Below are 94,876 nucleotides of genomic sequence, written 5' to 3'. Positions count from 1 at the left end.
CCCTCCAAGACCTGGAAGCCGCCCGCGGCAGCGGTGTCACCGGCGGTGGATCGCTGCTCCCGATGGCGGACGTGATCCGGATGGCGTCCCACGCTCACCACTACTTGGCGGTGTTCGACAAGCACACCAACCAAGCGCTCTACCTCGGCCGCACCAAACGACTCGCCTCAGTGGGGCAGCGGATCATGCTCCACGCCCGCGACCGTGGCTGCACCAAGCCCGGGTGCACCGTCCCCGGGTTCGGGGCGCAGGTGCATCACACCAACGGGTGGGCCAAGAACAACGGGCAGACCAACATCGACGAAGTGGTCTTCGCCTGCGGAGGCGACAACCGGTTGGCCGAAGAAGGCTGGACGGTCACCGTCGGCCCCGACGGTGTCCAATGGATACCCCCACCACAACTCGACGTCGGGCAAGCCCGACTGAACTACCTCCACCACCCCGAACGACTACTCGTCGAGCCGGGGCCGTAGGCGAGCGTGTTTCACTGAGATGGCAGGCGACCGACGATCAAGGAGGACAGCAGGGATGACGAGCACGACGCGGGTGATCTGCTGGCTGATCGCGGCAATGCTCCTTGGATTCTCGGCAGGCGCATCCCTGGCAGGCGAGCGCCCGTGGTGGGCCACGTTGATCGCCGTCATCGCTGCACTGTGCGCCTTGGCTGCGGGCGTCGACGCGACCTTGAAGCTGGCGCGGCAGCGCGAATGAAGGCCGCGCCGCGGCTCCCCAGTCGCACCCAAAGGCGTTGAGCGAGCGTCAGATCGACCCCGGCATGCCTGGAATTCCCCCGGGCATTCCAGGCATGCCGCCCGCGGGCGATCCTCCTTCGTAGGGTGCGCCGTCCGGCATCGAGCTTCCCGGTAGACCGCTACCCATCGGCGGGGGCATCGGCGGCGGGGAGGGCGGCATCGGCGGCGGAGTGTCGTACACACCGCCCTGGCATGCGAAGGCCCACGGCTGTGTCGCGCAAGCAGGGTCATTCGGATCGGTGGGCTCGGCGTTTGCCGGAGCAGTCGCACCCATCGCCGCGAACCCCATGAGCAACGCGACGACGGAGGACCGCACCACCCGGCACAAGTTTGCTGCCATCTGCCCATCACAGCACGAGATCGGTAGTCGACCGGCCTTTTCAGCAGGATTCGTCGGCGCGCATTCATTCCGTCACCAGCTCAACAGTTGCCGATTCGCCGCGAAACCTGTTCGGTAGGCAACGATGACGGACAACGTGCTCTTCGTGCATTGGCACGACCTCGGAAGATATCTCGGCGCCTACGGCCACGACGACGTGTCCAGCCCTCGGCTGGACCAACTGGCCGCCGAAGGGATCCTCTTCACCCGCTCGCACGCCACCGCACCCCTATGCTCACCGTCGCGGGGCTCGCTGTTCACCGGCCGCTACCCGCAGAGCAACGGGCTTGTCGGACTGGCGCACCACGGCTGGGAGTACCGCGCCGGGGTCCGCACACTCCCCCAGATCCTGGGCGAATCCGGTTGGTACACGGCACTATTCGGCATGCAACACGAGACGTCGTTTCCGGCCCGGCTCGGGTTCGACGAGTACGACGTGTCGAATTCCTACTGCGAATACGTCGTCGAGAAGGCGACCACGTGGCTCGAGCAGGCGCCCACGACGCCATTCCTGTTGACCGCGGGCTTCTTCGAAACGCACCGGCCCTACCCGCGGGAACGGTACGAACCCGCAGACGCCGACGTCGTGGAATTGCCCGACTACCTGCCCGACCTTCCCGACGTGCGGGAGGACCTCGCCGACTTCTACGGCTCGATCACCGTCGCCGACGCCGCGGTGGGCCAACTGCTCGACACCCTGGCCGAGACGGGCCTGGACGCCACGACGTGGGTGGTGTTCCTCACCGATCACGGGCCTGCCCTGCCCCGCGCCAAGTCGACGCTCTACGACGCGGGCACCGGCATCGCGACGATCATCCGGCCGCCCACCCGATACGGCACGTCCGGCCGGATCTACGACGACCTCTTCAGTGGCGTCGACCTGCTGCCGACCCTGCTCGGGCTGCTCGGCCTTCCGACGCCCGAGGACGTGGACGGGCTGTCGCACGCCGCGAATCTGCTCGACGGAAACGAGAACTCAGCACCAGTGCGCCCTGGGCCAGTGAGGTCGGCGGTCTACACGACGAAGACCTATCACGATTCCTTCGATCCGATCCGCGCGATCAGAACGACCCACTTCAGCTACATCGAGAACTACGCGACACGGCCGCTGCTCGATCTGCCGATGGACATCGAAGAGAGCGCGCCGGGCAAGGCGGTGGCGCCGTTGAGTTCGGCACCACGCCCCAGTCGTGAGCTCTACGACCTGCGCACCGATCCAACCGAACGCAACAACCTGTTGACCGAGGTGGTGACCAGCGAATCCGAGGCAGTCGCCAACGAAATGTCGATGCTGCTCAACGACTGGCGCGAAAAGACCAACGACGTCATTCCGTCCGAGTTCGCCGGCACCCGCATCTCCGCCAGATATACCGAAACCTATATGCGGGTCAAGGGAATACCGTTGCCGAGCCGATCTGCGCTGGCGGACGGGCGCGGCATCGAAGATCAAGTCCGAACACCGCAATAGTTCTGCTCGTGGCGAGTTGAATGACGTCGCCTCGGGCGAATATGCAACCCCATTTTCCTCCGGTTAGGCTCACGCGCATGCCGTCCCCGACCGCGTATCTGGTGCTCGCCTCGCAGCGCAGCGGCAGCACCCTCCTGGTCGAGTCGCTGCGCGCGACGGGCGTCGCGGGTGAGCCGCAAGAGTTCTTCCAGTACTTGCCGACGACCAGCCAGTCACCGCAGCCGCGGGAATGGTTCGCCGACGCCGGCGACGAGTCGATCATGCGTCTGCTCGACCCGCTCGACGAGGGCAAGCCGGATCTCGCGCCTCCGGAGATCTGGCGTGACTACATCCGCACCGTCGGGCGCACTCCCAACGGCGTGTGGGGCGGCAAGCTGATGTGGAACCAGACGCCTCTGCTGATGCAACGCGCCGACGGCCTGGCGGATCGATCAGGCACCGGCCTGCTGTCGGCGATCCGCGACGTCGTCGGCTCCGACCCGGTACTCATCCACGTCTACCGGCCGGACGTCGTGTCGCAGGCGGTGTCGTTCTGGCGGGCCGTGCAGACCCGAGTGTGGCGGGGTCGGCCCGACCCCGTGCGCGACGCTCGCGCCGAGTACCACGCGGGCGCCATCGCGCACGTCGTGAAGATGCTGCGCGACCAGGAGGACGCGTGGCGGGCGTGGTTCGCCGAAGAGGACGTCGACGTCATCGACGTTTCATATCCCCACCTGTGGCGAAACCTCACCGAAGTCGTCGGTACCGTACTCGAGGCGTTGGGGTTGGATCCGAGGTTGGCCCCCGCGCCCGTGCTCGAACGCCAGGCCGACCAGCGGTCCGACGACTGGGTCGAGCGCTATCGCAGGGATGCGGAGAAGGAGGGCCTGCCCACATGACCGTTCACACGCAGGACGACACCCGCGTCGAGGAGTTGCGACTGCTCGAAGCCGAGTCGGTGCACATCATCCGCGAGGTGGTTGCCGAGTTGCAGCGGCCGGTGCTGCTCTTCTCGGCAGGCAAGGACTCGATCGTCCTGCTTCGCTTGGCGGAGAAGGCCTTCCGGCCGTCACCGCTGCCGTTTCCGGTGCTGCACGTCGACACCGGGCACAACTTCGACGAGGTCATCGAGTTCCGCGACCGCCGTCTCAACGAACACGGTCACAAGCTGATCGTCGGCTCGGTGCAGGAGTCGATCGACAGCGGTCGCGTGCAGGAGGTCGGCGGACCGGCCGGGTCCCGCAACCGCCTTCAGACGCGCACGCTGCTCGACGCTCTGGAGGCCGGCGGTTTCGACGCCGCCTTCGGCGGAGCGCGCCGCGACGAGGAACGCGCCAGGGCCAAGGAACGCATCCTGAGCTTCCGCGACGAGTTCGGCCAGTGGGATCCGCGGGCGCAACGGCCAGAGCCGTGGTCGCTGTACAACGGCCGGATCAAGAAGGGCGAGCAGGTCAGGGTGTTCCCGCTGAGCAACTGGACCGAACTCGACATCTGGCGTTACATCGAACTGGAAAACCTCGAGCTGCCGTCGATCTACTTCGCACACGAACGCGAAGTGGTCGCCAGGGACGGCATCCTGCTCGCGGTGTCGAAGTACGTGCAGCCCCAGGACGACGAGACCTCCGCGGTCGAGTGGGTCCGCTACCGCACCGTCGGCGACCTCACGATCACCGGAGCCGTCCGCTCCCACGCCACCGACATCGCAGGTGTCATCACCGAGATCTCCGCGGCCACCGTGTCCGAACGCGGTGAGACCCGGGCTGATGACCGCACGTCGGTGGCGGCCATGGAAGACCGCAAGCGCGAGGGGTATTTCTGATGACTTCGATGACGGGACAGACCACCCGACAACTGCTCCGCATCGCCACGGCGGGGTCAGTCGACGACGGCAAGAGCACGCTGATCGGCCGGCTCATGCACGACACCGACAGCTTGCCGCTCGACCACCTCGAGGCCGTCACCGACGAAGAGGGCATCGCCGACCTGGCCGCGCTGTCCGACGGCCTGCGGGCCGAGCGCGAGCAGGGCATCACGATCGACGTGGCCTACCGCTTCTTCTCCACCGAGTCGCGCAGCTACATCCTCGCCGACACCCCCGGCCACGAGCGCTACACGCGCAACATGTTCACCGGCGCGTCCAACGCCCACGTCGCGATCCTGCTCGTCGACGCCCGCGCCGGGGTGCTGCGTCAGACCCGACGCCACGCCAGGATCGCAAAGCTGTTGGGCATCAAGCACTTCGTCGCGACGGTCAACAAGATCGACCTGGTCGACTTCGACCAGAACCGGTTCGACGAGGTGGCGCGCGAACTGCAGCAGATGGCCGCCCGCCTCGGTGGCGCCGAACTGTCCGTCATCCCCATCGCCGCCAAGCACGGGGACAACGTCGTGCACCGGTCGGAGAACACCCCCTGGTACCCGGGGCCGACGCTTCTGGAGTACCTCGAGGGCGTCGAACTGTCTGCGCCGCAACCGGAGGCCGCCAAGCTGCGGCTCCCGATTCAGTGGGTGTCACGACCTACCGCCGACGAGCGACGGCGCTACACCGGCCGGTTGGCGGCAGGCACGATCAGCGTCGGCGACGAGATCGTGTCACTGCCCGCGGGTACCCGTTCGACCGTCACCGCCGTCGACACCTTGGACGACGACCGCACGACGGCCGTTGCGCCCCTGTCGGTTTCGGTCGAGCTGGCCGACGACATCGACGTGGGCCGCGGCGACGTGTTCGTCAGCGGCGCCGACGACGCCACCCTGCCGGTGCTGGCCCGCGAACTGGACGCGACGGTGTGCTGGTTCACCGAGACCCCGTTGCGCGCCGGCGACCGGGTTGCGCTCAAGCAGACCAGCAAGACGGTCCGCGCGACGGTGCAGGCCATCCACACCCGGTTGGATCCCGAGACGCTCGACGAGCTCGACAACCCGGTCGAGTTGTCCATCAACGACATCGGCGAAGTGACGTTGCGCACCAGCTCGGTCGTGGTCGCCGACTCCTATTCCGACAATCGGGACAGCGGCGCCTTCATCCTGATCGACGAGACGTCCAACGACACCATCGGCGCGGGCACCATCATCGAGCCACGCGAGGTAAAGCCCGGCTCCCAAACCCGTAACGACATCCGTTGGCACCCTTCGGCTCTCGACCGGGCGCATCGCTGGACCGCGACGGGACAGCGCGGTGCCACCATCTGGTTCACCGGTCTGCCCGCCTCCGGCAAGTCGACGCTGGCCGTCGCGGTCGAACGCGCACTTGTCGAGGCCGGTGACGTCGCCTACCTTCTCGACGGTGACAACATCCGGCACGGGTTGTCCGACGACCTCGGCTTCTCGGCCGGTGACCGCGCCGAGAACATCAGACGCGTCGGCCATTTGACCCGGTTGTTCGCCGACGCCGGGGTGGTGGCGTTGGCCTCGCTGGTGTCGCCGTTGAAGTCCGACCGCGAGATCGCCAGGGCCCTCAGCGACGCGGCGAAGTTACCGTTCGTCGAGGTCTACCTCTGCACCTCGGTCGAGGAGTGCGAGAAGCGCGATCCCAAGGGCCTCTACGCCAAGGCGCGGGCCGGCGAACTCAAGGGCCTCACCGGCGTCGACGCGCCCTATGAACCGCCTGAGGACGCCGACCTGGTGCTCGACACCGCGGGTGCCGACATCGACGACATGGTCGCCAAGGTGCTCGAGGTGCTGCGGATCAAGCGCGACGGCGCATAACGCCGAGCGGCCAGTTATCGCACGCATTTCGGCCCGAAACGTGTGATAGGTGGCCACTCGCGGCTTACCGCGACGACACCTGGGCCACCACGAAGATCCGACGGAACGGGAAGAAGGTACGGCCGTCGGGCCGGGCCGGGTAGTTCTCGTCGAGCATGGGGATCAGCTCGCTGCGGAAGCGTTGCCAATCCTCTTCGCCGAGAGCGCTCTTCACCGGGGTGAGGGCCGTGCCCGTGATCCAGTCGAGCACCGGGTGCTCACCGGTGAGTTCGTGCACGTAGGTGGTCTCCCACGTGTCGACCGTGCAGCCGGCGTCGGTGAGCATCCCGGCGTACTCGACGGCAGAGTCGACGACCTTGCCGACGCGAAAGGGGATGTCGCCCAAGGATTCCAACCACCGTGGGCTGCTGGCCAGCTCACGGACGGCGGCGTGCGACGGAGCGTCGAAGTTGCCTGGCACCTGCACGGCGATCCACGCTCCGGCGGGCAGCTCGGCGGCCCAGCGGCGCAACAGTTCCCGATGCGACGGCACCCACTGCAGGGCGGCGTTGCTCACCACGACGTCGGTGTCGGGCTTCGGCGACCACGCCTCGAGGTCGCCGAGAGTGGCCTCCAATCCGCGCTCGCGCGCCGCGTCGACCATCTCCTGCGAGCTGTCGACCGCCTCGACGATCGCGCCTGGCCAACGCTCAGCCAGCGTGACCGTCAGGTTTCCCGGGCCGCACCCGAGGTCGACGACGCGGCGCGGGGATTCGGCACGCACCCGTGACAGCAGCTCGTAGAAGGGACGTCCGCGGTGGTCCGCGAAGGCCAGGTACACGTCGGGATTCCACATGATGACATCCTATGGACGATGGACGAATCAGCCGCAGTACGTGCGATCTGGGAACCGCTCGGGATACCGGGGATCGTCGACGTCCACACCCACTTCATGCCAAAACGCGTGATGGACAAGGTGTGGCAGTACTTCGACGCCGCCGGGCCGCTCGTCGGCCGGACGTGGCCCATCACCTACCGCACCGACGAGGCCGACCGCCTCGAGACGCTGCGCAGCTTCGGTGTCCGCGCCTTCACCTCGCTGATCTATCCGCACAAGCCCGGGATGGCCGCCTGGCTGAATCAGTGGGCCGCCCAGTTCGCGTCGGAGACGCCGGATTGCCTTGCCACCGCGACGTTCTACCCGGAACCGGGGGCAGTCGACTACGTCACCGCCGCGATCGACGGCGGCACCCGGGTGTTCAAGGCCCACGTCCAGGTCGGCGACTACGACCCCACCGACCCGCTGCTCGACGCGGTGTGGGGCGTCGTCGCGGACGCGCGGATCCCCGTCGTCATCCATTGCGGATCCGGTCCGCAGCCGGGCACCCACACCGGACCCGACCCGGTGCGGGCGGTGTTGGCGCGCCACCCTGGGCTGCGGCTCGTGGTGGCTCACATGGGCATGCCGGAGTACGGCGAGTTCTTGGATCTCGCCGAGGCGTATCCCGAGGTCAGGTTGGATACGACGATGGCGTTCACCCCGTTCGTCGAGGAATCACACCCGTTCCCGCCGGCCGACGGACCACGGCTGCTGGCTCTCGGTGACCGCATCCTGTTCGGCAGCGACTTTCCGAACATCCCGTACGGATATCTCGAGGCCATGCGCGTGCTGACCGAGGTGAACGGCGTGGACGACGACTGGTTGCGCGGCGTGTTCCACGACAACGCAGCCCGCCTCTTCGGGCTGGACACCACCGCGGCGTGACGGTGCTCAGCCCTTGACGGCGCTGACCAAGCTGTTCGCCTCCGCCATCGGGCCGGCGTCAGGGTCGTCGGCCGGGATGGGCCGACCGACGGAGGTCAGGTACCTGGCCAGCGGCGTCGGCGTGGCGTGCCACCCCCGGCCGCCGAACCACTCGTCGGCTGGCGCGATCTGCTCGTTGTAGATCAGCGTGAAGAAGGTGCCGTCCTGGCCGGCGTTGCGTTCCTCCTGTTGCCTGGCCTCGAACACGTGCTGGGGCATGGGCCTGCCCTCCTCGACGGCCACCCTGCTGCCGGGCGCCGACAGGCCGTCGATCCCGGCGAACAACTGGTCCTGCGCCGCCGCGGGAAGGTAGATCAACAGACCCTCGGCGATCCACGCGGTGGGCACCGATGGATCGAATCCGGCGTCGACGAGTGCCTGCGGCCAGTCGTCGCGCAGGTCGACGGCGACCTCGCGTCGGTCGGCGCGCGGCGAGTCGCCGAGTTGGGCGACGACGCCGCTTTTGAACGCCAACACCTTGGGCTGGTCGAGCTCGAAGATCACCGTGCCGTCCGGCCATGGCAACCGGTAGGCCCGCGAGTCGAGACCCGCCGCGAGGACGACGACCTGCCGTACCCCCGCTGCGGCGGCGTCGGCGAAGTACTTGGTCCGCGCGGCCTGAAAGGACACGAAGTGCCCACCGAAGTCGCCCTCGAGCAGCTGGCTGCCGTGGCTACCCGACACCGTGCCGTCCATCATGTCCGACCACTCGCCGCCTGCCGCCCGGCAGAAGACCTCGGCGTAGGGGTCAAGCACCAGCGGCTCGGGACGCTTGGCCTCCAATGCCCTTGCCGCAGCGACGAACAGAGCCGTCGAGCCGACGCTGGTGGTGATGTCCCACGAGTCTCTTTCGCCGTCACCGGGTCGCATCCAGCAGACGATACGCCCGAAGTCTGGCTAGATCAGTGGGCGCCCGGTCCTGATTCGCCGGTCGACGTCCATCAGCAACACGTTGAACGGAAACTGCCGGACCACGCGGGGCGACAGGCGCGTGGCGACGCGCAGCAGCGCCATCAGCCGGTCGAACCGACGCTGGCGGCGAGCATCCCACGGCAGCCGCATCTCGTCGCGAAAGCGTTGCGGGAGAAAGCCGGTCGTGATCAACAAGGCCAAGGCCTCGTTGCGGCGCTGCAGCGGACCCGGCAAACTCACCCCGCGGATCCGGCTTGCGGCGATCGGATACAGGTACTCGCGGACGGTGGCGTCGACGTGCACCTTCGCGAGCTGTTCCTGCCAGTACTCGTCGAAGGCGGCGCGGTCGGCGGGCCACATCTCCTGCGGCACCTGCAGCGTGGTGCCCAGCGAACTGCCTTCGGCGTAGTGCCGATCGGCGGTCTCGTCGTCCATCTCACCGACGAAGGTGCGGTAGGAGTCGACGGCACCCTTGTACAGACAGGCGGCGACCCACATCTGCAGATCCTTGTCGAACGCGTTGTACTGCACCGGGCTTTCGTCGGTGGAGTAGACCTGCGCGTGCGCCTTGTTCACGGCCCGTCGAAAGGCGGCCTTCTGCTCGTCGCTGCCGCGGCCGGCGACGGCCAAGTAGGTGAACGTGGTGCGGGCGCGCTTGATCGGGTGCAGGTCGACCCGGCCGCTCTCGACCCGGCTCTCCAGCACGCCATAGCCGACGCCCGGCCTTGCCAATTGCATGATCACGTTCGCAGGCCCGAGCAGCAGGCCCACCCCGAGCAAGCCCTCGTCGATGGTCGGCCCACGCCGCGCGAGCCGTCCGCGCCGCGTCGACGGTGCGGCGGGCGCACTGATGGAACGTTCGACGTGACTGTTGCCGACCGCCATTGACTCAACCCCTCGTCGCACATCTGACAACGTTCGTTTCCAGATATTGCCCCCGGACCCCACAGGTGTCAAGATCGGGACCATGGCGAAGATCCGGCCCTACGGCGGCGTGCAGGCCCGTGACCGGATCGCCGAGCGCAAGGGCCGCCTGCTCGACGCGGGCCTGGAACTCCTCGGCGGCTGCGACGACCCTCCGGACCTCACCGTCCGCGCCGTCTGCGCCGAGGCGGGGATCACCGCCCGGTACTTCTACGAGAGCTTCACCGACAAGGACGCGCTGGTGGCGGCGGTCTTCGACCGCGTGGTCGCCGACATCGCAGCCACCACCCAGGCCGCCGTCGCCGCCGCACCACCTGAGGAGCAGAACCGGTCGGGCATCGCCAACCTGGTCAGGGCGGTGGCCGAGGACGCCCGCGTCGGACGGCTCCTGTTCAACCCCCGACTGACCAACGCGGTGCTGGCCCGCAAGAGGGCCGAGGCCGGTGGCGTCTTCGCCGTCCTCTCCGGCGAGCATGCAACCAACGCCTACGCGCTGCCGGACGACGAATGGATGAAGTCCGCCGCGCACTTCATCGTCGGCGGTGTCGCGCAGACGATCAGCGCGTGGGTCTCAGGCGACGTGACGCTCAGCGAGTCGCAGCTGATCGCTCATCTGACGCGAATGCTCGACGCGCTGGCCGGCCCTCGGGACCGTCACGCGTCGGCTGTCCCGAATCCTGCTGCCCAACAGATGTTTCCGATGTAAGGACAAGTAGCTCCTGGTCAAAGCGCCATTCGGTATCTAACATCGAATTCAGCTGCGATCCGCAGATCGGCAGAGAGGTCGCCAATGACCCCCGGGGTACTGCGCGAGTTCGTGGCGTCGGACTCCCCCACCGCACGCCGGGCCGGTTCGGGCGGACATCCGTGCCAGGGCGTCTACTACCGGGGCGTCGGCCGCAAGCCGAAGGTCGGGATGATCGCCGCCCACTACCAAATCGACTTCTCGGAGCACTATCTCGCCGACTACATGGCGACTAGGGGCGTCGGCTTCCTGGGCTGGAACACCCGCTTCCGCGGAAACGAAACCAGCTTCCTGCTCGACCACGCGCTCGTCGACGTCGGAGTCGGCATCCGTTGGCTGCGCGAGGTACAGCACCTGGAAACCATCGTGCTGCTTGGCAATTCAGGCGGTGGGTCACTGATGGCGGCCTACCAGGCGCAGGCCGTCGACCCCCACGTCACACCCATGGAGGGCATGCGACCGGCCGTCGGAATCGGCGAGCTGCCCCCGGCCGACGGCTATGTCGCCAGCGCAGCGCACCCCGGCAGGCCCGAGGTGCTGACGGCATGGATGGACGCCTCCGTGGTCGACGAGAACGACCCCGTCGCCACCGACGCCGGCATGGACATCTTCGACCGTCGCAACGGTCCGCCGTTCTCAGCCGACTTCGTCACCCGGTACCGGGACGCCCAGACCGCCCGCAACCACGCGATCACCGACTGGGTCGACGACGAGATGAAACGCGTTCGAGCAGCTGGCTTTTCGGATCGCCCCTTCACCGTGATGCGCACCTGGGCGGATCCGCGGATGGTCGACCCGGCACTGGAACCCACCAGGCGACCACCGAACACCTGCTACGCCGGAGTGCCGGCAAAGGCCAACAGGTCGGCCCGTGGCATCGCGGCGGCCTGCACGCTGCGGAGTTGGCTCGGCATGTGGAGCCTGCGGACCGCGCAGACCGGTGCGGAGCCGCACCTGGCCCGCATAACTTGTCCCGCGCTGGTCATCAACGCCGAGCAGGACACCGGCGTGTACCCGTCGGACGCCCGCCGAATTTACGGTGCATTGGCGAGCACCGACAAGACCCTGCTGTCGATCGACACCGACCACTACTTCACCACTCCCGGCGCGCGCAGCGAGCAGGCCGATACGATCGCGAAGTGGATTTCAAAGCGGTGGAAGTAAGAGTGCTCGCCCACTTCACCCCGGGCGACAAGGTTCGCGAATTGCTTGCGCCCGAGGCAGATTGGCTCAACGTCCGGTATTGCGCCGAAGACGACGACGAGACCTTCTACCGCGAACTGCCGGAAGCCGAGGTGATCTGGCACGTGCTGCGCCCGCTGTCCGGTGACGACCTCGAACTCGCGAGACGGTGCCGACTGGTACACAAGCTGGGTGCGGGGGTCAACACGATCGACGTCGACTCCGCGACGCGACTGGGCATCGGCGTGGCGAACATGCCTGGCGCCAACGCCCCGTCGGTGGCCGAGGGCACGGTGTTGCTGATGCTCGCGGCGCTGCGCCGCCTCGTCACCCTGGACGCCGCCACCCGCCAGGGGCGCGGCTGGCCGTCCGACCCGGCACTCGGCGAGACCGTCCGCGACGTCGGCAGTTGCACGGTGGGGCTGGTTGGTTACGGGAACGTCGCCAAGCGGGTCGAGACGATCGTGACCGCGATGGGAGCCCAGGTGCTTCACACCAGCACCCGTGACGACGGCACGCCCGGGTGGCGGCCCCTGGAGACACTGCTCGCCGAGAGCGACGTCGTGTCGCTGCACCTGCCACTCACGGAGAAGACGTCGGCCCTGCTCAACGCCGAGAACCTGGCGCTGATGAAGGGAGACGCGGTGCTCGTCAACACCTCGCGCGGCGCGATCGTCGACGAGCAGGCACTGGCCGACGCGCTCCGGGAAGGTCGGCTCGCCGCTGCTGGTCTGGACGTGTTCGCCGTCGAACCCGTGCCCGCCGACAATCCCCTGCTGACGCTCGACAACGTCGTCGTCACCCCGCACGTCACCTGGTACACGGCAGACACCATGCGGCGGTACCTGGCCGTTGGCGTGGACAACTGCCGACGTCTGCGCGACGGCGAGCAGTTGGTGAACCTGGTAAACGAGGTGGCTGTCGCGAGGGGTTGACTCCCAGGTACGCTCGAACCCAACCCACCGGTTGATCTAGGAGTACCGCATGCCGATCGCGATCCTTTCCGAGCACAACGACCTCGCCGATTCCGTCCGCGATCTGGTGAAGCGGGTGGCACCGTCGGACGTGCTGCACGCGGCACTCGAGACGCCGATCTCCAACCCGCCGCCCTACTGGAAGGCCGCCGCCGAGCAAGGCCTGCAGGGACTGCACCTCTCCGAGGACGTCGGCGGTCAGGGCTTCGGCATCCTCGAACTCGCCATCGTGCTCGCCGAATTCGGCTACGGCGCGGTTCCCGGCCCCTTCGTCCCGTCGGCCATCGCGAGTGCGTTGATCGCCGCCAACGACCCCGCCGACAAGCTCCTCGAGGGGCTCGCGTCCGGTGAGACCATCGCCGCCTACGCCATCGACTCCGGGCTCACCGCGACCCGTCAGGGTGGCGGCCTCGTCATCCGCGGCGAGGTCCGCGCCGTACCCGCCGCCGCGCAGGCGTCGCTCCTGGTGCTGCCCGTGTCGATCGAGAGCCGCGAGGAGTGGATCGTCCTCGACGCCGACCAAGTCGAGATCGAACCCGTCAAGAGCGTCGACCCGCTGCGGCCCTTGGCCCACGTGCGTGCCAACGCCGTCGAGGTCGCCGACGACCGCGTGCTGACCAACCTCAGCCGCACCCGCGCCCGCGCCCTGATGTCGACGCTGCTGTCGGCCGAGTGCATCGGTGTCGCGCGGTGGGCCACCGACACCGCGTCGGAGTACGCCAAGATCCGTGAGCAGTTCGGCCGCCCGATTGGCCAGTTCCAGGCGATCAAGCACAAGTGCGCCAACATGATTGCCGAGACCGAGCGGGCGACCGCCGCAGTCTGGGATGCGGCACGCGCCATCGACGAGGACGGCGAGAGCAACTACGAGTTCGCCGCCGCCGTCGCCGCCACCCTCGCCCCCGTCGCCGCCCAGCACACCGCGCAGGACTGCATCCAGGTGCACGGCGGCATCGGCTTCACCTGGGAGCACGACACCAACGTCTACTACCGGCGCGCGATCGTGCTCGCCGCGTGCTTCGGCAGGGCCGCCGACTACCCACAGCAAGTGGTCGACGTCGCCACCAGCACCGGGATGCGCCCGATCAACATCGACCTCGACTCCGACACCGAGAAGCTCCGCGAGGAGATCCGAGCGGAAGTCGCTGCGCTGAAGGCACTTCCGAGCGAAGAACGCGTCACCGCGATCGCCGAGGGCGGCTGGGTGTCACCCCACCTTCCGACGCCGTGGGGTCGAGCCGCCCAACCGATCGAGCAGATCATCATCGCCCAGGAGTTCTCCACCGGTCGCGTGAAGCGGCCGCCGATGGGCATCGCCGCCTGGATCATCCCGTCGATCGTCGCGTACGGCACCGACACCCAGCAGCAGCGCTTCCTGCCGCCGACCTTCCGCGGCGAGATGATCTGGTGTCAGCTGTTCTCCGAGCCTGGCGCGGGCTCCGACCTCGCGAGCCTGACCACCAAGGCCACCAAGGTCGACGGCGGCTGGCGCATCACCGGTCAGAAGATCTGGACCACCGGCGCGCAGTACTCCCAGTGGGGCGCGCTGTTGGCCAGGACGAACCCGAGCGCCCCGAAACATGGTGGCATCACGTACTTCCTGCTCGACATGGCCAGCGAGGGCGTCGAGATCAAGCCCTTGCGCGAGCTCACCGGCAACGCGATGTTCAACACCGTCTTCATCGACGACGTGTTCGTCCCCGACGAGCTGGTCCTCGGTGAGGTGGACCGCGGCTGGGAGGTCAGCCGCAACACGCTGACCAACGAGCGCGTGTCGATCGGCAGCAGCGAGCCGCCCTTCCTGGCAAGTCTGGAACAGTTCGTCGAGTTCCTGCGCGACGGTCAGTTCGACCAGATCGAGCAGAACGAAGCGGGCCGCCTGATCGCCGAGGGCCACGCCGCCAAGCTGCTCAACATGCGCTCGACGCTGCTGACGCTGGCCGGCGGAGACCCGATGCCCGCCGCCGCGATCTCGAAGCTGCTGTCGATGAAAACCGGCCAGGGCTACGCCGAGTTCGGTGTCTCGTCGTTCGGCACCGACGCCGCCATCGGCGATCAGGGCGAGCTGTCCGGCAAGTGGGCCGAGTACCTGCTGGCCGGTCGCGCGACGACGATCTACGGCGGCACCTCGGAGGTGCAGCTCAACATCATCGCGGAGCGTCTGCTCGGCCTGCCCCGCGATCCGTAATGCCGTGACACCCTGGTCAGGGTGAGCGCCGACATCACCCTGCGTCAGTTGCGCTACTTCGCGGTGCTTGGCGAGGAGCTCAACTACCGGCGCGCGGCTGGGCGACTCTTCATCACCCAGCCCGCGCTGTCGACCGCGATCAAACAGCTCGAACAGCACTTCGGCGTGGTGCTGTTCACCCGAAGCACCCGCGAGGTGGCGCTGACCGACCTCGGCGCGGCCTGGCTGCCGCAGGTGCAGCAGGCGATCTCGGGCGTCGACGCGGTGGTCGAGAACCTCGTCACGCTGTCGGGCACGCGAAAGGGCGTGCTGCGCCTCGGGTATCTCATCGGCACGGGCGCCGATCTGCTGTTCCGCGTGGTTCGCCACTTCGAGGCCGCCTACCCCGAGGTGACGGTCGAGCCCATGGAGTACGACTTCGCCGATCCGACCGCCGGGCTGGCCGACGGCAGCACCGAGGTCGCGATCATCCGCCCGCCGGTCGACCTGCCCGAGCACCGGATGCTGATGCTCGACGCCGAGTCGTGGGTGGTGTGCATGCCGCGCGACCACCGCCTCGCCGAGCGGTCCGAGGTGTCGATCACCGAGCTGCTCGACGACCCGATCGTCTGCGCGCCGCTGACCGCAGGCCCCTGGCGCGACTACTGGCTGGCGATGGACGTCCGGGGCAACCGGCCGCCGACCATCGCCGCGGTCGCCGCCACCTACGAGGCGGAGACGACGTGCATCGCCAGAGGTCTCGGCATCAGCTTCACGTCGTCGTCGGTCGCCCGCTTCTACGACCGACCGGGCATCGTCTACGTGCCCATCACCGATCGGCCGCCGAGTTACACCGCCCTCGCGTGGCAGCCGTCGTCGCTGTCGCCGCAGGGAGATGCGCTGGTCAGGCACGTGCAGGCGCACTGGAGCTTCGGCGACACCGTCGCCGACGACGCCATTGATAACGTCAGCTTATGAGCAGATCAAAACAATGAACTTCCGCCTGCCGAGCCGGAGGGCTTTCCTGTCTCTAGGTGCAATTCGACCGACCTGACCTGGAGCGATCATGACCGATGCCCTAGCTTCACATACTCATTCAAACTCCCCCCTCGACGACGAGGACGCCAAGCTCGCCGAGTTCGGCTACTCCCAAAAGCTCGACCGCTCGGTCGGGAAGCTGGCGTCCTTCGCCATTGGCTTCGCCACGATCAGCGCCACCACCGCGGTGTTCACCGGCTTCGGCGCCGGCTACTTCACCGCGGGCGGACCCTTCGTCTGGACGCTGCTGCTCGCCGCAGCGGTGTTCGTCATCTGGACGCTGATCGCCGCGGACCTGACCGCCAAGATCCCCCTGGCCGGCTATTCCTACCAGTGGACCAGCCGCCTCGTCGGCTCGACGATGGCGCTCTTCACCGGAGTCCTGGCCCTCGCCGGCTGGATCTGCGGCATGACCGGCGTCGGATTCATCCTGTCGGGCTACCTCGGCAGCCTCTTTGGCTGGAACATGAGCCAGACGGCGCAGATCTTCGTCGCCATCGGCGTGATGGCCGTCTGCATGCTCATAAACCTCTACGGCGTCCGGTTCGCGACGATGGTCAACAACATCGGCGTCAGCCTCGAATTCGTCATCACCATCGGCGCAACGATTCTCGTCGCGATCGTCGCCTTCTCCTCGCCGGACAACCACCAGTCCGTCTCGGTGCTGTTCACCGGCGGATCCTCCGACGCGAGTACCCCCTACGTCATCGCCTGGCTGGCCGCCTCGCTCGGCCCGTTCTTCGGCCTGATCGGCGTCGAGGCCAGCGCGGACATCGCCGAGGAGACCAAGGACGCACGACGCGTCATCCCGCGCACCATGTTCTACGCGCTGACCGCCTCGATCATCATCGAGTTCGGCATGTACGTCGTCTACGTGCTGGCGATCAAGGACGCAGGCGCGGTCGAAGCCGCCTCCGCCGCGCCCATCGAGGAGATCATCACCCAGCAGGTCGGGCCGGTCATCAGCAAGATCGTCGTCGCCGTGGCACTGACCAACGTATTGGCCTGCATCCTGGCCAACATCCTGGTCGCCACCCGGCTGACCTACTCGATGGCCCGCGACAACATGCTGCCGTTCTCGCACGTCTGGCGGCACGTCTCCCCGTCCAACCGCACGCCCACGTACGCCGTGCTCGGAATCTTCGGCTTCTCGACTCTCCTGCTGCTCTCCGCATTGGTCGCCGAGAAGGCGTTCTTCCTCATCCTCGGGCTCTCGTCGTTGGCGGTCTGCGCGATGTACCTCCTTCAGACCATTGCCGTCATGATCGCCACCCGCCGCGGAACCATCCCGGCGCCCGAGCCGAAGACGTTCGACCTCGGCAAGACGCGGGTACCGGTGGCCGTCATCGCAGCCATCTGCTTCACGCTGGTGTGCGCGGCGCTGATCTTCCTGCCCCAGTTCGCGGGCAACGGCTACGTCTTCGGAGGCCTCCTCGCGCTGACCGCCCTCTGGGCCGTTACCGGACTGCGCAAGCGGTTGGCCACCGGCGAGGCGGGCCCGAACTTCGCCAAGACCCACACCTCCTGAACCTACTCACCAGCAAGGAATTTCAACATGACCGTTACTGATCTCGGCACCAGCAACCTCGTCGCCGTCGAACCCGGCGCAGCGATCCGCGAAGACACCCCCGTCGGCTCGGCGATCCAGTACAGCGACTACGAGCTCGACACGTCCAGCCCCTTCGCCGGCGGCGTGGCCTGGATCGAGGGCGAGTACATGCCCGCCGAGGACGCCAGGATTTCGATCTTCGACACCGGCTTCGGACACTCCGACGTGACGTACACCGTCGCGCACGTGTGGCACGGCAACATCTTTCGGCTCGACGACCACGTCGACCGGCTGCTCGACGGGGCCCACAAGCTGCGTTTGGACGCCGGGATGAGCAAGGCCGAGATCGTCGAGATCACCAAGAAGTGCGTGTCGCTGTCGCAGCTACGCGAATCCTTCGTCAACCTCACGATCACCAGGGGATACGGAAAGCGCAAGGGCGAGAAGGACTTGTCCAAGCTCACGCACCAGGTGTACATCTACGCCATCCCGTACCTGTGGGCGTTCCCGCCGGCCGAGCAAATCTTCGGCACCACCGCGATCGTCCCGCGCCACGTCCGCCGCGCCGGCCGCAACACCGTCGACCCGACCATCAAGAACTATCAGTGGGGTGACCTGACCGCGGCCAGCTTCGAGGCCAAGGACCGCGGCGCGCGCACAGCCATCCTGCTGGACGCCGACAACTGCGTCGCCGAAGGCCCCGGCTTCAACGTCGTCATCGTCAAGGACGGGAAGTTGTTCTCACCGTCGCGAAATGCGTTGCCCGGCATCACCCGCAAGACGGTCTACGAACTCGCCGAGCAGATGGGCATCGAGGCCACCCTGTGCGACGTGACCAGCCGCGAGCTGTACGACGCCGACGAGATCATGGCCGTCACCACCGCCGGTGGCGTCACGCCGATCAACACCCTCGACGGAGAGAACATCGGCAACGGCGAGCCAGGACCCGTCACCGTCGCCATTCGAGATCGCTTCTGGGCGTTGATGGACGAGCCAGGTCCGCTGATCGAGGCCATCCAGTACTAGCAGGACCACCGCCGACTGCGCGCTTGTTACACGCAAACGTCGAGAGACGACGTGAACAAGCGTGCAGTCGGCGCGTGGGTCAGCCCAGCGAGACGAGTTCCTCCACCGAATCCAACGGCAGCATGCCCTCGACCCAGGCGTTCACGTTGATGCTGGTGAGGTTGATCCCGCCGCCGTGGTTGTCCAGGAAGGCCGTGTCGGCGGCGTCGCGGCCGGTGGCGATGCGCACCATCGTCTGACGCGGCGCCAGGCACGTCGCGTCGACGACGCGCCACAGCCCGTCGACGTAGGCCTCGGCAACGGCGTGAAAGTCCATCGGGTAGCAGCCAGGTGCGTACACCGCGACCAGTCGGGCCGGCACGTTGACCGCGCGCAGCAGCGCAATGACCAGATGCGCGTAGTCCCGGCACACACCAGTGCCTGCGAGGACGGTGTCGGCCGCGCCGTCGATCGGATCGCTGGACCCCGGCACGTACTGCAGCCGCGTGCCCACCCAGGACGACACCTTCTCCAGCAGCGCCGTCGACTTCGCGTCGTTGCCGAATTCCGTTGCGGCGAAACCATAGAACTTGTCGGCCTCCGCGTACCGGCTTGGCCGCAGGTAGGTCGACAGGTCGATCTCGGTGACCGGAGGCGGGTCGGTCTGGCCGATGATCGTTGCCGAGTAGTTCGCCAGCACCGTCCCCTTGCCCGCCTCGAACTTGTGGATGCGGGTGCCGTGCTGGCCGACGAGTTCGGTCGGCTCGATGGCGTTGCCGTTCAACGTGAAGGACAACTCCTCGGTCACCTCGGCACCCGGCTGGGGTGCGACGGCGATCTGGAATTCCAGTGTCGTGGGGTCGAATACCTCAACCTGTAATTGGGCGCCAACTTCGCGTCTCATGGGCTCACCACGTCTTTCCGGTCAAAATGTCAGGGGAGGCGCGGCAAGCGCGTCGTGTCGAGCCCATCCTTACCCGGACGGGCCGCCGCCAAAACAGAGCACCGGGCCAGATCACGTCGACGTGATGGCGACGAGTCTAGGGGACGATCGAGTCCACGTATCCCCCGTCGACGCGGACCGCCGCGCCGGTGGTCGCCGACGCCTGCGGCGAGCTGAGATAGGTGACCATGTTCGCGATCTCGTCGGGTTCGATCAGACGCTGAAGCAGTGACTGTGGGCGGTGCTTGCGCATGAACTCGCGCTGCGCCTCCTCCCACGGCAGGTCCGCGTCGACCAACTGGTAGACGAAGTCCTCGACCCCCGCCGTATGCGTCGGCCCGGCGATGACGGAGTTCACCGTGACACCCGTGCCCGCGGCGTCCTTGGCGAAGCCCCGCGACACCGCCAGCAGCGCCGTCTTCGAGGTGCCGTAGTGAATCATCTCCTCGGGGATGACGATTGCCGAGTCGCTGGCGATCTGCAGCACCCGCCCCCAGCCTCGCTCGGTCATCCCGGGCAGATACGTCCGAATCAGCCGAATCGCCGAGAGCACGTTCACGTCGAAGTAGCGACGCCACTCGTCGTCGGAGATCTCGCGGGCAGGTGTCGCGCCGAAGATGCCGAGGTTGTTGACAAGGACGTCCACCGCGGGAAGTTGGTCGACCAGACCCTCGACACCCTCGGCGGTGGTGACGTCGGCCGCGATGCCGAGCACGTCACCGCCGGTGGCAGAGCGCAATTCGTCGGCCGCCTCGTCGACCCGAGCCGCCGTGCGCCCGTTGACGACGACGCGGGCGCCGCTCTGCGCCAACCCCTTCGCGATGGCAAGGCCGATGCCCTGGGTGGAGCCGGTGACGAGTGCGGTCTTTCCTGTCAGGTCGATGATCACTCCGGAGTAGTACCACCAACGGGCCCGGGCTATTCCCCAATCGTCGCGACGAGAGGGTGCCACGAGAGTTTGACAGGAGCGCGTGTCACCGTGGATTGGACTGAGTTCGACATCTGAGGAGACATCGTGCGCCGCTTGTTCGTCACGGCCTTCATAGCAGTGCTGCTACCCGTGTTCGTGGGATTCGCCGGCGGCGCCGCCACCGCGAACGCCTTCTCCCGGCCAGGACTGCCGGTCGAATACCTGATGGTGCCCTCGGCGAGCATGGGCCGCGACATCAAGGTGCAATTCGAGAGCGGCGGGGCCAACGCGCCGGCCATCTACCTTCTCGACGGTCTCCGCGCGCAGGACGACTTCAACGGTTGGGACATCAACACCCCGGCCTTCGAGTGGTATCAAGGGTCGGGCCTGTCCGTGGTGATGCCGGTAGGTGGCCAGTCGAGTTTCTACAGCAATTGGTACAAGCCCGCGTGCGGTACGAACGGCTGCCAGACCTACAACTGGGAGACGTTCCTGACGCAGGAACTCCCCGCCTATCTGGCCAGCGAGAAGCAGGTCAAGCCGACCGGCAGCGCCGCGGTCGGGCTGTCGATGGCCGGTTCGGCGGCACTGACGCTGGCCATCCACCACCCCGCGCAATTCCCCTATGCCGCTTCGCTATCCGGCTTCCTGAACCTCTCCGAGGGCTGGTGGCCGGGACTGGTCAACAGCGCCATGGGTGACGCTGGCGGCTACAAGGCCAACGACATGTGGGGTCCCGCCGAAACCGACCCGGCGTGGAAGTACAACGACCCCATGGTCAACATGGCGACGCTGATCGCCAACGGAACCCGCATCTGGATCTACTGCGGCAACGGCACCCCGTCCGAGCTCGGCGGCGACAACCTGCCCGCCAAGTTCCTCGAGACCTTCACGCTGCGCACCAACAAGACCTTCCAGGACAACTACCTGGCCGGCGGCGGCAAGAACGGCGTCTTCAACTTCCCGGACAGCGGCACGCACGACTGGGGATACTGGGGTCAGCAGCTGCAGGCGATGAAGCCCGACGTGCAGCGGGTGCTGGGCGCCGTCCCGACCGCCACCTAGATCGCGACTGGAGGACCGTCATGGACGAGCAGGTCACCGAGGCCAGGCGTCGCTGCGCGGTCGCCGTGTTGGGCGGACCGACGACGCTGCTCGACATCGCCGGGCACCGGATCGTCGTGGACCCCACGTTCGACCCACCGGGGCCGCATGCGTACCTGACCAAGACGGCCGCGCCTGCGGTCGACGCCGCGGCACTCGGTCGGGTGGACCTGGTGCTGGTCAGCCACGACCAACACCTGGACAACTTCGACGACGCCGGCCGGGCGTTTGCCCTGGCGGCGCCGCGGGTGCTCACCCATCCCGGTGCGGCGGGACGGCTCGGGTCACCCGCCCAGGGTTTGGCGCCCTGGGCGACGGTCGAATTGGACGGTTTGCGGGTGCAGGCCGTCCCGGCGGTGCACGGCCCGGTCGACGGCGACCGCGACGACTCCGGATACGTCAACTGCGAGGTGACGGGTTTCCTGCTGTCCGGCGACGGCCTTCCGACCGTCTACATCAGCGGCGACAACGCCTCTCTCGCAACGGTTTCGCAGATCGCGCACACCGTCGGCGCGATCGACGTCGCGGTGCTCTTCGTCGGCGCGGCCCGAGTGCCTCCGAAGCAGGACGGTCGCCCGCTGACCCTGACCAGCGCCAGGGCCGCCGCGGCCGCGGAGGTGCTGGCGCCGCGCTTGGTCGTCGCGGCGCACCTCGACTCGTGGGCACACTTCACCGAGGGCATCGAGGACGTCGCCGCCGCGTTCCACGACGCCGGCATCGCGGACCTGTTGGACCGCACTCCGCACGGCCGCTGGACTGACCTGGAGTACCTAGTCGCAGTCTAGGCCGCGCGCGCCGTTCGTGAATCCTCGGCGGAATTCGGTGGTCGAAATCGCCAAGGATTCACGAACGCTGCCTACTCGGCTCCGCCGACCTCGAGATCCTTGAGCTCGCGCTTGAGGATCTTGCCCGTCGGGTTGCGCGGCAGCTCGTCGAGGAAGATCACCTCGCGCGGCACCTTGTAGCGAGCCAGGTTGTCCTTGACGTAGGCCTTGATCGCATCCTCGTCGACCGTGGCGCCCTCGGTCTTCACGACGAAGGCGCGCAGCCGGTGACCCCATTCCTCGTCCGCGACGCCGAGCGCCGTGGCCTCCACGACCTCCGGATGCCCGCTGATCAGATCCTCGACCTCGGCGGGAAAGACGTTCTCGCCACCGCAGACGATCATCTCGTCGTCGCGGCCACTCACGTAGAGCAGGCCGTGCTCGTCGAAGTAGCCGACGTCGCCCGACGACATCAGGCCGTCGATGATCGCCTTGTGCCCGCCGCCGGTGTACCCCTCGAACGGGAACGTGTTGCCCACGAAGATGCGGCCGACCTCACCGGGAGCCACCTCGATGCCGTTGTCGTCGAACAGCTTGACCTTGACGCCCTTGACGACGGGGCCGACCGTCGACGGATTGATCGAAAGGTCCTTTGGCCGTGCGATGGTCGCGAACGCGATCTCCGTCGAGCCGTAGAGGTTGTAGACGACGGGGCCGAGATCCTTCAACGCGCGGGTGGCGAGTTCGCCGCCGAGCTGAGACCCGGAGACGAAGGCGATGCGCAGGCTCGACAGGTTCGGCTTGGGACTCGTCTTCTCCAACTCGTCGAGGATGCGCGACAACATCACGGGCACCACCACGACGGCGGTCACCCGATGCTTCTCGATGTCTTCGAGCACCGTGGCCGGCTTGAACCGACGACGCAGCACCAGAGTGCTGCCCAACATCATCGCGATGGTCGCGTGCAGGAAGCCAAGCGCGTGGAACATCGGCGCGGGCAGCGACGTCACCTCACCGGACTTGAACGGGACGTGCGACAGCACGCCACCGATCGGAGCCAACGACGGTGGGCTACTTCTGTTGGCGCCCTTGGGAGTTCCCGTGGTACCGCTGGTCAGGATGATGATCTTCGAGTGGGCGCTCGCCTTGGGCGGCGGGGCCGCCTTGCTGCGACTGATGAGGTCGGCCAAGGTCTCGTCGGTGCTCTCGGACGGCTGATCGGGATTGTCGGGGTTCGTCGGCAACGCACGGAGCTTGCCAAACTCCGGGTCGGCGGCCGCGCACGCCTTGGTGTACTCGTCGTCGTGGATGATCAGCTTCGCGCCTTCGCGCTCGGAGACCTCCTTGATCTGCGGCCCGGAGAATTCACTGTTGAGCATGATCAGCCGGACGCCCACCTTGGCGGCGCCGTACAGCCCGATCAGGAACCAGCGGTGGTTGCGGATGAGGAGCGCGACCCCGTCGCCGCCCCGCACTCCCATGCCGATCAACCCGTTGGCGACGGCGTTGGCCGCCGCGTCGAGTTCGGCGAACGTGAGCTCGCCGTCGTCGTCGATGATGGCCGTCCCGGTGGGATTGCGACGGGCGTTGAGCGCCGGGATCATTCCGATCTCGCCCCACCGCCGGATGTCGGCGAGCATCGCGGCCACGTTCTGTGGCGGCTCGACCTTCAGTGCGCCCGCCTCGAACATCTTCCTGGCGTAGTGCAGCTCGGCCGAGCCGCGTTCGAGGTACTGCTGCACCTTGGCCGCTGCCTGCAGGGGTAGCTCTGTGAGGTTGGGCATGGCCCCACAATATGTGACCGCGATCGCACGCGGGCCCGGTGCACGTCGGGATCCCTGACTACCATCGTGGCCATGGCGTCTTCGCTGTCGATGGACATCGGCGGTCGGACCTTGCGGGTGACCAATCCCGACAAGGTCGTCTTCCCCGGTGCGGACGGCCGAGCGGACGTGACCAAGCTTGCTCTCATCGAGTACTACCTGTCCGTCGCCGACGGCGCCCTGCGCGGAGTGGCCGGGCGGCCGATGATCCTCAAGCGCTTCGTCAAGGGCATCACCGAAGAGGCGGTGTTCCAGAAGCGCGCACCGGAGAAGCGGCCCGAGTGGGTCGACGTCGCCGAGTTGAAGTACGCCTCTGGCACGTCGGCCAAGGAGGCCGTGCTCTCCGATGCCGCAGGGCTGGCGTGGGCGGTGAACCTCGGCTGCGTCGACCTGAATCCGCATCCGGTGCGCGCTGATGACCTCGAACATCCCGACGAGCTCCGCGTCGACCTGGATCCGATGCCAGGGGTGGAGTGGGCGCAGATCGTCGACGTCGCGCTGGTGGCCCGCGACGTGCTTACCGACTACGGCCTGACGGCATGGCCCAAGACCTCGGGCTCCAAGGGCTTCCACGTCTACGCCCGCATCGAGCCGAACTGGCCCTACCGGCAGGTGCGGCTGGCCGCCGAGACTATTGCGCGCGAAGTGGAAAGGCGCGCACCGGATTTGGCGACGAGCCGGTGGTGGAAGGAAGAACGCGAGGGCGTCTTCGTCGACTTCAACCAGAACGCCAAGGACCGGACGGTCGCGTCGGCCTACTCAGTGCGTTCGCGGCCGGACGCGCGGGTGTCGACGCCGCTGCGGTGGGCCGAGGTGCCCGGCTGCCGGCCGGAGGCGTTCACCGTCGCCACCGTGCCAGGGCGCTACGCCGACATCGGCGACCCGTGGGAGGGAATGGACGACGCGGCAGGCGGCCTGGAGGGGCTGCTCGCGCTTGCCGAGGAGCTGGGTCCGGCGGAGAAGGCGCCCAAGGGTGCTCGCCGGGACGGTGGCGGAGCCGGCCAGCGGGTTTCGACGAAGCCGCTCATCGAGATCGCCAGGACCAAGACCAAGGACGAGGCGATGGCCGCCCTCGAGACGTGGAAGGCGAAGTACGCGTCCGCCGCCGACCGGCTGACACCGGTCGACGTCCTCGTCGACGGCATGCGAGGCCCCAGTTCAGTCTGGTATCGGGTTCGGATCAACCTCCAGCACGTGCCCGAAGATCAACGGCCACCTCAGGAGTCGCTCATCGCCGACTACTCCCCCTGGGAGGGTTACACGGGTAACCAGGGCGCCAGGAACTGACCGCTTTCCGACGCGGTTTGCTGTCAGGCCCTCGTAGAAGTCTTAACGATGTTTTAGGAGTTACTCCCCGGTACCTTATTTTGGCCCCTTACCTTGGGATTCAAGTCGAAGTGACGGCGACGCCGCCAACACATCGGCCACCACCGAAGGGAGGCAGTGCCATGATCGCAACGAGCACCAGCTCATCGACGAATTCCCGCTTCCGCTATGGAAATCCGTCGGTCGAGTGCAACGGCGCCGAACTCCACAAGCAGTGCCGTCAGCTGGCCACCGTCCTCACCATCACCGGATCAATCGACGAGGTAAACGTCGGCCAGGTGGTAGCCCAGGCCAAGGGCTGCATCATCGCCGAGAAGCCCTTCGTCTTAGATCTCAGCGGCGTTACCTCCTTCGCTGCCCAGGGCATCGAACTCCTCGACGCCATCGACGAGGCCTGCTACGCCGCGGGTGACGAATGGTCACTCGTCATCAGCCAGGCGGTCTCGCGCACGCTGCGGCTGTGCGGGGTGGACGACGTCTTCCCGGCCACGCCGTCGGTTCCCGATGCGCTGCACCACTTCTCGGACGTTGCGGGCGAACGCCGGCGCATCCTCCCCATCCTCACCAAGTCCGCCTGAGCGAAAGGAATCACGACATGCTGATCGACGTTCGCTGGCTACGCTTTCTCCTGCAGCGCCACCACAGGGCCACCTTGGCTCAGCCCGCCCGCTAACCGCGGCGTTCCTTAATTTGGAAATGCCCACCTCCGAGCATCGCTCGGGGGTGGGCATTTTCGTGGGCGGCGAGAGGCCGGCGTTTAGCTTTCGGTGAACGGGTAAAACGCCACAGCCACATCAGGACGATGACGTCACCACGGCTGGAGGACCACGCATGGGTTCAACCGAGAGCACCAAGGGTTCGGCGGAGGCCCGAGAGAAGGCACCCGGCCAGCTGACGGGGGCGGTGGTGATCGTCGCGTTGGTGTCGGCGGTGTCCGGCATGCTCTACGGCTACGACACGGGCATCATCTCCGGAGCGCTGCTGCAGATCACCAAGGACTTCGGCATCGAAGAGGCCTGGAAACAGGTGATCGCCGCGAGCATCCTGCTCGGTGCCGTCATCGGCGCACTGACCTGTAGCCATCTATCCGACCGACGCGGCCGCAAGGGCACCTTGGTGATGCTCGCCGTCGTCTTCGCCGTCGGGTCCATCTGGTGCGCGTTGGCGCCCAACCCCGTGCTGCTGTCGGTGGGACGGCTCGTCCTCGGCTTCGCCGTCGGCGGGGCCACCCAGACCGCCCCGATGTACGTCGCCGAGCTGTCACCGCCGAAGTATCGCGGTCGCCTGGTGCTGTGCTTTCAGATCGCGATCGGCGTCGGCATCGTGATCGCGACCATCGTCGGCGCCTCGGAGTCGATTCCGTGGCGTTGGTCGATCGGCGCTGCCGCCGTCCCCGCCGCGCTGATGTTGGTTCTGCTGCTACGCCTTCCGGAGAGCCCACGCTGGCTGGTCAAGCGTGACCAGGGCGACGAGGCACGGAGCGTGCTCGAGCGGGTACGACCGTCGGACTACGACGTCGACGGGGAACTCGACGAGATGGCCGACCTGGCCCGCGAGGAGAAGACCGCCAAGACCCGCGGTTGGTCGGGACTGCGCGAGGCGTGGGTGCGCCCGGCGTTGATTCTGGGTTGCGGAATCGCCATCTTCACCCAGCTCAGCGGCATCGAGATGATCATCTACTACTCACCGACGATCCTGACCGACAACGGCTTCTCGGAATCGGTTGCGTTGGAGGTGTCGGTCGCCCTCGGTGTGAGCTACCTGGTGGCCCAGCTGGTCGGGCTGGCGATCATCGACAAGGTCGGCAGGCGACGGCTGACCCTCATCATGATTCCAGGCGCGGCGCTGAGCCTGTTCGTTCTGGGCTGGCTGTTTGTCTCCGGCAACAGCGGGCGGGAGTCGATCCCGTTCATCATCGCCTGCCTGGTGGTGTTCATGCTCTTCAACGCCGGCGGATTGCAGCTGATGGGCTGGCTGACCGGCTCGGAGACTTACCCCCTCGCGGTGCGGCCGGCCGGCACGGCGGTGCAGTCCGCGGCTCTGTGGGGCACCAATCTGCTGATCACCTTGACGCTGTTGACGCTGATCAGCGGGATCGGGGTCGGGCCGTCGATGTGGCTCTACGGGTTGTTCAACGTCGCAGCTTGGATCTTCGTCTACTACCGAATGCCGGACCTCACCGGGCGAAGCTTGGAGGAGATCGAGTCGAAGCTCGGCGCCGGCAAGTTCACGCCTGCGGACTTTGCGCGCAGCTGACCCCAGGGCGGGGTGATCGACAGGTTTGGCAAAGGTTGACGACTGGGTAAATAGCCTCCGTGATCGAACCCGACGACCTCGTGGTCAGCCCAGCCCGGGACGGTGGACCCGTGTTCACCCCACCCGTGGGCGACCCGTCACTGGAACTCTTCGGACACGGCTGGTCCCCGACCGGGGCCTTCTCGGGCGACGCCGGCTCCTACCGCGGCAGGCACCGCGCCGAGAACTAGCGCAGCTTCGCCGACAGGTAGGGCGCCGTCCTGCTGTCTGCTGCGCTGGCGACGTGCTCTGGCGTGCCTGCGGCGACCACCCGACCGCCGGCGTCGCCTGCCCCCGGGCCCAGGTCGATCACCCAGTCCGCTCCCGCCACCACGCCCATGTCGTGTTCGGCGACGACGACGGTGTTGCCCGCGTCGACCAGAAGGTGCAGTTGGCGTTCCAGCAATTCGACGTCGGCCGGATGCAGACCCGTCGTCGGCTCGTCGAGGACGTAGAAGGTGTGTCCGCGGCGGGACCGCTGCAACTCCGACGCCAGCTTGATGCGCTGCGCCTCGCCGCCAGACAGTTCGGTGGCGGGCTGCCCGAGTCGCAGATAGCCCAGTCCGACGTCTCGCAGCGTGGCGAGACTCCTCGACGCGGCGGGGACGTCGGCGAGGAACTCCGCTGCCTCGTCCACGGTCATCGCCAGGACGTCGGCGATGGTGCGGTCGTGATAGCGCACCTGCAGGGTCTCCTCGGAGTACCTGGCCCCGTGGCAGGTGGGGCACGGCGCGTAAGTGCCTGGGAGGAAGAGTAATTCGACCGCGACAAACCCCTCGCCCTGACAGGTCGGACACCGTCCCTCGACCACGTTGAAGGAGAAGCGACCCGCACTCCAGCCGCGCTTGCGCGCCTCGTCGGTCGCCGCGAACGCCTTCCGGACGGCGTCGAACATGCCGGTGTAGGTGGCGAGGTTCGACCGCGGCGTCCGCCCGATGGGCTTCTGGTCGACGATCACCAACCGGTCGACCACCTCGACGCCGTCCACCGTCACTCCGACGCTCGCGTCCACGTCGACGTCGGCAACTCCCGCGTCGACGTCGGCGGGATCGGCGTCCTCGGCCTCGGCGATGGCGGCGGACCCCAGATGGCGGGCGACGACGTCGCCCACCACCTTGCAGACCAGGGTGGACTTGCCAGATCCGGACACCCCGGTGACGGCGGTGAACACCCCGAGCGGAATCTCCACCTCGAGGTCGCGCAGGTTGTGGAAGCACACGCCACCAAGGCGCATGGTCTGCGTCGCCACCCGCTTGGCTCGCGGCTCGGACACCCCGTCGCCGAACAGGTACCGGCGCGTCACCGACGTCGACACCTCGGCCAGGCCGGGCACCGGCCCGCTGTAGAGCACCTCCCCGCCGAGCTCGCCCGCACCGGGTCCGACGTCGACGATCCAGTCGGCGCGCCGGACCACGTCCATGTCGTGCTCGACGACGAAGAGTGAATTGCCCGCTCGCCGAAGGCGATCAAGCACGTTGAGCAACGGCTCAGCGTCGGCGGGGTGCAGCCCGGCCGACGGTTCGTCCAGCACGTAGAGGACGCCGAACAGGCCGGCCCGCAGCTGAGTCGCCAACCGAAGCCGTTGCAGCTCACCGGGTGAGACGGTGGGCGTCCGTCGGTTGAGGCTGAGATACCCGAGGCCGAGGTCGACGAGAACCTGAACGCGCGCGACGAGGTCGGCCGCGATCATCGTGGCGACCTCCGTGAACTCGCCCGACTCGATGGACTCGTAGGCCGCGTCGACGACGACGCGGTTGGCCGCGGGTTCCAGTGTCGCCGCCAAGTCGGTCAGCGGCATGGCGACGAGCTCGGCGATCGTCTTCCCGGCGAAGGTGACGCCGAGTGCCTCCGGCCGCAACCCCGAACCGCCGCACACCGGGCATTCGACGGAGTCGACGAACTGCAACACCCGCCTACGCATCATCGCGCTCTGCGAATTGGCGAGCGTGTGCCGCACGTGCCGTTCGGCGCTGGAGAACGTGCCGTTGTAGAAGTAGTCGGCGGTCACCGCGGCACGGTTCGGATGGATCTCCACGGTCGGCTGGTCGTCGGTGAACAGAATCCAGTCACGCTTGCGCTTGGGCAACTTCTTCCACGGCACGTCGATGTCGTAGCCCAGGGTGATCAGGATGTCGCGCAGGTTCTGGCCCTGCCACGCCCCCGGCCAGGCCGCGACGGCGCCCTCACGGATCGTCAGCGTCGGGTCGGGGACCAACGTCTCCTCGGTGACGCGATGAATTCGACCGAGCCCGTGGCACTCCGGGCACGCCCCGATGGCGGTGTTTGGCGAGAACGAGTCGGAGTCCAACCGGATGGTGGCGCCGGGCGGGTAGGTGCCCGCCCGGGAGTACAGCATCCGGAGCAGGTTCGACAGCGTCGTCACGGTGCCGACCGTCGACCGCGAGGTGCCCGCACCGCGGCGCTGCTGCAGCGCCACCGCGGGCGGCAGTCCGGTGATGTCGTCGACCTTCGGGGCTCCGGCGGGCAGCAGCAGTCGGCGGGCATACGGCGCGACGGATTCGAAGTACCTGCGCTGCGCCTCTGCGTAGACCGTGCCGAAGGCCAACGACGACTTTCCCGACCCGGACACCCCGGTGAACGCGACGAACGCGTCACGGGGTGCGGCCACGTCGACGGTCCTGAGATTGTGGACCTGCGATCCGACGACACGGACGAAGGGATCGACGTCTTCGGGTGGCGTTGACACGATGTCAGTGTGGGCGCAGGCCTCCACCAGGACCAAATGCCGCGGGGACCGGTTGACGAAAGGGCCACTGCCGCAACGACAATGATCTTGATGGATTTTGGCGAGCTCGCCCCGGGGACGGGGCGCCGGTGGCAGGCTCCGGTGATGGCATTCAAACTGACCTACTCCGACGGGCAAGAGACCGACTACGACGACGACACGGCATGGGAGGTCGACGACGGCGTCCTCAAGATGGGGCGCCGCGAGGGCGAGTGGTCCGTCCTCGTCTCCCCCAGCCACTGGGCCGTGCTCGAGGTCGGCGGAAATCGGGCAAAGGATCGCGACGACGCCGAGGACACCGACACCGACGAGAAGGACACCGCCGGCGACGACTCTGATGACGCGGACTCCGAGGACAAGAAGGAGAAGGACGGCGACTGAGCTGGGACGACGCGGCCCCGCCGGCAATCAGGTTTGAGGGAGCCGACAGGGGGAACGCCGCCTGCACCCGGGAAAACCGTGTGAAGGAGGAGTGATGACCGCAGGCTCGACGCCGACCGAGAGTGCCTCGACCGGCGAACTGATCACCCAGATGGCGGCACAGACGTCGCGTCTCGTCCGCGACGAGATTCGGCTGGCGCAGAAGGAATTCCAGGAGTCGGCAAAACACGCCGGCATCGGCGCCGGATTATTCAGTGTCGCAGGCGCATTCGCCGTCTTCGGCGTCGCCACGCTGATTGCGGCCGCGGTGGCCGCCATCGCCCTCGTCCTCCCCGTGTGGACCGCCGCCCTCATCGTCGGCGTCGTGTTGCTCGCCGTCGGCGGCATCGCCGCGCTGATCGGCAAGCGCCAGGTGCAGGAAGCGTCGCCGGTTCCGCAACGAACGGTGGCGAACGTGAAGGAAGACATCCACGAAGTGAAGGACGCCAGCCATGACCGCACCTGACCCCACACCGCCCGAACCGGGGCCAGCGGCAAGTCTCGAGGATTTGCAGGCCGACATCGAGGCCACTCGGGAAGACCTCGGCGAGACGGCGCGAGCGTTGACCCACAAGCTCGACGTCAAGGCTCGGGCCGGTGACGCGGTTGCCGAGGCCAAGGAGAAGGTCGTCGAGACCACCACCACGTCCGACGGCTCGGTCAAACCCGCGCTTCCCGTCACCGCCATCGCAGTCGCCGTGCTCGTCATCGGCGTCGTCTTCTGGCGTCGGAGCAGGCGATGAGCCCCACCGCGCCGTCGGCCACGGCGAAGATCCTCTACCGCCCGGTGGGCCTGGTCAGCTCGATCCTGGGTGGGCTGGTGGCCAGCGCCATCTTCAAGCAGATCTGGAAGCGGGCCAGCCCGGGCGACAAGCCGGATCCACCGACGGCGTTGCAAACGGAGTATCCGTTCAAGGAGATCTTGGTGGCGGCCGCCGTGCAGGGTGTCGTCTACTCACTGGTCAAGACCGTGATCGACCGGCAGGGAGCTCGGGCCTTCGAGCGATGGACCGGCGAGTGGCCGGGTAGCTGACTCGGCCCCAGCAGACGGGGAGCACATCCACAGGGTGACCGGTGGTCGCCGTGCCACCATCGCAGCATGTCGACGACCACTGTGGCCTTCGCGGTCATCCCGCATGGCGGGCCTGCGATCGCGGTCTTCGTGGGAGCGATCTTCTTCGCCGTCATCGCGGCCGTCGTCGCCATGGAAACCAAGCGCGCGGCCGTCGGATGGGCGGTGGCGTCGTTCGTCGTGAGCGCGGTGGTTCTGAGCGCAGGCGTCGACGTCGTGGTGCGTTGAGCAACGAGTGAGATCGATCACCGACCGCGACAGGTCGCATCGACGACTGCGCCGTTCGGAGGCCTGGCGGGCCGAAGGACAAGCCTCCTCACAGCAACTGTCCAGGAATATTTAGTTTCGCTAACGTAGTTTTCGGCAGTGGAGCCGACGACGGCACTCGTTGGCGATACGACCACCTGGATTTTGAGGAGACCCCAATGTCAACTCCCACCACCGCCCGCGAAGCACGCCTCTCCCGCCGCTTCGACGAGTTGACCTCACGGTCGGGTACCGGAGACCCGCAACTCGTTGCGGCCCAACCCGATCCGACGGTCACCGCCGCCATGCAGGGTCCCGGTGAGATGCTTGCCGACGTCATCCGCATCGCGATGACCGGCTACGCCGACCGGCCCGCGCTCGGCCAACGCGCCGTCGAGTTCGTTCCCGACGAGTCGGGCCGCACGGTCGCCTCACTTCAGCCGCGCTTCGACACCCTGACCTACCGCGAGACGTGGCATCGGGTCCGCGCGCTTGCCGACGCGCTGGCCGGGAACCCCGTCCAGCCGGGCGACCGCGTCGCAACCCTGGGATTCACCAGCGCCGACTACGCCGTCGTCGACATGGCGCTGCCCCTCACGGGCGCGGTGTCCGTCCCTCTGCAGACCAGTGCGCCCGTCGCCCAGTTGCAGCCCATCATGGTCGAGACGACACCCGTGGTGATCCTCTCGAGCATGGACCACCTCGACGACGCGGTCGAGCTCGCGCTCACCGCCCACGCACCGCAGCGCCTGGTGGTGTTCGACTACCACCCCCAGGTCGACGACCACCGCGAAGCGCTCGAGTCCGCCGCCACCCGCCTCGCCGACCTGAAGGTCGACGTCACGACCCTCCAAGACGTCGTCGAGGGCGGCGCCAGGCACTCCGCCGCGGCGGAGACCCGCACGGGCGACGCCGACGCCCTCCGACTGCTGATCTACACCTCCGGCAGCACCGGCGCGCCCAAGGGGGCGATGTACACCGACCGCCTGATGGCCAATTGCTGGCGCGGCTGGTTCAGCCCCGAGTGGGACACCGAGAACAAGCTGCCCGCCATCACCCTGAGCTTCATGCCCATCAGCCACGTCATGGGCCGCGTGATCCTCTACTCGACGCTTGGCGCGGGCGGCACGGCCTACTTCGCCGCCAAGAGCGACCTCTCCACGCTGCTCGAGGACCTCTCGCTGGTGCGTCCGACCAAGCTCGACTTCGTCCCCCGGATCTGGGAAATGCTGTTCCAGGAGGTCCAAAGCGAGACCGACCGCCGGGCCGGCGCCCTCGACGACGCCGACCGGGCCGCCGTCGAGCAGGAGGTCATGGCCGAGCAGCGCACGAGTCTCGTTGGTGGACGCCAGTTCTCGGCGATCACCGGCTCGGCGCCGATCTCGCCCGAACTGCATTCCTGGATCGAGGACTTCGTCGACGTCCACGTGCAGGACGGCTACGGCTCCACCGAGGCCGGAGTCGTGCTCGTCGACGGCGCGATCCGACGGCCACCGGTGCTCGACTACAAGCTGGTGGACGTCCCCGAGCTCGGCTACTTCGCCACCGATCGCCCACATGCCCGTGGTGAACTGTGGGTCAAGACGGCCGACGTCATCCCCGGCTATTACAAGCGGCCCGACGTGACGGCCGAACTGTTCGACACCGACGGCTGGTACCACACCGGCGACGTCTTCGCGGAGACCGCACCCGAGCAGCTGTCCTACGTCGACCGCCGCAACAACGTGCTCAAGCTGTCGCAGGGCGAGTTCGTCACCGTCTCGAAACTCGAAGCGGCCTACGGCGGTCATCCGTCGGTCCGCCAAATCTTCGTTTACGGCAACAGCTCTCGTTCGTACCTGCTGGCGGTGGTCGTGCCGACCGACGACGCACTCGCGAGCGTCGGCGGCGACGTCACCGCGGTGAAGTCCGTACTCGCCGAGGCGCTGCAGAGCGTCGCCAGGGAGTCCGGGCTGCAGGGCTACGAGATCCCCCGTGACTTTCTGGTCGAGACCACCCCCTTCACGCTCGAGAACGGACTGCTCACCGGCATCCGCAAGCTGGCGCGCCCGAAGCTCAAGGAGTTCTACGGCGAGCGGCTCGAGCAGCTGTACGTCGACCTCGCCGACGGTCAGGCCGACGTGCTGCGCTCCCTGCGGCGCGACGGTGCCAAGCGCCCCGTCGCCGAGACCGTCAGCCGGGCCGCGAGCGCACTGCTCGGGACCGCCGCCGCCGATGTGGCGCCTGACTCGGCGTTCACCGATCTCGGCGGAGATTCGTTGTCGGCGTTGACCTTTGCCAACCTGCTGCACGAAATCTTCGAGGTCGACGTGCCGGTCGGCGTGATCGTCAGCCCGGCCAGCGACCTCGCGTCGATCGCCACCTATGTCGAGGCGCAGCTGGCAGGCGGCATCAAGCGACCGACGTACGACGCCGTTCACGGCCGCGACGCGGTCGAGGTGCATGCGCGCGACCTGACACTGGAAGAGTTCGTCGACGAGGCCACGCTCTCCGCGGCGCCGTCGCTGCCGAAGCCGGCCGGCGAGATCCGCACGGTGCTGCTCACCGGTGCCACCGGCTTCCTCGGCCGCTACCTGGCCCTGGACTGGCTGGAGCGGATGGATCTGGTCGACGGCAAGGTGATCTGCCTGGTGCGGGCCAAGTCCGACGACGACGCGCGAGCCCGCCTTGACGCGACGTTCGACAGCGGTGATCCAAAACTGTTGCAGCACTACACTTCCCTGTCCGACCACCTCGAGGTGATCGCCGGCGACAAGGGCGACGCGAATCTCGGCTTGTCGCAGGAGACGTGGCAGCGGTTGGCCGACACGGTCGACCTGATCGTCGACCCGGCCGCCCTGGTCAACCACGTGCTGCCCTACAGCCAGCTGTTCGGGCCCAACGTCGTCGGCACCGCCGAGCTGATCCGCATCGCCATGACCACCCGCATCAAGCCGTTCGTCTACATCTCGACGATCGGCGTCGGGGACGGCATCGAGCCGGGTCACTTCGTCGAGGAGACCGACATCCGGCAGATGAGCGCCACGCGAAAGGTCAACGACGACTACGCAAATGGCTACGGGAACAGCAAGTGGGCGGGCGAGGTGCTGCTGCGTGAGGCGCACGACCTGTGCGGCCTGCCGGTCTCGGTGTTCCGGTGCGACATGATCATGGCCGACACCACCTATGCGGGTCAGCTGAACGTGCCGGACATGTTCACCCGGATGATGCTGAGCGTGGTGGCGACCGGAGTGGCCCCGGCGTCGTTCTACGAATTGGACGGCGGCGGAAGTCGGCAGCGCGCCCACTTCGACGGCCTGCCCGTCGAATTCATCGCCGACGCAGTCGACACGATCAGTGCCCACGTCACCGGGTTCGAGACGTTCCACGTCATGAATCCCCATGACGACGGCATCAGCATGGACACCTTCGTCGACTGGCTGGTCGAGGCCGGCCACCCGATCGTCAGGATCCCCGGCTACGGCGACTGGTTGGGCCGGTTCGAGACGGCGCTACGGAGCTTGCCGGAGAGGCAGCGTCAGGCGTCGCTGTTGCCGCTGCTGCACAACTACGGGCGACCGCAGCAACCGGTGAACGGATCGATGGCGCCGGTGGACCACTTCCGGGCCGCGGTGCAGGAGGCCAAGATTGGCCCGGAGAAGGACATCCCCCACCTGACGGCACCCGTGATCGACAAGTACGCCACCGACCTGGAGCTGCTCGGGCTTCTCTAACTGGTCACACGAATATGCCCACCTCTGAGCGACTTTGCTCGGAGGTGGGCATTCGTGTCGGTGGCTGCGCTACGGCAGCCCCGCAATGCTCAACCGGTCAGTAGTTGTTGCAGCTGGTCGCCACGGACATGATCAGCCCGTTGAACTGCGCCGCCTGCGGGAAGCTACGGACGAAGTTGATCTTCTGCTGACGCTCGGGCGACCCGGGAGGCGAGGCGACGAGGCCCTGCAGGAACCCGTTGGCCGCGGGGTCCTTCTGCAGCGCAGCGGTCGCCACGGGATCCTGGGCCTGGGCTGCCGCGATCACCTGGGGGTAGGTGCACGTCGAGTTGAGGATCACGGCGTCACCGGGGGCTGCCGAGGCGATTCCGCTTCCCGCCATTGCGGCGAGAGCCAAACCACCCAAACCAGCGGCCATCTTCGTTGAAAAAGTCATTTCGTCCACCTTCCGACACGTGTATACGACGGCATCATCGAAGTGTCGTCACGAGTTTAACCGTCGGCGACGGCGCCCGTGTTACATCTTCTCCGAGGGCAAAATCCGCACTTCGTCGAGCGGACACCGACTTCGTTAGCCACGGTAGCTATTTTGCCGCTAAGGGTCGACGCTAAACCCGTTCCGACGGGCAGTCCAGCGCTCAGCGGGCCGAACGCCCCGGATTCGCTAACTTTCTTCGCCCTCGGCCAGCGAACCAGCCCAGGACATCGCGGCATCGGAGCCGAACAGTCCCGGCAACCCGCCGGAGTGCAGAAACACCGTCGACTGACCGGGGCGGACGTCACCGTCGCGGACCGCTGCGACGAGCCCGGCGAGCGCTCTGCCGGTGTACACGGGGTCGAGGATCAGCCCCTCCGTACGCGCCGCCAGCAGCAGGGCGTCCTTCACCGGTTCGGTGAAGGCCGAATAGCCCGCACCCACCTGGTCGGTGCGCAGCCGCAGCGCGGGGGCGGCGTCATCGCTGAGACCGCCAAGCCCGGCGAGGAGGTTCCCGATCCGCGGCCCGGGATCGGGCACCGCCCCGGTGTGCACGCCAAGGACGCGGTCGGCGCCGAGCGCATGGGTCAGGCCGGCGGCAGTACCTCCCGAGCCCACCGCCACCACCACCTGCGCCAGCCCCGGAAGCTGGGCGAGCAGTTCGTGGCCGGCGTCGACGTATCCGCGGGCCCCGGTCGCGCTGGATCCGCCGAACGGAATCTGGCTGGCAACGCGACCGTTCGCGGTCAGCTGCTCGGTGATCCGTGCCGCGCGCCGCTCCAACTCCCCCGAGTCGACGTCGCCCGCCCGCACGATCCTGGCGCCGAGCATCGCGTCCAACGCCAGGTTGCCAGTGGCGGCACCGCCGGTTCCGGCCAGCACCAGAACCACGTCGAGGCCGAGCCGGGCCCCCGCAGCAGCGGTGAGCCGGGCATGGTTGCTCTGCGCCGCGCCGGTGGTGACGAGGGTTGTTGCGCCTGCGGCGAGCGCGGCGGCCACCGTGTACTGCAGCTTGCGCACCTTGTTGCCGCCACCGCCAGGCCCCAGAAGGTCGTCACGCTTGATCCAGAGGTCGTCCGGGCCGAGCCCGATGGCCGCGCCCAGCCGCGGCGCCGCCTCGAGCGGTGTCGGAACGGTGCTCAGGGCAACGGGTTCTAGATCCCTAATCCGACGATTCTCCATCCCCATCCCCGTCACCGACGGTGTCGCAGCGAGAAGAGCTCGGCCGAACCCTCCGTCGGACGGGTCGTCACGTCACGGCTTGAGAATGATCTTGACGGCGTTGTCCTGCTTCTTCTGGAAGATGTCGTAGGCGTGGGGCGCGTCGTCGAGCGGCAGCACGTGGCTGGCGAAGTCGTCGACGCCCAACGGGTCGTCGTCGCCGAGCAACGGCATGATGTCGTCGACCCACCGCTTGACGTTGGCCTGGCCCATCTTGAGCTGGACCTGCTTGTCGAACATGGTCAGCATCGGCATCGGGTCCGCCACTCCGCCGTACACGCCGATGACCGAGATGTTCCCGCCGCGCCGCACGACGTCGATGGCGGAGTAGAGAGCACCCAGGCGGTCAAGGCCTGCCTTCTTCATGAACGGCTTGGCCAGTGCGTCGGGAAGTAGTCCCGTCACCTGCTGGGCGACCTTCGTGACCGGCGAGCCGTGTGCCTCCATGCCGACCGCGTCGATCACCGAATCGGTGCCCCGACCGTCGGTCATCGAGCGGATCGCGTCGCCGACGGCGAAGTCGATCTCGTTCAGGTCGACGGTGCGGATGCCGCGGGCAGCGGTGCGCGCGAGGCGTTCCGGAACCAGGTCGACGCCGATGACGTCGTACCCGAGATGATGCGCGATGCGCGCGGCCATGTCGCCGATGGGGCCGAGCCCGAGCACCGCGACGGTGCCGCCGTCCGGAATGTCGGCATATTGCACCGCCTGCCACGCGGTGGGCAACACGTCGGAGAGATAGACGAAGCGCGAATCCGGCGGACCGTCGGGCACCTTGATGTGGGTGAACTGGGCCTGGGGCACCCGCAGCAACTCGGCCTGTCCGCCGGGAACGGCGCCGTAGAGTTCGGAGAACCCGAACAGGGCAGCGCCCATCCCCTGATCGCGCACCTGGGTGGTCTCGCACTGGGTGTAGAGATGCGCGTCGCACATGTAGCAGTGACCGCACGAGATTTGGAACGGGATGACGACGCGGTCTCCAACCGCGAGGTTGGACACGTCCTTGCCCACTTCGCGGACGATGCCCATCGGCTCGTGGCCGAGGATGTCGCCGGGCGTCATGAACGGCCCGAGCACCTCGTAGAGGTGAAGGTCGGACCCACAGATGTTGGTGGAGGTGACCTCGATGATCGCGTCGTTCGGCTCTTCGATCCGTGGGTCGGGAACCTGCTCGACCCTCACGTCGCGCTTGCCCTGCCAGGTGACTGCCTTCATCGTGTGCTCCGTCCGCCGTCCGTGTCCGCCTTGCGGAGGCCACGTACCCGCGTCTGGCACGGCAAAACTCGGCGACCCGGGTAGCTGCCCGGCTTGGAGATGCGGAGGGGGCTACTCGGGTTCGAGATCCTCGCTGTCGACGAACAACAGATTGTCGTCGTCCAGCATCACTGCCCAGCGGCGTGCTGGTCCGGCGATGAGGTTGCCGCCGATTTCGACCGGGATGCCGATGGATTCGCCGAAGTCGTCGACGATCACTCCGTGGGCCTCTCGGTCGGAGCTGGGAAACACTCGAACCCGCGTGGTAATGCCGACGCCTGCAGGCGCGTCACCGCCGCCGCTGGCTGCGACTTCACTCATCATCGTTCCCCCGTCTGTCAAAGTTTCCCCGACGGTTCACATTCTCGACCACTCGAGGACGCGCCGACAACACTTCGGCAGATATGACGTCTTCGTCACGTGAAACCGGGGGGTCACCCGGGGTCCGGGGGCGCCTGACGAGGAGCGCCCTTGAGGGCTTGATGCCAAAACCGTCAAGGGCTTGAGGGCATCACAGGCCGGCCTGCGGTACCGCTCTATCGGCGAATCTACACCGTCACCGCCAGAGTCGGTTGTTAGCTGGCACTTTCGTCGACGCCGAGTTCTCGTAATCGCACGCGATAGGCGTCGACGTTCGCGAGCTTCACGCCCTCGTAGCCACGGACCACGTCGGGGAGTGCGGCGACGGCGACCGCACGGTCGTAGTCCCCACCCTTCAGCCCGGCAGCCAACTCGGTGACGATGTGTTCGTACTCGTCGCGCAGCCGACGCTCCACCCTGCGGACGTGTGCATAGCCGAACGGGTCGAACACGGTGCCACGCAACACCTTTCCCTTGGCGAGCACGCGCAATGCGACGTGACTCCTCGGTCCGAGGCCGATCTTCTTCTTCCTTCCGACGGCTCGCAGCGCGGGCGGGTGCAGCTTGTAGGTCATCTTCTTCCCGGTGGGGAACTCGGCTTGGACCTGCTCGACGAATCGCGGATCCGTCAGCAGCCGGGCGACCTCGTATTCGTCCTTGTAGGCGGTGAACTTGAAGAGGCCGCGGGCGACGGCTTCGCTGAACTCCGTGCGGTCCGACGCCGCGCGCTCGGCCGTCCACACGTCGTGCATCACCGTGACGTATCGACGAGCCACCCGCTCGCCTTGAAACTCCATCAGGTCGGCGGCCCGCCGCGAGACCAGATCGCCCAGTTGCCCGGTGAAGGACGTTCCGGCCAGGACGCGTGCGGGCGGTGAGATGGGCTGACGCGCCGGCGCGGGAGCGACGGCGTCGCCGAAGCGGGACGGGTCCGCAACGGCCACTCGACCCCAGCGGAAGGCGGCGACGTTCGCCTCGACCGCGACCCCGTTGACGCGGATGGCTTCCTCGACGCACTCGGCAGGGATCTTCAGCGCCCCACTTTGGTAGGCGGCGCCAATCAGCAGGAAGTTGGCCGCCGCCGTGCTGCCGAACAGGGTCTGAGCGGCCGCCAAGGCGTCGAAGGAGTGCACGCTGCGAGACGCCTGGCCGAGCCGGTTCAGGAGGTACGGCGTCTCGGGATAGGCGACCGACTTGTCGTAGACCATGGCGCCGGTCGGCGTCTTGGACGTCGACGCGACCGAAATCGTCCGAGCGGGGTCGCCGTACTCGAGGTTCTTGCCGTCCACGGCGGTCAGAAGGTCGAAGGCGACGAAGCAATCCGCGGCCCCCGGCGTGAGCCGGTTGGACGGCTCGAGCCTGCCCGCGGCGAACCTCAGGTGCGACACGACCGGTCCGGCCTTCTGGCTCATCCCAATCTGGTCGAGACTCTCCACCTCGTAGCCGGCTCGCAGCGCTGCCGTCGCGAGGACCTGGTTCACCGTGACGATGCCGGTTCCCCCGATGCCGGCGAAGAAGACGTTGTGGGTCGAGGTGATCGGTTCGACCTCAATGTCGGGCAGCTGTGGCGGCGCGGCGGGTGCGCGCTTCTTCGTCGCGGCGAAACCCGCCTTGGCGGAACCGGGAGTCACCTCGACCGTGACGAACGACGGGCAGTCGCCGTCAAGGCAGCTGTAGTCGGTGTTGCACGACGTCTGGTCGATCCGCGTCTTGCGCCCCAGATCGGTGTCGACCGGCTGAACCGACAAACAGTTGGACTTGACCCCGCAGTCGCCGCAGCCCTCGCACACCGCCTCGTTGATGAGGACCCGGGTGGTGCGGGTGGGCAGCGTGCCGCGCTTGCGTTGCCGCCTGGCGTCGGCCGCGCAGTGCTGGTCGTAGATCAGGACGGTGACGCCTTGGACCTCGCGCAGCCGTTTCTGGGCGTCGTCGAGTCGGTCGCGGTGCCAGACGGTCGTGCCCTTCGCCATCTCACGGCGATCGTGTCGCTTGGGCTCGTCGGCGCAGACGATGATCTGCTTGACGCCTTCGGCGGTCAGCTTGTGCGTCAGCCTTGCGACGGTCAGCGCGCCCTCGGCGTTCTGCGCGCCGGTCATGGCGACGACCTCGTTGAAGAGCAGCTTGTAGGTGATGTTGACACCCGCCGCGACGGCGGCCTGCACGGCGAGTTGGCCGGAGTGGAAGAAGGTTCCGTCGCCGATGTTCTGGAAGATGTGCGCAACGTCGGTGAACGGAGCCTGGCCAATCCACTGGCTGCCCTCGCCACCCATCTGGGTGAGTCCGGTGACGGCGCTGTCCGTGCGGTCCGACATCGTCACCATCGTGTGGCAACCGATCCCGCCGCCGGCCAGCGAGCCCTCGGGCACGGCGGTCGACCGGTTGTGTGGGCAGCCGCTGCAGAAGTAGGCGGCGCGCTTGGCGGGGAGGACGTCGAGCGTCAGGGCGGGAGGCGGTGGCGTCTTCAGTTCGAGCCGGCCGGCGAATATCCGACGCAGCGGGGCCAGCAGGCGACCCGCGGTGAGTTCGCCGCCCGCGGGGATCAGCGGCCGCCCGGCGGCGTCCTTCTTGCCGAGGATGCGCGGGGCGCCCGCCGTGCCGTACAGGATTTCGCGCACCTGGGTTTCGACGAATGCCGTCTTGTCCTCGACGACGAGGATCTCGTCCAATCCATCGGCGAAGGCCGTGACGGAATCGGGCCCCAACGGGGTCGGCATGCCGATGCGCAGCAGTCGAACCCCTGCGCGGTAGAGCGCCACGTCGCTGGCGCCGAGATCGGCCAACGCCTGCCGTACCGCGTCGAACGTCGTTCCGGTGGCGGCGATCCCGACCGTCGCGCCGGGAGGGTCGAGCTCGACGACGTCGAGGACGTTGGCTGCGCCGTACGCGCGCACCACCTCTGCACGGGGACCGTAGAGATCCGCCTCGGCGTCCAGGCTGCTGGCCGGCGCAGCCATCGGTCGCTGCCGGTAGACGAAAGGCCTTCCCTCCCAATGCACTTCGGGCACCACGACGTCGACGTCGGCGACCCCGCCGTCCACCGACCAGGCGCCGTCGGCAACGTCGGCCACGATCTTGAGCGCGACCACGCACCCGGAGGCTCGCGACATCGCCACCCCGTGCATCGCCATCGTGACGACCTCGCGGGCGTTGCGCGGAAACAGCACCGGGATGCCGAGCGCGGCCAGGGACCGTTCGCTGACGGCGGGCACGGTGGAGGACTTCGACGCCGGGTCGTCCCCGACCAGAAGCAGCACTCCCCCATGGGGATTGACGCCGTACATGTTGGCGTGCCGCAGCGCGTCGGTGGCGCGGTCGAGGCCGGGGCCCTTGCCGTACCACACGCCGACGACGCCGTCGTACTTCGGCGTGGAGTGGGAGATGCCGGCCGCCGCCGCGAACGCCGCGAGATCGGCCTGGCTGCCCCACACCGAGGTGGCGGCCAACTCCTCGTTCAGGCCGGGAACGAAGGTGATGTCGTTGGCATCCAGCACCTCGGGCATTCCCGAGAGCATCCGGTCGACGCCGCCCAGCGGACTGCCCTGATAGCCCGAGACGAACGTCGCCACCCGTCGGCCCGCGCGGATGTCGCGCTCGTGCTGCTCGACCAGCGCCCTGGCGATGGCCTGCACGCCGGTCAGCACCACCGCGCCCGAACCAGATCGGTAGCGGTCGCCCAATTCGTAGGGCTGGCGGTCGATCACGCGGCTCTCAAGATCCGTCATGGAGGGTCACCACCTTGGCTGTAGTGGGCGAACTGCTGACTCCAGGGAACCATCGGTATGCATACTGAGCAAGCCAAGGCGACAACGTTGAGCATGTTGCCCATTATCGGCAGAGTGTGACGTGGAATACTGGGCGACATGACGAAGCTCGATCGCACCGACGCGCGGATGCTCCTGGCGATGTGCGACGCGCCTCGGGCCACCGGCGTGCAGTTGGCAGCCGCGCTCGGACTGGCCCGCAACACCGTCGCGGCCCGGCTGGCACGGTGGGACGAGGACAAGGTCCTCGCACCAGTCGACCGCTGCGTGTCCCCGCGCGATCTCGGCTACCCGTTGAAGGCGTTCATCAGCGCAGTGGTCGACCAGCATCGCCTGGATCAGGTGCTCGTCGAACTGGAGACCATCGCGCAGATCACCCAGATCACCGGCCTGTCAGGGGCGGCCGACCTGTTGATCGGTGTGGTCGCCACGGACGCTGACGACCTCTACCGCGTTGCCGGCTTGATACTCGGGGTGCCGGGTGTGGAGCGCACCACCATGTCGGTGGCGATGCACGAAGTCGTCGCCTACCGCACCAGGCCACTGCTGGAGGCGCTCGCTAAGCCCTAGCCAGAGCCTCGATTCGCTTGAGCGCCAACACGCACACGGGCAGATAGGCCGGCGCCCACAGCGGCACGCCGAACGACACGCGGCACCCCTGCGAGTGTGCGGTCACCACGTGGCGCGTCGCGGACACTCCGAGGACCTTCCAGGCCCACGCGCTGCCCTCGTCGAACTCGGTGATCTCGAATGGCAGCGGCACCCCCACGGGCGTCCACACCTTGCCACGGGAACCGAGCCGCAACGGTCCGGCCTCGTCGAGTTGAGCCCCTTGCACCGTGGGGCCCCACTGCGGCCACAGAGACAAATCGGTAAGCACCCGCCACGCCGACTCGGCCGGAACGGCCATCGTGCGTGCCGTGCTCAACATCCGCCGGTGCCGTTCGCGCTCATGGCCCCGCTGTTCCCTGGCGTTGGGCCGGCCAAACAGTCAGGCAGCCAGGGCCTCGTACCAGGAGTCCAAGAACCGGTCGACCCATTCCGCCGACACGAACTCACCGAACTGCCGAGGATGGTCGATCATCTGGTGATCCCAGCGGCCGTCGCCGTTCCTGCTGGACATCAGCACCGGCCCGACGAAGATGTTGCCTGCGAAGACGAGGTGGAGCGAGTCATCGCCGCTGGCCTCGACCTCTACGAAGTAATTTACGTGTCCGGCCTGCCCCGCGACGCGCCTAAAATTACGAACTGTCGGATGTCTGTCAGGCACCGATCTCACCCCCTTGGCGCCCCAGACTCCGGCATCGAGACGTAGGCGTCAACGGTGTTGACATAAGGAGCGCACAACGGTGGCCGAGTCGGGAAGGCAGCACGTGGCGGGGCGGCGACGCCGTCGCACCAGGACCGGCACCGAGCTGTCGCGCGAGGCCTACGTCGACGCCGCGGTCAACCTGATCGAGAACCGGGGCGCGTCAGTTCTGAGCGCGCGGACGCTCGCGGCGGCCGTCGGCGCCGACGCGTCGGCCCTGTACCGGCACTTCACCGGCGTCGACGACGTCGTGCGGGCGGTGGCCGACCGGATGATCGGTCTTGGCCTCGACCGCTGGACACCGGGGGCCGACTGGCTGGAGTCATTGGCCGCGCTCGGGCGAGTCCTGTTCACGGTCTACGCGCAGGACTTTCCAAGGGCGGGGTTGGCGGTCGCGAGCCGGGCGACCGGTCTGCCCAACGAGCTGCGAGCCGTCGAGCTCACCCTTGGGCTGTTGCGCGATGGCGGGTTCGGCGACGAGTCCGCGGCGAAGTGGTTCGGCGCCATCGCCGACGTGGTGCTCGGTCAGGCGATGTTGCAGAGCGCCATCGTCACCCTGCCCGAGGAGATTCAGGACGCCGACAGAGCCTCTTGGCAGACGCTGTCGACCCGGTTGCCAGACGACGAACATCCCCTCACCCAGGCCGCGGCGCCGCACCTCGGTGAGTACATGGTGCAGCCCTCGTTCGAATTGGTTCTCGACCTGATGCTCAAGGGCCTGGCCGCCTCGGCGCCGTAGGGCGACGGGTTCCGCGCTGCGTACTGTCGAGCGATGAGCAACGGTCGGACGCGCGTGCTGATCATCGGTGGTGGATTCGGCGGGCTGTTCTGTGCCCGCCGCCTCGGCGGCGACGACGTCGACGTCACGCTCCTGGACAGGGCCGCCTGCCACGTCTTCCAACCGCTGCTCTACCAATGCGCGACCGGAACGCTCAGCATCGGCCAGATCAGCCGATCGCTGCGCGAGGAGCTGGCCGACCACCGCAACGTGACCACGCTCCTCGGCGAGGCCGTCGACCTGGACGCCGACGCCCGCCGCGTCACCGCGCGGCGCCCCGACGAGAGCACCTTCGAACTCGACTACGACGTGCTGGTGGTCGCCGCCGGGATGCGACAGTCCTACTTCGGGCGCGACGACTTCGCGAAGTGGGCGCCGGGGATGAAGACCCTCGACGACGCGCTGACGATCCGCCGCCGGCTGTTCGCCGCCTTCGAAATCGCAGAGACGCTCGCCCCCGGCCCCGAACGCGACGGGTGGTTGACCTTCGCCATCGCCGGCGGTGGGCCCACCGGGGTGGAACTGGCCGGCCAGATCCGCGAGATGGCGACCCGCGCGCTGGCCAACGAATTCCACAGCATCGAGCCCCAGGACGCCCGCGTCCTGCTCTTCGACGGCGGTTCGTGCGTACTCGGTAGCTTCGCGCCCGGCCTGGCAGCCAAGGCCGCCACGATCCTGGAGGACCTCGGCGTCGAGATGCACATGGGCGTGCACGTCACCGACGTCCGCCGCGAGGGCATCACCGTCACCCCCAAGGCCGGCGGCCCCAGCGAGGATTACGCCGCGCGGACGGTGCTGTGGACGGCCGGGGTGGAAGCCGTGCCCTTCGCCAAGCTCGTGGCCGAGGTGCTCGGTGCGACGTCGGATCACGCGGGCCGGATCGCCGTCGAACCCGACCTGACAGTGCCGGGGCACCCCGAGGTCTTCGTCATCGGTGACCTGGTCGGACGGGACCACCTGCCGGGCGTGGCCGAGAACGCCATGCAGGGCGGCCTGCACGTCGCGGCCTGCCTGCGCCGCGACCGAAAGGGCCAGCCCCGCAAGCCCTATCGATATCGTGACCTGGGTTCGGCGGCCTACATCAGCCGTGGCCACGCCCTGCTGCAGGCCGGCCCCGTGAAGCTTACCGGCGTATTGGGTTGGCTCGGTTGGGGATTCATCCACATCGCCTTCCTCACCGGGGTGCAGAACCGTGTGAGCACCGTGGCCACCTGGCTGGCGACGATCGCGCGCGCCCGGCGCACCGACCGCACGTTCATGCTGGGAAGCGCGACCACCCCGGAGCAGCCCTACACCTGGTCGGCCTGCGGTCCGGTGTCACCACGCGCGGTCGAGGCGTCGCCACACCAGTGATTGACGGTCGGCCTCGCTGGGTATTCCGTCTCCGCAGGTAGCCGTGGGGCTGCCCAGGACGAAAGGCCCGGCCGATGAGCGTGGTCGAACGAGGCATCGCACGGTGCCCGCGGTGCATGGTCCAAGCCGACTACTCGTTCCAGGAGGGCGACGGCGGTTTCCTTCGTTACGAAGTGTCCTGCCGCCCCTGCGGTTACGAATACGTAGAGGACTGCACGTCACCCGCGGTCCCCGCGGCCTGACCCGCTGCCTCTCTGGGAGCTCCCATGGCCGACATCACCAGGCTGATTCTCGCCGACCACGAATGGTTCCGCGAACAGTTCGCCAAGCTCGACTATCTGCAGGCGAGAAAGACCCCGCGACCCGAGGACCTCGAGCGCGTGTGGCGTCCGCTCGGCGACAAACTCGACGTCCACGCGTACGCCGAGGAGTCCATCTTCTATCCGCAACTGCTCAAGCGCGGGGAGGACGATCCCGAAGAGGAGACCCTCGACGCGATCGGTGACCACAACGACATTCGCGACAGTGTCCGGGACGCGAACGACGTGCAGATCGGCTCGGACGAGTGGTGGGCCGCGGTGGGCCGGGCGCGGAAGGCCAACGACGAACACATGGGCGAGGAGGAGCGCGAGGGTCTCTCCGACTTCCGCAAGCACGCCCCCGCACAGCTTCGCGAGGCGCTCGGCCGCCAGTACCACGCCTTCATGACCAGCCATCCGACCACTCGCGGCCTCGACGTCTCCGACCGCGATCCGCAGGCCTACGTCGACTCCGTCGAGGACGCGAGTCCGCCGAAGGACTCCTCGCTGGGGATCGGAAGCCTGAAGGGACAGTGACCCGTGACGTCGACTTCAACCCCGTATGGTGTCGACCCGGGCCCGATGGCGCATGCTGGTGCCATGAGCTGGCTTCCTGGCGGGAACTGACGTGGCACTCCACGATCAGCTGATCGCCGCGGTGGGCGACCGACGTGGACTCGCGGCCGCCGACCAACTCTGCGTGGCGTGCGTGATGCTGTTCGACGTCGAGGCGGCGGCCATCTCGGCGGTGTACGACGGCATCAACATGGGCACGGTCGGCGTCTCCAGCCCCGCGGCGCGCAAGTACGACGAGTTGCAGTTCACCTACGGTGAGGGACCGTGTCTCGACGCCGTCGAATCGCGAGGGCCCGTGGCATCCGCCGACCTGACCCATCCCGACGAGTTGCGATGGCCGGCCTTTCGGCCCGCTCTGTTGACCCACACCATCCGCAGCGTCTACGCCGCTCCGGTGGTGGTGGCCGGTGAGTACGTCGGCGCCCTCGACCTGTTCCGCACCCTGCCCGGCAGATGGCCTGCCGAGACGTCTGCGGGGGCTCTCATCGCGGCGCAGATTGCGACCGTGCCGTTCATGGATTTGCTCTCCGACGACTCGGTGGCGGCGATCAGCGACCCGGCGAGCGACGCGTGGGCTGAGCTTTCCCAGTTCGCGCGGGCAGAGGTCAGCCAGGCCACCGGGATGCTCGTCGCACAGCTCGACGTCACCCCGTCCCAGGCACTCATCCGGCTCCGGGCGCACGCCTACGCCACCGGGCGCAGCGCCACCGAGGTGGCTCGCGACATCATCGAGCGCCGCCTCCGGCTGGACGCCGACTGATGCGGCCGACGACACACCGGACGAAGGTCGACGGGGGTACTCGCCCATGACGGAACTCCCGCGGGAGACACAGGTCTTGGCGGCGGTGGTCACCCTGGTCGACACACTGCTCGACGACTACGACGTCGTGGAGCTCCTGACTCAACTGACCGAGAGCTGCACCCAGGTTCTCGACGTGCACGCGGCCGGTCTGCTCCTCGCCGACCCCGGCGGCGAACTACATCTCATGGCGGCGACGTCGGAGAAGACCCGGGATCTCGAGCTGTTCCAGCTGCAGGCCGAACAAGGACCCTGCCTGGACTGCTTCACGACGGGTCAACCGCTGTCGGTGGCTGACCTGCGCGGTGACGCGCACCGCTGGCCCCGCTTCGCCGAGGCCGCCACCCAGGCCGGCTTCGCCTCGGTGCACGCCCTGCCGATGCGCGCGGGCGGCACCGTGTTGGGCGCCATGGGCCTGTTCGGAACTCAGGTCGGCGAGCTGAACGACGCCGACCAGCTCGTCGGTCAAACCCTCACCCACGTCGCCTGCGTCGCGATCCTGCAGGAACGCTCCCCCAGCCCGGCGACGGTGCTGCCTCATCTGCACCACGCGCTGAAGAGCCGGGTGCTGGTGGAGCAGGCCAAGGGGTTCCTACGTGAACGCCTCGGGGTCTCCGTGGAGACGGCGTTCGTGCTGCTGCGGCAGTACGCCCGCGTCAACGGCGAGCACATGAGCGACGTGGCCCGGCGCCTGATGGCGCACCCCACGGAGCGTGGACCGATCCTCGACGCGATGCGGCAGCTGCACGTCTGAGGATCGGTCCCCACTCTTCCGGGTGGGCTCGCTAGGACCCCCCGACTCGGGGCTGCTGCTGCGTGATGCAGTGGACGCCGCCGCCGCGCGCGAAGATCGGCCGCGCGTCGACGGTCACCACCCGCCGACCGGGGTAGGCCTCGCCGAGCAATTCGCTGGCGCGTTGGTCGGCCACCGACTCTCCGAAACCGCAGGCGATCACGCCGCCGTTGACGACGTGGTGGTTGACGTAGCTCCAGTCGACGAAGCCATGGGCGTCGCGAAGGGTGGCCGGAGCGGGCACGTCGACGACGTCCCACGTGCGTCCCGCGGCGTCCGTCGTCGCCTCGAGGGCGGCACGGACGTCCCTGCTCACCTCGTGGTCGGGGTGCCCGGGGTCGGTTTGAGCGTGCACGAGGAGGCGGCCCGGTGACGGGATGGTCGCCACGATGTCGACGTGGCCGTTGGTGCCAAGGCTCTCGTAGTCCCGAGTAAGGCCGCGCCGCAGCCAGATTGCGTGCGTGGCCCCGATCGTGCGTTCCAGCTCCGCTTCGACGCGACGCTTGTCGGCGTACGGATTCCGGCGCGGGTCGAGCTGCACCGTCTCGGTGAGCAACACCGTTCCCGCTCCGTCGACGTGGATCCCGCCGCCCTCGTTGACGAGCGTCGAGCTGACGATCTCGGCGCCGACCAGTGGGGCCACCCCGCGGACGACCTCGGCCGACTTCGTCCATTCCGCCCAGTCCGGTGAGCCCCATCCGTTGAACGTCCAGTCCACTGCGCCAAGCACATTGGGACGGTCGTCGTCGACGACGAAGGTGGGCCCGAAGTCACGCATCCAGAATTCGTCGAGTGGCAACTCGACGATGTCGACCGCGGAGGACAACATTCGTCGTGCCCGCTCGATCTCGGTGGGGTCGACCACCATGCTGACCGGTTCGAATTCGGCGACGGCGTGCGCGACCTCGGTCCACGCGGCGTAGCACTCCTCCCGCCCGGCGGCGCTGTCGCCCATGGTGAAGCCCTCCCGGGGGAAGGCCATCCACGTTCGGTCGTGGGGGGCCGTTTCTGATGGCATGCGCCAGGTCATGAGTACCGTCCTTCTCGAGGAATCAATGCTTGCAAGGGATTGCGCGCGAGGTAGGTCATCGTTTGCGCTTGGGGCGCGGCGGACGTGCCGATGCGACCAGCATCGCCAGACCCCGCTCGAACGCGCGAGTGGCGATGGGATCGTCGGGGTCTTCGTCCTGCAGTGTCTCGTAGGCGGCGGCCAGGCGCGGGAAGCGTTCCTCCTGGCCAGCCGGATCGAACACTATGCTGGGCCCGGACATGTCCAGCACGCTGCCGAGGATGAAGGATTCGAACGCGGTCAACAGCGGTAATACCTCCGCGCTCGGCCACCCGACTGCCTCTGCCGCGATAGCGAAGTCCTCGTACTCCGCCAGCAACACCGGCGCGGACGCACGTGTGGTCATGAGTAGGGGCACCGCGCGGTGATGCCGCGCGAAGGCCACTCGGTAGGACCTGGCCCACGCGAGAAGCCCTTCCTCCCAAGGCAGTTCGCGCAGGGGCGCCGAATCTATGTTGGCCGACACCAGGGCGCGAAGGTCTTCGATCATCGCCGCCCGGTCGGCGACGTGGTTGTAGAGCGAGGTGGGGTTCACGCCCAGTTTCTGCGCGACGCGCCGCATGCTGGCACCCTCTACGCCGTGCCGGTCGACCAGGGCCAGGGCGGTGCGGGCGATGAGGTCGCGACTGAGTATTGCGCGAGGTGGTCGTCCGATGTCCGTCTCCTCTCGGGCGGGCGTGAGCGGGCCGGCGCCGGTACGCCTCGGCTGGCGTCGCCGCCTTGCCCATTCCGTAAACCTACAGCGTGTGTTTTAGTGCTGTCATGATCATCGCCGAATTCACCGTCGCCGAGGCCGACGTCGACCGCTTGTGCGGCGCCCTCGCGGACGGCACGGTGACGAGCGTCGAACTGGTGGCGCGCTACCTGAACCGGATCGGCCACTATGACCGGTCCGGGATCGCACTGAACTCGGTGCCGGTGCTCAACCCGTCGGCATTCGCGGACGCTCGCGCCTCGGACGTTCGCCGAGCCCGCCGGCAGACCCTCGGTCCGCTAGACGGCATCCCGTTCACGGCGAAGGCCAGCTACAAGGTGCGCGGCCTGCCCGTGACGGCCGGTTCACCGGCATTCGCGAGCCTCGTCGCCACCGACGACGCGTTCGCCGTCGCCCGGCTGCGCGCGGCCGGGGCGATCTGCCTCGGGCTGACGAACATGCCACCCATGGCGGCCGGCGGAATGCAACGCGGACTCTACGGCCGCGCCGAAAGTCCTTACAACGCAGAGTTTCTCACGGCAGCGTTCGGATCGGGGTCGTCGAACGGCTCCGGCACGGCGACGGCGGCGAGCTTCGCCGCGTTCGGTCTCGCCGAGGAGACGTGGTCCTCCGGCCGTGCTCCCGCGTCGAACAACGCGCTGGTCGCGTACACCCCGTCCCGCGGAGTGATCTCGGTACGCGGAAACTGGCCGTTGGTGCCCACGATGGACGTCGTCGTACCGCATGCCCGCTCGGTCGACGACCTGTTGCACCTCCTCGACGCCGTCGTGGCCGACGACCCGGTCGTCGACGGTGACCTGTGGCGTCAGCAGGACTGGGTCGACCTGCCCGCGGCGTCCGAGGTGCGGCCCGAGTCGTACGTCGGCCTACCCACGCTGCCGTTGGGCGGTCTTCGGCTCGCGGTACCCCGGCTCTACGTCAACGGCGATCCCGGCAGCGCCCACCCGATCCACACCCGCAACTCGGTGATGGCCCTGTGGCAGAGCATGCGTGACGATCTGGTGGCTGCCGGCGCGGAGGTCGTCGAGACCGACTTCCCCGTCGTCGAGAACTACGAGGGCCTACATCCGGAATCCCGGACGATGGTCGACCGCGGCATCGTTCCCGCCGAATTCCTCTCCCAGGAGCTCGGCGCGCTGTCGGTCTGGGCATTCGACGGGTTCCTGCGGTCGAACGGTCAGCCAGGCCTCAGCGGCATGTCCGAGGTTGATCCCGCCCGCATCTTCCCGGCGCCCACTGGTGCCCTGCCGGATCAGTACGGCGTCCTCCCGTTCGACGTCGCCTACGACCTCGCGGACTACGTGCACCTCGCCGCCGACGGAGTGACGCCGTGGCACGACATCCCGTTCGTGGAGGCGGGGATGCGTGGGCTCGAGGAGACGCGTCGCGTCGACTTCGAGGAGTGGTTGCACGCCAACGGATTCGACGCTGTCGTCTTCCCGGCGGCCGCCGACGTCGGCCCCGCCGACGCCGACGTGAACCCCGCCTCGGCCGACGTCGCCTGGCGCAACGGGGTGTGGGTGTCCAACGGCAACCTGGTCCCCCGCCACCTTGGCATTCCCACCGTGACGATCCCGATGGGCACGATGGACGACACCGGGATGCCCGTCGGACTGACCGTGGCCGGCGCCGCCTATTCGGACACCACCCTGCTGCGCCTCGGGCGCTCCGTCGAGGCGCTCCGGACTCGACGCGTCGCGCCCGCCCGCACCCCCGCGCTGTCCGACGAGCGAGTCTTCGAGCGCCCGCTCGACAGCGCCGACGGCGAACTATCCGTTGCCGTCGTCGGCGTCGACGAACTCACCTTCCGCGTCGAGGTGACCACTGGTGCCGCAGCGGACGTCGAGGCCTTCGTCGACGGGGTTCGCGTGCGGCTCGACTTCACCGAGGGCGTTGCCACCGGCACCATCCCGGGGAACGGCCACCGCGCCCCGCACAGCGAGTGGCGCGCACCATACGGACCATTGATCGTCGTCGTCGCCCGCAGCGCCGACGGCGCCGTGGCCGGGACACTTGCCAGCACCGCCGGGTCACCGCTGTGAGCGCGTCGGCCGCACCGTCTTCGAGAGAGAGTGACGAAACACCCATGACCGAGCAGGTTTTCAACTTCTTCGCCAACCCCGAGCTGCCCACGCCGACCCTCTCGATCGACGAGGCTCGGCGCCTGATGGACGAAACGTTCGGGATGGCCTGCCACGTCACCGAACTGGGGAGTCAGCAGGATCAGAACTTCGTGGTGTCCGACGTCGCGAACACCGCGCCGATCGGCGTCCTCAAGCTCAGCAACCCCGTCTTCAGCGAGGCCGAGATCGACTTGCAGGACCTCGCCGCCGCGACCGTCGCCGAGCGCGAGCCGACGCTGCGAGTCCCTCAGGTGGTCGAGGGCCCGCGTGGACCGATGTCCGCATGGTGGAACACCTCTCAGGGCCGCATCCACGCCCGCGTCATCACCCACGTCTCCGGCACCACCCTGATGGGGTCGGGCTACCTCTCCCCCGCCACGGTGGCCCGGATGGGAGAGCTCGCGGCGAAGGTGAGCGTCGCGCTCGCCGACCTCAGCCACCCGGCGTCCGACCGCGTGCTGCAGTGGGATCTGCGCCACGCCGAGCGCGTCATCGCGACGCTCGCACCCGACGAGTCCGACACCGAGGTGCGCCAGTTCGCCTCCGCCGTCGCCGAATCGGCGCAGCGCCGCCTCGACGCGGTGTCCTCGCGCCTGCCCACCCAGCTCGGGCACTTCGACATCACCGACGACAATGTGATCGGTAGGCCCGGCGACTTGCCCGACGCCGTCATCGACTTCGGAGACGTCGCCGAATCGTGGGCCGTCGGCGAAATCGCCGTCACCGTCTCCTCGTTGCTGCATCACGACGGCCTCACCCCAGCCCATACACTGCCCGCCATCGTCGCCTTCCACTCGATTCGCCCGCTCAGCGAGGACGAGGTCGACGCGATTTGGCCGCTGGTCGCCCTTCGCGGGGTGGTGTTGGCACTGAGCGGCCGCCAGCAGGTTCGCCTCGACGCGAAGAACGCGTACGCAGACGCCGCGTTGGAACGCGAGTTCCAGGTCCTCCGGCAGGCGGCGTCGGTGCCGTTCGAGGTGATGGGCGAATGCATCCGTCACGCACTGGGTTTCGCGCCCCGATTGGGTCCGACGTGGGTCGTCGCTCCCCTGGTCGACGGCCTGGCTGGCGCGGTCATTCTCGACGCGGGGACGACGTCACGGCTCAACGACGAGGGCCGTTGGTTGAACCAGGGAGCACTCGGCGACGCCGCTCTGGCGGCGTTGGACGGCGGCGCACCCGCGGCGGTCGCGCCAGCATGGCGTCCACGGCTGGCGGGCGCCCCTGCCCGCACGCCCGCTGCGCCGGCCACCGTGCCCACGGCGCTCACCCTGTGGCTCGCCGAGGACACCACCGTCGCCGTCCCGACCGACGGCCGCCTCGAGCCGACCGAAGACGGCTTCACGATCGTCACCGGCGCGCATGCCGTGCGATTCACCGGCGGGGACCGGGGGCAGCTGCCGGCCCGCACCCCGATAGACGTCCAGTTCACCCGCGCCGATTCGAGCGAAGTGCCGCTTCGGGTGCCGTCGGCGTACGCCGTCGGCTGGCAGCTTCTCGCCGGCGATCCCGGTCCGAGCCTCGGCCTGCCTGCAACGGTCGACGAGGTCGACGACGACACCCTCGCCCTGCGTGAACGCGTACTGGCCGACGTGCAGGAGCACTACTACGCCCGTCCGCCTCGCATCGAGCGGGGATGGCGGGAATACCTCGCCGACGTCGACGGCCGCGTCTACCTCGACATGGTCAACAACGTCGCCTCGGTCGGGCACGCCCACCCCAGGGTGGTCGAGGCGGCCAACCGGCAGATGCACCTGCTGAACACCAACTCCCGCTTCAACTATCGCGTCATCGCCGAATATGCGGACCGGATATCCGCAACGCTGCCCGACGAGCTCGACACGGTGTTCTTCGTCAATTCCGGTTCGGAGGCAACGGATCTCGCGATCCGCATCGCGATGGCCGCGACCGGACGTGCCGACATCGTGGCGATGCGCGAGGCGTATCACGGCTGGACCTATGCCAGTGACGCGGTCTCGACGTCGATCGCCGACAACCCCAATGCCCTTGCCACGCGGCCGTCGTGGGTGCACACGGTCGACGCGGCGAACTCGTATCGCGGCGTGCACCGCGGTGCCGACGCCGCCCGCTACGCCCCCGAGGCCGTGCAGGTCCTCGACGACTTGGCGGCCGCGGGAAAGCTTCCCGCCGGCTTCATCTGCGAGTCCTACTTCGGCAACGCAGGCGGCGTCGCGCTACCCGACGGCTACCTGGCTCAGGTGTACGCCGCGGTGCGCAGGCACGGTGGCCTGGCTATCGCCGACGAGGTGCAGGTCGGCTACGGCCGGCTCGGCGAATGGTTCTGGGGCTTCCAGCAGCAAAACGCCGTTCCCGACGTTGTGGCCGTCGCGAAGTCCGTGGGCGGCGGGCAACCGATCGGCGTCGTCGTCACCCGCCGCGACATCGCTGAGCGCTACCGCACGGAGGGCTACTTCTTCTCCTCCACGGGTGGCTCACCGGTCTCGTCGGCGATCGGCATGGCCGTGCTCGACGTGATCGAACAGGAAGGGCTGCAGGAAAACGCGCGCGTCGTAGGAGCGCACCTCAAGGCCCGCCTTCTCGCGCTGGCCGACGACCACCCGATCATCGGCACCGTCCACGGCTCCGGCTTCTATCTGGGGCTCGAATTCGTCCGCGACCGAGTCACTCTCGAACCAGCTACCGAGGAGACCGCCGCGATCTGCGACCGCCTGCTTACTCTCGGGGTCGTCATGCAACCCACCGGCGACTACCTAAACGTGTTCAAGATCAAGCCGCCCATGGTCATCTCTAAGGAATCGGTGGACTACTTCGTGGACTCACTCCAGCGGGTTCTCGCCACGGGCTGGTGAGTCGGCCGATTCCCCCATCGGCGCATTGTTCGTTGCGGGACCAGGACGGCACGTAGCCTGGAAAGCGTTCGATGAGCGCTCGGGGGCCATGCATGGGGAGCGATGACACGGATTCCGCCGATCCGTGCTCCGACGACGCACGAATCTTCCAAAATCGCTTCGAGCGCCTGGCGGAGATGTCGTCGGACGGCATCTGCGTTCACGCGGACGGGACGATCGTCTTCGCGAACGCCGCGGCCGTGCGCTGGATGAGCGTTGATCCTGCCGTCGGGCTGGTCGGCCGGCAAGTCTCGGAATTCGTCCACGAAGACTCCTACCCCGGCGTCGAACGCCGACTCTCCGACCTGCAAAGGGAGGGCGACTCCTCGACGCCCTCGGAGGTCGTGATGGGCCGACCCCGACGAGCCGCGCGCGACGTGGAGGCCACCTCGATGCGCTTCGACTGGGACGGCCGGCCGGCGATCGTCACCACCTTCCGCGACCTGACCAGCGCCAAGGCCGCCACGCTCCTCAAGTGTCAGGCGGCCCTGCTGGACCACGTCAGCGACGCGGTCATCGGCGTCACGGCAGAGGGCGTGGTGACCAGTTGGAACGCCGCCGCCGAGACGATCTACGGCCGCCGCCTCGGTGACGTACTGGAACGGCCGGTGAGCGAGGCCGTCGGCACCAGCCTCGACGCTCGGTCGGTCCTGGCACTTGGCGGCGTACTGCAGACCACGCACTTCGCCGCCGACGGCGCAATGCGATCGGTTCGCGTGTCCGCCGCCGAAACCGACAACGGTCATGTCCTCGTATGCGCGGACATGACCGCCCTGCGTCGCGCCGAGCGCCACTTCGAGTCCGTGGTCACGGCCATGGACGCCGGCGTGGTGGTGTTCGATCCGGACGGAGTGATGACGTCGGCCAACCCGACGGCGTGGCGCATCTTCGAGGGCGTCGCCGAAGGCACCTCGCCATTCGCCGCCGACATTCCCGTCTTCGACCAGGACGGAAAACTCATCGCCGGAGAACTGAAGGCGATCCAACTGACGCTCGAATCCGGTGCGCCGCAGACAGATCACGTGATCGGCGTCGATCGCCAGGACGGCAGTCGGCTCTGGCTGTCCATGAGCGTCCGGCTGCTGAACCAGCACGACCCGCCGAGATCGCCGATCCTCTGCACCTTCGTCGACGTGACGGCACAGGTGCTGGCCCGGGAGGAACTGACCCACGCCGCCGGTCACGACACCATGACCGGTCTGCGCAACCGGGCCTACGCGCTAAGTCGGCTGGCGAGCGCCATCGCCCCCGACGCCGATCGTCGCGTCCAGGCAGTGTTGTTCGTGGACTTGGACAAGGTGAAGGCCGTCAACGACTCACACGGGCACGGCGCAGGTGACGCGGTACTGACCACGGTCGCCGCGCGCATGCGCGACACCCTGAGCGACCACGACGTCATCGCACGGCTGGCCGGCGACGAGTTCCTCGTGCTGCTCTTCGCGCCCGTCGACCGACGGACCGTCGACGGACTGATCCTCGAATTGCACTGCGCCGCGGCGACTCCCGTCAACTACAGAGGGGCCACCGTCGCCGTGACCGCGAGCATCGGAGTTGCCGTGGTAGAGGCCGTCGAGCACCGGGAGGCGTTGGAACTGCTCCGCGACGCCGACGCGGCGATGTACGTGGCCAAGGCCGCGGGACCCGGGCAGACCCGTTTCGCACCCCGGCCGGACGCCACCGCGACGTCGAATCGGCACTGACCGCCGATTACGACGGCACGAATCCGCCCGCAGCCAACACCACCGCGTCGACGGCGGCAGCCGAGCTACCTCAACGACGCCGCGGCCGCCCGCACCGCGTCGGTCACCGCGTCGACGACCGGGCTGTCGAGCTTCCAGCACTGCCAGAACAGCGGGACGTCGAGGTGCGCGTCGGCGATCCTGACGAACGTGCCGTCGGCCAACGACTCCGCTGCGGCGCGCTCCGGGTACATGGCCCACCCCAGTCCGACCGTCGTCGCCGCCCGGAAGCCCTCCGAGGTCGGCACGTAGTGCACCGGACGCGACACGGACCGACGAAACAGCTTGCGAAGCAACGAGTCCTGTAGTGCGTCGTCGTGATTCCACGCCAACGACGGCGCCGCGGCCATCGTCGCCGCGGTGACGCCGTCCCGGAGATGCCGGTCGACGAAGTCGGGGCTGGCCACCGGGAGGTACCGCATCACGCCGAGCGGCTGCGTCCGGCACCCGGCCACCGGGGTGCGCTCGGTGGTCACCGCACCCATCACGGCTCCCTCGCGCAGCAACCGGGCCGAGCGATCCTGGTCTTCGATTCGAACGTCGAACAACACGTGGGGCAGTTCTCCGAACACGTCGGTGAACCAGGTCGCCATCGAGTCGGCGTTGACCGCGAGCGCGACGCGGGTGAGCCGGTCGGGGAGCCCGGTCATCTCGGCGAGCGCTTCGGCCTCCAGCAGTGCTGTCTGGGCCGCCAACCGCAGCAGCGGGATGCCGGCAGCCGTTGCCGTACAGGGTTTCTCACGCCGGATCAACACCTGGCCGACGGAGTGCTCCAACGTCTTGATGCGTTGGCTGACCGCCGACGGCGTGACGTGCAACCGTGTCGCCGCGGCGTCGAAGGAACCCAACTCCACGACGGCGGCGAAGGCTGCCAGCTGTTGGGCATCCAGACTCACGTTAGCGATTCTAATGGTTCGACAGAATGATTAGCTGTACTGCGTGTAGCACGGATCGTAGCGTCAGGGCATGCACTCACCACTGGTCGTCGGCTTCCTGGCGTCGTCCGCCCTGATCGCGGCCATCGGCGCTCAGAACGCCTTCGTCCTGCGCCAGGGCATCCGCCGCGAACACGTCCTGCCGGTGGTGGCCCTGTGCACCCTCTCCGACGCCGTCCTGATCGTGGCGGGAATCGCCGGCGTCGGCGCGCTGATCGCCGCGCACCCCGGTGCGATGAACGTGGCCAAGTTCGGCGGCGCCGCCTTCCTCGTCGGATACGGCCTGCTGGCCGCCATGCGCGCGTGGAAGCCCAAGGCCCTGGCGCCGTCGGACGCCGCGCCCGCACGGCTGGCCGGGGTCCTCCTGACCTGCGCCGCACTGACGTTTCTGAATCCGCACGTCTACCTCGACACCGTCGTCCTGCTCGGGGCACTCGCCAACGAACAACGACAGGGCCGCTGGCTGTTCGGCGTCGGCGCCGTCACCGCCAGCGCGGTCTGGTTCGTCTGCCTCGGGTACGGGGCCCGCCGGCTGTCCGGACTGTTCGCCAAGCCGTCGACGTGGCGGGTGCTCGACTGCGTCATCGCCGCCACCATGATCGGCCTCGGCGTGCTGCTCGCGACCCGCTAGGGCTGCGTGACGACCCCGAACAGACCGCCGGGGAAGCAGATGACGCCGTTGCACCACGTTCCGTAGGTGCCGAGTCCGGGTTGCACCGGCGGCGGGGCGTCGGTGCCACGGATGTCGCCCTGCGCACAGACGACCGTCCCACTGGAGTCGTTGCAGCCGGCGACGGCCGCCGGCGCCCCGACGAGCGCGGCCGCAGCCATGCCGAACGTCGCGACGGTCACGGCCCAGCGCAGGTGTATTCGCATGATCACTCCCAAGGTGCCCCACAAGCATGCACCCGCACGAGACATCATGGTGACCATGAGCTCAAAGAAGTCGGTCTTCATCACCGGCGCGGCCGCGGGCATCGGCCGCGCGACCGCGTTGAACTTTGCGAGGAACGGCTACGTCGTCGGCGCCTACGACCTCGACGAGGTGGGCCTGAAGACGTTGTCCAAGGAAATCGAGGACCTCGGCGCCACGGCGGTGACCGGTCACCTCGACGTCACCGACGCCGACGAGATGGCCCAGCGGGTCGGCGAATTCGCGTCCGCCGCAGGCAACCGCCTCGACGTGATGATCAACAACGCGGGCATCCTCATCGCCGGTCGCTTCGAGGAAATCGCCGTCACGGCACATCACAAGGAGATCGACGTCAACACCAAGGGCGTGGTGAACGGCCTGCACGCGGCGTTCCCGTTCCTACGGACCACGCCAGGTGCGGTGGTGGTGAACCTGGCGTCGGCCTCGGCGATCTACGGCCAGGCCGAACTCGCGAACTACAGCGCCACCAAGTTCTTCGTCCGCGCCATCACCGAGGCGCTCGACCTGGAATGGAAGCGCTACGGCATCCGCGTGATCGCGATGTGGCCGCTCTACGTCCAAACCGCGATGACCGCCGACGTCAAGACGGGCACCACCGACTCGCTCGGGATCCGCCTCACCGCGCAGGACATCGCCGACGACATCGTGGCCGCGGTCAACCCGTCCAGGGTGCGACGGCTGATCCACCAGGTGCACTTCCCCGTCGGATCACAGGCCAAGACCCTGGCCGTCGGCGCCCGGTTCTCACCGGCGTGGCTGACTCGCCTGGTCAACAAGCGCCTCGCCCACAGCTGACCCCTTGCCAGCCACCGAATTGACACGTGTCAAGTCGGCTTCTAGTTTGGCGGAATGCCCCAGACCGACACCGAGACGCCCATGATCGGCATCGCGACCCGGCCCCACCCCGCCCGCTTGATCGCGGCCACCTACCCGGTGCACGGATCGGTGGAGGCTCGCTACGGCGACATGGACGCCAACGGACACCTCAACAACCTGGCCCTGGAGTCCCTTCACGAGAATGCCCGGGCGCTGCTGAACGCACGCGTCATGCCCGGCATCTACGACAGTTCGGCACGGCGGATCCGCCTCGTCTCGGCGACCAACGTCGTGCACTTCCTCAAGGAAGCCTACTGGCCCAACACCATTGGCACCGGAATCGGTGTCGGCAGGCTCGGCCGCACGTCGTTCGTCGCCTCGACGGCGCTGTTCATTGGCGAGGACTGCATCAGCCTGTGCGACACCGTTCTGGTGACCCTCGGCGACGACGGCCCCACCCCGATCCCGGATCTGGCTCGCGCCCAACTGGAAGCGCTCACCCTCTCGGGATAGTCAGCTCTTCTTGCTGGGGATCACGATCACGACGATGAGAGTGATGATGCTGAAGAAGAGACCGAGGATGCCCCAGCCAATCGCGCTGCGCCCCTTGGTTCCTGCGATCACCGCGCAGATGACGGCGGCGATGACGCTGCCGATCGCCACGAAGATGCCCTTGATGCCGCGAAGGATGAACCCCGCCGCCACGACGTTGTCCGAAGCGAGTAGTACGACGTTGTTCAGCATTGCCGGTGCCTCCGCGATGAGCTGTGATCCGGCGTCGTTCGCCGGCCTCACCGGGTACCCCCGTCGCCGCACCTGAATCAGGTTGCGGCGCATCCTCAGGAACCTCCCAGCGCAACGCCACGAATTCGTGAGGGCGTCGACCGACGTTCGCCGCAGCGTCGCCCGCGCCCTGTGAACTGACGGGCGTCCGATCACCGCGCCGGAAGGACCCACCCATGTCAGAGAACGACGCCACGATCACCGCCCCGAGGCCCACCAGGGCGCTCGTCATCCGCCACGTGTTGGAACGGCAGCTCGGAGCTGGCCACCAGCTCGGCGCCGAGCTGGTGGGCGCCACCACCGAGCTCTCCACCTCCATGGCGCACGCGCCGGCCGCCGTCGTCGACGAAATTCGCAGCGGCGCAACGCTGCCCGCCGCGCTCGCCAACACCGGCGCAGAGGTGCGTCAGGTCGCCGCCAGCACCGGCACCCGGATGCGCTCCGCCATCGGTGAGTACGTCGGAAACCAGGCCACCCTGCCGAACGCCGCCGTCGTCGGTGCCGCCGACGTCGCCGAGACCGTGCTGCGCGCACAGGGCACGGTGGCCGCCACGGCCGTAGACTCCGCCTTCGCCATCGCCACCACCGCCGTCCGCGGTGGCGACGTCACCGACGCCCTGAGCCGCGGCCGACGCGGGATCGCCGACCGGACACTTGCCGCTCGCACCGACGTCGCCGGTGCGTGGGACCGTGCCGCCGACGAGATCCGCGGAGCCGTCACCGACTACGACGAGTACCTCGAGGCCCTGTCCGACGACGACTGACCCGGTGTGTTCGGCCGTCCCGTCGCCGGAAGGCGAGTTACGCTCGCCGCGTGCCACCACCATGGTCCCGACGGACGTTCCTGGCAATGACCGCCGGCCTTGCCCTCACTGCCGTGGCCTGCGGCTCCGACAAGCCGGGCACGGTAGCCGGCGACGGTTCCGTCACCGTCACACACGCCTTCGGCGAGACCAAGATTCCGTCGGCACCCAAGCGGGTCGTCAGCGCCGGACTCACCGAGCAGGACGACCTGCTCGCGCTCGGAGTCGTCCCGATCGCCGTCACGGACTGGTTCGGAGGTGAACCGTTCGGCACGTGGCCGTGGGCCCTGCCGAAACTCGGCACCGCGCAACCGGTCGTGCTGAACCTGGTTGACGGCATCTCGGTCGACCAGATCGCCGCCCTCAAACCAGATCTCATCGTCGCCACCAACGCGGGCCTCGACGCGGACACCTACGCCAAGCTGTCCGCGATCGCGCCGACCATCGCCCAATCCGGCCAGCACGCGTTCTTCGAACCGTGGAAGGACCAGGCCAGCGCCATCGGCCAGGCGGTGTTCAAGTTCGACGAGATGACCAAGCTCGTCGAGGCCGTCGACGCCGAGTTCACCGAGATCGGCAAGAACAACTCGACCTTCACCGGCAAGAAGGTCGTCGTGGTCAGCGCGACCGCCTTCCAGGACCAGTACGACGTCACTCCGCCCGGGTGGCGCACCGAGTTCCTGACCCAGATGGGCTTCGCGGTACCGGACGAGGTCAACGCCTTCGTGAAGAACGACCGGGCCCAGGTTCCGCGCGACAAGCTGGCCTCGGTTCTCGACGCCGCCGACGTCGTGGTGTGGAAGACCGAGAGCGACGACGAGCAGGCTGCGCTCGTCGCCGACCCGATGTTTTCCGCGCTGAAGTCGACCACCAGCAAGCGGAACGTCTTCACCGGCAAGGAACTCGCCGGCGCACTCGCCTTCTCCTCGGTGCTCTCCTACCCGGTGGTGGCCGATCGGTTACCGCCGATGATCTCGAAGGTGCTGACCTGACAAGATGACCGGGTGACAACGCCCGAAACATCAGAGCAGCGCCCAGGATTCGCACAGGTTGGGTCGGCCTACTATCCGGCCCTCGTCGCCGTGTTCACCGCCCTGGTCATCATCTCCAACGTGACGGCCACCAAGGGCGTGGCATTCGGCCCGATCCTCACCGACGGCGGCTTCATCGTCTTCCCCCTCACCTACGTGATCGGCGACGTCCTGTCCGAGGTGTACGGATTCAAGGCGGCCCGGCGCGCGATCGTCCTCGGCTTCTCGATGAACGTCTTGGCCGCGGCGGCATTCTGGGTGACCATCTACCTGCCCGCCGCCGACTTCTACGAGAATCAGGCCGCGCTGGAAAACGTCGTGCATGCCTACACCCAGCTGATCGTGGCCGGACTCGCCGGCTTCCTCGTCGGGCAGACCATCAACGCCTGGGTCGTCGTCGCGATCAAGGAACGCACCAAGGAGAAGCACCTGTGGGCCCGGCTCGTCGGGTCGACGTTCGCCGGCCAGCTCGGTGACACGTTGGTGTTCTGCAGCATCGCCGCGGGCGCGATCGGCATCACCACGTTCAAGGACTTCGCCGTGTACACCGCCTTGGGCTGGATCTACAAGACCGCCGTCGAGGTGGTGTTGCTGCCCATCACCTACCGCGTGATCGCGGTGATCAAGCGCCGGGAGCCGACCTACCAACCCGCGGTCTAGCCTGGGAACCACCATGATTCACGACTACGGAGACCGGGCGCTGCTGCTCGACCTCGACGGCACGGCCGACGTGCTGGCGTGGTGCGACGCGGTGCGCGGGGCCGACCTGCCCGGTGTCGTCGACGTCGTCCCCGCCGCCCGCACGGTGCTGTTGGTGCTCGACGGGCCGCGTCATCAGGCGCCGACCAGGGCCCGCCTCGGCGGGTTGCACGTGGAACGCTCCGAGATCACGTCGGCCGACCGTCGCAGCGACGTCACGATCGACGTCGTCTACGACGGCGATGACCTCGACGAGGTGGCGCGTCTCACCGGGCTCTCCCCCGACGACGTCGTCGCGGCCCATACCGCCGCGCCGATGCGCGTCGGCTTCGGCGGATTCTCCCCCGGCTTCGCCTACCTGGTCGGCGGTGACGAGCGACTGCACGTTCCTCGCCGCGCCGAGCCGCGCACCAGGGTTCCCGGCGGATCCGTCGGGCTGGCAGGCGAATTCAGCGGCGTCTACCCGCGGGAGACCCCCGGCGGCTGGCAGCTGATCGGCCACACCGATGCGGTGTTGTGGGACGTCGACCGCGATCCGCCTGCCCTGCTGATCCCCGGCACCTGGGTCCAGTTCCGGGCCGTGGTCGGGGGCACGCGATGACGACACTGGAAGTCCTCGCGACCGGCCCGCTGGCTCTGCTCGAAGACCTGGGCAGGCCCAGGCTCGCACACCTCGGCGTCACCCGCTCCGGCGCCGCCGACCGGCACTCCCACACCCTTGCCAACCGGCTGGTGGCCAACCCGCCCGACCGCACCACGATCGAGATCACCTTCGGCGGGTTCTCCGCCCGCGTCCACGGGGGTGACGTCGCGATCGCCGTGACGGGGGCCGACGCCGACCCGACGGTGGACGGACACCCATTCGGCACCAACAGCATTCACCACGTGCGCGACGGGCAGACCATCTCGCTCGGGATGCCCCACTCCGGGCTTCGGAGCTACCTGGCGGTCCGCGGCGGCGTCGACGCCGAGCTCGTCCTCGGTTCCCGCAGCCACGACGTGTTGTCGGCGATCGGTCCGCGGCCGCTGCGGCCCGGTGACGTCCTGCCGATCGGCCCGCACGCCGCGGACTTCCCCGAACTCGACCAGGCGCCGGTCGCCCCCATCACCGGGGACGTCCTCGACTTGGTCGTGGTGCCGGGCCCGCGCGACGACTGGTTCGCCGATCCCGACGCACTGGTGCGCACCGACTGGGTGGCGTCGGAGCGCAGTGACCGCGTCGGAATGAGGCTGACGGGGCAACCGCTGGACACCCGCGTCCCCGACCGACAACTTCCCAGCGAGGGCGCCACCCGCGGCGCAATCCAGGTGCCGCCCAACGGCTTACCCGTCATCCTCGGACCCGACCATCCCGTGACCGGCGGATACCCGGTGATCGGCGTCGTCGTCGACCACGACGTCGACCGGGTGGCCCAGGTCCGGCCGGGTCAGCACGTCCGGCTGCACTGGTCCCGCCCGCGCGGTTGACGGTTCTCTTCGACCTCGCGCCCTGGTAGGAACGAGGTGTGCTCCACACCGCGCGTCTCGTCCACACCTCCGATCTCGACGGCGAGACCCGTGAGGACGCCCGGCGGATGCTCGTCGACGCATTCGCCGACGGCGAGGTCGGCTTCACCGACGTCGACTGGGAGCACGCCCTCGGCGGCATGCATGCGCTGATCTGTGTGCGCGGCGCGTTGATCGCGCACGGCGCCGTGGTGCAACGCCGGCTGATCCACCGGGGCGTCTCGCTACGCTGCGGCTACCTCGAAGCCGTCGCCGTGCGTGAGGACTGGCGCGGCCAAGGCCTTGCGATGGCCGTGATGGACGGCCTCGAGCAAGTGTTGCGCGGCGCCTATCAGCTCGGCGCGCTGAGCGCGTCGGAGGCGGGCAGGCACATCTACGCCACCCGAGGGTGGCAGCCGTGGCAGGGCATGACGTCGGTGCTGACCCCGTCCGGAGTCGTCGCGACCCCCGACGACGACGAATCCGTCTTCGTCCTTCCCGTGACCGCCGACCTCGACACCACGGGCGAAATCACGTGCGACTTCCGCGACGGCGACGTGTGGTGACCAGCGGATTCACATCTCACCGCGGGTCACCGGCCGTGGTGAGCCGAAGTTCACGGCCGAGTCATGGTCACGCCACCGCGACATGCGCCGGCAACGGCCACGAAACCAAACGGCAACACGGGATGCCTTGACTGGTGCCATGCCCGAACCAGATTGGGCACCTCTGACCGGATTCCGGGTGGCGGTGACCTCAGCCCGACGTGCCGACGAGCTGAGCACGCTGCTGCGCCGCCGCGGAGCGACCGTCACGAGTGCCGCCGCCATCGAGATGGTGCCGCTGCCGGACGACGACGAACTGCACGTGCACACCGCGGCGTTGATCGCCGAGCCACCCGACGTCGTCGTCGCGACGACGGGCATCGGGCTGCGAGGCTGGATCGCCGCCGCCGACGGCTGGGGACTGGCCGCTGACCTGACGGCCGCCTTGAGGAAGGCGCGCATCGTCTCCCGAGGCCCCAAGGCCACCGGTGCCCTGCGGGCCGCCGGACTGCCCGAGGAGTGGTCGCCGGAGTCGGAGTCCTCCCGCGAAGTAATGCAGTACCTGCGCGAAGGCGGCATCGAGGGGCTACGCATCGCCGTCCAGCTGCACGGCGCCACCGCCGACTGGGACCCGTTCCCCGAATTCCTCGACGAACTGCGCGCCGCGGGAGCCGAGGTCGTGCCGATCCGCGTGTACCGCTGGCACCCCGTCCCGCGCGACGGGGCCTTCGACGCGCTGGTCGCCGGCGTCGCCGAGCACAAGTTCGACGCCGTCAGCTTCACCTCGGCACCCGCCGTGGCCGCGATGCTGATGAGAGCCGCCGAGATGGGCGTACAGGACAAGGTGCTCGAGGCGCTGCGGACCGACGTGCACGCGATGTGCGTCGGTCCGGTGACGGCGCGGCCCCTGGTGCGACTCGGGGTCCCCACGTCGGCGCCGGAGCGCATGCGGCTGGGAGCCCTTGCCCGGCACATCACCGACGAATTGCCGCTGCTGCAGTCGCGGACCGTCACGGTGGCGGGACACGTCCTGGAGATCCGCGGCACGTGCGTGATGGTGGACGGCGTCGTCAAGGAACTCCCTCCCGCGGGCATGGCCACCATCCGCGCGCTGGCCCATCGGCCGGGGCAGGTGGTGTCACGCGGCGACCTCCTTGGCGCCCTGCCCGGTGGCGGCACCGACACCCACGCCGTAGAGACCGCGGTGCTTCGACTGCGAACGGCGTTGGGCGACAAGAACATCGTTGTGACGGTCGTGAAGCGCGGCTACCGGTTGGCAGTCGAGGACGGTGCAGCGTGAACCCCCTGCTGGTCGCCCACGGCACCCGCAAGGCCGACGGGGTGGCGATGATCGCCGACCTCGCCGAGCGGGTGGGGCGCCAACTCGGTCGGCGGGTGCACACCGCATTCGTCGACGTTCTCGGTCCCACGCCCGCCGAGGTCTTGACGGAGCTTCCCGACGGACCCGCCGTCGTGGTGCCGGCCTTCCTCGCCAGCGGTTACCACGTGCGCGTCGACGTTCCGGCGTTCGTCACGGCCAGCGGGCACCCCGACGTGACGGTCACCGACGCACTCGGACCGTCGGCCGACATCGTCCGCGTGGTGGTCGACCGTCTCGTCGAATCCGGCTGGAAGCCAACGGATTCGGTGATCATGGCGGCGGCCGGAACCTCCGATGACCGGGCGAAGCGCGACCTCCGCGTGACGGCGACCCTGCTGTCGGCTGCCATCGGCGCACGGGTCGAGCTCGCGTACGCCGCCACGGGTGAGCCGCGCGTCGCCGACGCCGTGGCAACCATGCGCTCGCAGGGTGCGCGCCGAGTCGTCGTGGCGTCGTACCTGCTCGCCGACGGGCTCTTCCAGGATCGGCTGCATCAGTCCGGCGCCGACGTGGTGACCGCGCCGCTGGTCACCCACCCCGGCGTGGCGCGGTTGATCGCCCGCCGATTTCGCCGGGCACGGCTGCCGATCTCGGCCTGACCAGCTCGCCGAGACTACGGTTGTTGAGGTAAATCGCGCTGGTTACGTCATCTTCTGCAGTCTCGGCGGCTAGGAACCGATTTCGACTCGACCGCCGTCGGCGATCCTGGTCCGGTACACCGGCAGCGCCACGTCGGGATCGTCTAGGCACGTGCCGTCGTCGAGGGCGAACGCCTGCTTCTTGATCGGCGACTGCACGCACGCCCGGCCGGCGCGATCCCCGACGATGCCACGCGACATCACCGCCGCACCCGAGAACGGGTCGACGTTGCCGATCGCCCACAACGATCCGTCGTCGAGCCGAAACAGTGCGACCTGCACCCCGTCGGGCAGCAGCACGCCAACCCCGCGACCCGGCAGCAGTCGGTCGTATTCGCAAGCGCGCGTCCAGATCTGGACGTCCCTGGCATCGTCTAGCAGTGTCACGCGTGTTCTCCTCTACGAACCTTCGGCATGCCCAACCCCGTCGTGCTTCCCGCCGGGACCTTGCGGCCCGAGCGCTCGGTGAATTCGATGGTCGGATCGGCGACGTCGGGGGCGTTGACGAACGAGACGAACCGCGACAGCTTGTCGGGATCGTCCAGCACGCCCTTCCATTCGCAGGCGTAGCCGTCCACGTGCCTGGCGACGGCGTCCTCGAAGTCCGCCGCCAACCCGAGTGAGTCGTTGCACACCACGTCCCGCAGATGGTCCAAGCCGCCCTCGAGGCTCTCCACCCACGGGGCGGTGCGCTGGAGCCGGTCCGCGGTGCGCAGGTAGAACATCAGGAAGCGGTCGACGTAGCGGACCAGCGTCTCGTCGTCGAGATCACCGGCAAGCAGCTGCGCGTGTTTCGGTGTGGCACCGCCGTTTCCGCCGACGTACAAATTCCAGCCCGTCTCGGTGGCGATGACGCCGACGTCCTTGCCGCGCGCCTCCGCACACTCGCGCGCGCAGCCGGACACGCCCATCTTGATCTTGTGCGGCGCCCGCAGTCCGCGGTACCGCAACTCCAGGTCGATCGCCATCTGCACCGAATCCTGCTGGCCGTACCGGCACCAGTCGCTGCCGACGCAACTCTTCACCGTGCGCAGCGACTTGCCATATGCCTGACCGGATTCCATGCCGCCGTCGACCAGCCTGCGCCAGATCTCGGGCAGCTGGTCGACCGCCGCACCGAACATGTCGATCCGCTGACCACCGGTGATCTTGGTGTACAGCCCGAAGTCGCGGGCGATCTCACCAATCAGGATCAGCTGCTCTGGGGTGATGTCACCGCCCGGCACCCGGGGCACCACGGAGTAGCTGCCGTTCTTCTGGATGTTGGCCAAGAAGTGGTCGTTGGAATCCTGCAGCGAGGCCTCTTCGCCGTCGAGGATGTGTCCCGAACTGGTCGACGCCAAGATCGACGCGACGACGGGTTTGCAGATGTCGCAACCGCGGCCGGCGCCGTAGCGAGCGATGAGACCAGAGAAGGTGCGAATGCCCGAGGCCGAGACGATCTCGAAGAGCTCGGCCCGGGACTGGGTGAAGTGCTCGCACAACGCCTTCGACTGCTGGACGCCTTGCGCCTCGAGGAGCTGCTTGAGCAGCGGGATGCACGAGCCGCACGACGTGCCCGCCTTGGTGCAATGCTTCAAGGCGGGCACATCCGTGCAGCCGTCGGCGATCGCGTCGGTGAGATCGCCCTTGCTGACGTTGTTGCACGAACAAATCTGAGCGGCGGCGGGAAGCGCCCCCACACCCAAACCCGAGTCGTCCGAATCTGATCCGCGCGGTGCGATGATCGCGAGCGGGTCACCGGGCAGCTGCTCACCGACCATGGGCCGGAGCACGCCGTAGGCGGTGACGTCACCGACCAAGATGCCACCGAGAAGCGTGGCGGCGTCGTCGGACAGCACGAGCTTGGCATAGGTCTGGTTGACGGCGTCGTTGACCACCACCTCGAGGCAGTCCGGCGTGACGCCCATGGCGTCGCCGAAACTCGCCACGTCCACGCCGAGCAACTTGAGCTTCGTCGACATGTCGGCCTCGCCGAATTCCGCTGCGCCACCGAGCAATCGGTCGGCGACGACCTCGGCGCTGGTGTAGCCCGGACCCACTAAGCCGTAGCAGCGGCCGTCGATCGCGGCGACCTCGCCGATCGCGTACACGTGCGGGTCGATCGTCGCGCAGCTGGAGTCGGTGAGCACCCCGCCACGCTCGGCGACGGGAAGCCCGGCGGCGCGGCCCAACTCGTCACGCGGGCGCACGCCAGCCGCGAAGATCACCAGACCCGCGTCGATCACGGATCCGTCGCCGAGGGTGACGCGTAGACCGTCGTCGCGGCTCTCGATCGCGTCGGTGCCGACGTCGACGTGCACCACGATCCCGAGCTCGCCGACCATCCGGCTCAGCAGCGCGCCGCCCGCCTCGTCGAGCTGCTGGGCCATCAGCCGCGGCGAGCGCTCCACGACGTGTGGCGTCATGCCGAACTGCCGCAACGCATTTGCGGCTTCCAAGCCAAGTAATCCGCCGCCGATCACCACGCCCGCCGCACCGTCCCCCGCCCGCACGGCGTCCGCACGGATCGCGTCGAGATCGTCGAGGGTGCGGTAGACGTGGCAATGCGGAAGGTCGTGTCCCGGCACCGGCGGGACGAAGGCCGACGATCCGGTGGCGAGCACCAACGCGTCATAGGAGATACGGCGGCCGAGAACCGTCGTCACGTACTTCCCCGCGGTGTCGACGCGCGTCACCCGGTCCCGCAGGATCAGCTCGACGTGGTCGTCACCGGCATAGTCGTTGCCGGGCAACGCCAACCGACCGCGGTCCCAGTGCTCGGTGTATCCGGTCAGGCCGACGCGGTCGTAGGCGGCGTCGCGCTCCTCGGCGAGAACCGTCACCCACCAGACGTCGTCACCGTCGCGCGAGCGCAACGCCTCCACGAACCGGTGACCGACCATGCCGTGCCCGACGACGACGACACGCTTCTGCGAACCCATGGCGCCACGCTAGGGAGCCGACATTGCCATCATGTCGCGTCGCGTGAAGCGCCCGTCACGGTGTGCTCACCCGCACCGGCCGTCGGCTGTGAGAACTCAGACGTGGCCCGCGTTCGTGGGAGTCGTCGTGCCGTAAGGGTTGGTGGTGGTCGTCGGCGTCTGGGTCGACTCGTCGGTGGACGGGACGCCCGTCGTGGGAACGTCCGTCGTCGCCGGGGCCCCGGTGTCCTCACTGGTCTGAACGCTCGGCACGCCGTAACTGGTGGACGACGAGGACGTCGTGTACGCCGATGCCGACGTGGCGTCCGGGGACGGTGGGGGCGGCGCGAAGCCGGGAGCGGCGGAAGAGTCCGACATCCGGATCACCGCCACCACCAGCACGGCAATCAATGCAACGGCGGCTACTCCCGCCGCCCAGATGACGCCGGGATGATCGTGCCAGTCCCAGTGCATGTCGTCGTCCACGGGCGGGATGGTAGAGCCACGTCGCGAACGGCGTACGAACTCTTCTCGGCGGCCGACAACTCGAGCGCCCATCGGTCAGCTCTTCCGCAATCGGAAGTCGCCGTCCGCAGCGAATCAGATGCTGGCTGGTCTGCGGTGCGTAGGCCGTCTCACGAGTTAAGGTGGCGACGCCTTGCAGCAAACATGCATTGGCGCTGTCGCAGTCTTGGGGTGGGGGAGGCGCGCGCATGAACCATGGCGCATGGGATTCGGTCGACGGTCGGACCGTAATGGGCAGGCGGCAGATTCGCTTCGCCGCGCACGTAGGTCGGGTGGGGGCCCTCGCCGTCGCCCTGGGGGTCGGATTCGCTTCGGCGACCCAAATGCCCTCTGCCTACGCAGATCCCGCCGACACCGACGCGCCATCGTCGCAGGAGCCGGCGGGTGCAGAGCCGGCCACGGCTGCCCAGCCGGCGTCGTCGGCCGCGCCGTCGTCGCCCGGAGAGTCCGTGGGCCTGGGCTCCCAGGAACCAGACCCGCCGTCCCCAGGCAACGACGAGGAATCTCCATCGCACACCTCGACCGAGGTGGCGCCTGGAGTGGTGGTCTCCAGTTCGGGAGGTGCGCACACGTCCACGACGACCGACTCTCCGGCTTCGGAGACGCCCGCGTTCAACCGGAAGTCGAAGCCGAAGCCCAAGGCGACGAGCCTGAGGCCGGTTCGGCGCGCCGCTGCTGAGGAGGAGGCGGTCGACACGCCCGTGAGCGGGCACACCACAGCGGCGACCGCGCCCGACACCTCGCCCGCGGTCGCCGTCACACCGACCGCACTCGTGACCGGGACGCGCTCGGCGACGACCGCTCAGGTGCAACCCGTATCGCCGGCGAAGCCGACGGTGTTGTCGTCGCCGGGCAACACCGCCGCGAGCATGCTTGCCGCGCTGTCGTCGGCGGTATTCGGTTCGTATCCCGGCGGCCCGGCGGAGAGCCCGTTGTCCTGGATGGTTCTCGCCGCCGCGCGCCGCTTCGGTGCCCCGTCGGACGCTGCCGCCGCGAATCGCGCGGCCGTTGTGACGACCGCAGCCGTAACGGCGACGAATCTCGACCCGGCAGTGGCGACTCCAATCATCGGCGCCCCCGACCCGACCACTGGCACCGTGTCAGGTCAGGTGATCGCTGCAGATCCCGAAGGCAAGAGCCTTAGCTACGCGCTGAAGACCGGGCCCGCCGCCGGCACGCTTTCGCTGAACAAGACACTCGGCTCGTTCACGTATACACCGACGACCTCGCAGCGGGTGCTGGCCCAGCTCACCGCTGGCGTCGACGCGAATCAGTTCACGGTGACCGTGAGCGACGGCATCAACAAGGTGGACACCGTCGTCACCGTCGCGATCGCACCGGTTCCCGTCGCGAATCTTGGCCAGGTGGCAGCTGGCAACGGCGCCACGGGCTTCGCCGTGACCAACACACGGGCGTACGTCGCCAATCGTTCCGACAACACCGTGACGGTCGTCGACACGGTGAACCGTGCGGTCATCGCGAACATCACCGTTGGTTCGCACCCGTCCAACGTGACGGTGACACCGGACGGCAAGCGGGTCTACGTCACCAACCTCGACTCCAACTCCGTGTCGGTGATCGACACGGCGACCAACACGAAGATCGCCGACATCACCGTCGGCGCCAATCCCTACGGAATCGCCGTCAGCCCCGACGGCAAGACCGTCTACGTCACCAACCGCGGTGCGGGAACGGTGTCGAAGATCAGCACCGCGACCAACAAGGTCACCGGCACGGTTACCAACGTGGGCGACATCCCCAGCACCATCGTCGTCACCCCCGACGGCAAGAAGATCTTCGTGGTCAACACCGCAGCGGACTACGTGTCGGTGTTCTCGTCGACGGCGACCAAGGCTGCGATCCTGCCCACCGAGACCGGGCACCTCGCCTCCGCAGTCGCCGTCAACCCGGCTGGCACCAAGCTCTATGTAGCGGGGTACAGCGACGGCAAAGTCACGGTCTTCGACACGAAGACCAACGCAGTCGTCGACCAATTCAACATGGGCGGCAAGCCCGGCGGGTTGGCGTTCAGCAAGGACGGTTCACTGCTGTTGGTGGTGAACAACGACGGCACCGTGCAGGTGCGCGACACCGCAACGAAGACCGTGTTGACAACCGTGGCGGTGAGTGGCACCACGCTTGGCGGAGAGGGTGCGGTGCCGCGAATCGGGGTCAGCCCCGACGGTATGCAGGCCTACGTCTCGGACGCGACAGGCCGCGTGCTGCGGGTCATTTCGCTGGTCCCAACGAACACCCGTCCGGTCGCGGGGTCGCCGTCCGTCGGGACCGCCGATCCGGTGACCGGCGCGGTACACGGAGTCATCACGGCGAACGACGCCGATCAGGACAAGTTGGTGTACACCGCGGGGCCGGCACTGAAGGGCAAGCTGACACTCAACTCAGACGGCACCTTTACCTACGTTCCGAGCGCCGCCGCGCGGCACGCCGCCGCAGCCAGTGGTGCAACCACTGCGGACAAGACGGAATCCTTCACCATCACGGTGTCCGACGGCAGACGCGGAGTCGTAGACGTGCAGGTGTCGATCGCGATCAGCCCGATCAATACGAACCCCACGGTCAAAATGGCCATGGGCAAGCCCAATTCGTCGACGGGAGTCGTCACCGGTACCCTCACCGGCAGCGACGCCGACAAGGACGTGCTGTTCTACACCGCACCGATCACCACGGCCAAGGGCACCGTGACCGTCGACGCCAAGGGCAAGATCACCTTCACCCCGAACGCCACCGCCCGGCACGCCGCGGCCGCCCTCAACGCAGCCGAGACAACGAAGACCGACACGTTCACCGTCACCGTCAGCGACGCGCACGGTGGCGTGGTGACGGTACCGGTAACGGTCGTGATCACGCCCGCCAACGCGAAGCCGGCGAACGCGAGTTCCATTGCCACGCAGGCAGACTTGACGACCGGCGTCGTCACGGGAACGGTGAAGGCCACCGACACCGACGGCGACACGTTGACCTACGGCGCCCCGATCACGACCAAGAAGGGCTCGGTCGTCGTCAACGCCAACGGTTCCTTCACCTACACACCGAACGCCACCGCACTAGCGGCGGCGCAGGCGACCGGCGCCAGCGCGGCGACCAAGACCGACACGTTCACCATGACCGTGGCCGATGGCTACGGCGGCGTCTCCACCGCCACCATCTCCGTCCGGATGGTCCCGAACAGAGCCCCCGTCATCGCAGTACCGACAGCCGGAACACCAAACGGCGCAACGGGTATCGTCACCGGAAAGGTCACGGCGACCGATCCCGACGGTGACAAGCTGACCTACTCCGGGTCTGGCACCACGTCCAAGGGGGCGGTCGTCGTCAAGGCCGACGGCACGTTCACCTTCACACCGACCGCCACGGCGAGGCTCAACGCCGGTGCCGGCAGCGCGACGGTGACCGACAGCTTCACCGTCACCGTGAGCGACGGCTTCGGGGGTACGTCGACGGTCACGGTGACTCCGACCGTGGATCCGGCCCGGCACATCGTCACGGGGTCGATTGCCGTGGGTGGCGCGCCGAGCAGTGTGGTGTTGAATCGCGACGGCACGCGGGCCTACGTGGCCAACTACGCGGACGGCACGGTGTCGGTCGTCAACTCCGCGACGAACACCGTAATCGGCTCGCCGATCAAGTTGGGGATTCTCCCGCAAGCCATGTCGACCAATGCGGACGGCAGCCGGCTGTATGTGGTCGGCCTGGAAACCTCCACGTATGCCGGCAGGCTCACCGTCGTCAACACCGTCACCAACAAGATCGTGGGAACGCCGATCGACATCGGCGCCTACCCCACCGGCATTGCCGTCAGCCCGAACGGCTCACGGGTTTACGTGACGAACGGCGTTGGCAATACCGTCACCGTCGTCGACACCGCGACGGGCGCGCGGTCGGGCAACCCAATTCCCGTCGGTGACTTCCCCACGGGCATCGCACTCACGCCGGACGGTACTCGCGCCTACGTCACCAACGGACGCGGCAACACCGTCAGCGTGATCGATACCGCGACGGGTGCACTGGTGGGTTCGCCCATCGCCGTCGGAGTCCTGCCCACCGGTATCACGTTCAACGCCAGCGGTACTCGCGCCTACGTCGCCAACGCGAACTCGAAGACCATCACGGTCGTCAACATCGCCACCAACGCCACCATAGGGAGTCCCATCGCCCTGCCCGCCAATCCGCTGTCCATCGCGATCAGTCCGGATGGTGCGCGGCTGTACGTCGGCGGCGTCGACGGATCCATGATCGCCGTCGACACCACCACCGGCACCGTTCTGGGATCCCCTCTCCAACTAGGCGGTACGCCAATGTCAGTCGCCGTGAGCCCGGACGGCTCCCGCATCTACGTGCCCAACGGCGAGCGTGCGGTCAACGTCGTGTCGACGTCGTCGACGGTGAACGCACCCGTCGCGCCGATCGCTCCGCCGCCGACCTCGACCGCCGTGAGCGGCGCCGTCACCGGTTGGCTCGGAGTGAGCGATCCGACCAAGCTCACCTACACGATTGCGCAGAAGCCGCAACTGGGTTCCGTCACCGTGAAGGCCGACGGCAGTTACATCTACACGCCGACCGCTGCCGCCCGGCAGTACGCAGCTACTGCGCCGGTGACCGACGTGTTCGTCGTGACCGCCACGAATCCACGCGGCGCGGCCACGTCGGTGACGGTCGCGGTGAAAGTGGAACCGCTTCCCTTGGCCGCGGTGCCGCCGAAACTCATCGCCACGATTCCTGGCTATTCGACGCCCTACGACGTGCACAGCCCCATCTACACGATGGTGAGCCCCACTGGTCGCTACGCGTACACGATCAACTCGAATCGCACGCTGTCAGGCTCCACCTACTCATCGATCACCGTGGTGGACACGATCACCAACACCGTTGTCGGGATGCCGACCCAGACCGGCTTCGTCGCAGGCGGTGCCGCGTTGATTCCCAACGGCCGGTACGTCTATATCAGCGATACGAACGATTCGGTGTCCATCGTCGACACGCTCAACAACGCCGTGGTGTCGACCATCCGTACTCCACTAGGCCCGGGGTACGTCGCCGCCAGCCCGGATAGCACCCGCGTCTACGTCGCCAATTACTACTCAGGCGTCGCTTCGATATCGGTCTTCGACGCGACCGGCAGGACCCTCGTAGGGTCGGCCATTCCGATCTCCGTGGTGCCCCGCACACTCATAGTCAGCCCGGACAGTCGCCGGCTCTACGTGCTGGACGGCAACGCAGGCAAGGTGACCGTGATCGACACCAACTCGCGAACGGTCGCGGGCAGCGCCACCGTCGGCGCGTTCGGAGACGCGGAACTGAGCGCTGATGGCCGCAAACTATATTTGGCTAGTCTGTCGAGCACCGGAGTCCAGGTGCTGGACCTGACATCCACGACGCCGACAGCTGGCACACCGATTACCACCGGCAACAAGTACGCCGACAAGATGGTCCTGAGCAGCGACGGCAAACGGCTGTTCGTCACGAAGGGTGACGGCACTCTGTCGGTTTTCGACACGGCGACCAGCGCGGTCGTCGGGACTGGCACATTCGGGGGCAACCCTCAGTTGGTAGTGGCCACCCCCGACGGAACCCGCGTGTTCATCGTCAGCAACGTGGTGGACGGCCAAGGGAACCGATCAGTCCTGTCAACATTCGACATGTCACTCAACAGCCTTGTCAGACAGCAGCTTTCGGTTGGCTTCCTGGCGAGCAGCATGACCCTCAGCCCTGACGGAACGCGGCTGTACATTACCGACCCCGCCAACAACAACCTCCACGTCGTCGCGACCGGCCTCGCCAACAAGGTGGTCACGGCGCCGGGGTCGACCGCCGAGCTGTACTCCGAACTACGCCGCCTCACCGACTGGCCGTGGAACAAGTCCGGAGTCGCCATGCAGGTCGTCGACTGCAGTGTCGACTGCGGCGTCGGCAGCAAGAAGAAGCTGATCGTCTACCTCGGAGGCACCGTGTTCCAGGATGCGAGCAGCGAACGCAATTGGTTGAGAAATGTGCCGCAGTACCTCGGCTCACCCGACTCCGAGGTGGTGAAACAGATCGAGAACGCGCTCGTCACCCTTGACGCCGATACGGAGATCATGTTCGTCGGCTACAGCCAGGGCGGCTTGGACGCGCAGAACCTGGCCGCGGACTGGGTCCTCAACAACCGCAAGGGAAGGGTTACCACCGTCGCCGCGTTCGCATCCCCGGTCAACAAGATTCAGATCGCGGCACCGTATCGCACGGTCTACTTCATGGCCGACTGGGATCCCGTCCCGCGCATCGACTTCACGCGGAGCCTGCTCAATTTGGCCGAGAGCACAGGAATGGTCTTCCACGCGAACGCGAACACGCCGATCAGCGATGTCCACGGCAATCCGCAGACCTACATCAACGTGGGTGACAAGTTCGACGATCCGACCAATGCCGACGCCAACACGGCCTGGTTTCGCGACTTCCGTGCCAACCTCGCCAAGTTCCGGGGAAAACTCAACCCTCCACTTTCGGCTTTGACTTCGACCTAGCCGCTACTTCCAGCGGGCGAGCAACGTCTCCGCGTGCCCGGACAGCACCCGCTGAAAGAACGGCCCAAAGCTGATGCGGCCCACGCCAAGCGGGCCGAACGACGCCGGGTCGTCGGTGTCCGGCAGCGCAATGGCGTTCACCGGCAAGGGCAGTTCGGACGTCAGCCGTCGCATGGTGTCGTCGTCGTGACGCCCGACCGGGTACAGGCTGTCGGCACCCGCCTCCGCCGCCAGCTTCATCCTGGCGATGGCGCGGTCGACGCGATCGGAATCGTCGCCGTCCTTGCGGATGAACAGGTCGGTTCGGGCGTTGATCACCACGTGCACGCCCGCCGCGTCCGACGCCGCGCGAAGCGCCCCGATGAGCTCGGCGTGCTCCTCCGGCGAGCGCAGTCGCTTGCCCTCCCTGTGCACGGTGTCCTCGACGTTGAGGCCCACCGCGCCGGCCTCCAACAACCCGTCGATCAGCCGTTGCGCCGACTCTCCGTACCCGGACTCGGCATCCACCGACACCGGCACGTCGACCGCACCGGTGATCTGCGCGACCCGAGCGGTCAGATCGTCGAAGGACATGCCCTCCCCGTCCGCCTTGCCCACCGAATCCGCCACCGGATGACTTCCGACCGTCAGGGCCTTGAATCCGGCGTCGACCGCGAGCTTGGCCGACCACGCGTCCCACACCGTCGGCAGAATCACCGGGTCACCCGCCACGTGTAGCGCCTTCAACAACGTTGCGCGCTCCTGCAGAACCTCTTTGGACATTTGCCAACCCTTCCCTCTTCGACGTGACCTGTCTCACTCTGAACTCCGAGAGTGACTAACATCAATTGTCGTACTGTGATCCGTGACACCCTTCAGCCCAAGGAGGTCAACTCCGTTGTCCACAACCACCGAACTCGACCAGCTGCACCTGCTGATCGGAGACCTTCGCCGCTGCGTGTCGTCACTGGCATCACGCTACGGCGACAGCGCGGCGATGCGACGCATCGTCAACGACGCCGAACGCATTCAAAACGACATCGACCGGCTCGACATCGACGCCGACGAGTTGAACCTCGTTCGCGGGGTAACCCATCACCACCTCCACGCCGAGAAGATCGGCATCCCCGACACGCAGTACGCAAGCGACTTCTGGCAGGACGTCGACGACGAGGGCCCAATGAGCTCTCCCTTCGACTAGACCTGCCTAGCCCGAGCGACCGAACACCGTCACGACCCCGACATGTCACGATGAAGTGAGGCACACCCCGTGAGCGCACCCACCGCCGACCGCAGCGATTCCAGCGGTACCGGGGTCTTCTCGCCGACTAGAGCGCGAATCTCGCAACGCACGCTCCGCACGGACGCGTGGTGGAAGTCGCCGCTGATCACCGACCTCGGCTTTGCCGCGTTCGTGATCTACGCGACGGTGCGGGCGTTCATGCAGAACAACTACTACGTCGCCGACTACCACTACCTGACGCCGTTCTACTCGCCGTGCATCAGCACCGGCTGCCTGCCCGAAGCCAGCCACTTCTGGCCCCAGATCCTGCCCGACGTGTGGTGGCTGCCGTACGCGGCGGCGTCGCTGCCGTTCCTGCTGCTGTTCCGGCTGACCTGCTACTACTACCGCGGCGCCTACTACCGCTCGGTGTGGCAGTCGCCCACCGCCTGCGCCGTGGCCGAACCACACGCCAAGTACACCGGCGAGACGCGGCTGCCGCTGATCATCCAGAACACCCACCGGTACTTCTTCTACATCGCCGGGATCATCTCGGTGATCAACACCTACGACGCAATCAACGCCTTCCAATCGCCGTCCGGCTTCGGATTCGGTTTGGGCAACGTCGTTCTCGTCGTCAACGTGGTGATGCTGTGGGTCTACACGCTGTCCTGCCACTCCTGCCGCCACGTCGTCGGCGGGCGGCTCAAGCACTTCTCCAAGCACCCGGTGCGGTACTGGCTGTGGGGTCAGGTGAGCAGGCTCAACACCAGGCACAAGCTGTACGCGTGGATCACGCTCGGCACCCTGATGTTCACCGACTTCTACGTGATGCTGGTCGCCAGCGGCACCATCTCCGACCTCAGATTCATTGGCTGATTCGTTGGCCGACAAGACAATTGACGACGTAGGGGTACGAATTCATGGGTGAACTCGAACGGCACGAATACGACGTGGTCGTCATCGGCGCCGGCGGGGCAGGACTGCGAGCGGTGATCGAGGCACGCGAACGCGGACAGCGCGTCGCGGTGGTCACCAAGTCGCTGTTCGGCAAGGCGCACACCGTGATGGCCGAGGGCGGCTGCGCGGCGGCGATGAAGAACGTCAACACCAAGGACTCGTGGCAGACGCACTTCGGTGACACCATGCGCGGCGGCAAGTTCCTCAACAACTGGCGGATGGCCGAGCTGCACGCGCAGGAAGCCCCCGACCGGGTGTGGGAGCTGGAGACCTACGGTGCGCTGTTCGACCGCACCAAGGACGGCAAGATCAGCCAGCGCAACTTCGGCGGGCACACCTACCCGCGGCTGGCGCACGTCGGCGACCGCACCGGCCTGGAGATCATCCGCACGCTGCAGCAAAAGATCGTGTCCCTGCAGCAGGAGGACTTCCGCGAGCTCGGCGACTACGAGGCCCGGATCAAGGTCTTCCACGAGTGTTCGATCACCGACCTCATCCTCGACAAGGGCCCGAGGGACAACGCCAGCGCGGAGCCCAACTCAGACGGACCCACCGGCAGGATCGCCGGCGCCTTCGGCTACTGGCGCGAGACCGGCAACTTCATCCTGTTCGAAGCGCCGGCGGTCGTGCTGGCCACCGGCGGCATCGGCAAGTCGTTCAAGGTGTCGTCCAACTCCTGGGAGTACACCGGCGACGGCCACGCCCTGGCGCTGCGCGCAGGGTCGTCACTGATCAACATGGAGTTCATCCAGTTCCACCCGACCGGGATGGTCTGGCCGCTGTCCGTGAAGGGCATCCTCGTCACCGAGGGCGTCCGCGGCGACGGCGGAGTGCTGAAGAACTCCGAGGGCAAGCGCTTCATGTTCGACTACATCCCCCCGGTGTTCAAGGGTCAGTACGCCGAGACGGAAGAAGAAGCCGACCAATGGCTCAAGGACAACGACTCCGCCAGGCGCACCCCTGACCTGCTCCCCCGCGACGAGGTGGCCCGTGCCATCGTGGCCGAGGTCAAGGCAGGGCGCGGCACCCCGCACGGCGGCGTCTACCTCGACATCGCCTCGCGCATGCCGACCGAGGAGATCAAGCGTCGGCTCCCCTCGATGTACCACCAGTTCATCGAGCTGGCCGAGGTCGACATCACCAAGGACGAGATGGAAGTCGGCCCCACCTGCCACTACGTCATGGGTGGCATCGAGGTCGACCCCGACACCGGCGGGGCGGCCACTCCCGGCCTGTTCGCCGCGGGCGAGTGCTCGGGTGGCATGCACGGCTCCAACCGCCTCGGCGGCAACTCGCTGTCCGACCTTCTGGTGTTCGGGCGGCGGGCCGGGCTCGGGGCTGCCGACTACGTCCGCGCGCTCGACGAGCGGCCGAAGATCTCACAGGACTCCCTCGACGAGGCCGAGAAGATGGCGTTGGCGCCGTACGAGCCGCATGAGAATCCCGAGAACCCGTACACGCTGCACGCCGAGCTGCAGCAGTCGATGAACGACCTCGTCGGCATCATCCGCAAGGAAGAGGAGATCCACGAGGCGCTCGCCAAACTCGACGAGCTCAGGGGCAGGTTGCAGAACGTCGCCGTCGAGGGCGGGCGGGTCTACAACCCGGGCTGGCACCTCGCGATCGACATGCGCAACATGCTGCTGGTCAGCGAGTGCGTGGCCAAGGCGGCGCTGCAGCGCACCGAAAGCCGCGGCGGGCACACCCGCGACGACCACCCGGCGATGGACGCCAACTGGCGCAACACGCTGCTGGTGTGTCGGACGACGGAGGCGGCGACCGCCGAGGCGATGGTCCCCCGCGTCACCGTCGACGCCGAGGAACAGGTGCCGATGCGGCCGGACCTCCTCGAAGTCTTCGAGCTGTCCGAACTCGAGAAGTACTACACCGACGGCGAATTGACCGAGCACCCGGAACGGAAGGGCTGACATGGCTGCCTATGAAGCGAGCATGCGAGTCTGGCGCGGCGACGACACGGGCGGCGAGCTCAAGGACTACACCGTCGAGGTCAACGAGGGCGAGGTGGTGCTCGACATCATCCACCGTCTGCAGGCCACCCAGGCCAACGACCTCGCGGTGCGGTGGAACTGCAAGGCGGGCAAGTGCGGATCGTGCTCGGCCGAGGTCAACGGCCGTCCCCGGCTGATGTGCATGACGCGCATGTCCACCTTCGGCGAGGACGAAACCGTCACCGTCACCCCGCTGCGGACCTTCCCCGTCATGCGTGACCTGGTGACCGACGTGTCCTTCAACTACGAAAAGGCGCGCCAGATCCCGTCGTTCACGCCGCCGAAGGATCTGCAGCCCGGTGAGTACCGGATGCAGCAGGAGGACGTGAACCGCAGCCAGGAGTTCCGCAAGTGCATCGAGTGCTTCCTGTGCCAGAACGTCTGCCACGTGGTGCGCGACCACGAGGAGAACAAGGAGAACTTCGCGGGCCCGCGCTATCACATGCGGATCGCGGAGCTGGACATGCATCCGTTGGACACCGTGGACCGCAAGGACATGGCGCAGGAGGAGTTCGGCCTCGGCCTGTGCAACATCACCAAGTGCTGCACAGAGGTCTGCCCCGAACACATCAAGATCACCGACAACGCCCTGATCCCCATGAAGGAACGCGTCGCCGACCGCAAGTACGACCCGATCGTGTGGCTCGGAAACAAGCTATTCCGGCGGTAGCGGCGTAATCGACCGTGGCTGCGAGAATTCTTCGAGAATCTCGCAGCCACGTCACGTTGGGCGAGTGTTGCGGCGTACCGTGGACTGCAGGCCGATTCACGCCATTCAACGACGAAAGGCTAGCCGCATGGGTCCTCAAGAAACGAAGAGCGTCAACGACATTCGGACCGCAATCCGCGAATTGACGGTGCGCGCCGAGCTGGCTCGCAAGGAGGGCAGGCCCGACGACGCCGCCGAGTTGGACCGGCGCGTCGCGGGCTACCGCGACGAGTTGGCCGCCCGACCGTAGCGAGCCCACAGGAGAGCTAGTTGCCGAGGCGGCGGAACGCGCTCCGGTGGAAGACGATGGGTGCGACGCCGTCGTGGATCGTGATGTCGTGGACCCGCAGCACCACGATGGTGTGATCGCCGGCAAGCACTTCCTGCTCGATGGCGCTCTCCAGCCAGACGCTGGTGCCGTGGATGAACAGCGCGCCGCGCTCGGTCGACTTGGTGTCAAGGCCGGCGAACCGGTCACCGGTCTTCGCGGCCAGGGTCTTGGCGGCGGCGTCGTGCGCCTCGCCGAGCACGCTGATGCCGAGGAACGGCAGATCCTTGAGCTTGGGCCACGTCGTCGACGAGTTCTGCACGCAGAACGACACCAACGGCGGGTCGAGTGACACCGGGACGAAGGTGCTGGCCGCCAGGCCCACCCGGACGCCGTCGACTTCGGCGGCGATCGCGATGACACCCGTCGGGAAGTGGCCGAAGGCCTCGCGTAAGGAGGTTGGGCTCAGATCGGTACCGGTCATGAGATCTCCATCTTCACACGGATCGAGGTGCGGCGGCCAGAACTGCGCTCGCCGTGATTGCAACTCCAATCACAGCCCTGCCACACCGATCACGAGGAACCCACAGCCGATCGCCGTCAGCACGCTTGCCACCTCGACTCGGCGACGCGCTCGGATCCAGCCGTGCAGCGACGCGACCCACCTCAAGGTCGCCTCTGGTGCCAGCAGGTAACCCAGCAATGGAATCTCCACCAACGCGAAGGCCACGACGTTGAACGCCAACAACAAGGCGACCTGCGTCGCGGCGTCCGCATCCGAGGCCAGGATGACGGCCAGCGCGGCAAGATAGTCGACCGACGGAAGCGCGATGCCCAGCCCGGCAACGCCTGCGACCACCAGCGACGGTCCGCGCAGCAGTCGTTCGGCCGGCCCCGTCACGCGTGTCGGCCGCAGACGTAGGCGCCCGGGGATCACGACGATCAGCGCGAAGAACAACATCAGGAGCCCGATCAGAATCTGGACGTTCGGCAAGGTGACGTAGTTCGACTCCCGTAGTGCGCGGTGAAACACGAACAGCACGACGAGGCCCACCGTGATTCCCATGGCGAAGCCGCCACACAGGAACGCCAGCAACTGGAGCGCCGGCCGGGGCCTGTTCAGCATCACCAAAGTCATGCCTATTCGGAACGGTTCGACGCTGACGGCAAGCGCCATGACCAGAACGGTAAGGAACATCGATGACCCTGGCGCGCCCCGCGATTGGGCTCAGGCGTCCAACCGGTCGAATTGCCCCTCGGCATACAGACCGACGCACGCTGCACGCTGAATCTTGCCGCTCGTCGTGGTCGGAATCGACCCGGTCGGTACCAGCACGAGATCGCCGACGGTCACACCGTGCTCGTTGGATATCGCCGCGGTGACGTCGCTCTTGACGACATCGAGCCAGCCCTCGGGCGAATCTTCACGCTTCTTGAGCTCGACGACGGCGACCAATTGCTCCACGTCGTTCACCGGGACCGATATCGCCGCGACACGACCGCCGGTGAGTTCCTGGATCGTCGCCTCGACGTCCTCGGGATAGTGGTTGCGACCGCGAATGATCAGCAGGTCCTTGATGCGGCCGACGATGAAGAGCTCTCCCTTGGAGACGAAACCCAAGTCGCCCGTTCTCAACCACGGCCCGTCCGGTGTACCCGACGAGGGATCGACGATCGTGGCCCCGAAGCAGCGTTGCTCCTCGGGCGGCCTGCCCCAGTATCCGGTCGAGACGTTGTCGCCGTGCACCCAGAGCTCGCCGACCACGTCCTGCGGGACTTCCCGCTCCGTCTCGACGTCGACCACCCGCAGCATGGGCGACTGCGGCAGTTCGTAGCGCACCAGCGACGACCCGGTTCCGGCCGGACACCGTCGAGCGCGGCCTGCGGACAATTCGTCGACGTCGAATGCGACGGCCGACGACTCCGCCCAGGTTGCGGTCGTCACGAAGACGGTCGCCTCCGCCATGCCGTAGGAGGGACGCAGCATGTGGTCGCGAAAGTTGAAGTGCGCGAACCGATCTGCGAAGCGCTCCAGGCTCGCGGGCACGACGCGTTCAGCGCCGTTGATGATACCCACCACTCCACCGAGGTCGAGTCCAGCGAGATCACGGTCGGTGGTCTTGCGGGCCGCCAGGTCGAAGGCGAAGTTCGGCGCCGCCGAGAACGCATGCGGGTTCTGTGCCAATGCTCGCATCCATCTGGCCGGACTTTCCAGGAACGCGGTCGGGCTGGTGAGCTGGGCGTGAAAGCCACCGAGGATGGGTGCGCAGACACCAAGCACCAAACCCATGTCGTGATAGAAGGGCAACCACGACACCATGGTGAGATCGGCTCCAGACGTGACGCTTCCGCCAAAGATCTTGCGCATCAACTGCTCGTAGTTCACCTGGAGATTTTGGTGCGAGATCATCACTCCGGTGGGCAGCCGGGTCGAACCCGAGCTGTACTGCAGATACGCCGTGCTGGGGAACTCCGTCGACGAAGCGCCGGGCCCTCCGTCGAGCAGGCCGTCCAGATTCATCGCATCGACTTCGACGATCTTCGGAACGATGTCCAGGCCGGCACGATCGAGGTACTCGGCGACGTCGTCTGCAACAGTGGACGTCGTGAGCACGACCGAGGGCGACGTGTCGTCGAAGACGGCACTCACCCGATCGTGGCTGGCGCCGCGATGCGGCAAGGGCAACGGGACCGCAATCAGGCCGGCCTGCATGGACCCCAGGAATGCCAGGACGTAATCGAGTCCCTGTGGTGCCAGGATCACGACCCGGTCTCCGACCGACGCGTGATTGCCGAGTTCGCGCGCCGCATTCAACGTTCGGCGGGACAACTGCGACCACGTCACACTCTCGGCAACACCTCCAGAGTCGTGGTCGTAGTCGGTGAAGGTGAAGGCCACCTCATCGGGGCGCATGCTAGCGCGACCGTGCAGTATCGAGAGGATGCTCGACTGGGGGGTTGGCGTCACGTCACGGCTACTTCGGGCCACTGGAGAACGCGGACATCAGGCCGTTGGCGAGCGTCGAGAGTGGATCATCGCTGCCGCTGAAGGTCGCCTCGTTGGCGGGCGCGGTGACAGCCACGGGATCGAAGCCGCGTGCGGGGTCCACCTGGACCGGAGCCGTCGCCGGATCGTCGTTTCGCGAGTAGCCCGCGTTCACGCGGGGCAGCAGTATCGCGTCGAGCTGATTCAGCGTGTCCTGCGGGTAACCGAGATACTTGAAGGGCAGGACCAGCGGGAGGTGCTCCTCCGGAATCAGATACGTCGTGGTCGTCCCGCCCCTGGAGTTGACCTCCGTCCTGACGTTCTGCGGCGGCACGTTGCTCGGTTTGGTGAACGCAATGGCAGTGTGGCCGGTGGCCAGCCCGGCGATCGAATTGGCAAGGGCGAACAGATTGTCCGGACGATCGGGAAAGTCGGCAATGCTGTCGTAGGCAGAGACGAACTGGTCGGTGTGGTACTGACTCTCGACCGGAGCGGGCATGCGGAAGTCCAGCGCGGGCACGACGCTGCCCACGGGGAACATCTGGGTCAGAAAGCTCTCCCCGAACGAGCTCTTCGCAAGTGGGTCGCCAAACGTCGCAAAGCTCAACTGATCCGGCGGCGGAGCGGTCGGATCAGTGGCCAATCGATCCTTCACGGCGTCGAGGACGAAGGCCCCCTCGGACAAGCCCATCGCAACCCCGGGACCACCGTTGCGAATGGCCGCCTGGAGGTTCGGCTCGCCGATGTCGACCGACTCGCCGATACTCGGACCGTCCAAGCCCAAACCGGGACGGATCTGCTCTCCGATGGGGCCGATACCGGGGAACAGTCGCTCCAGAACGTGGCCCTGAACCTGGCCCGCGGGATAGTCGACCTTCTCCCGCTTCATCCCAGGGAACCAGTCAGCGCCCGTGAGTCGGATGTACTCGTCGTAGGGAATCCCAAGGACGTGGGCGCCGCCGAGGGCGTACGCCGTCCCGTTCACTGCCGCGACGGGGGCCGGGGTGTTGCCGGCCGGCGATCCCGGCGCAGGCGGATCGGCGGGCCGCGCGTCGTCTGCGGCGGCGGAACCTACGCCGAAACATCCAGTGACGCCAGCAGTTACCACTACCGCAAGTCCCGCGAGGAGTTTCTTCATCCGTAGTCCTGACCCGTCTGCTTCGTGTCGTAGTTTCACATACATCGCAGGCCCGCGCTAACCGGGTTGCTCGACGGGTTCGGCCTTCGGCGTCGACGACCGCCGCGCACTCATTCGACCTGACGGCCACCAGTTGGCGCGGCCGACCAGAACCGCAAGCGCGGGGACCGTGATGGTGCGAACCACGAAGGTGTCCAACAAAATTCCCACCCCGATGACGAAGCCGCCCTGCAGCACGATGCCGATGCTCGAGAACATCAGTCCGCCCATCGAAGCGGCGAAGATGAGCCCTGCCGCGGTGATCACACCGCCCGTCGAACCCAGGGTACGGATGACTCCGTAACGCAGGCTGCGCGGAGACTCGTCGCGCATTCGCGACACCAGGAGCATGTTGTAGTCGGCTCCCACCGCCACCAGTACGACGAAGGCCAACGGCGGCACACTCCAATGCAACTGCTGCCCGAGCAGGAACTGGAATACGAATACGCCGATGCCGATGGCCGCAAAGTACGAAAGCACCACGGTGCCAACGAGGTACAGGGGTGCGACGATCGCACGCAGCAGCACCATCAGCGTCAGCAGGACGACGATGAGCGTCGCGATGATGATGAACCGAATGTCGTGCTGGTAGTAGTCGCGGGTGTCCTTGAGCGCGGCCGGATACCCTCCCATCGAGATCGTGGCGTCGGCCAACGTGGTGTTCGGCTGGGCCCCCATGGCGACGTCTCTAATCTGGTCGACCTGATCCATCGCCGCGGAGCTGAACGGGTCGAGCTTGGTTTGCACCAGGTACCGCACCGAGTGTCCGTCCGGCGACACGTACGCCTTGGCGGCCTTTTGGAACTCCGCCAGCTTCAGCACTTCCACCGGGATGTTGAACCCGGCCTGCGATGGATCTGAAGCGTTCTCCTTCATCGTCAACAGAAACCCCGAAGCCTCGCCAAGGCCGTCGGCTATCACCTTGACCTGTTCGACGAGTTGGTCCACCCCGCCAGCTACCTGCTGGCTGCCACCAGCCAGGCGGTCGGCGCCCTGCTTCAGCTGGGTCAGGCCCGCCTGCGCACCGCCGGGTTTGTCCAACCCCATGGCGTTGACGGCCGAGGAGACGCCGGCGAGTGTGCTGTTCAGCTTCTTCAACGTGGCATTCAGAGACTGTTTGTCACCCATCCCCTGCAGCTGGTGCGCCAGATTGTTCAGCTGATCGAGGTTTCCATTGGTGCGCGAGGCGACGAGTCGCGCGAATACGTCGCGGGTATTGCTACAGGAGGTGTCGAGGTCGCAGATCGGGTTGCCCTGCAACGCCGTCAAGACCGGGCCGATCCAGGCGAACATATCCCTGGCAGCGGTGAAGTTGATGCCCATCTGATTGCCGAGCGCGTTGATGGCGTCGACCAGCTTTGCGGCATTGTCGACGTCGCGCACCAGGGTGTCGCCGCCGTTCTTGGCTCTCAGTGAGGAGACGGAGTCGATTAGACGCTGGATGTTCGGCGCGATCTTGTTGACCTGCGCGCGCACGTCGACGAGGCTGTCGGCCAACGTATTGGCTCCGGCTGACAGCCGGCTGAGGTCGCCCGTGCGCTGGTCGATCTGGTTGGAGCCGTCGGCCAGCCGGGAACCGACGAGGCCAGCCTGATAGGTAGCCCTGAACTCGGGCGGCACGGTTCCCAGGGGCCTGGTGACGCCACTGACCAGACCGATGTCAGGTAATTGGGCAATGCGCGAAGCCAGCTGCTCCAGGTCCGCAAGCGCCTGCGGCGTACGCAGATCACGCGGCGACTGGATGAGGACGTATTCGGGTATCGACTGGCTGATCGGGAAGTGGCGTTCCAGCGCGGCGTACCCGACAGAGCTTGGTGCCGACGCCGCCACGGCCTTGCGGTCGTCGTAGTTGTAGTGCGCAAAGATCGCGCAGCTGGCCAGCAGGCCCAACACCAGCAGGCTGGTGACGAGATGGGCTACCGGTCTGCGCACGATGCGGATGCCAGACCGCCCCCAGAATCGAGCGGTCAGTTCGCGCCGCGGCTTGATCCAGCCACGCGGCCCGGCGAGCACCAGAATTGCCGGCAACAACGTGACGCCGGCCAGGTAGGCGACGCCGATCCCGATTGCCGCCGACGTTCCGACCGTTCGGAAGACACCCATCTTCGCGAAGCTCAACAACAGGAAGGTGAGCCCCACGGTGGTGGCTGATGCGGTGATCACCTTCCCGATGGACGCCATCGCCTGTCGGACCGCCCGTTCGGGGTCGGCCCCCAATCGCAAATAATCGTGATAACGGCTGATGAGGAAGACCGCGTAGTCCGTCCCCGCACCGGCCATGATGGCGCTCAGGAAGATGACGGATTGGTTCGAGACGCCCGACCCCGTTAGCTCGGAAAACCCAGCCACCAAAGACTGCGCGATCAGCAGGGACGACCCGATCGTCACCAGCGGCAGCAGCATCGTGACCGCGCTGCGGTAGACCAGCAACAGGACCGCGAGCACCAGGATGGCAATCGCGAGTTCGATCGGCAGACGATCGGTTTGACCCGCGACGGTGAGGTCGGCGACGGTGGCCGCCGGCCCCGTGACGTGCACGTCCAGCGGACTGCCCGCGGTATTGAGTTTGACCAGGTCGGCCACCCGGTTGTAGGACTCGAAGCCCTTCGGAGTACCCAACTCCCCCGCCAGACCCACCGGCAACACCCAGGTCTTCTTGTCCTCACTCGTCAGGAACTGCCGCAGCTCTGGTGTGTTGACGAAATCCTGCACCATCACGACGTCTGTCACGTCGTCGCGCAGCGCGTCCACCAGCTTGCGGTACGTCGGCTCGTCGGCCGCGCTCAGTCCGTTGTCGTTGGTCAGCGCGATCAGGAGCAGATCGTCGTTGCCCGACTCGTGGAACGCATCGGTCATCTTGCGAGCGGTGACACTCGACGGTGCGTCCGCGGGCAGGATGGCGAGCGGATGCTTCTCGGCCATCGAACCTAGGGACGGAAGGGTCAGCGGCAGGGCGATCAACAGCGCTACCCACACGCCTACGACCGCCCAGGGCCACCGGACCACGAGATCAGCTAGCCGTCGCATGACGCCCTCACCGCCGCACGATTCGCGTGTCGCGCCGAAGAACCCTTGCCATCCATGTGCTCCCTGTTATGCGACGCGTCCCCAGTGACCGCTGTCGGCGACGCGCACGGCGACCGAACTCATGGCCTCCATGTAGCGGGTGGCAGACTTCTTGGCCACCGGGTTGTCGGGGTGCATGATCGCCATGACCGTGCCCTCCCCGTACCGGAATATGTAGATGGTCAACTGGTAGGAGAAGCGTCCGTCGGGGTAGATCCCGATGTTGTTCGCCAAACCCATGGCGCCCGCCGCGAGGATCGCGTTGAGCGGCGCCGCGCCGCCGTGCAGGAAGTTCGACACGGGGAAGTTGGGCTGCGGCCACTGCAGCCACGGCGCCAGCTCCAACACGCGGTAGTACGGCACACGCACCATGTCCAGGCTCGAGTCGAAGCACGCCTGAGCGGCCGCGGCCGCCTCGGTGAACGACGTGGCCGCCACCGGGACGACGATCGGGATCAACCCGGTGAACCACCCCTGCGTCATGAAGTTGTCGCCGGCGGTTCGGGAATCCCTCGGCGTGAGCCCGTAGTAGGTCAAGGCGCCGGTGAATTCGTGCTCGACCAGGCCGAGACACGCGAACAGACCGCCGACGAAGCGGGCCCCCGCGGCCGAGCAGGCCGCCTCGAAGCGTTCGGTCTGCGCCGCGTCCATCAGAACGTGCGACGTCATGTCGCTGGCGGTCGCCTTGTTCGGGTTGCCGAGCGGCAGCGGGAACTCAGGGAAGCCGTCCCCGTTGTTCTGCGCGAAGTCGATCCACCTGCGCACGCCGGGTGAATCCGTGGTCAGCTCGGAGGTGTACTCCTGCTCCCGGACGCAAAACGCGTCGAAGCTGCCTGCGTCGGGAAGCACCAGGGCGTCGCCACCCGAACTCAGCGCCGAGTACATGCCGTTGGCTTCCATCATCGTGGTGCCGATCAGCGTCGCATCGCCGTGGACGTGGTCCATGGCGGCGAAGAAGGTGAAGTTGCCGTCGTGCTGGATGATTCCGAAGGTGAAGCAGCCCCACTCCAACGGGTTCGGGATGCTGACGGCGTGGGCATGGATCTCGTCGGCCGTCATGTGCCCCTGGTCGACGGGCACGAACTCGATGTCGGTGGGATCCTCGATGGCGTGGCGGACGAATTCGCCATCGTCGGTTCGTTCGAACCAGCTCCGGAAGGTGTCGTGACGTTGGAGGTAGGCGTTGACGGCGTGGTCCATGGCCCCGATGTCGCACTCGCCGGCCACCTCGCAGCTGGCGATGATCTGACGTGAGAAGTTCAATCCCGCGTCCGTGCGGTCATGGTAGTTGCGGAGGTGTTGACGCTGCATGTAGCTCACCGGCACGGTGCTGACGGGCGCCTGGCGAGCCTTCTCCTGCGCTGCCGCGGTGGGGTGCCACGACGTCACGGTTCCCGAACTCACCGACCACTCGTGAAGAGCGCCGATGGTTATATCGCCGATGCGCAAGAACTTCGTCCTCCCAGTTTGCCCGGTTGCCGGGGCCGGCACCTCACGTCGCGGCGCCCAACATACCCTCGGTAACCGACTCCGCCAGATCATCGGTGACGAATCCGTGACGCCGCGTCGCACGTGCCATAGTGGGCGGCGACATTGCTTCTCAGCAACTCAGCGGCTCTAACCGCTCGAAACTGACCAATGAGTAAGTTAATCTGACCGACGAGTAAGTTACCTCACCGTAGGTCACGATGGAAGGGCACTGCCATGGGCAGCGAAGTTCATCCGATGGAGCAGGCCCCGCGTTTCGCGATAGTCGGCTATGCAGCACGATTCCCGGGCGCGGCGGACGCAGACGAGTTCTGGGACGTCCTGGTCGAGGGCCGCGACGCCGTCTCCGACGTGCCGAAAGACCGCTGGAACGCTGATGACTTCTACGATCCCGAGCCGGGAGTCCCCGGCAAGATCGTCACCCGCCGGGCTGGCTTCGTGGACGACGTCACCGGATTCGACGCACCGTTCTTCGGAATGTCGGCCCGCGAAGTCCGGCTGATGGACCCCCAACATCGCATTCTTCTCGAGACGTCGTGGCGCGCCGTCGAACATTCCGGCACGGCACCGACAGATTTGGCAAACACGAATACCGGCGTATTCGTCGGGTTGGCAACCCACGACTACTTGGGAATGGCATCCGACGCGCTGGACTACGACGAGATCGAGGCGTACCTCGCGATCGGTACGTCGAACGCCGCTGCGGCGGGCCGCATCAGTTACCGGCTGGGGCTCCAGGGGCCGTCGGTGGCAGTCGACACGGCGTGCAGCTCGTCGCTGGTGGCGATTCACCAGGCCTGCCAGGCACTGCGCCTTGGAGAGTGCGATCTCGCGCTGGCGGGTGGCGCCAACGTGCTGCTCACCCCGGCCACCATGATCACGTTCTCGAGCGCGCACATGCTCGCGCCCGACGGCCGGTGCAAGACGTTCGACGCGGCCGCCGACGGTTACGTGCGCGGCGAGGGCTGCGGCATCATCGTCATCAAGCGCTTCGAAGACGCGATCGCCGACGGCGACCACATTCGCGCCGTGATCCGCGGCAGTGCGATCAACCAGGACGGCGCCTCGGGCGGCCTGACGGTGCCGAATGGCGTTGCCCAACAACGGGTCATCACCGATGCGCTCAAGCGCGCGGACCTCGAACCCCGCGACGTCGGATACCTGGAGGCACACGGCACCGGGACGTCGCTTGGCGACCCGATCGAGGCCCAGGCCGCCGGAGCGGTGCTCGGCGCCGGCCGCGCATCCGACCAACCGCTGTTGATCGGATCGGCGAAGACGAACATCGGACACCTCGAGGCGGCCGCGGGAATCGCAGGCGTCATCAAGGTCATCCTGTCCCTCGAGCACGAAACCCTGCCCAAGCACTGCAATTTCGAGAACCCCTCACCGCACATTCCGTGGGACCGTCTTGCCGTCGAGGTCGTCCGCGAGACCACCCCGTGGACGCGGGGCGACCGACCCCGCATCGCCGGCATCAGCTCCTTCGGGTTCGCCGGCACCAACGCGCACGTCATCCTGGAAGAGGCGCCCGCGGAATCTCTTGTGGCCGTTGCCGATCCGGTCGACCAACCGGCGGACCGCTTCAGCATCCTTCCGCTCTCGGCACGCACACCGGCCGCGTTGACTCAGCTCGCAGACCGCTACCGCCGGTGGCTGTCTGCGCACCCCGAGGCCAGCCTCGCCGACGTCTGCATCACCGCCGGCACGGCCCGAGCGCACCTGGAGCACCGGGCCGCGCTGGTGGTCGACTCCAGAGAATCCGCCATCGAACTCCTCGGCGCGCTCGCCGACGACCGCCCGGCTCCGGGACTGGTCCGCGGAGAATCGCACGACGCCCCGAAGACGGCGTGGCTCTTCACCGGTCAGGGCAGCCAGTACACCGGCATGGCCAAGGAGCTGTACGCCACCCAACCGGTGTTCGCCGAGACCGTGGACCGGTGCGCCGCAGTGGTCGCCGACGTCCTCGAAAAGCCGTTGCTGGACGTGATCTTCGGGGAGACCGGGGCGAGCGAAGCGACGGGGGGAGGTACCGGGGACGAGACGCTCGGCCAGACCGCGTACGCGCAGCCTGCTCTGTTCGCCGTCGAGATGGGCCTCGTCGCCCTGTGGCAGTCGTGGGGCTTCGAACCCGACGTCGTGCTGGGCCACAGCGTCGGCCAGTACGCGGCGGCCTGCGTCGCCGGGGTGCTGACGCTCGAGGACGGCGTGCGGCTGATGGCCGAACGCGGCCGCCTCTTCGGCAGCCTGCCCGCGGGCGGCCGGATGGTGGCCGTCTTCACCGGCGCCGAACGCGCGGAGAGCGTCACCGACGAGTTCCCCGCCGTGTCGGTCGCCGCCTACAACGGCGCCAACACGGTTCTGTCGGGGCCTGCCGCCGATCTGGAGCGGGCCGTTGCCGCGTTGACCGCCGACGGTGTCCGATGCGACTGGCTCGACACCAGCCACGCGTTCCACTCGGCGCTGCTCGACCCGATTCTCGACGAGTTCGAGTCGTACGCCGATGCCGTGAATTACACAGCGCCACAACGCCTTCTGATCGACAACCGGACCGGTGACGCGCTCGGCTGGAGCACGCGACTCGACGGTGCGTACTGGCGACGGCACGCACGCCAACCGGTGGAGTTCGCCAAGAGCGTGCAAACCCTCGCCGCGCTGAACTGCAAGGTGCTGCTCGAAATCGGCCCCCAACCGGTGCTCACCGCCACCGCACTGCGGGCGTGGCCCGATGCCGCGACCGCGCCTCGAGCGATTGCGTCGCTGCGCCGAAACGTCGTCGACCACAGGCAGATCGCCGAAGCCGTCGCCGATGCCTACGTCCAGGGTCACGTGCCCGACTTCGCGGCCTTCCAGCAGGCCCCAGCGCGGAAGGTCGACCTTCCCACCTATCCCTTCGAGCACCGCCAGTACTGGTTCAAGGACGACCGTGAGGCGGCCGGCGAAGAACGGGCCGCCGCGGGCCCTCGCACCGACTCCGTCCGCCTGCTCGAGGACGGCCACATCGCCGAACTTGCCACCCTGCTCGGCGGGTCGGGCGAGGACCCCCAGGTCATGAAGGTTCTGACCGAGCTTGCGGCACAACACAACCGACAGCGCGTGGCACAGTCGACGTCGGACGACCGCTACGAGATCCGCTGGGACAAGTCTCCCAACCCGCTCTCAGGCACCGACTCCGGCGCGGAGTTCAGCTGGCTCCTCGTCGGTTCTCCATCCCCCGCGCTACAGCCCCTGGTGGACGCCATCACCGCCCGCGGACAACGGCACCGCTTCGTCGACCTGCCGACCTCCGATGCCGAAGAGGCAGCGCTGGCCGAGGCGCTGCGCACCGCTGCCGCCGACGGTCCGGCGCTGCGCATCCTGCACGTCGCGGCGCTCGACTCGGACACTGCAGCGTCGACGCAATCGCTGCTGCGGATCCAACGTCGAGTCCTCAGCGGCACGCGGCGCCTCTTCAAGGCCGCGACGTCGGCCGACCTTCGCGCGCCGATCTGGGTGCTGACCCGCGGCGCGCAGCGCGTCACCGACACCGACGTCGTCGCGCCCGAACAGACCGCACTATGGGGATTCGGCCGGGCCGCGGCTCTGGAGCTTCCGC

General features: G+C 67.5%; 83 protein-coding genes (1 of these 83 running past the window's edge). 53 read left to right on the top strand and 30 right to left on the bottom strand.

Going from position 1 to position 94,876, the window contains the following annotated elements; translation table 11 throughout:
• From ASD37_RS25665 to cysC, 6 genes are all read left to right on the top strand, one after another.
• Window positions 1-473, top strand: a 473-nt coding sequence (locus ASD37_RS25665) for an HNH endonuclease signature motif containing protein (RefSeq protein ID WP_156721094.1), incomplete at its 5' end; no start/stop codon positions are given.
• A gap of 55 nt (window positions 474-528) precedes the next feature.
• Window positions 529-711, top strand: a complete 183-nt coding sequence (locus ASD37_RS25660; protein ID WP_056558201.1) for a hypothetical protein — start codon at window positions 529-531, stop codon at window positions 709-711.
• Between the two features lie 505 nt (window positions 712-1,216).
• Window positions 1,217-2,599 carry a sulfatase gene (locus tag ASD37_RS25655; RefSeq protein WP_056558199.1) on the top strand — a complete coding sequence of 461 codons (1,383 nt, stop codon included), beginning with the start codon at window positions 1,217-1,219 and terminating at the stop codon, window positions 2,597-2,599.
• Between the two features lie 77 nt (window positions 2,600-2,676).
• On the top strand, window positions 2,677-3,477 hold the full coding sequence (locus tag ASD37_RS25650; RefSeq protein ID WP_056558197.1) for a Stf0 family sulfotransferase: 801 nt from the start codon (window positions 2,677-2,679) through the stop codon (window positions 3,475-3,477).
• Window positions 3,474-4,397: a sulfate adenylyltransferase subunit CysD gene (gene cysD, locus ASD37_RS25645; protein ID WP_056558195.1), complete on the top strand. Its 924-nt coding sequence runs from the start codon at window positions 3,474-3,476 to the stop codon at window positions 4,395-4,397. The genes ASD37_RS25650 and cysD overlap by 4 nt, the downstream gene beginning before the upstream one ends.
• A gap of 8 nt (window positions 4,398-4,405) precedes the next feature.
• On the top strand, window positions 4,406-6,283 hold the full coding sequence (cysC, locus tag ASD37_RS25640; protein ID WP_370073092.1) for an adenylyl-sulfate kinase: 1,878 nt from the start codon (window positions 4,406-4,408) through the stop codon (window positions 6,281-6,283).
• A 64-nt stretch (window positions 6,284-6,347) separates the two neighbouring features.
• Here cysC and ASD37_RS25635 read toward each other — a convergent pair whose 3' ends face one another.
• Window positions 6,348-7,118, bottom strand: a complete 771-nt coding sequence (locus ASD37_RS25635) for a trans-aconitate 2-methyltransferase (protein WP_056558192.1) — start codon at window positions 7,116-7,118, stop codon at window positions 6,348-6,350.
• Window positions 7,119-7,136: 18 nt separating this feature from the next.
• On the opposite strand from ASD37_RS25635, the gene ASD37_RS25630 reads away from it, so the two are divergent.
• On the top strand, window positions 7,137-8,027 hold the full coding sequence (locus tag ASD37_RS25630) for an amidohydrolase family protein (RefSeq protein ID WP_056558190.1): 891 nt from the start codon (window positions 7,137-7,139) through the stop codon (window positions 8,025-8,027).
• 6 nt (window positions 8,028-8,033) lie between these two features.
• On the opposite strand, the gene ASD37_RS25625 is transcribed toward ASD37_RS25630, so the two are convergent.
• Both ASD37_RS25625 and ASD37_RS25620 read right to left on the bottom strand, forming a co-directional pair.
• Window positions 8,034-8,936: a class I SAM-dependent methyltransferase gene (locus ASD37_RS25625; protein ID WP_056558189.1), complete on the bottom strand. Its 903-nt coding sequence runs from the start codon at window positions 8,934-8,936 to the stop codon at window positions 8,034-8,036.
• Between the two features lie 27 nt (window positions 8,937-8,963).
• Window positions 8,964-9,863 (bottom strand): oxygenase MpaB family protein, encoded by a 900-nt coding sequence (locus tag ASD37_RS25620; RefSeq protein ID WP_056558187.1) that lies wholly within the window; start codon window positions 9,861-9,863, stop codon window positions 8,964-8,966.
• Window positions 9,864-9,945: 82 nt separating this feature from the next.
• Between ASD37_RS25620 and ASD37_RS25615 the strand changes: the two genes are divergently transcribed.
• From ASD37_RS25615 to ASD37_RS25585, 7 genes are all read left to right on the top strand, one after another.
• On the top strand, window positions 9,946-10,608 hold the full coding sequence (locus ASD37_RS25615; RefSeq protein ID WP_056558185.1) for a TetR/AcrR family transcriptional regulator: 663 nt from the start codon (window positions 9,946-9,948) through the stop codon (window positions 10,606-10,608).
• A gap of 84 nt (window positions 10,609-10,692) precedes the next feature.
• The gene (locus ASD37_RS25610; RefSeq protein ID WP_056558183.1) at window positions 10,693-11,811 is read left to right on the top strand and encodes an alpha/beta hydrolase; all 1,119 of its coding nucleotides are present in this window, start codon (window positions 10,693-10,695) and stop codon (window positions 11,809-11,811) included.
• The gene (locus ASD37_RS25605; RefSeq protein ID WP_235568549.1) at window positions 11,787-12,764 is read left to right on the top strand and encodes a 2-hydroxyacid dehydrogenase; all 978 of its coding nucleotides are present in this window, start codon (window positions 11,787-11,789) and stop codon (window positions 12,762-12,764) included. The genes ASD37_RS25610 and ASD37_RS25605 overlap by 25 nt, the downstream gene beginning before the upstream one ends.
• Before the next feature lie 49 nt (window positions 12,765-12,813).
• Window positions 12,814-14,991 carry an acyl-CoA dehydrogenase gene (locus tag ASD37_RS25600; RefSeq protein ID WP_056558179.1) on the top strand — a complete coding sequence of 726 codons (2,178 nt, stop codon included), beginning with the start codon at window positions 12,814-12,816 and terminating at the stop codon, window positions 14,989-14,991.
• Between the two features lie 21 nt (window positions 14,992-15,012).
• Entirely contained in the window at window positions 15,013-15,948 is a 936-nt protein-coding gene (locus ASD37_RS25595; protein WP_235568548.1) for a LysR family transcriptional regulator, read from the top strand.
• Window positions 15,949-16,036: 88 nt separating this feature from the next.
• Window positions 16,037-17,536 (top strand): APC family permease, encoded by a 1,500-nt coding sequence (locus tag ASD37_RS25590; protein ID WP_056558177.1) that lies wholly within the window; start codon window positions 16,037-16,039, stop codon window positions 17,534-17,536.
• A gap of 27 nt (window positions 17,537-17,563) precedes the next feature.
• The gene (locus ASD37_RS25585) at window positions 17,564-18,583 is read left to right on the top strand and encodes an aminotransferase class IV (protein WP_056558175.1); all 1,020 of its coding nucleotides are present in this window, start codon (window positions 17,564-17,566) and stop codon (window positions 18,581-18,583) included.
• Between the two features lie 79 nt (window positions 18,584-18,662).
• On the opposite strand, the gene ASD37_RS25580 is transcribed toward ASD37_RS25585, so the two are convergent.
• The gene (locus ASD37_RS25580; protein ID WP_056558173.1) at window positions 18,663-19,466 is read right to left on the bottom strand and encodes a transglutaminase family protein; all 804 of its coding nucleotides are present in this window, start codon (window positions 19,464-19,466) and stop codon (window positions 18,663-18,665) included.
• A 136-nt stretch (window positions 19,467-19,602) separates the two neighbouring features.
• Window positions 19,603-20,394 carry an SDR family NAD(P)-dependent oxidoreductase gene (locus tag ASD37_RS25575; protein WP_056558171.1) on the bottom strand — a complete coding sequence of 264 codons (792 nt, stop codon included), beginning with the start codon at window positions 20,392-20,394 and terminating at the stop codon, window positions 19,603-19,605.
• Between the two features lie 126 nt (window positions 20,395-20,520).
• Here ASD37_RS25575 and ASD37_RS25570 point away from each other — a divergent pair, with 126 nt between their 5' ends.
• Window positions 20,521-21,480 (top strand): esterase family protein, encoded by a 960-nt coding sequence (locus ASD37_RS25570; RefSeq protein WP_370073091.1) that lies wholly within the window; start codon window positions 20,521-20,523, stop codon window positions 21,478-21,480.
• A 20-nt stretch (window positions 21,481-21,500) separates the two neighbouring features.
• Window positions 21,501-22,304, top strand: coding sequence for an MBL fold metallo-hydrolase (locus ASD37_RS25565; RefSeq protein WP_056558166.1), 804 nt, complete (start codon window positions 21,501-21,503; stop codon window positions 22,302-22,304).
• A 71-nt stretch (window positions 22,305-22,375) separates the two neighbouring features.
• On the opposite strand, the gene fadD2 is transcribed toward ASD37_RS25565, so the two are convergent.
• Complete coding sequence (gene fadD2, locus ASD37_RS25560) at window positions 22,376-24,067, bottom strand: long-chain-fatty-acid--CoA ligase FadD2 (protein ID WP_056558164.1); 1,692 nt, start codon at window positions 24,065-24,067, stop codon at window positions 22,376-22,378.
• Window positions 24,068-24,139: 72 nt separating this feature from the next.
• Between fadD2 and ASD37_RS25555 the strand changes: the two genes are divergently transcribed.
• The 4 genes from ASD37_RS25555 (at window position 24,140) to ASD37_RS31690 (ending at window position 27,918) form a co-directional block, all read left to right on the top strand.
• Window positions 24,140-25,393, top strand: coding sequence for a DNA polymerase domain-containing protein (locus ASD37_RS25555; protein ID WP_056558162.1), 1,254 nt, complete (start codon window positions 24,140-24,142; stop codon window positions 25,391-25,393).
• Between the two features lie 161 nt (window positions 25,394-25,554).
• Complete coding sequence (locus ASD37_RS25550; protein WP_056558160.1) at window positions 25,555-26,010, top strand: STAS domain-containing protein; 456 nt, start codon at window positions 25,555-25,557, stop codon at window positions 26,008-26,010.
• Window positions 26,011-26,263: 253 nt separating this feature from the next.
• The gene (locus tag ASD37_RS25545) at window positions 26,264-27,688 is read left to right on the top strand and encodes a sugar porter family MFS transporter (RefSeq protein ID WP_082570405.1); all 1,425 of its coding nucleotides are present in this window, start codon (window positions 26,264-26,266) and stop codon (window positions 27,686-27,688) included.
• A gap of 59 nt (window positions 27,689-27,747) precedes the next feature.
• Window positions 27,748-27,918, top strand: coding sequence for a hypothetical protein (locus tag ASD37_RS31690; RefSeq protein ID WP_156721093.1), 171 nt, complete (start codon window positions 27,748-27,750; stop codon window positions 27,916-27,918).
• On the opposite strand, the gene ASD37_RS25540 is transcribed toward ASD37_RS31690, so the two are convergent.
• Window positions 27,915-30,434 carry an excinuclease ABC subunit UvrA gene (locus ASD37_RS25540; RefSeq protein WP_056558363.1) on the bottom strand — a complete coding sequence of 840 codons (2,520 nt, stop codon included), beginning with the start codon at window positions 30,432-30,434 and terminating at the stop codon, window positions 27,915-27,917. The two genes, ASD37_RS31690 and ASD37_RS25540, sit on opposite strands and share 4 nt — an antisense overlap.
• A gap of 144 nt (window positions 30,435-30,578) precedes the next feature.
• On the opposite strand from ASD37_RS25540, the gene ASD37_RS25535 reads away from it, so the two are divergent.
• The 6 genes from ASD37_RS25535 to car all read left to right on the top strand — a co-directional run bounded on the left by ASD37_RS25535 (window position 30,579) and on the right by car (window position 35,924).
• The gene (locus ASD37_RS25535) at window positions 30,579-30,854 is read left to right on the top strand and encodes a hypothetical protein (protein ID WP_056558360.1); all 276 of its coding nucleotides are present in this window, start codon (window positions 30,579-30,581) and stop codon (window positions 30,852-30,854) included.
• Window positions 30,855-30,948: 94 nt separating this feature from the next.
• Complete coding sequence (locus ASD37_RS25530) at window positions 30,949-31,359, top strand: phage holin family protein (RefSeq protein WP_056558357.1); 411 nt, start codon at window positions 30,949-30,951, stop codon at window positions 31,357-31,359.
• Complete coding sequence (locus tag ASD37_RS25525; protein WP_056558158.1) at window positions 31,346-31,636, top strand: DUF3618 domain-containing protein; 291 nt, start codon at window positions 31,346-31,348, stop codon at window positions 31,634-31,636. Before ASD37_RS25530 ends, ASD37_RS25525 begins: the two co-directional genes overlap by 14 nt.
• The gene (locus tag ASD37_RS25520) at window positions 31,633-31,926 is read left to right on the top strand and encodes a DUF4235 domain-containing protein (RefSeq protein WP_056558157.1); all 294 of its coding nucleotides are present in this window, start codon (window positions 31,633-31,635) and stop codon (window positions 31,924-31,926) included. The genes ASD37_RS25525 and ASD37_RS25520 overlap by 4 nt, the downstream gene beginning before the upstream one ends.
• Before the next feature lie 66 nt (window positions 31,927-31,992).
• The gene (locus ASD37_RS25515) at window positions 31,993-32,193 is read left to right on the top strand and encodes a hypothetical protein (RefSeq protein ID WP_156721092.1); all 201 of its coding nucleotides are present in this window, start codon (window positions 31,993-31,995) and stop codon (window positions 32,191-32,193) included.
• A gap of 197 nt (window positions 32,194-32,390) precedes the next feature.
• Window positions 32,391-35,924, top strand: a complete 3,534-nt coding sequence (car, locus tag ASD37_RS25510; RefSeq protein WP_056558153.1) for a carboxylic acid reductase — start codon at window positions 32,391-32,393, stop codon at window positions 35,922-35,924.
• Window positions 35,925-36,021: 97 nt separating this feature from the next.
• Here car and ASD37_RS25505 read toward each other — a convergent pair whose 3' ends face one another.
• From ASD37_RS25505 to ASD37_RS25485, 5 genes are all read right to left on the bottom strand, one after another.
• A complete protein-coding gene (locus tag ASD37_RS25505) occupies window positions 36,022-36,360 on the bottom strand; it encodes a hemophore-related protein (protein ID WP_079925145.1) in 339 nt (112 codons plus the stop codon).
• Window positions 36,361-36,588: 228 nt separating this feature from the next.
• A complete protein-coding gene (locus ASD37_RS25500) occupies window positions 36,589-37,581 on the bottom strand; it encodes a pyridoxal-phosphate dependent enzyme (protein WP_156721091.1) in 993 nt (330 codons plus the stop codon).
• Between the two features lie 72 nt (window positions 37,582-37,653).
• Entirely contained in the window at window positions 37,654-38,835 is a 1,182-nt protein-coding gene (locus ASD37_RS25495; RefSeq protein ID WP_056558147.1) for a zinc-dependent alcohol dehydrogenase, read from the bottom strand.
• A gap of 111 nt (window positions 38,836-38,946) precedes the next feature.
• Entirely contained in the window at window positions 38,947-39,195 is a 249-nt protein-coding gene (locus ASD37_RS25490; RefSeq protein ID WP_156721090.1) for a hypothetical protein, read from the bottom strand.
• Between the two features lie 254 nt (window positions 39,196-39,449).
• Window positions 39,450-42,956, bottom strand: coding sequence for an indolepyruvate ferredoxin oxidoreductase family protein (locus tag ASD37_RS25485; protein ID WP_056558145.1), 3,507 nt, complete (start codon window positions 42,954-42,956; stop codon window positions 39,450-39,452).
• 138 nt (window positions 42,957-43,094) lie between these two features.
• On the opposite strand from ASD37_RS25485, the gene ASD37_RS25480 reads away from it, so the two are divergent.
• The gene (locus tag ASD37_RS25480) at window positions 43,095-43,565 is read left to right on the top strand and encodes an Lrp/AsnC family transcriptional regulator (protein WP_056558143.1); all 471 of its coding nucleotides are present in this window, start codon (window positions 43,095-43,097) and stop codon (window positions 43,563-43,565) included.
• Here ASD37_RS25480 and ASD37_RS25475 read toward each other — a convergent pair.
• The gene (locus ASD37_RS25475; protein ID WP_370073090.1) at window positions 43,555-43,905 is read right to left on the bottom strand and encodes an SRPBCC family protein; all 351 of its coding nucleotides are present in this window, start codon (window positions 43,903-43,905) and stop codon (window positions 43,555-43,557) included. The two genes, ASD37_RS25480 and ASD37_RS25475, sit on opposite strands and share 11 nt — an antisense overlap.
• An 81-nt stretch (window positions 43,906-43,986) precedes the next feature.
• On the bottom strand, window positions 43,987-44,265 hold the full coding sequence (locus ASD37_RS25470; protein WP_056558138.1) for a hypothetical protein: 279 nt from the start codon (window positions 44,263-44,265) through the stop codon (window positions 43,987-43,989).
• 79 nt (window positions 44,266-44,344) lie between these two features.
• Between ASD37_RS25470 and ASD37_RS25465 the strand changes: the two genes are divergently transcribed.
• From ASD37_RS25465 to ASD37_RS25445, 5 genes are all read left to right on the top strand, one after another.
• Window positions 44,345-45,043 carry a TetR/AcrR family transcriptional regulator C-terminal domain-containing protein gene (locus ASD37_RS25465; protein ID WP_056558136.1) on the top strand — a complete coding sequence of 233 codons (699 nt, stop codon included), beginning with the start codon at window positions 44,345-44,347 and terminating at the stop codon, window positions 45,041-45,043.
• Between the two features lie 33 nt (window positions 45,044-45,076).
• Window positions 45,077-46,435 (top strand): NAD(P)/FAD-dependent oxidoreductase, encoded by a 1,359-nt coding sequence (locus ASD37_RS25460; RefSeq protein ID WP_056558134.1) that lies wholly within the window; start codon window positions 45,077-45,079, stop codon window positions 46,433-46,435.
• A gap of 266 nt (window positions 46,436-46,701) precedes the next feature.
• Window positions 46,702-47,271: a hemerythrin domain-containing protein gene (locus ASD37_RS25455; RefSeq protein WP_056558132.1), complete on the top strand. Its 570-nt coding sequence runs from the start codon at window positions 46,702-46,704 to the stop codon at window positions 47,269-47,271.
• 91 nt (window positions 47,272-47,362) lie between these two features.
• Window positions 47,363-48,070 (top strand): GAF and ANTAR domain-containing protein, encoded by a 708-nt coding sequence (locus ASD37_RS25450; RefSeq protein ID WP_056558129.1) that lies wholly within the window; start codon window positions 47,363-47,365, stop codon window positions 48,068-48,070.
• Window positions 48,071-48,116: 46 nt separating this feature from the next.
• Window positions 48,117-48,863, top strand: a complete 747-nt coding sequence (locus ASD37_RS25445) for a GAF and ANTAR domain-containing protein (RefSeq protein WP_056558127.1) — start codon at window positions 48,117-48,119, stop codon at window positions 48,861-48,863.
• 31 nt (window positions 48,864-48,894) lie between these two features.
• Here the strand turns inward: ASD37_RS25445 and ASD37_RS25440 are convergent, their stop codons facing one another.
• Both ASD37_RS25440 and ASD37_RS25435 read right to left on the bottom strand, forming a co-directional pair.
• Window positions 48,895-49,932 (bottom strand): agmatine/peptidylarginine deiminase, encoded by a 1,038-nt coding sequence (locus tag ASD37_RS25440; RefSeq protein WP_056558125.1) that lies wholly within the window; start codon window positions 49,930-49,932, stop codon window positions 48,895-48,897.
• A 55-nt stretch (window positions 49,933-49,987) separates the two neighbouring features.
• The gene (locus ASD37_RS25435; protein ID WP_255354943.1) at window positions 49,988-50,572 is read right to left on the bottom strand and encodes a TetR/AcrR family transcriptional regulator; all 585 of its coding nucleotides are present in this window, start codon (window positions 50,570-50,572) and stop codon (window positions 49,988-49,990) included.
• 161 nt (window positions 50,573-50,733) lie between these two features.
• Between ASD37_RS25435 and ASD37_RS25430 the strand changes: the two genes are divergently transcribed.
• The 3 genes from ASD37_RS25430 to ASD37_RS25420 all read left to right on the top strand — a co-directional run bounded on the left by ASD37_RS25430 (window position 50,734) and on the right by ASD37_RS25420 (window position 57,379).
• On the top strand, window positions 50,734-52,728 hold the full coding sequence (locus tag ASD37_RS25430; RefSeq protein WP_056558121.1) for an amidase: 1,995 nt from the start codon (window positions 50,734-50,736) through the stop codon (window positions 52,726-52,728).
• 44 nt (window positions 52,729-52,772) lie between these two features.
• Window positions 52,773-55,640: an aminotransferase gene (locus ASD37_RS25425; protein ID WP_056558120.1), complete on the top strand. Its 2,868-nt coding sequence runs from the start codon at window positions 52,773-52,775 to the stop codon at window positions 55,638-55,640.
• Between the two features lie 92 nt (window positions 55,641-55,732).
• Complete coding sequence (locus tag ASD37_RS25420; RefSeq protein WP_056558118.1) at window positions 55,733-57,379, top strand: bifunctional diguanylate cyclase/phosphodiesterase; 1,647 nt, start codon at window positions 55,733-55,735, stop codon at window positions 57,377-57,379.
• Window positions 57,380-57,444: 65 nt separating this feature from the next.
• Here the strand turns inward: ASD37_RS25420 and ASD37_RS25415 are convergent, their stop codons facing one another.
• Window positions 57,445-58,314, bottom strand: coding sequence for a LysR family transcriptional regulator ArgP (locus ASD37_RS25415; RefSeq protein ID WP_056558116.1), 870 nt, complete (start codon window positions 58,312-58,314; stop codon window positions 57,445-57,447).
• Between the two features lie 70 nt (window positions 58,315-58,384).
• On the opposite strand from ASD37_RS25415, the gene lysE reads away from it, so the two are divergent.
• The gene (gene lysE, locus ASD37_RS25410; RefSeq protein ID WP_056558113.1) at window positions 58,385-58,984 is read left to right on the top strand and encodes an L-lysine exporter; all 600 of its coding nucleotides are present in this window, start codon (window positions 58,385-58,387) and stop codon (window positions 58,982-58,984) included.
• On the opposite strand, the gene ASD37_RS25405 is transcribed toward lysE, so the two are convergent.
• Window positions 58,981-59,229: a hypothetical protein gene (locus ASD37_RS25405; RefSeq protein ID WP_156721089.1), complete on the bottom strand. Its 249-nt coding sequence runs from the start codon at window positions 59,227-59,229 to the stop codon at window positions 58,981-58,983. The two genes, lysE and ASD37_RS25405, sit on opposite strands and share 4 nt — an antisense overlap.
• A 55-nt stretch (window positions 59,230-59,284) precedes the next feature.
• Between ASD37_RS25405 and ASD37_RS25400 the strand changes: the two genes are divergently transcribed.
• Window positions 59,285-60,082: an SDR family oxidoreductase gene (locus ASD37_RS25400; RefSeq protein ID WP_056558351.1), complete on the top strand. Its 798-nt coding sequence runs from the start codon at window positions 59,285-59,287 to the stop codon at window positions 60,080-60,082.
• Window positions 60,083-60,136: 54 nt separating this feature from the next.
• On the top strand, window positions 60,137-60,616 hold the full coding sequence (locus ASD37_RS25395; RefSeq protein WP_056558109.1) for a thioesterase family protein: 480 nt from the start codon (window positions 60,137-60,139) through the stop codon (window positions 60,614-60,616).
• On the opposite strand, the gene ASD37_RS25390 is transcribed toward ASD37_RS25395, so the two are convergent.
• Window positions 60,617-60,940 carry a deoxyribodipyrimidine photolyase gene (locus ASD37_RS25390; RefSeq protein WP_235568547.1) on the bottom strand — a complete coding sequence of 108 codons (324 nt, stop codon included), beginning with the start codon at window positions 60,938-60,940 and terminating at the stop codon, window positions 60,617-60,619.
• 122 nt (window positions 60,941-61,062) lie between these two features.
• On the opposite strand from ASD37_RS25390, the gene ASD37_RS25385 reads away from it, so the two are divergent.
• The 8 genes from ASD37_RS25385 to ASD37_RS25350 all read left to right on the top strand — a co-directional run bounded on the left by ASD37_RS25385 (window position 61,063) and on the right by ASD37_RS25350 (window position 67,429).
• Window positions 61,063-61,650 (top strand): hypothetical protein, encoded by a 588-nt coding sequence (locus ASD37_RS25385; protein ID WP_056558107.1) that lies wholly within the window; start codon window positions 61,063-61,065, stop codon window positions 61,648-61,650.
• 50 nt (window positions 61,651-61,700) lie between these two features.
• Window positions 61,701-62,681 carry an ABC transporter substrate-binding protein gene (locus tag ASD37_RS25380; protein WP_156721088.1) on the top strand — a complete coding sequence of 327 codons (981 nt, stop codon included), beginning with the start codon at window positions 61,701-61,703 and terminating at the stop codon, window positions 62,679-62,681.
• A 12-nt stretch (window positions 62,682-62,693) separates the two neighbouring features.
• The gene (locus ASD37_RS25375) at window positions 62,694-63,380 is read left to right on the top strand and encodes a queuosine precursor transporter (RefSeq protein WP_056558103.1); all 687 of its coding nucleotides are present in this window, start codon (window positions 62,694-62,696) and stop codon (window positions 63,378-63,380) included.
• A 13-nt stretch (window positions 63,381-63,393) separates the two neighbouring features.
• A complete protein-coding gene (locus ASD37_RS25370) occupies window positions 63,394-64,020 on the top strand; it encodes an allophanate hydrolase subunit 1 (RefSeq protein ID WP_056558101.1) in 627 nt (208 codons plus the stop codon).
• Entirely contained in the window at window positions 64,017-64,886 is an 870-nt protein-coding gene (locus ASD37_RS25365; protein ID WP_056558099.1) for a biotin-dependent carboxyltransferase family protein, read from the top strand. Before ASD37_RS25370 ends, ASD37_RS25365 begins: the two co-directional genes overlap by 4 nt.
• Before the next feature lie 38 nt (window positions 64,887-64,924).
• Entirely contained in the window at window positions 64,925-65,470 is a 546-nt protein-coding gene (locus tag ASD37_RS25360; protein WP_056558097.1) for a GNAT family N-acetyltransferase, read from the top strand.
• Window positions 65,471-65,609: 139 nt separating this feature from the next.
• The gene (locus ASD37_RS25355; protein WP_056558095.1) at window positions 65,610-66,749 is read left to right on the top strand and encodes a uroporphyrinogen-III synthase; all 1,140 of its coding nucleotides are present in this window, start codon (window positions 65,610-65,612) and stop codon (window positions 66,747-66,749) included.
• Complete coding sequence (locus ASD37_RS25350) at window positions 66,746-67,429, top strand: sirohydrochlorin chelatase (protein WP_056558093.1); 684 nt, start codon at window positions 66,746-66,748, stop codon at window positions 67,427-67,429. The genes ASD37_RS25355 and ASD37_RS25350 overlap by 4 nt, the downstream gene beginning before the upstream one ends.
• Window positions 67,430-67,498: 69 nt before the next feature.
• Here ASD37_RS25350 and nirD read toward each other — a convergent pair whose 3' ends face one another.
• The 4 genes from nirD to ASD37_RS31865 all read right to left on the bottom strand — a co-directional run bounded on the left by nirD (window position 67,499) and on the right by ASD37_RS31865 (window position 71,656).
• Window positions 67,499-67,855: a nitrite reductase small subunit NirD gene (nirD, locus tag ASD37_RS25345; RefSeq protein WP_056558091.1), complete on the bottom strand. Its 357-nt coding sequence runs from the start codon at window positions 67,853-67,855 to the stop codon at window positions 67,499-67,501.
• A complete protein-coding gene (gene nirB, locus ASD37_RS25340; RefSeq protein ID WP_056558090.1) occupies window positions 67,852-70,392 on the bottom strand; it encodes a nitrite reductase large subunit NirB in 2,541 nt (846 codons plus the stop codon). Before nirB ends, nirD begins: the two co-directional genes overlap by 4 nt.
• A gap of 96 nt (window positions 70,393-70,488) precedes the next feature.
• Window positions 70,489-70,857: a hypothetical protein gene (locus tag ASD37_RS25335; RefSeq protein ID WP_056558089.1), complete on the bottom strand. Its 369-nt coding sequence runs from the start codon at window positions 70,855-70,857 to the stop codon at window positions 70,489-70,491.
• Between the two features lie 373 nt (window positions 70,858-71,230).
• Entirely contained in the window at window positions 71,231-71,656 is a 426-nt protein-coding gene (locus ASD37_RS31865; RefSeq protein ID WP_056558081.1) for a hypothetical protein, read from the bottom strand.
• A 13-nt stretch (window positions 71,657-71,669) separates the two neighbouring features.
• Here ASD37_RS31865 and ASD37_RS25325 point away from each other — a divergent pair, with 13 nt between their 5' ends.
• Complete coding sequence (locus ASD37_RS25325) at window positions 71,670-77,417, top strand: VCBS domain-containing protein (RefSeq protein ID WP_235568546.1); 5,748 nt, start codon at window positions 71,670-71,672, stop codon at window positions 77,415-77,417.
• A gap of 3 nt (window positions 77,418-77,420) precedes the next feature.
• On the opposite strand, the gene ASD37_RS25320 is transcribed toward ASD37_RS25325, so the two are convergent.
• A complete protein-coding gene (locus ASD37_RS25320) occupies window positions 77,421-78,179 on the bottom strand; it encodes an isocitrate lyase/phosphoenolpyruvate mutase family protein (RefSeq protein ID WP_056558078.1) in 759 nt (252 codons plus the stop codon).
• A 115-nt stretch (window positions 78,180-78,294) separates the two neighbouring features.
• On the opposite strand from ASD37_RS25320, the gene ASD37_RS25315 reads away from it, so the two are divergent.
• From ASD37_RS25315 to ASD37_RS32045, 5 genes are all read left to right on the top strand, one after another.
• A complete protein-coding gene (locus ASD37_RS25315; RefSeq protein WP_056558076.1) occupies window positions 78,295-78,597 on the top strand; it encodes a hypothetical protein in 303 nt (100 codons plus the stop codon).
• 69 nt (window positions 78,598-78,666) lie between these two features.
• The gene (locus ASD37_RS25310) at window positions 78,667-79,497 is read left to right on the top strand and encodes a hypothetical protein (RefSeq protein ID WP_056558074.1); all 831 of its coding nucleotides are present in this window, start codon (window positions 78,667-78,669) and stop codon (window positions 79,495-79,497) included.
• A gap of 44 nt (window positions 79,498-79,541) precedes the next feature.
• On the top strand, window positions 79,542-81,506 hold the full coding sequence (locus ASD37_RS25305) for a fumarate reductase/succinate dehydrogenase flavoprotein subunit (RefSeq protein ID WP_056558072.1): 1,965 nt from the start codon (window positions 79,542-79,544) through the stop codon (window positions 81,504-81,506).
• Between the two features lies 1 nt (window position 81,507).
• The gene (locus tag ASD37_RS25300) at window positions 81,508-82,257 is read left to right on the top strand and encodes a succinate dehydrogenase/fumarate reductase iron-sulfur subunit (protein WP_056558070.1); all 750 of its coding nucleotides are present in this window, start codon (window positions 81,508-81,510) and stop codon (window positions 82,255-82,257) included.
• Window positions 82,258-82,384: 127 nt separating this feature from the next.
• Window positions 82,385-82,546 (top strand): hypothetical protein, encoded by a 162-nt coding sequence (locus ASD37_RS32045; protein WP_200959994.1) that lies wholly within the window; start codon window positions 82,385-82,387, stop codon window positions 82,544-82,546.
• A 16-nt stretch (window positions 82,547-82,562) separates the two neighbouring features.
• On the opposite strand, the gene ASD37_RS25295 is transcribed toward ASD37_RS32045, so the two are convergent.
• The 6 genes from ASD37_RS25295 to ASD37_RS25270 all read right to left on the bottom strand — a co-directional run bounded on the left by ASD37_RS25295 (window position 82,563) and on the right by ASD37_RS25270 (window position 91,242).
• Complete coding sequence (locus ASD37_RS25295; RefSeq protein ID WP_056558068.1) at window positions 82,563-83,048, bottom strand: flavin reductase family protein; 486 nt, start codon at window positions 83,046-83,048, stop codon at window positions 82,563-82,565.
• Between the two features lie 69 nt (window positions 83,049-83,117).
• Window positions 83,118-83,762 (bottom strand): GAP family protein, encoded by a 645-nt coding sequence (locus tag ASD37_RS25290; protein ID WP_056558066.1) that lies wholly within the window; start codon window positions 83,760-83,762, stop codon window positions 83,118-83,120.
• A 30-nt stretch (window positions 83,763-83,792) separates the two neighbouring features.
• Window positions 83,793-85,532 (bottom strand): AMP-binding protein, encoded by a 1,740-nt coding sequence (locus tag ASD37_RS25285; RefSeq protein WP_082570420.1) that lies wholly within the window; start codon window positions 85,530-85,532, stop codon window positions 83,793-83,795.
• Between the two features lie 7 nt (window positions 85,533-85,539).
• Window positions 85,540-86,688, bottom strand: coding sequence for an acyltransferase PE (gene pe / locus ASD37_RS25280; RefSeq protein WP_056558064.1), 1,149 nt, complete (start codon window positions 86,686-86,688; stop codon window positions 85,540-85,542).
• A gap of 57 nt (window positions 86,689-86,745) precedes the next feature.
• Window positions 86,746-89,754 (bottom strand): RND family transporter, encoded by a 3,009-nt coding sequence (locus ASD37_RS25275; RefSeq protein WP_056558055.1) that lies wholly within the window; start codon window positions 89,752-89,754, stop codon window positions 86,746-86,748.
• 66 nt (window positions 89,755-89,820) lie between these two features.
• The gene (locus tag ASD37_RS25270) at window positions 89,821-91,242 is read right to left on the bottom strand and encodes a condensation domain-containing protein (protein WP_056558054.1); all 1,422 of its coding nucleotides are present in this window, start codon (window positions 91,240-91,242) and stop codon (window positions 89,821-89,823) included.
• Between the two features lie 255 nt (window positions 91,243-91,497).
• On the opposite strand from ASD37_RS25270, the gene ASD37_RS25265 reads away from it, so the two are divergent.
• On the top strand, window positions 91,498-94,876 hold the start of the coding sequence (locus ASD37_RS25265; protein WP_056558052.1) for a type I polyketide synthase. Its footprint extends 7,622 nt past the window's final position; 3,379 of the gene's 11,001 nt are visible here — the first part of the coding sequence; the start codon lies at window positions 91,498-91,500; its stop codon lies off the right edge, out of view.

Origin of the sequence: Mycobacterium sp. Root135 (assembly GCF_001426545.1) — a bacterium.
In the GTDB taxonomy this organism is placed as follows: Bacteria; Actinomycetota; Actinomycetes; order Mycobacteriales; family Mycobacteriaceae; genus Mycobacterium.
The sequence above is the reverse complement of the archived record's forward strand: the minus strand, read 5'-3'. Positions and strand labels throughout refer to the sequence as shown.

Bases quoted from the DNA above. Each gene is read 5' to 3' on its own strand.
- ASD37_RS25300 (WP_056558070.1), top strand. From the start codon at position 81,508: ATGGCTGCCTATGAAGCGAGCATGCGAGTCTGGCGCGGCGACGACACG.
- ASD37_RS25430 (WP_056558121.1), top strand. From the start codon at position 50,734: ATGATCATCGCCGAATTCACCGTCGCCGAGGCCGACGTCGACCGCTTG.
- cysC (WP_370073092.1), top strand. From the start codon at position 4,406: ATGACGGGACAGACCACCCGACAACTGCTCCGCATCGCCACGGCGGGG.
- fadD2 (WP_056558164.1), bottom strand. From the start codon at position 24,067: ATGCCCAACCTCACAGAGCTACCCCTGCAGGCAGCGGCCAAGGTGCAG.
- ASD37_RS25630 (WP_056558190.1), top strand. From the start codon at position 7,137: ATGGACGAATCAGCCGCAGTACGTGCGATCTGGGAACCGCTCGGGATA.
- car (WP_056558153.1), top strand. From the start codon at position 32,391: ATGTCAACTCCCACCACCGCCCGCGAAGCACGCCTCTCCCGCCGCTTC.
- ASD37_RS25590 (WP_056558177.1), top strand. From the start codon at position 16,037: ATGACCGATGCCCTAGCTTCACATACTCATTCAAACTCCCCCCTCGAC.
- ASD37_RS25650 (WP_056558197.1), top strand. From the start codon at position 2,677: ATGCCGTCCCCGACCGCGTATCTGGTGCTCGCCTCGCAGCGCAGCGGC.
- ASD37_RS25660 (WP_056558201.1), top strand. From the start codon at position 529: ATGACGAGCACGACGCGGGTGATCTGCTGGCTGATCGCGGCAATGCTC.
- ASD37_RS25385 (WP_056558107.1), top strand. From the start codon at position 61,063: ATGTCAGAGAACGACGCCACGATCACCGCCCCGAGGCCCACCAGGGCG.
- ASD37_RS25395 (WP_056558109.1), top strand. From the start codon at position 60,137: ATGCCCCAGACCGACACCGAGACGCCCATGATCGGCATCGCGACCCGG.
- ASD37_RS25485 (WP_056558145.1), bottom strand. From the start codon at position 42,956: ATGACGGATCTTGAGAGCCGCGTGATCGACCGCCAGCCCTACGAATTG.
- ASD37_RS25500 (WP_156721091.1), bottom strand. From the start codon at position 37,581: ATGGAGAATCGTCGGATTAGGGATCTAGAACCCGTTGCCCTGAGCACC.
- ASD37_RS25405 (WP_156721089.1), bottom strand. From the start codon at position 59,229: ATGCGAATACACCTGCGCTGGGCCGTGACCGTCGCGACGTTCGGCATG.
- ASD37_RS25550 (WP_056558160.1), top strand. From the start codon at position 25,555: ATGATCGCAACGAGCACCAGCTCATCGACGAATTCCCGCTTCCGCTAT.
- ASD37_RS25445 (WP_056558127.1), top strand. From the start codon at position 48,117: ATGACGGAACTCCCGCGGGAGACACAGGTCTTGGCGGCGGTGGTCACC.
- ASD37_RS25420 (WP_056558118.1), top strand. From the start codon at position 55,733: ATGGGGAGCGATGACACGGATTCCGCCGATCCGTGCTCCGACGACGCA.
- ASD37_RS25515 (WP_156721092.1), top strand. From the start codon at position 31,993: ATGTCGACGACCACTGTGGCCTTCGCGGTCATCCCGCATGGCGGGCCT.
- ASD37_RS25610 (WP_056558183.1), top strand. From the start codon at position 10,693: ATGACCCCCGGGGTACTGCGCGAGTTCGTGGCGTCGGACTCCCCCACC.
- ASD37_RS25355 (WP_056558095.1), top strand. From the start codon at position 65,610: ATGCCCGAACCAGATTGGGCACCTCTGACCGGATTCCGGGTGGCGGTG.
- ASD37_RS25525 (WP_056558158.1), top strand. From the start codon at position 31,346: ATGACCGCACCTGACCCCACACCGCCCGAACCGGGGCCAGCGGCAAGT.
- ASD37_RS25370 (WP_056558101.1), top strand. From the start codon at position 63,394: ATGATTCACGACTACGGAGACCGGGCGCTGCTGCTCGACCTCGACGGC.
- ASD37_RS25365 (WP_056558099.1), top strand. From the start codon at position 64,017: ATGACGACACTGGAAGTCCTCGCGACCGGCCCGCTGGCTCTGCTCGAA.
- ASD37_RS25390 (WP_235568547.1), bottom strand. From the start codon at position 60,940: ATGCGCCGCAACCTGATTCAGGTGCGGCGACGGGGGTACCCGGTGAGG.
- ASD37_RS25555 (WP_056558162.1), top strand. From the start codon at position 24,140: ATGGCGTCTTCGCTGTCGATGGACATCGGCGGTCGGACCTTGCGGGTG.
- ASD37_RS25275 (WP_056558055.1), bottom strand. From the start codon at position 89,754: ATGCGACGGCTAGCTGATCTCGTGGTCCGGTGGCCCTGGGCGGTCGTA.
- ASD37_RS25290 (WP_056558066.1), bottom strand. From the start codon at position 83,762: ATGTTCCTTACCGTTCTGGTCATGGCGCTTGCCGTCAGCGTCGAACCG.
- ASD37_RS25460 (WP_056558134.1), top strand. From the start codon at position 45,077: ATGAGCAACGGTCGGACGCGCGTGCTGATCATCGGTGGTGGATTCGGC.
- ASD37_RS25440 (WP_056558125.1), bottom strand. From the start codon at position 49,932: ATGACCTGGCGCATGCCATCAGAAACGGCCCCCCACGACCGAACGTGG.
- ASD37_RS25580 (WP_056558173.1), bottom strand. From the start codon at position 19,466: ATGAGACGCGAAGTTGGCGCCCAATTACAGGTTGAGGTATTCGACCCC.
- cysD (WP_056558195.1), top strand. From the start codon at position 3,474: ATGACCGTTCACACGCAGGACGACACCCGCGTCGAGGAGTTGCGACTG.
- ASD37_RS25635 (WP_056558192.1), bottom strand. From the start codon at position 7,118: ATGTGGAATCCCGACGTGTACCTGGCCTTCGCGGACCACCGCGGACGT.
- ASD37_RS25520 (WP_056558157.1), top strand. From the start codon at position 31,633: ATGAGCCCCACCGCGCCGTCGGCCACGGCGAAGATCCTCTACCGCCCG.
- ASD37_RS25490 (WP_156721090.1), bottom strand. From the start codon at position 39,195: ATGAGTGAAGTCGCAGCCAGCGGCGGCGGTGACGCGCCTGCAGGCGTC.
- ASD37_RS25400 (WP_056558351.1), top strand. From the start codon at position 59,285: ATGAGCTCAAAGAAGTCGGTCTTCATCACCGGCGCGGCCGCGGGCATC.
- ASD37_RS25530 (WP_056558357.1), top strand. From the start codon at position 30,949: ATGACCGCAGGCTCGACGCCGACCGAGAGTGCCTCGACCGGCGAACTG.
- ASD37_RS25565 (WP_056558166.1), top strand. From the start codon at position 21,501: ATGGACGAGCAGGTCACCGAGGCCAGGCGTCGCTGCGCGGTCGCCGTG.
- ASD37_RS25615 (WP_056558185.1), top strand. From the start codon at position 9,946: ATGGCGAAGATCCGGCCCTACGGCGGCGTGCAGGCCCGTGACCGGATC.
- ASD37_RS25545 (WP_082570405.1), top strand. From the start codon at position 26,264: ATGGGTTCAACCGAGAGCACCAAGGGTTCGGCGGAGGCCCGAGAGAAG.
- ASD37_RS25425 (WP_056558120.1), top strand. From the start codon at position 52,773: ATGACCGAGCAGGTTTTCAACTTCTTCGCCAACCCCGAGCTGCCCACG.
- nirB (WP_056558090.1), bottom strand. From the start codon at position 70,392: ATGGGTTCGCAGAAGCGTGTCGTCGTCGTCGGGCACGGCATGGTCGGT.
- lysE (WP_056558113.1), top strand. From the start codon at position 58,385: ATGCACTCACCACTGGTCGTCGGCTTCCTGGCGTCGTCCGCCCTGATC.
- ASD37_RS32045 (WP_200959994.1), top strand. From the start codon at position 82,385: ATGGGTCCTCAAGAAACGAAGAGCGTCAACGACATTCGGACCGCAATC.
- ASD37_RS25295 (WP_056558068.1), bottom strand. From the start codon at position 83,048: ATGACCGGTACCGATCTGAGCCCAACCTCCTTACGCGAGGCCTTCGGC.
- ASD37_RS25320 (WP_056558078.1), bottom strand. From the start codon at position 78,179: ATGTCCAAAGAGGTTCTGCAGGAGCGCGCAACGTTGTTGAAGGCGCTA.
- ASD37_RS25535 (WP_056558360.1), top strand. From the start codon at position 30,579: ATGGCATTCAAACTGACCTACTCCGACGGGCAAGAGACCGACTACGAC.
- ASD37_RS25455 (WP_056558132.1), top strand. From the start codon at position 46,702: ATGGCCGACATCACCAGGCTGATTCTCGCCGACCACGAATGGTTCCGC.
- ASD37_RS25620 (WP_056558187.1), bottom strand. From the start codon at position 9,863: ATGGCGGTCGGCAACAGTCACGTCGAACGTTCCATCAGTGCGCCCGCC.
- ASD37_RS25655 (WP_056558199.1), top strand. From the start codon at position 1,217: ATGACGGACAACGTGCTCTTCGTGCATTGGCACGACCTCGGAAGATAT.
- ASD37_RS25600 (WP_056558179.1), top strand. From the start codon at position 12,814: ATGCCGATCGCGATCCTTTCCGAGCACAACGACCTCGCCGATTCCGTC.
- ASD37_RS25480 (WP_056558143.1), top strand. From the start codon at position 43,095: ATGACGAAGCTCGATCGCACCGACGCGCGGATGCTCCTGGCGATGTGC.
- ASD37_RS25305 (WP_056558072.1), top strand. From the start codon at position 79,542: ATGGGTGAACTCGAACGGCACGAATACGACGTGGTCGTCATCGGCGCC.
- ASD37_RS25495 (WP_056558147.1), bottom strand. From the start codon at position 38,835: ATGAAGGCAGTCACCTGGCAGGGCAAGCGCGACGTGAGGGTCGAGCAG.
- ASD37_RS25475 (WP_370073090.1), bottom strand. From the start codon at position 43,905: ATGGCCGTTCCGGCCGAGTCGGCGTGGCGGGTGCTTACCGATTTGTCT.
- pe (WP_056558064.1), bottom strand. From the start codon at position 86,688: ATGAAGAAACTCCTCGCGGGACTTGCGGTAGTGGTAACTGCTGGCGTC.
- ASD37_RS25625 (WP_056558189.1), bottom strand. From the start codon at position 8,936: ATGCGACCCGGTGACGGCGAAAGAGACTCGTGGGACATCACCACCAGC.
- ASD37_RS25585 (WP_056558175.1), top strand. From the start codon at position 17,564: ATGACCGTTACTGATCTCGGCACCAGCAACCTCGTCGCCGTCGAACCC.
- ASD37_RS25505 (WP_079925145.1), bottom strand. From the start codon at position 36,360: ATGACTTTTTCAACGAAGATGGCCGCTGGTTTGGGTGGTTTGGCTCTC.